85 protein-coding genes, 1 pseudogene and 1 CRISPR repeat array are annotated in these 115,343 nt (G+C 74.8%); of the genes and pseudogenes, 49 read left to right on the top strand and 37 right to left on the bottom strand.

Features of this window, described 5'->3' with window-relative positions; all coding sequences use genetic code 11:
* Positions 1 to 56 precede the first annotated feature (56 nt).
* The 4 genes from RM844_RS22475 to RM844_RS22460 all read right to left on the bottom strand — a co-directional run bounded on the left by RM844_RS22475 (position 57) and on the right by RM844_RS22460 (position 6,677).
* Entirely contained in the window at positions 57 to 2,798 is a 2,742-nt protein-coding gene (locus RM844_RS22475; protein ID WP_311669144.1) for an ATP-binding protein, read from the bottom strand.
* 1,642 nt (positions 2,799 to 4,440) lie between these two features.
* Positions 4,441 to 4,836: a CRISPR direct-repeat array (repeat unit 29 nt; unit sequence CTGCTCCCCGCGCATGCGGGGGTGTTCCC).
* Between the two features lie 452 nt (positions 4,837 to 5,288).
* Positions 5,289 to 5,492: a DUF397 domain-containing protein gene (locus RM844_RS22470; protein WP_311669143.1), complete on the bottom strand. Its 204-nt coding sequence runs from the start codon at positions 5,490 to 5,492 to the stop codon at positions 5,289 to 5,291.
* A 94-nt stretch (positions 5,493 to 5,586) separates the two neighbouring features.
* Positions 5,587 to 5,808 (bottom strand): DUF397 domain-containing protein, encoded by a 222-nt coding sequence (locus tag RM844_RS22465; RefSeq protein ID WP_311669142.1) that lies wholly within the window; start codon positions 5,806 to 5,808, stop codon positions 5,587 to 5,589.
* Complete coding sequence (locus RM844_RS22460) at positions 5,808 to 6,677, bottom strand: helix-turn-helix domain-containing protein (RefSeq protein ID WP_311669141.1); 870 nt, start codon at positions 6,675 to 6,677, stop codon at positions 5,808 to 5,810. The genes RM844_RS22465 and RM844_RS22460 overlap by 1 nt, the downstream gene beginning before the upstream one ends.
* A 243-nt stretch (positions 6,678 to 6,920) precedes the next feature.
* Between RM844_RS22460 and RM844_RS22455 the strand changes: the two genes are divergently transcribed.
* From RM844_RS22455 to RM844_RS22430, 6 genes are all read left to right on the top strand, one after another.
* Positions 6,921 to 7,370, top strand: a complete 450-nt coding sequence (locus tag RM844_RS22455; RefSeq protein ID WP_311669140.1) for an ATP-binding protein — start codon at positions 6,921 to 6,923, stop codon at positions 7,368 to 7,370.
* Positions 7,367 to 7,831: a hypothetical protein gene (locus RM844_RS22450; protein WP_311669139.1), complete on the top strand. Its 465-nt coding sequence runs from the start codon at positions 7,367 to 7,369 to the stop codon at positions 7,829 to 7,831. Before RM844_RS22455 ends, RM844_RS22450 begins: the two co-directional genes overlap by 4 nt.
* Positions 7,828 to 8,217, top strand: a complete 390-nt coding sequence (locus tag RM844_RS22445; RefSeq protein ID WP_311669138.1) for a DUF7848 domain-containing protein — start codon at positions 7,828 to 7,830, stop codon at positions 8,215 to 8,217. Before RM844_RS22450 ends, RM844_RS22445 begins: the two co-directional genes overlap by 4 nt.
* Before the next feature lie 30 nt (positions 8,218 to 8,247).
* Positions 8,248 to 8,688 carry an NUDIX hydrolase gene (locus RM844_RS22440; RefSeq protein WP_311669137.1) on the top strand — a complete coding sequence of 147 codons (441 nt, stop codon included), beginning with the start codon at positions 8,248 to 8,250 and terminating at the stop codon, positions 8,686 to 8,688.
* Between the two features lie 68 nt (positions 8,689 to 8,756).
* Complete coding sequence (locus tag RM844_RS22435) at positions 8,757 to 9,563, top strand: Scr1 family TA system antitoxin-like transcriptional regulator (protein WP_311669136.1); 807 nt, start codon at positions 8,757 to 8,759, stop codon at positions 9,561 to 9,563.
* A 115-nt stretch (positions 9,564 to 9,678) separates the two neighbouring features.
* Positions 9,679 to 11,805 carry an alpha-L-rhamnosidase-related protein gene (locus RM844_RS22430; protein WP_311669135.1) on the top strand — a complete coding sequence of 709 codons (2,127 nt, stop codon included), beginning with the start codon at positions 9,679 to 9,681 and terminating at the stop codon, positions 11,803 to 11,805.
* 114 nt (positions 11,806 to 11,919) lie between these two features.
* Here the strand turns inward: RM844_RS22430 and RM844_RS22425 are convergent, their stop codons facing one another.
* A complete protein-coding gene (locus RM844_RS22425; protein WP_311669134.1) occupies positions 11,920 to 13,461 on the bottom strand; it encodes a glycoside hydrolase family 31 protein in 1,542 nt (513 codons plus the stop codon).
* 406 nt (positions 13,462 to 13,867) lie between these two features.
* On the opposite strand from RM844_RS22425, the gene RM844_RS22420 reads away from it, so the two are divergent.
* The 5 genes from RM844_RS22420 to RM844_RS22400 all read left to right on the top strand — a co-directional run bounded on the left by RM844_RS22420 (position 13,868) and on the right by RM844_RS22400 (position 20,815).
* Positions 13,868 to 14,689 (top strand): DUF624 domain-containing protein, encoded by an 822-nt coding sequence (locus RM844_RS22420; protein WP_311669133.1) that lies wholly within the window; start codon positions 13,868 to 13,870, stop codon positions 14,687 to 14,689.
* An 18-nt stretch (positions 14,690 to 14,707) separates the two neighbouring features.
* The gene (locus tag RM844_RS22415) at positions 14,708 to 16,240 is read left to right on the top strand and encodes an extracellular solute-binding protein (RefSeq protein WP_311669132.1); all 1,533 of its coding nucleotides are present in this window, start codon (positions 14,708 to 14,710) and stop codon (positions 16,238 to 16,240) included.
* Positions 16,241 to 16,314: 74 nt separating this feature from the next.
* Positions 16,315 to 17,283 (top strand): ABC transporter permease, encoded by a 969-nt coding sequence (locus RM844_RS22410; RefSeq protein WP_311669131.1) that lies wholly within the window; start codon positions 16,315 to 16,317, stop codon positions 17,281 to 17,283.
* A gap of 11 nt (positions 17,284 to 17,294) precedes the next feature.
* Positions 17,295 to 18,173 carry a carbohydrate ABC transporter permease gene (locus RM844_RS22405; protein ID WP_311669130.1) on the top strand — a complete coding sequence of 293 codons (879 nt, stop codon included), beginning with the start codon at positions 17,295 to 17,297 and terminating at the stop codon, positions 18,171 to 18,173.
* Positions 18,174 to 18,175: 2 nt separating this feature from the next.
* Positions 18,176 to 20,815 carry a family 78 glycoside hydrolase catalytic domain gene (locus RM844_RS22400; RefSeq protein WP_311669129.1) on the top strand — a complete coding sequence of 880 codons (2,640 nt, stop codon included), beginning with the start codon at positions 18,176 to 18,178 and terminating at the stop codon, positions 20,813 to 20,815.
* A 579-nt stretch (positions 20,816 to 21,394) separates the two neighbouring features.
* Here RM844_RS22400 and RM844_RS22395 read toward each other — a convergent pair.
* Positions 21,395 to 22,156, bottom strand: coding sequence for a dioxygenase family protein (locus RM844_RS22395; protein ID WP_311669221.1), 762 nt, complete (start codon positions 22,154 to 22,156; stop codon positions 21,395 to 21,397).
* 141 nt (positions 22,157 to 22,297) lie between these two features.
* On the opposite strand from RM844_RS22395, the gene RM844_RS22390 reads away from it, so the two are divergent.
* Entirely contained in the window at positions 22,298 to 25,411 is a 3,114-nt protein-coding gene (locus tag RM844_RS22390; RefSeq protein WP_449657332.1) for an NACHT domain-containing protein, read from the top strand.
* On the opposite strand, the gene nhaA is transcribed toward RM844_RS22390, so the two are convergent.
* Together nhaA and RM844_RS22380 are read right to left on the bottom strand one after the other, a co-directional pair.
* The gene (nhaA, locus tag RM844_RS22385; protein WP_311669128.1) at positions 25,375 to 26,634 is read right to left on the bottom strand and encodes a Na+/H+ antiporter NhaA; all 1,260 of its coding nucleotides are present in this window, start codon (positions 26,632 to 26,634) and stop codon (positions 25,375 to 25,377) included. The genes RM844_RS22390 and nhaA overlap by 37 nt on opposite strands.
* Positions 26,635 to 26,746: 112 nt before the next feature.
* Entirely contained in the window at positions 26,747 to 26,899 is a 153-nt protein-coding gene (locus RM844_RS22380; RefSeq protein ID WP_311669127.1) for a hypothetical protein, read from the bottom strand.
* Positions 26,900 to 27,094: 195 nt separating this feature from the next.
* On the opposite strand from RM844_RS22380, the gene RM844_RS22375 reads away from it, so the two are divergent.
* Together RM844_RS22375 and RM844_RS22370 are read left to right on the top strand one after the other, a co-directional pair.
* The gene (locus RM844_RS22375) at positions 27,095 to 28,018 is read left to right on the top strand and encodes a class I SAM-dependent methyltransferase (protein WP_311669126.1); all 924 of its coding nucleotides are present in this window, start codon (positions 27,095 to 27,097) and stop codon (positions 28,016 to 28,018) included.
* 52 nt (positions 28,019 to 28,070) lie between these two features.
* The gene (locus tag RM844_RS22370; protein ID WP_311669125.1) at positions 28,071 to 29,324 is read left to right on the top strand and encodes a GTP-binding protein; all 1,254 of its coding nucleotides are present in this window, start codon (positions 28,071 to 28,073) and stop codon (positions 29,322 to 29,324) included.
* Between the two features lie 87 nt (positions 29,325 to 29,411).
* Here the strand turns inward: RM844_RS22370 and RM844_RS22365 are convergent, their stop codons facing one another.
* Genes RM844_RS22365 through RM844_RS22355 form a run of 3 tightly spaced genes read right to left on the bottom strand, consistent with a single transcriptional unit; the run spans position 29,412 to position 30,237 of the window.
* The gene (locus RM844_RS22365; protein ID WP_311669124.1) at positions 29,412 to 29,663 is read right to left on the bottom strand and encodes a choice-of-anchor M domain-containing protein; all 252 of its coding nucleotides are present in this window, start codon (positions 29,661 to 29,663) and stop codon (positions 29,412 to 29,414) included.
* Positions 29,660 to 30,061, bottom strand: a complete 402-nt coding sequence (locus RM844_RS22360) for a choice-of-anchor M domain-containing protein (RefSeq protein WP_311669123.1) — start codon at positions 30,059 to 30,061, stop codon at positions 29,660 to 29,662. The genes RM844_RS22365 and RM844_RS22360 overlap by 4 nt, the downstream gene beginning before the upstream one ends.
* Positions 30,062 to 30,069: 8 nt before the next feature.
* Complete coding sequence (locus RM844_RS22355; RefSeq protein WP_311669122.1) at positions 30,070 to 30,237, bottom strand: hypothetical protein; 168 nt, start codon at positions 30,235 to 30,237, stop codon at positions 30,070 to 30,072.
* A gap of 31 nt (positions 30,238 to 30,268) precedes the next feature.
* Here RM844_RS22355 and RM844_RS22350 point away from each other — a divergent pair, with 31 nt between their 5' ends.
* From RM844_RS22350 to RM844_RS22340, 3 genes are all read left to right on the top strand, one after another.
* Positions 30,269 to 30,766, top strand: coding sequence for a Fur family transcriptional regulator (locus RM844_RS22350; protein WP_311669121.1), 498 nt, complete (start codon positions 30,269 to 30,271; stop codon positions 30,764 to 30,766).
* A gap of 35 nt (positions 30,767 to 30,801) precedes the next feature.
* Positions 30,802 to 32,043, top strand: a complete 1,242-nt coding sequence (locus tag RM844_RS22345) for a choice-of-anchor M domain-containing protein (RefSeq protein ID WP_311669120.1) — start codon at positions 30,802 to 30,804, stop codon at positions 32,041 to 32,043.
* A 73-nt stretch (positions 32,044 to 32,116) separates the two neighbouring features.
* Positions 32,117 to 32,848 carry a class I SAM-dependent methyltransferase gene (locus tag RM844_RS22340; protein WP_311669119.1) on the top strand — a complete coding sequence of 244 codons (732 nt, stop codon included), beginning with the start codon at positions 32,117 to 32,119 and terminating at the stop codon, positions 32,846 to 32,848.
* 168 nt (positions 32,849 to 33,016) lie between these two features.
* On the opposite strand, the gene RM844_RS22335 is transcribed toward RM844_RS22340, so the two are convergent.
* Positions 33,017 to 33,583 carry a hypothetical protein gene (locus tag RM844_RS22335; RefSeq protein WP_311669118.1) on the bottom strand — a complete coding sequence of 189 codons (567 nt, stop codon included), beginning with the start codon at positions 33,581 to 33,583 and terminating at the stop codon, positions 33,017 to 33,019.
* Between the two features lie 29 nt (positions 33,584 to 33,612).
* Positions 33,613 to 38,169 (bottom strand): DUF6531 domain-containing protein, encoded by a 4,557-nt coding sequence (locus tag RM844_RS22330; protein ID WP_311669117.1) that lies wholly within the window; start codon positions 38,167 to 38,169, stop codon positions 33,613 to 33,615.
* 591 nt (positions 38,170 to 38,760) lie between these two features.
* Here RM844_RS22330 and RM844_RS22325 point away from each other — a divergent pair.
* The 6 genes from RM844_RS22325 (at position 38,761) to RM844_RS22300 (ending at position 45,826) form a co-directional block, all read left to right on the top strand.
* Complete coding sequence (locus RM844_RS22325; protein ID WP_311669116.1) at positions 38,761 to 40,794, top strand: choice-of-anchor M domain-containing protein; 2,034 nt, start codon at positions 38,761 to 38,763, stop codon at positions 40,792 to 40,794.
* Positions 40,795 to 40,859: 65 nt separating this feature from the next.
* Entirely contained in the window at positions 40,860 to 42,446 is a 1,587-nt protein-coding gene (locus RM844_RS22320) for an anchored repeat ABC transporter, substrate-binding protein (protein ID WP_311669115.1), read from the top strand.
* 59 nt (positions 42,447 to 42,505) lie between these two features.
* Positions 42,506 to 43,504, top strand: coding sequence for a choice-of-anchor M domain-containing protein (locus RM844_RS22315; protein ID WP_311669114.1), 999 nt, complete (start codon positions 42,506 to 42,508; stop codon positions 43,502 to 43,504).
* The gene (locus tag RM844_RS22310) at positions 43,501 to 44,244 is read left to right on the top strand and encodes an anchored repeat-type ABC transporter ATP-binding subunit (protein ID WP_311669113.1); all 744 of its coding nucleotides are present in this window, start codon (positions 43,501 to 43,503) and stop codon (positions 44,242 to 44,244) included. The genes RM844_RS22315 and RM844_RS22310 overlap by 4 nt, the downstream gene beginning before the upstream one ends.
* Positions 44,244 to 45,158 (top strand): anchored repeat-type ABC transporter permease subunit, encoded by a 915-nt coding sequence (locus RM844_RS22305; protein ID WP_311669112.1) that lies wholly within the window; start codon positions 44,244 to 44,246, stop codon positions 45,156 to 45,158. The genes RM844_RS22310 and RM844_RS22305 overlap by 1 nt, the downstream gene beginning before the upstream one ends.
* The gene (locus RM844_RS22300; protein WP_311669111.1) at positions 45,155 to 45,826 is read left to right on the top strand and encodes a VOC family protein; all 672 of its coding nucleotides are present in this window, start codon (positions 45,155 to 45,157) and stop codon (positions 45,824 to 45,826) included. Before RM844_RS22305 ends, RM844_RS22300 begins: the two co-directional genes overlap by 4 nt.
* A gap of 57 nt (positions 45,827 to 45,883) precedes the next feature.
* On the opposite strand, the gene RM844_RS22295 is transcribed toward RM844_RS22300, so the two are convergent.
* A complete protein-coding gene (locus tag RM844_RS22295; RefSeq protein ID WP_311669110.1) occupies positions 45,884 to 46,615 on the bottom strand; it encodes a class I SAM-dependent methyltransferase in 732 nt (243 codons plus the stop codon).
* Between the two features lie 17 nt (positions 46,616 to 46,632).
* A complete protein-coding gene (locus RM844_RS22290; RefSeq protein WP_311669109.1) occupies positions 46,633 to 47,424 on the bottom strand; it encodes a thioesterase II family protein in 792 nt (263 codons plus the stop codon).
* A gap of 219 nt (positions 47,425 to 47,643) precedes the next feature.
* Between RM844_RS22290 and RM844_RS22285 the strand changes: the two genes are divergently transcribed.
* A complete protein-coding gene (locus RM844_RS22285; protein ID WP_311669108.1) occupies positions 47,644 to 48,894 on the top strand; it encodes a cytochrome P450 in 1,251 nt (416 codons plus the stop codon).
* Here RM844_RS22285 and RM844_RS22280 read toward each other — a convergent pair.
* Genes RM844_RS22280 through RM844_RS22265 form a run of 4 tightly spaced genes read right to left on the bottom strand, consistent with a single transcriptional unit; the run spans position 48,884 to position 64,744 of the window.
* Entirely contained in the window at positions 48,884 to 51,316 is a 2,433-nt protein-coding gene (locus RM844_RS22280; protein WP_311669107.1) for a Gfo/Idh/MocA family oxidoreductase, read from the bottom strand. The two genes, RM844_RS22285 and RM844_RS22280, sit on opposite strands and share 11 nt — an antisense overlap.
* Positions 51,313 to 52,479 carry a saccharopine dehydrogenase NADP-binding domain-containing protein gene (locus RM844_RS22275; RefSeq protein ID WP_311669106.1) on the bottom strand — a complete coding sequence of 389 codons (1,167 nt, stop codon included), beginning with the start codon at positions 52,477 to 52,479 and terminating at the stop codon, positions 51,313 to 51,315. Before RM844_RS22275 ends, RM844_RS22280 begins: the two co-directional genes overlap by 4 nt.
* A complete protein-coding gene (locus RM844_RS22270) occupies positions 52,476 to 58,022 on the bottom strand; it encodes a non-ribosomal peptide synthetase (RefSeq protein ID WP_311669105.1) in 5,547 nt (1,848 codons plus the stop codon). Before RM844_RS22270 ends, RM844_RS22275 begins: the two co-directional genes overlap by 4 nt.
* On the bottom strand, positions 58,019 to 64,744 hold the full coding sequence (locus RM844_RS22265; protein ID WP_311669104.1) for a non-ribosomal peptide synthetase: 6,726 nt from the start codon (positions 64,742 to 64,744) through the stop codon (positions 58,019 to 58,021). The genes RM844_RS22270 and RM844_RS22265 overlap by 4 nt, the downstream gene beginning before the upstream one ends.
* A 198-nt stretch (positions 64,745 to 64,942) precedes the next feature.
* Between RM844_RS22265 and RM844_RS22260 the strand changes: the two genes are divergently transcribed.
* From RM844_RS22260 to RM844_RS22235, 6 genes are all read left to right on the top strand, one after another.
* Complete coding sequence (locus RM844_RS22260; RefSeq protein ID WP_311669103.1) at positions 64,943 to 66,595, top strand: (2,3-dihydroxybenzoyl)adenylate synthase; 1,653 nt, start codon at positions 64,943 to 64,945, stop codon at positions 66,593 to 66,595.
* Positions 66,596 to 66,670: 75 nt separating this feature from the next.
* Positions 66,671 to 66,868, top strand: a complete 198-nt coding sequence (locus RM844_RS22255; RefSeq protein WP_311669102.1) for a ferredoxin — start codon at positions 66,671 to 66,673, stop codon at positions 66,866 to 66,868.
* 46 nt (positions 66,869 to 66,914) lie between these two features.
* Entirely contained in the window at positions 66,915 to 68,501 is a 1,587-nt protein-coding gene (locus RM844_RS22250; RefSeq protein WP_311669101.1) for an ABC transporter substrate-binding protein, read from the top strand.
* Positions 68,498 to 69,451, top strand: coding sequence for an ABC transporter permease (locus RM844_RS22245; protein WP_311669100.1), 954 nt, complete (start codon positions 68,498 to 68,500; stop codon positions 69,449 to 69,451). Before RM844_RS22250 ends, RM844_RS22245 begins: the two co-directional genes overlap by 4 nt.
* On the top strand, positions 69,448 to 70,374 hold the full coding sequence (locus RM844_RS22240) for an ABC transporter permease (protein ID WP_311669099.1): 927 nt from the start codon (positions 69,448 to 69,450) through the stop codon (positions 70,372 to 70,374). Before RM844_RS22245 ends, RM844_RS22240 begins: the two co-directional genes overlap by 4 nt.
* Complete coding sequence (locus RM844_RS22235) at positions 70,371 to 71,903, top strand: ABC transporter ATP-binding protein (RefSeq protein ID WP_311669098.1); 1,533 nt, start codon at positions 70,371 to 70,373, stop codon at positions 71,901 to 71,903. The genes RM844_RS22240 and RM844_RS22235 overlap by 4 nt, the downstream gene beginning before the upstream one ends.
* A gap of 24 nt (positions 71,904 to 71,927) precedes the next feature.
* Here the strand turns inward: RM844_RS22235 and RM844_RS22230 are convergent, their stop codons facing one another.
* Positions 71,928 to 73,289, bottom strand: a complete 1,362-nt coding sequence (locus RM844_RS22230) for a salicylate synthase (RefSeq protein WP_311669097.1) — start codon at positions 73,287 to 73,289, stop codon at positions 71,928 to 71,930.
* A gap of 73 nt (positions 73,290 to 73,362) precedes the next feature.
* Positions 73,363 to 74,190 (bottom strand): class I SAM-dependent methyltransferase, encoded by an 828-nt coding sequence (locus RM844_RS22225; protein ID WP_311669096.1) that lies wholly within the window; start codon positions 74,188 to 74,190, stop codon positions 73,363 to 73,365.
* 534 nt (positions 74,191 to 74,724) lie between these two features.
* Between RM844_RS22225 and RM844_RS22220 the strand changes: the two genes are divergently transcribed.
* Positions 74,725 to 75,858 carry a macro domain-containing protein gene (locus RM844_RS22220; RefSeq protein ID WP_311669095.1) on the top strand — a complete coding sequence of 378 codons (1,134 nt, stop codon included), beginning with the start codon at positions 74,725 to 74,727 and terminating at the stop codon, positions 75,856 to 75,858.
* Here RM844_RS22220 and RM844_RS22215 read toward each other — a convergent pair.
* Positions 75,833 to 76,561, bottom strand: a complete 729-nt coding sequence (locus RM844_RS22215; RefSeq protein ID WP_311669094.1) for a 4Fe-4S single cluster domain-containing protein — start codon at positions 76,559 to 76,561, stop codon at positions 75,833 to 75,835. The two genes, RM844_RS22220 and RM844_RS22215, sit on opposite strands and share 26 nt — an antisense overlap.
* A 347-nt stretch (positions 76,562 to 76,908) precedes the next feature.
* On the opposite strand from RM844_RS22215, the gene RM844_RS22210 reads away from it, so the two are divergent.
* Positions 76,909 to 78,489, top strand: coding sequence for a hypothetical protein (locus tag RM844_RS22210; RefSeq protein WP_311669093.1), 1,581 nt, complete (start codon positions 76,909 to 76,911; stop codon positions 78,487 to 78,489).
* A gap of 480 nt (positions 78,490 to 78,969) precedes the next feature.
* Here RM844_RS22210 and RM844_RS22205 read toward each other — a convergent pair whose 3' ends face one another.
* Genes RM844_RS22205 through RM844_RS22195 form a run of 3 tightly spaced genes read right to left on the bottom strand, consistent with a single transcriptional unit; the run spans position 78,970 to position 83,877 of the window.
* Entirely contained in the window at positions 78,970 to 79,611 is a 642-nt protein-coding gene (locus RM844_RS22205) for an RES family NAD+ phosphorylase (RefSeq protein ID WP_311669092.1), read from the bottom strand.
* Positions 79,611 to 80,300, bottom strand: a complete 690-nt coding sequence (locus tag RM844_RS22200; protein ID WP_311669091.1) for a hypothetical protein — start codon at positions 80,298 to 80,300, stop codon at positions 79,611 to 79,613. The genes RM844_RS22205 and RM844_RS22200 overlap by 1 nt, the downstream gene beginning before the upstream one ends.
* Before the next feature lie 4 nt (positions 80,301 to 80,304).
* Positions 80,305 to 83,877 (bottom strand): CHAT domain-containing protein, encoded by a 3,573-nt coding sequence (locus RM844_RS22195; RefSeq protein ID WP_311669090.1) that lies wholly within the window; start codon positions 83,875 to 83,877, stop codon positions 80,305 to 80,307.
* Between the two features lie 195 nt (positions 83,878 to 84,072).
* On the opposite strand from RM844_RS22195, the gene RM844_RS22190 reads away from it, so the two are divergent.
* The 3 genes from RM844_RS22190 to RM844_RS22180 all read left to right on the top strand — a co-directional run bounded on the left by RM844_RS22190 (position 84,073) and on the right by RM844_RS22180 (position 88,266).
* On the top strand, positions 84,073 to 84,633 hold the full coding sequence (locus tag RM844_RS22190) for a hypothetical protein (protein WP_311669089.1): 561 nt from the start codon (positions 84,073 to 84,075) through the stop codon (positions 84,631 to 84,633).
* A 117-nt stretch (positions 84,634 to 84,750) separates the two neighbouring features.
* Positions 84,751 to 86,841 (top strand): TerD family protein, encoded by a 2,091-nt coding sequence (locus RM844_RS22185; RefSeq protein ID WP_311669219.1) that lies wholly within the window; start codon positions 84,751 to 84,753, stop codon positions 86,839 to 86,841.
* A 261-nt stretch (positions 86,842 to 87,102) separates the two neighbouring features.
* Entirely contained in the window at positions 87,103 to 88,266 is a 1,164-nt protein-coding gene (locus RM844_RS22180) for a methyltransferase domain-containing protein (protein ID WP_311669088.1), read from the top strand.
* Positions 88,267 to 88,399: 133 nt separating this feature from the next.
* On the opposite strand, the pseudogene RM844_RS22175 reads toward RM844_RS22180, so the two are convergent.
* The 7 genes and pseudogenes from RM844_RS22175 to RM844_RS22145 form a co-directional block, all read right to left on the bottom strand.
* Positions 88,400 to 89,497: pseudogene (locus tag RM844_RS22175) on the bottom strand (pectate lyase family protein); the annotation flags it as partial.
* Positions 89,498 to 90,495: 998 nt separating this feature from the next.
* Entirely contained in the window at positions 90,496 to 91,296 is an 801-nt protein-coding gene (locus RM844_RS22170) for an ABC transporter permease (RefSeq protein ID WP_311669087.1), read from the bottom strand.
* Complete coding sequence (locus RM844_RS22165) at positions 91,293 to 92,501, bottom strand: ABC transporter substrate-binding protein (RefSeq protein ID WP_311669086.1); 1,209 nt, start codon at positions 92,499 to 92,501, stop codon at positions 91,293 to 91,295. The genes RM844_RS22170 and RM844_RS22165 overlap by 4 nt, the downstream gene beginning before the upstream one ends.
* Entirely contained in the window at positions 92,498 to 93,271 is a 774-nt protein-coding gene (locus RM844_RS22160) for an ABC transporter ATP-binding protein (RefSeq protein ID WP_311669085.1), read from the bottom strand. Before RM844_RS22160 ends, RM844_RS22165 begins: the two co-directional genes overlap by 4 nt.
* Positions 93,247 to 94,326: an acyl-CoA dehydrogenase family protein gene (locus RM844_RS22155; RefSeq protein WP_311669084.1), complete on the bottom strand. Its 1,080-nt coding sequence runs from the start codon at positions 94,324 to 94,326 to the stop codon at positions 93,247 to 93,249. Before RM844_RS22155 ends, RM844_RS22160 begins: the two co-directional genes overlap by 25 nt.
* On the bottom strand, positions 94,323 to 94,865 hold the full coding sequence (locus tag RM844_RS22150; protein WP_311669083.1) for a DUF4242 domain-containing protein: 543 nt from the start codon (positions 94,863 to 94,865) through the stop codon (positions 94,323 to 94,325). The genes RM844_RS22155 and RM844_RS22150 overlap by 4 nt, the downstream gene beginning before the upstream one ends.
* A 240-nt stretch (positions 94,866 to 95,105) precedes the next feature.
* The gene (locus tag RM844_RS22145) at positions 95,106 to 95,195 is read right to left on the bottom strand and encodes a putative leader peptide (protein WP_311669082.1); all 90 of its coding nucleotides are present in this window, start codon (positions 95,193 to 95,195) and stop codon (positions 95,106 to 95,108) included.
* Positions 95,196 to 95,245: 50 nt separating this feature from the next.
* Here RM844_RS22145 and RM844_RS22140 point away from each other — a divergent pair, with 50 nt between their 5' ends.
* Positions 95,246 to 95,872 carry a TetR/AcrR family transcriptional regulator gene (locus RM844_RS22140; protein WP_311669081.1) on the top strand — a complete coding sequence of 209 codons (627 nt, stop codon included), beginning with the start codon at positions 95,246 to 95,248 and terminating at the stop codon, positions 95,870 to 95,872.
* A 131-nt stretch (positions 95,873 to 96,003) separates the two neighbouring features.
* The gene (locus tag RM844_RS22135) at positions 96,004 to 96,495 is read left to right on the top strand and encodes a GNAT family N-acetyltransferase (RefSeq protein WP_311669080.1); all 492 of its coding nucleotides are present in this window, start codon (positions 96,004 to 96,006) and stop codon (positions 96,493 to 96,495) included.
* Between the two features lie 29 nt (positions 96,496 to 96,524).
* Here the strand turns inward: RM844_RS22135 and RM844_RS22130 are convergent, their stop codons facing one another.
* Positions 96,525 to 97,682, bottom strand: coding sequence for a pentapeptide repeat-containing protein (locus RM844_RS22130; RefSeq protein ID WP_311669079.1), 1,158 nt, complete (start codon positions 97,680 to 97,682; stop codon positions 96,525 to 96,527).
* 172 nt (positions 97,683 to 97,854) lie between these two features.
* Positions 97,855 to 98,622, bottom strand: coding sequence for an IclR family transcriptional regulator (locus RM844_RS22125; protein WP_311669078.1), 768 nt, complete (start codon positions 98,620 to 98,622; stop codon positions 97,855 to 97,857).
* A 477-nt stretch (positions 98,623 to 99,099) separates the two neighbouring features.
* Here RM844_RS22125 and RM844_RS22120 point away from each other — a divergent pair, with 477 nt between their 5' ends.
* From RM844_RS22120 to RM844_RS22095, 6 genes are read left to right on the top strand one after another with little or no spacing between them, the layout of a single operon-like run.
* Positions 99,100 to 100,131 carry an ABC transporter substrate-binding protein gene (locus tag RM844_RS22120; RefSeq protein ID WP_311669077.1) on the top strand — a complete coding sequence of 344 codons (1,032 nt, stop codon included), beginning with the start codon at positions 99,100 to 99,102 and terminating at the stop codon, positions 100,129 to 100,131.
* Between the two features lie 17 nt (positions 100,132 to 100,148).
* On the top strand, positions 100,149 to 101,153 hold the full coding sequence (locus RM844_RS22115; protein WP_311669076.1) for an NrtA/SsuA/CpmA family ABC transporter substrate-binding protein: 1,005 nt from the start codon (positions 100,149 to 100,151) through the stop codon (positions 101,151 to 101,153).
* Between the two features lie 26 nt (positions 101,154 to 101,179).
* Positions 101,180 to 102,010, top strand: coding sequence for an ABC transporter permease (locus tag RM844_RS22110; RefSeq protein WP_394814575.1), 831 nt, complete (start codon positions 101,180 to 101,182; stop codon positions 102,008 to 102,010).
* Positions 102,007 to 102,789 (top strand): ABC transporter ATP-binding protein, encoded by a 783-nt coding sequence (locus RM844_RS22105; RefSeq protein WP_311669075.1) that lies wholly within the window; start codon positions 102,007 to 102,009, stop codon positions 102,787 to 102,789. Before RM844_RS22110 ends, RM844_RS22105 begins: the two co-directional genes overlap by 4 nt.
* Positions 102,790 to 103,662, top strand: a complete 873-nt coding sequence (locus tag RM844_RS22100) for an ABC transporter substrate-binding protein (protein ID WP_311669074.1) — start codon at positions 102,790 to 102,792, stop codon at positions 103,660 to 103,662.
* A gap of 16 nt (positions 103,663 to 103,678) precedes the next feature.
* Complete coding sequence (locus RM844_RS22095; protein ID WP_311669073.1) at positions 103,679 to 104,749, top strand: LLM class flavin-dependent oxidoreductase; 1,071 nt, start codon at positions 103,679 to 103,681, stop codon at positions 104,747 to 104,749.
* 48 nt (positions 104,750 to 104,797) lie between these two features.
* Here RM844_RS22095 and RM844_RS22090 read toward each other — a convergent pair whose 3' ends face one another.
* Entirely contained in the window at positions 104,798 to 104,986 is a 189-nt protein-coding gene (locus RM844_RS22090; protein ID WP_311669072.1) for a hypothetical protein, read from the bottom strand.
* Positions 104,987 to 105,343: 357 nt separating this feature from the next.
* Positions 105,344 to 106,114 carry a tetratricopeptide repeat protein gene (locus RM844_RS22085; protein ID WP_311669071.1) on the bottom strand — a complete coding sequence of 257 codons (771 nt, stop codon included), beginning with the start codon at positions 106,112 to 106,114 and terminating at the stop codon, positions 105,344 to 105,346.
* A 195-nt stretch (positions 106,115 to 106,309) separates the two neighbouring features.
* Between RM844_RS22085 and RM844_RS22080 the strand changes: the two genes are divergently transcribed.
* The gene (locus tag RM844_RS22080) at positions 106,310 to 107,704 is read left to right on the top strand and encodes an MFS transporter (RefSeq protein WP_311669070.1); all 1,395 of its coding nucleotides are present in this window, start codon (positions 106,310 to 106,312) and stop codon (positions 107,702 to 107,704) included.
* A 159-nt stretch (positions 107,705 to 107,863) separates the two neighbouring features.
* On the opposite strand, the gene RM844_RS22075 is transcribed toward RM844_RS22080, so the two are convergent.
* Entirely contained in the window at positions 107,864 to 108,163 is a 300-nt protein-coding gene (locus RM844_RS22075) for a hypothetical protein (RefSeq protein WP_311669069.1), read from the bottom strand.
* A gap of 617 nt (positions 108,164 to 108,780) precedes the next feature.
* Between RM844_RS22075 and RM844_RS22070 the strand changes: the two genes are divergently transcribed.
* From RM844_RS22070 to RM844_RS22050, 5 genes are all read left to right on the top strand, one after another.
* Entirely contained in the window at positions 108,781 to 110,184 is a 1,404-nt protein-coding gene (locus RM844_RS22070) for a YVTN family beta-propeller repeat protein (RefSeq protein ID WP_311669068.1), read from the top strand.
* A 119-nt stretch (positions 110,185 to 110,303) separates the two neighbouring features.
* The gene (locus tag RM844_RS22065) at positions 110,304 to 111,143 is read left to right on the top strand and encodes a maleylpyruvate isomerase family mycothiol-dependent enzyme (RefSeq protein ID WP_311669067.1); all 840 of its coding nucleotides are present in this window, start codon (positions 110,304 to 110,306) and stop codon (positions 111,141 to 111,143) included.
* 169 nt (positions 111,144 to 111,312) lie between these two features.
* Positions 111,313 to 112,782 carry an outer membrane protein assembly factor BamB family protein gene (locus tag RM844_RS22060; RefSeq protein WP_311669066.1) on the top strand — a complete coding sequence of 490 codons (1,470 nt, stop codon included), beginning with the start codon at positions 111,313 to 111,315 and terminating at the stop codon, positions 112,780 to 112,782.
* 88 nt (positions 112,783 to 112,870) lie between these two features.
* Positions 112,871 to 113,827 (top strand): LysR family transcriptional regulator, encoded by a 957-nt coding sequence (locus RM844_RS22055; RefSeq protein WP_311669065.1) that lies wholly within the window; start codon positions 112,871 to 112,873, stop codon positions 113,825 to 113,827.
* A gap of 127 nt (positions 113,828 to 113,954) precedes the next feature.
* On the top strand, positions 113,955 to 115,343 hold a 1,389-nt coding region (locus RM844_RS22050), incomplete at its 3' end, for an alpha-lytic protease prodomain-containing protein (RefSeq protein WP_311669064.1).

Raw genomic sequence — 115,343 nt, 5'->3', positions numbered from 1 at the left:
CTCGCCGCCGACGTATCAGTCATCGTGACTGGTGTCCGGGGAAGCGACGACCGGCGTCAGCCGCCGGACGGGGCCTGGACGAGGCGGGCCAGTTCGGCGCGCCCGGTGACGCCGAGCTTCGGGTACGCCTTGTAGAGGTGGTGGCCGACGGTCCGTGGGCTGAGGAAGAGCTGGGCGGCGATCGCCTTGTTGGTGTGGCCGCCGGCGGCCAGCCGTACGACCTGTAGTTCCTGCGGGGTCAACAGGGTGAGCGGGCCGCCGCGTTGGGGTTCGTCGCCCCGCTCGCCGAAGGCGGCCAGCTCGCCGCGCGCCCGCTCGGCCCAGAGCCGCGCGTCGAGGCGCTCGAACGCGGACACCGCCGCCGCGAGGTGGCCGCGGGCCTCCGCGCGGCGACGTCGGCGCCGCAGCCACTCGCCGTAGACGAGCTGGGTGCGGGCGCGCTCGTACGGGCCGCCGTGCCGTTCGTGGAGCCGCAGCGCCTCGGCGTACAGCGCGTCGGCGTCGCCGTCGTCGGCGAGCAGGGCCCGGCACCGCAGGGCGAGCCCGGTGGCGACCGGGCGGTCCACGTGCTCGGCCCAGTGCAGGAAGGCCGCCAGTGGTCCGTGGGCGCGGTCCGGCGTGCCGCCGCGCACGGCGGCCTCCACCAGGTCCGGCACCGCCCGCACCAGGAGGTCGCGGCTCGCGGGCCCCCGGGACACCTGCTCAAGCCGGTCGCACGCGTCGCCGAACCGCCGGGCGGCCAGGTCGAGCATGCCGAGGCCCCAGGCCGCGATCTCGGCGTTGACCCGGTGCCGGGCCCGGGCGCGCGGGAGCACCTCGTCGGCCAGCGCCCGGCAGCGTGCCTCGTCCCCCGACACGGCGTGCAACCACACCTCCACCGACCGGTGGGCCAGGCTCTCGGTCGTGTTCCCGAGTTCGTCGCTCACGGAGACGCCTTCCGCCACGCACGCGCGGGCGTCCGCGAACTCGCCGCGCAGCAACCGCGCCACGGCGAGCACGTTCAGCGTGTACGGGACCCACCCCAGCGCCCCGGTGGCCCGCACCACGGCCAGCATGTCCTCGGTCCCGGCGACGACGACATCGTCGTCGGCGATCATGAGCCCGCCGAACCCGACGGTGATGCGCTGCATCAGGTCGTGCCCGCCGCCGGGGGTGGCGGTGTGGAGATCGCGCATCGGCCCGACGGCCAGCTCCGGACGTCCGGCGAACAGCTCCGCCCACCCGAGGAGGGCGGCGACGACGGGGGCCCAGTGCGCCGGCGGGGTGAAGCCGCGCAGCAGCTCCGCCGCCCGCCGCAGGAGGTCGTGCGCCGCCCCGTGCCGGGCGGCGTGCACGGCCTCGTAGAGCGTGAGCGCGGCCCGCTCCGGATCGGTGTCGCGCACCAACGCGGCGGCCTCAAGCGTCAGTTCCGCGTCGGTCCGCGGCGAGGTGCGTTCGTACTCCACGGCGCCACGGGTGTAGATGGCGTCGGTCCGGACGCCGGTGTCGGCGGTGAGCGCGAGCGCCTCGGCCGCCAGCCGGGCGGCGCGGTCGGCCTTGCCCGCGTCGAACGCGGCCTGGCTGGCCCGGGCGACCCGCCGGGCCTTCAACTCCCGGTCGGCACTGAGCCGACCGGCACGTTCGTAGGCGGCGCACACCGCCATCGCGCCGCCCCGGTGCAGGGCCCGCTCCGCGACGCCTTCGAGTTCGGCGGCCACCGCCTCGTCGGGCTGGGTGGTGGCGGCGGCGAGGTGCCAGGCCCGACGGTCGGCGTCGGCGTCCGCGCGCAACGCCTCCGCGTAGGCGCGGTGCACCTCGATCCGCCGGTGCAGCGGCGCGTCCTGGTAGGCGGCCGCCCGGACCAGCGGGTGGCGGAACGTGACCCGGCTGTCGATCCGGACCAGCCGGTCACGTTCGGCGGGCGCCAGGTCGCCGGCGGCGCCACCGAGGGATTCGATCACGTGCAGGATCGTCGCGAGGGGCGCCGCCGTGTCGGCCGCCGCCACCAGCAGCGCGCGTTGGGTCGGCTCGGGAAGCCCCACGATCTGGTGGCGGAACGTCTCCTGCACGCGCCGGGTCACCGGCAACGGGCCGACCTGCTCGGCCGGTTCGGACTCGTCGACGTCGCGGGCCGCGAGCCGCGACGCCCCCAGCTCGATGATCGCCAGGGGGTTGCCGCCGGACTCCGCGAGAACCCTGGTCCGCAGCCGTTCGGCGAGTGCCGGGGCGTGGTCGTCCAACAGCCGGGCGGCGTCGGGCCCGTCGAGGCGGGACAGGTCCATGACCTCCACGCCGGCCAGCGCGAACGGCACCGCCGTCTCGCGCACCGCGAACAGCAACGCGATCGGGTCGGCCACGAAACGGCGAGCCGCGAACAGCAGCGCCTCCATCGACCCCTGGTCGAGCCACTGCAGGTCATCGACCACGCAGAGCAGCGGGGCGTCCTCGGCCAGATCGGCCAGCAACGACAGGGTGCCGGCGGAGATCAGGAACCGGTTGGCCTCGTCACCCTCGGCCAGGCCGAACGCGCAACGCAGCGCCGTCGCCTGGGGAGTTGGCAGGGCGTCCAACCGATCCAGGTAGGGAAACAGGAGTTGGTGCAGGCCGCCGTACGCCAGCTCGTAGTCGGACTCGACCCCGGCCCCGCGCACCACCCGCATGCCCTCGGCCTCGGCGGCCGCCACGGCGTGATCGAGCAGGACCGACTTCCCGATCCCCGGCGCGCCCCGCAGCCCCAGCGCCCCACTGCGTTCGTCCCGCGCGTCCGCCAACAGGCGCCGCACTCGCGCCTGCTCGGCATCCCTTCCCACCAGGTACATGCCGGGCACCCTAACCGGCGCCCGCGAACTCGCTCACCCCGGCAGGGCCGGGAGGCCCTGGTGGCCCACCGGCCCGGGGCGACGGGCCGCGCCGCCGGGCCGTGAGGTTCGTGGCCGGTGACGGTGGTGCGGCAGGGGCAACTGGCCGGAGTGACAGCTTCTTTCCCGGTGTGTGCGGGGTGTTCCCACCGAACGACGAACGCGGTCTTCCGGGGTGTCGGAGAGGTTGAGGGGTTGGCTCCCCCCACGCGAACAGGCGCCGGGCGCTTGGCTGTTCGGGTGGGCAGGGAGGGCCGGGCGGCGGCTCGGACTGTGCGCGTGTGCGGACGACACCGGTCGGTAGGGCGCAGCCGCGGTGCTGGCGACGGCTGATGATCGGCGCGCGGATGCGTCCGCCGAAGCACGGCGATAGCGACGGGCACCGTCGGTGATGGTGCCCGTCGTGGAGAAGACTGGCGTGGGCCCCGACGCCGACCTCAAGCTGCGGCGCGCAGCGCACTTTCCTGGCACGGCTCCGGGGCCGGTGGCCCGTGCCGCCGGTGCACGGGCGACCACGGGCATCCCGACGCTCGGCCGCGTGGCGGGCGTGCCCGGCCAGGAATTTCTGGACGCTGGAGACCGGTTGTCCCGAGGAGGTGCTGGCGGGTTGAGGGAACGCGCTCTACCGTATCCACGAGATCGCGCCAGGCGGGCTGACGCCGGACGTGCAGGGAAGGGCCGGCAGGCGGCAGAATGTGTCTGACCGCTCGACGGAGAGGCCAGGAGTGATGCACCCGCTATGACCAACTCGCCCTGTAGTGCGCAGGTTTCAGCGATTATGCCGGCCTCAGGTAAAGTAAGTAAAAACCCTGCCCGCGCCGGATAAACCCGCAGGTCATCTCCTCTGCTCCCCGCGCACGCGGGGGTGTTCCCAGTTCGCGATCGTCGCCGACTACGTGCGCGCCCTGCTCCCCGCGCACGCGGGGGTGTTCCCGTCACGGCGCGTGCCCTGACGGAGTGGTCGCGCTGCTCCCGCGCACGCGGGGATATCCCCTTGGACGGCGCATCCTGCTGCACTCGCCAGCTCATCTCCCGTGTACAGGCAAGGGCGTTGCCGTCGCGTGGGTGGGATCTGGGCTTGGTGATCACGCACGCCGATTGCGAGGCAGGCCACGCCCTCCAAGGGCGGAGACGAGAAGCGCCGGTTCGCGCGCCTTGAGACGGGGGACGCAGCATCGTGCCAGCGGTTGGGTCAGCTGGCGTCGGTCTTGAGGTGGGCGATGACGGAGGACCAGGCCCCGGGGCACGAACGCACGCGTCGCGGGTGCGGTCTTGGCCTACCTTTGCCGCATCGCGGATGAGTTGGAGCGACGCCACCGCAACGCCTGCAGCGTTGTCGCACCTTTCTGCGCCTCGTGGGACCAGGGCGGTGTGGCCATCGTGACGCGACACTGACTCACGCAGTCCACGGGGCTTCCGCAGGGCGTGAGGCCGAGGTTGCGCGTGCGGCAGAATGTGCCTGACCGCTCGACGGAGAGGTGAGGAGTGATACGCCCGCTATGGCCAACTCCCCCTGCGGTGCGCACGTTTCAGCGGATATACCGGCCTCAAGTAAAGTAAGTAAAAACCCCACCCCTACCGGATAAACCCGCAGGTCATCTCCTCTGCTCCCCGCGCATGCGGGGGTGTTCCCATCGGACGCGGTGGCCGCGTCGTCCTCGAAGGCTGCTCCCCGCGCATGCGGGGGTGTTCCCTGCCGGTCTGGGACGCTGGATCAGACGGGGGTCTGCTCCCCGCGCATGCGGGGGTGTTCCCCATGTGGTCGATGTCGAGCGAGCCGGCGTTCGCTGCTCCCCGCGCATGCGGGGGTGTTCCCCATGTGGTCGATGTCGAGCGAGCCGGCGTTCGCTGCTCCCCGCGCATGCGGGGGTGTTCCCGCGACGCCCCCTGCCCCATCGAACTGGCCAAGCTGCTCCCCGCGCATGCGGGGGTGTTCCCACCCTGCACGCCACGACCAGCGCCTCGGCGCCCTGCTCCCCGCGCATGCGGGGTGTTCCCGAGGAGCGGGTCAGCCTGTGCGGGTGGTGCGCTGCTCCCCGCGCAGCGGGGGTGTTCCCAACGCCGGATCGGGCTTGCGGGCGTCGATGTCGCCGGAGACCTGCTCCCCGCGCATGCGGGGGTGTTCCCCAGGGCCCCACGCGGGTTTCGCGGGGGACGGCCTGCTCCCCGCGCATGCGGGGGTGGCCCGTCCGCGCACCACGGCCGGCGCCGTAGCACGGCTGCTCCCCGCGCGTGCCGGGGTGGTCCCGACACGCTGAACTGCCCAGACCCGGGCGGGAACTGCTCCCCGCGCAAGCAGGGACGTTGCCGTCAGGCGCGCGGGGCCTGGGGAGGTCGGTGGCCGGGGCCGGTGATCACGGGGCCGGGCATGGCGCCCCCGGGCGGAGACGCGGGACGCCGGGTCCGTCGCCCTGGAGGGCGAGGGGCCCGGCGTCGTGGCGGGGGGTTGGGTCAGCTGGGGTTGGTCTTGAGGTGGGCGATGAAGGAGGACCAGGCCGTGGGGGCGAAGACGAACGCGCCGCGGGCGCGGTCCTTGCTGTCGCCCACCGCGATGCCGCCCTCGTCGACGGGCTGGGTCTCGACGCACTGGCCCCCGTTGTCAGCGCTGTACGACGAGCTGCGCCACCGGTTCGCGGGCAGGTGATGCCGGATCATGGGGTGCCTCCCACTCGCTCCTCAGGACACGGGCCACCAGCACGGAATCGGCCTCCCGCGCTCACGCCACTTCTCGCCGCCGCCGGGAGGGGCGTCAGGCCAGCAGGTCGGCTTGCCCGTCCTGGATGCCTCCGACGAACGCGCGGTAGTCATCCATGGACAACACCAACACCCGGGCGTCCGGGTGGCCGACGTCCTTGGAGTCACGCAACGCCACGACCCCGTCGAGGAAGGCGACCTCCAGGCAGTTGGCGCCGCCGTTGCTGCGGTGACTCTTGGTCCAGACTGCGTTGGTGAGGTCCAGGTTCTTGATCATCAGTGGTGTTCCTTTTTCGCATCGCGAATGAGTTGGAGCGACGCCGCCGCGTCAAGTGCCTCGGTGCGGAGATGGTTCATCGTCGTCTCGTACCGACCAATGTCCCTATCTTCCTCCAGGAAGAGGGTGGTTGTCAGCGGCTCCACCACCACAACCGGTGGACCGGCAGCGAAATGCAGCAGCTGGAAGGCACCTTCCAGCCCGGAGTGCGCGCCCTTGGCGAACGGCAGGATCTGGATGGTGACATGCGGGTACTCGCTGGCGACACGCGTCAGGTGGTCCAGTTGGGCCCGCATGATCTCGGGGCTGCCGACCTGCCGGAACAGGCCCGCCTCGTCCAGGACCACCCAGAGGTGCAGCGGGTTCTCCCGTGTCAACGCCTTGGCCCGCTCCAGCCGTAGCCGGACGAACGAGTCGATCTCCCGGTCCGTCTGCCACTCCCGGCTTCCCTGAACGATGGCCCGGGCGTACTCCTCGGTCTGGAGCAGCCCTGGCACGAAGTGCGCGAAGGTCTCCGACTTCGTGGCCATCTCCTCCAGTTGGAGGTAGTCACCGAACCGGCCCTTGACCGCGATGCGGTACTCCTCGAACAGGTTCTTGCCGCGCTTCGAGGACGAGGACGCCAACTTCGCCAGGTAGAGCAGGTACTCCCGCTGCTCCTTCTCCCGGACCTCGTACACCTCGCAGTACCCGAGGACCGCCGTCGGAGGCACCCGCTGTCGGCCGTGTTCGATCCTGCTCAGCGCCGACTCACCGGACAGAACCAGTTGAACCGCTGCTTCCTTGAGAGTCATGCCCGTCTTGGTTCGCAGGCTCTTCAAGGCCAGGCCGAGCCGGCGTCGATGGATGTTGGGTTGCGCGTCCGTCATGTTCTTCCTCCCTTGCGGCGCACCCTACCGGCGATCTGGCGCCGCATCAGACAGTTCCCCCATCGCACAGACTTTCCAACCAGCTGGACTTGCGGACAAGTTTGCTCGTCTGCCACTCTTCCGATGTTACCGAACGTGGGCGCTCGGAGACTCAAGATCGCAAACAAGCGCCGTTATGGGCAAGTTGCTGTCCACTGCTGACGATCTGTCCGTGATCTCAGGGCGCGCCGGACTGGAGGAGTTATGGCTGTCGCAGTTCGCTCCATCGAGTGTCAGGCGCGTGGCTGGTCGTTAACCGCGAGCGCGGCCGGCATCGAGCACCGGAGACGGCAGACGGCAGTCCTGCTCCAGGAGTGGGGAGCGACGCAACGAGCCGTCGAGATGGCGCGACTGGGTGTCTCCGAGCTGCTGTCCAACGTGGTGAAGCACGCCGTGAGCCGCCGGTGCAGTCTGCGGGTCTCGCGTATCGGCGCCGACGCCGTGGTGCAGGTCTTCGACCAGTCGAAGGATCTGCCGGTGATCGAGAGACCGGACTGGATGGCCGAAGGCGGGCGGGGGTTGTGGCTCCTGCGGGAGATGGCCGACGGCTTCGGCTACATGCCGAAGCCCTACACGAGTTGCTCCGGACTGGCCCTCGGCAAGGTCGTGTGGTTCTCGTGCTGGGGCGCGTTCCCCTCGGACGGCACGGCATGAGAACGCCCGCTGGGCACGTGCCGAGCGTCGCCGAGATCCCCGGCGCCGACTGGGAGTTCCAGCCCTCGGGACCGGGGGTGGCGCCAGCCGAGCACTGGGCCTTCGGCCCGTGCTGGTTCTCCTGCGGGCACCAGGTCAGAGCGGTGCTGTGGATCGGGGGCGTGACCACCAACGGAGTCGCCGCACCGTTGTACGCGTGCAACCCATGTCTGGGGCAACTCCACTCGATGGCCTGGGACTTCGCGGAGGCGTCGTGGGACGCCCCGGTGGACGGGCTGGGGCGGCCGATGCCGCTCTACCCGTCGGCGGCCGACACCACCCCGCGGCCGGTGGCGCGTTACCGGGGCCGCCACCGCAGGGCGCGGACGGCTTTCGGGGCGCGGTTCACACAACTGGCCACCACCGCCGGCCAGTTACTTGCGCCAGCCGGAACAGGAACGGAAGAGAGGCGGTCGTCGTGACCGACAACCAGGCGATATCCATCGTGCGGGGTGCGGACTGGGTGCTGTGTGAGGAACGCGGCGCCGGTGCGCCGGAGGCGATCTTCGGGGCGGAGTGCGCGAGTTGCGGGGAGCAGTCGCCGCTCTTCGATGACGATTCGCTGCCGGTGGCGGTGTGGTCGCTGCACCACACGGCGGGGAACCCGGAGCACGCACGGTTCTTGTTCCGGACCGAGAAGCACTGGCGGGTGGTGCGTCGACCGGAGGCGGGTGAGGCCGGTGGTGGCGGTGGGCGGGCGAGTCCGGTCGCGGGGTTTCTGGACCGGGCGGCGGGGCCGGCGTTCGTCGGTCTGATGTGCCTGCTGACCGCACTGTCCGGGCTGCTGCCCGTCCTCACCACTCACTGAATGTCGTCTGTTCGAAGGGGAGTTACCGCCATGTCCATCGGCGTCTCGTTTCATGTGCTGGCTACCACGCGGTGTAATCACGCGTTGATGGTGCGGGGGGAGAAGGAGGACGGCAGCGGCGAGGGTTGGGTGTTGCCGCACGGCACCGTTCCGGCCGGCCAGTGCCCGATCGCCACCGCCCGTGAGTACCTGATGGCGACGACCGGCTATGACCGGGCGTTGACGGAGGTCCTCGCGTTGACCACGAGGACGGATGCCAAGGGTGCGGTCATCGGCCTGACCTATGTGTTGGACGGGGACACGTTGCCGGATGTGCCGTCGCTGGACCCGAGTCCGCGGGCCGGTTGGGTGCCGTTGCGGGAGCTGCACGAGCCGCCCGGGCTCTACCAGTACGCCATCATCTCCGCCGGCCGCCGCCACGCCCTCCCCCTCCTGGTGGACGGGGACCGGCCCGAGGCCGCCTTCCACTGACCACTCACACGCCCGGCTGCCCTGTCGCAGGGGCAGCCGGGCCCACCCGGCCGAAAGAAAGGACCGCCGTGTCGTTGGGGCACGTCATCGTCGGCGCCTACCTCAGGGCCGTCCGCACCCACCGCAACCTCACCCTCCACCACGCCGCCACCCTCATCAACGCATCCACCGCCAAGATCAGCCGCATCGAGAACGGCCTCCACCAACCCAGCGCCGACAACGTCCACCGGCTGGCCGCTGCCTACGGACTCACCTGCACACCCTGCCGCACCCACCTCGCCCAACTCCTCACCCCAACAACGGAGGAGTCAACCGTGCTGCACGACACCCAGCCCGGCCACCACACCCGCCGCACCGCCACCGAAACCGGAGCCACCAGCCTCCTCTACTACACCACCCAACTCATCCCACCCCCCTTCCAGACCAACGACTACCGAGCCGCCCTGCCCACCACCACCGAGTCAGCAGAGGCGCACCCCGACTCCCATCCTCAACTTCCCGCCACGCCCACCCCAACCCACCGCCCCACCACCCTCTACCTCGACGAGTCGATCCTCCACCGCACCCTCGTCCCACCCCACACCCTCGCCCACCAACTCCACACCCTCCACCACCTCAGCCACCGAGCGAACTACACCCTCCGCATCGTCCCCCTCGACGCCGGCCCCACCCACCACCCCGGCACCCTCACCGAAATCAACCGCCCCCACCACCGCCTCTACGCCCACCACACCCACCACACCACCTGGACCACCACCCCACCCCACACCCTCCTCCACCACCTCCACACCCACGCCCTCACCCCAGAAGCCACCCGCCACACACTCCACCAAGCAGCCAACCGACTCACCCGCAACACCCACCACCCGCGGTGACGGACAAGTCCCGCCGACCACAGCGCAGTTCGGCCGGGCGTGCGGTCGCGACCACCACGCACTACTATCGATACGCATCGACAGGCCAGGCACCGTCCCCGGAGGAGAGCCGACGTTGACCCCCAAGGCACCGCCGGAGACGGCACCGGAGACACCGCCCCAGACACCCGCGGACATCGCGCGGCTCACGCGGGCCCGCACCTATGACCCGCTGCCGGACGACCCGGGCTCCGACGCGCCGTCGCAACCGTGGCTGGCGCTGCCCGGGCAGTGGGAGTTGGGTGTGCTGCACCGGCTGGTGCGGGAGGGCTTCGCCGCCGCCCGCGACGTGGGGTTCGCGTTGAACTACGGGCCGCTGGTCCCGGTCGCGCACTTCCGGGTCCCGGCCGAGACCAGGGAACTGGTCGTGCGAGCGACGGGGGGCGTCCACCCGGGCCCAGGCGTGACCCTCCGAACCCCCGAAACCACCGAAACCACCGAGACCACCGAGACCACCGAGACCGCCAGGAACAGCCCGGTCCGTCTCGTCGCGGCCGCGCCCGGGCCGTGGACGTTCCGGGTGGTGACGGACGGCACCGCCCCGGCCGGGGTGACGGTCGTCGGGGCCGGCGCGACGACGATCGGGCTGGAAGTCAGCGCCAACGGGGTGGCCTGGGCGGCGGCCTCGGCCGCCCCGGGCACGCCACGCATCCCGCCCGACCAGGTGCGCAACCCGGTGTGGCGGCTGCCAATGCGGCGGGAGGGCGACCTGTTCGTGCTGCCGGCCGAGGTGCTCGGCCGGGTGGTCATCCGGTGCGCGGGTGGCGTGCCGCGGGTCTTCGCCGGCGAGTCGCCGGCCGAGGCGGCGGCCGGGCACGGCGAGGAGCAGTACCACGACATGCGGCAGCGCGCGGACGGGAGTTGGGAGTCCGTGCACGAGCTGGGGCTGCGTTACCTCTCGGTGCGGGACGCGACGGTCGAGCGGGTGGAGGTGGCGGCGCGGGCATATCCGGTGCGCCGCCGGGGGGCGTTCGCCTGCTCCGACGAGGTGCTGACCGACATCTGGGTGACCAGTGTCTACACGCTGCGGCAGTGTGCCCACGGGCTGATCGTGGACGGCATCAAGCGGGACCGGATGCCTTGGATGGGGGATCTCGCGCTCGGCGCCCCGGCCAGCGCGTTCGCCTTCGGCGACGCGGAGATCGTGGAGCGCGGGCTGGTCGCGCTGGGCCAGAACCGGTCCGGCTATGTCAACGGGATCGTCGACTACTCGCTGTGGTGGCTGATCTGCACGGCGGACTACGCGCGCTACTTCGACGCGGGCGGCTACCTGCGGGAGAACGCCGCCCGGCTGCACGCGTTCGTCGAGCGGCTGCACGCCGAGGCCGGCCCGGACGGTGTGCTCCGGCCGGTGCCGGGCGACGACGCCTATGACAAGCCGGTGTTCATCGACTGGCAGGTGGACATCGACCCGGAACGGGACAGCACCGCGCTGCAACTGCTCTGGTACTGGGCGCTGACCAGCGCGAGCGACGTGCTGCGGGCCGCCGGGCACCCCGGCTGGTCGACGTGGGCGGAGGTCGCCGGCCGGCTCCGGGCCACGCTGTACGAGCGGGCCTGGGACCCGGCGGCGGAGGCGTGGCGGGAGTACCTGGAAGACTCCCCCGCCGGCACCCCCTACCCGAACCTGTTCGCCGTGGCCTCGGGGGTCATGGGGGACGGTGACGTCCCGGCCGGTGTGGCGCGGGTGCTGCTCGACGGGCCGCGGACGCGGACTCCGTTCGTCACCGCGTTCGCCCTGGGCGCGCTCGCCCGGGCCGGCCACCCCGACGCGGCGGTCGCCAGGCTGCGGCGGCTGTGGGGCGGCATGCTCCGGGCGGGGGCGACCACGTTCTGGGAGGAGTTCCACGAGCCGGAGGCCGGACCGTACGGCATGTACGGCCGACCCTTCGGCAAGAGCCTGTGCCACGCCTGGGCCGCCGGGCCCGCGCGGCTGCTGCCGGAGATCGTGTGCGGCGTCCGGCCCGGCGGGGCCGGCTGGGGCACGTTCACCGTCACGCCCTCGCTCGGCGCGCTCGACTGGGCCGGCGCCGTCGTCCCGGTGCCGGGCGGCGAGATCGGGGTGCTGGTCACCCGCGAGCAGTTGCGGGTGGACATCCCCGCCGGGCACGCCTTCCGGCACCGGGGCCGGACCTACCGGGGGCCGCGGTCGCTGATCCTGGACCGCCGCACGGAGCCGGACGGCGCGGACGCCGCGCCCTGACGCGGCGCCGGACGCGCGCGGCGCACGCAGCCGCCCAGACCGCCCCGACCGCCGGAGATTCGGCGGTCGGGGCGGTCGGGGCGGTCGCGTGAAACGAGCGGCGGGGGGGCGCGGTCAGGTGTCCGCCGGGGCCGGGGGGACGCGGCGGAACCAGGGGAGGCGGGCGAGGGGCGCGGCCACCTCGACGGTGGTGGGGCCCTCGATCTCCTGACCGTCGTCGTCGGCGCGCCAGCGCCCCGGCGGGACGGTGACGCGCCGGCTGGTGGCTCCGGGCTCGGTGACGGGGGCGACCAGGATGTCGGGGCCGAGCAGGAACTGGTCGGTGATCGGGGCGTAGCCGTGTCCCGGGTGGTCGAACTCCAGTGGCCGGATGATCGGTTCGCCGGTGCGGGCCGACTCCTCGGCCAGGGCGAGGATCTCCGGGCCGAGGCGCTCGTGCAGCCGGGCCGCGTCTCGGCAGTAGCCGAGGTGTTCGGCGTCCAGCAGCCGCCAGGGCGCGGCGGAGAACTGCATCATCGGGAAGAGCGCCGAGGCCTGCGCGGAGCGGACGAACAGCTCCGGGTCGAAGGTGGCACTCCCGAACGACTGGTACTCGCCGCCGCCGATCATGTCCGGGCAGATGTAGGCGTGTCCGGTCAGGGACTGGGCCAGCGCGTTGGGGACCAGCGCCGCCAGCCCGTCGCTGCCCTGCCAGGCGTGTCGCTTGTCGCGCTGGCGCTGGGCGAGCGGCAGGCTGGCCGCCAGCCAGGCGTCGCGGAACTCGTTGAGCCGGTACCGCAGCCCGAACTGGTTCCAGGCGACGGTGTAGGCGTGCGGGTCGGCGCAGCCGATGGCGGCGTAGAACGGGGGCTCTCCGCCGTCGAACTTGAAGCCGTCCACGCCGAGTTGGGTCAGCTCCCCGAGCGCGGCCGAGAGCCAGCGCCGGGCGTCGGGGTTGAGGAGGTCGAGCGCGGCGCCGAACCCGTTCCACCACTCGCCGACGGCGACCCGGCCACGCCCGTCCCTGACCAGCAGTCCGGCGGAGCGCAGCGCGCGGAAGACCTCGGAGTCGGGGGTCACATAGGGCACGAGCCAGAGCATCACCGTGAAGCCCAGCTCGTGCAGCTCGGCGATCATGCCGGCCGGGTCGGGGAACCGGCCCGAGTGGAAGCTCCAGGTGCCGTACGCCTCGTGCCACTGGTCGTCGATCATCAGCACGCCGGGCGGCAGACCGTGCTCCAACACCGCGCGGGCGTAGTCGAGAACGCCCTGCTGGGTGGGGTGGAACAGGGTCTCGATCCACAGGTTGTACTGCGGGGCGGTGAACAGCAGCGGGTCCGGGGTCCGCCCCCGGGGCGGGAAGTGCGTGCGGGCCAGGGAGCGGTAGGCGCCTGCCAGGTCGCCCTGGTCGTGGGCGAGCACCACGCCGGCGGCCGGGTCGGTCCTGATGTGGAGCGCCCCGTGGGCGACCTCGAAGGCGAAGGGCCGGTCGGACCAGACGGTGCGGCCGTGGCTGGAGAGCAGCAGCGGCATGCCCTGGTTGCCGCCGAGGTCACGCAGGTCGGCGCGGTAGCCGTCGCGGAACGGCATGGCCAGCCCGTCCGCCGCGACCCCGCCCCACCACGCCTCACCCGTCGCGACGGGAACCGTCACCGCCGAACCCAGACGCTCACTCATCCGCAGCCTTTCGCCCGTCTCTTGATTGCGGACGGCAGGTGGTCGGAAGGAACGAGCCGCCTGAACCGCCGCACCGTACGGGGCCCGACCTTATCATTCGGCAAGGTTGTGACACTTTTCGAAGGACTGCACCGCGGGCCCACCGGACGCCGGGCCGCCGGCCTCGGGTAGCCCTTCGCCCGCCAGGAAAGCCCGTACTGCGCTGGCCTTTTGCCAGGCCACCCCACGGGCGCCGGCCGAGCGGACCGCACCGGGCGACGAGGGGGAGCGGCGGCGACTTGCTCTTTCCGTCGGCAAGACCCTTCCCGTTCTCGCACCTCGGGGCTAGGGTCGCACTTACGCATCGGGTCGATGCGTATCGAACGCGGGCGTGGGACGCCGGCGCGAGCCGACAGAAGGCAGGGCGATGACGTCAACGACGACCGCGACCGACCGCGAGGAGGGGCCGCCCGCCCCCACCGCCGGAGCCGCCAGTGCCACACTCGGCCTGCCTGCCGCCCCGCCCCGCCCGAGCGGCTGGGGCGACGCGCCGCCGGCGAGCGGAGCGGCCGGGCGGTGCCGCGCGGCCGGGCGTGCGGGGACCCCGCTGACCACGGCCGCCGACTGGTTCCTCTGGGTGCTGTCACTGTCGGCGTTCTGGGCCGTCTTCACCCTGGCCGGGGGCGTGTTGCTCGGGGTCGCGCCGGCCAGCGTGGCGGCGGCGACGCTGGTGCGGGAGCGGGTCCTGGGCCGGCGGGACCGGATCTGGCGGGACGGCGCCCGGATCTGGGCCCGCGGCTTCCTGGCCTCGCAACTCGCCGTTTTCCCCCTGGTGTTCGTGACGGTGACCCTGGCCGCCAACTACCTGTGGTTCAGCGCGCTGGGCCCGGGGGCCACGGGAGGCCGGCTGCTGACCCTCGCCGGTTTCGCGCTGGCCGGGACCGCACTGGCCTGGGCGGCGCCGCTGGCGGCCCACTACACGGTGCCGCCGTGGCGGGTCACCCCGCTGGCCACCCGGCTGGTGCTGGCCCGCCCCGCGTCCAGCGTGCTGCTCGCCTTCACCGCGCTCGGCCTGAGCTACGCGGTGGCGGCCGTCCCGGTGCTCGGCGCCGTCGCCATCGGCGGCTGGTGGGCCGCCAGCACCTGCCTGTGCCTGCGGTTCTTCGCCGACAACGAGGAGCGCCGCACGGAGCCCCGCGCCGCCGCACCGGCCCTCGCCCTGCCCACCCAGCCGCTCAGCACCCGCTAGTACCAGGAGGACCCCGGAATGACAGGAAAGCACCTCCGGCGCACCGGAGTTGTCACCGCCCTTGCCGCCTCGCTCGTCTCCGTCACCGCCTGCGGCGGCGGTGGTGGGTCCAACGCCCTCGACGAGGACGTCTCACGGCTGACCGTGATGGTGCAGCTCCTCGGGCAGGCGCCGGCCGAGGACGGCTACGTGTGGCGGCACGTGGAGGAGTTCGCCGGCGTCGAACTCGACATCGACTTCGCGCCGGCGTCGAACTACCGGGACCGGCTGACCACGACCATCGCCTCGGGCGACATCCCCGCGCTGCTGGTCACCGACGCCAAGGAACCGACGTTCACCCAGGCCGCGCGGGCCGGCGCGTTCTGGGACCTCACGGAGCGGATCCGCGACTACCCGAACCTGCTGCCGGCGGAGGCCGATCTCCGGGACAGCATGGTCAACGGCGTGCTGTACGGGGTCCCGCAGTGGTCCCAGCCGATCCGCGGCACGGTGATGTTCCGCGAGGACTGGCTGGCCAACCTCGGCCTCGACGTGCCCGAGACCACCGACGAACTCCACGAGGTGGCACGGGCGTTCACCGAGGACGACCCGGACGGCAACGGACAGGACGACACCTACGGCCTGATCATGGCCAGTTGGAGTCCGTTGGAGGCCGTCACCCCCTACGCGCAGCTGGAGTCGTGGTTCGGGGCCCCCAACGGCTGGGGCGAGGTCGACGGCGAGCTGGTGCCGAGCTTCACCACCGAGGAGTTCTTCGAGGCCAACCGCTTCCTGCGGGGCATGGTCGAGGACGGCCTGGTCAACCCCGGTTTCGCGACCTTCGACGGCCTCCGCTGGAACGACGTGTTCGTCAACGGGGAGGGTGGGATCATCATCGACGTCAGCAACCGCCCGAGGGACCTGATGAACGCCTTCGAGCAGCGCGATCCCGGACACGGCGGCGACTACGTGACGGCCACCGGCAGCCTGCTCGGGCCGGACGGCGAGCGGCGCGCGCTGTTCAACCACACGGGCAGCGTGGTCGCCATCTCCCGGTCCGCGGTGCCCACCGAGGAGATGCTCGACCGGGTGCTGTCCGTGCTCGACCGGCTGGCGAGCCCGGAGGGCCAGCTCCTGACCAGGAACGGGGTGGAGGGGGAGACCTTCACCGAGGTCGACGGCTACGCCCAGCCGGTCCAGGAGACCAACGAGGACCGGACGATCCAGTCCGACCTGAGCGCGTTCACCCTCTGGCAGAGCGGGGCCGGCGAGCAGCACTGGCTCCCCACCCGGGCGGCCGGCGCGCCGATGCGGCAGCTGGTGGCGACCATCGAGGCGGCGGCCGAGGTGGACGCGGAGCACGCCGTGCGCAACCCCGCCTACCCGTACTTCTCCGAGGTGCAGGCGCAGCGCGGCGCCCAGTTGGGGTTGATCGTCACCGACGCCCGGATGAAGTACTTGTCCGGCGTGATCAGTGAGGACGAGTTCCGGGCCGAGATCGACCGGTGGTTCGACGAGGGCGGCCAGGACATCGTCGACGACATCAACGAGCTGCACGGCCAGGCGAACTGACGCGGTCCGGGGGCGCGCCGCGGGTGCGTCCCCACCCCCACCTCATGAATCAATTCATCGAAAGGGAGCGCGGCATGTCAGCGATCGCTCCGGAGCGGGCCGTCCCGCGGGAGCGCCCCGCGCCCCCGGCCGGGGGCAACGCCCGGCTCCGTGCCCGCCTGTGGCGTTACCGGTGGCTCTACGTCCTGCTGGCGCCCGGCCTGATCTACTTCGTCGTCTTCAAGTACGCCCCGATGTACGGCGTGACGCTCGCGTTCAAGGACTACGTCCCGTTCCTGGGCTGGAACGAGAGCCCCTGGGTGGGCACCGAGCACTTCGAGCGGCTGTTCAGCTCGCCGGACTTCCCCCGCATCCTGGGCAACACGCTGATCCTGGCGTTCCTGCACCTCGTCATCGTGTTCCCGGCGCCGATCGTGGTCGCGCTGATGCTCAACGAGGTGCGGCGGTCCCTGCTCAAGCGGATGATCCAGACGGCGATCTACATCCCGCACTTCCTGTCCTGGGCGATCGTCGCCTCGTTGACCTATCTGCTGTTCGCGCTCGGCGACGGGCCGGTGACCCTGCTCGCCGAGAACGTGTTCGGCGGACCGTTCGACTTCCTGTCTGACCCCGGCTGGTTCCGCCCGATGATCATCCTCCAGACGCTCTGGAAGGGAATCGGCTGGGGCACCATCATCTATCTCGCCGCCCTCGCGGGCGTGGACGCCAATCTCTACGAGGCGGCGCGGATCGACGGCGCCGGCCGTCTCCGGCAGACCTGGCACATCACGCTGCCCGCGCTCCGCAGCACCATCATCATCATGCTCATTCTCACCAGCAGCAGCATCATGGACACCGGTTTCGAACAGATCTACCTGATGAGCAACGCGCTGAACCGGGACGTGGCCGACGTGTTCGACACGTACGTGTACTTCACCGGAATCGAGGGCGGCCAGTACTCCTACTCGACCGCCGTCGGCCTTTTCAAGGGAATCGTCGGACTCATCCTCGTCTTCGGCACCAACTGGCTCGCGAAACGGTTCAAGCAGAGCACCCTGTTCTAGAAGGAGTGGTCATGGCAGTCAAGAACAACACCCCCGCCGGCCGCGCCTTCGACCTCGCGAACGCGGCCCTGCTGATCGGGCTCGCCGTCGCGATGGTGCTGCCCTTCCTCTACGTGCTGGCCGGCTCCTTCGCGACCGAGTCGGAGATCTCCGCGCGGCCCTTCTTCCTGTGGCCGAACGACATCGTCACGGACGCCTACGCGTACGTCTTCTCGACCGACGCCTTCCTCCGCAGCGTGGTGATCACCGTTTTGGTCACGCTCTTCGGCACGCTGCTCCAACTCCTGCTCACCTTCACGATGGCCTATCCGCTGGCGATGCGCTATCTGCCCGGGCGCCGCTTCCTGATCAACATCGTCGTGTTCACCCTGGTGTTCGGCGGCGGACTGGTGCCCACCTATCTGGTGGTCGACTCCCTCGGGCTGGTCAACACCTACTGGGCGCTGGTCCTCCCGATGGCGATCAGCCCCTTCTACCTCATCATCGTGAAGAACTTCTTCCAGGAACTCCCGGAGGAACTCCTGGAAGCGGCCCGCATCGACGGATGCTCGGAGATCGGCGTCTTCTTCCGCGTCGTGCTGCCGCTCTCCAAGCCGATCCTGGCGACGTTCTCCCTCTTCTACGCGGTGGGCATCTGGAACGACTTCATGTCCCCCCTGCTCTACATCAGGGACTCCTCGATGTGGACGCTGCAGATGCTGGTCCGGCAGGTGACGATCTCCACCGAACTGAGCAACACGCTGGGGAGCGTCAACCCCCACTACATTCCCCCGGAACAGGGCGTCAAGTTCGCGACCATCGTGCTCGCGACGCTGCCGATCCTTTTCTTCTACCCCTTCCTGCAACGGCACTTCGCCAAGGGGATCCTGCTCGGTTCGGTGAAGGGCTGACCATGACGACACACGTGACGCGGGTGGCCGGAGTTGTCGGCCTCCGGATAGAGCACCACCGCGAGGCCCTGGGCATCGGGAAGAGCCGGCCCCGACTGTCCTGGCGTTACGCGGGCACCGAGCGCGTGCCGGAGTGGGTCGAGATCGAGGCGAGCGGCGAGACCGGCACCCGCCGGGCCCGGGTCCCCGGACCTGACCAGGTCCTCGCGCCCTGGCCGTTCCCGCCGCTGGCCTCGCGCGAGCGGCGGGTGGTGCGGGCGCGCGCCGTCGCCGGGACCGACGTCGGCCCGTGGAGCGACCCGGCGGCGGTCGAGGCCGGGCTGCTGCACCCGGACGACTGGGGGGCGTCACGCATGGTGGCGCCCGCCGCCGGCGTCGCCCAGCAGGGCGCGGCCGCCCAACTGCGGCGTGCGATCGAGCTGTCCGCGCCGGTGCGGCGCGCCCGGCTGTACCTCACCTCGTGGGGCGTGCACCTCGCGCACCTCAACGGCGCCCGCGTCGGCACCGACCTGCTGGCCCCCGGCTGGACCAGCTACCACCACCGGCTGCGGTACCACACGCACGACGTCACCGACCTGCTGCGGGCCGGCGGCAACACCCTCGTCGTCGCCCTCGCCGACGGCTGGTACCGCGGCCGGCTCACCGCTGACGTGCGCTTCGACCAGGCGTACGGCGGGCGGACCGGGGTGTGCGCGCGGCTGGAGGTGGGGTACGAGGACGGCCGCCAACTCGCCGTGGTCACCGACGAGTTCTGGCAGGCCGCCGCCTCCCCCGTCCTGGCGGCCTCCTTCTACGACGGCGAGACCCGCGACGAGCGGCACCGGCCGGCGGCCTGGACCCCGGTCGAGGTCCTCGACACCGGGCCGCTGCCGCTGGTCGCCCCGCAGGGCCCGCCGGTCCGGCCGGTCGAGACACGCGCCCCCGTGGCATCCCGGGTCGTGGACGAGCTGACCACCCGGCACGACTTCGGGCAGAACCTGGTGGGCGTGCTGCGGCTGCGCGTCTCCGGGCCGCCCGGCGCGTCGGTGACCCTCCGCCACGCCGAGGTGCTGGAGCGGGACGGCCGGCTCGCGACCCGCCCGCTGCGCAGCGCCCGGGCCACCGACCGGCTCCTCCTGGGCGGCCAACCCCATACCTGGCAGCCGGACTTCACCCTGCACGGCTTCCGGCACGCCGAGGTGACCACCGACCACCCCGACGTCCGCGTCGAGGACGTCCGGGCCGTCGTCGTCCACTCCGACCTGCGGCGCACCGGGGCCTTCGACTGCTCCGACCCGGAGCTGACCCGGCTGTGGGAGAACGCCCGCTGGAGCCTGCGCGGCAACGCGGTCGACCTGCCAACCGACTGCCCGCAGCGCGACGAACGCCTCGGCTGGACCGGCGACATCGCCGTCTTCGCGCCCGCCGCCACCGGCCTCTACGACTGCGCGGGCTTCCTGTCCTCCTGGCTCGCCGACCTGGCCGTCGAACAGGAGGAGAACGGCGGCGCGCCGCCGCTCACCGTGCCGTCGCTGTCCGTCCCCACCGGGCCGGTCGCGGTCTGGGGCGACGCGGCCGTCGTCGTGCCCTGGACGCTCTACGAGCGCTACGGCGACCCGCTGGTCCTCGAACGGGCCTGGCCGAGCATGACCGCCTGGGTCGATCTCGTCCACCGGCGGGCCGGCGAAGCGCTCGTCTGGGAGGGCGACCCGCAGTTGGGCGACTGGCTCGACCCGGCCGCGCCCCCCGACGAGCCGGCCGCCGCCCGCACCGACCCCGACCTGGTGGCCACCGCCTGGTTCGCCCGCTCCGCGCGGCTGCTGGCCCGGGCCGCCGCCGCGCTCGGCCGCACCGTGGACGCCCGCCGCTACGCCGCCCTCGCGGACGGCGTCGCCGCCGCCTTCCGGCGGACCTACACCACGCCGGCGGGCCGGCTGGTGGGCGAGACCCAGACCGGGTACGCGCTGGCGCTCGCGTTCGGCCTGCTCACCGACGACGCCGCGCGGGCGCACGCGGCGCGGCGTCTGGTGCGCCAGGTGGAGCTGGCCGGCTACCGGATCGGCACCGGCTTCGCCGGCACCCCGTTCGTGCTCGACGCCCTCACCGAGCACGGGCACCTCCAGGTCGCCTACCGGATGCTCGCCGAGCCCAGCCCGCCGTCCTACCGCTACCAGGTGCGGATGGGGGCGACCACCATGTGGGAGCGCTGGGACTCGCTGCTGCCCGACGGCTCGGTCAACCCGGGCGAGATGACGTCGTTCAACCACTACGCGTACGGCGCGGTCGCCGACTGGCTGCAACGCGTCGTCGGCGGCCTCACCGCGCTGGCGCCCGGCTACCGCCGCGCCGGCATCCGGCCCCGGCCCGGCGGCGGCCTGACGGCGGCCAGTGCCTCGTTGCTGACCCCCTACGGGCGGCTCGCCTCGGCCTGGCGCCTCGACGACGACCGGTTCACCCTCGACGCCGAGGTGCCGCCCGGGGTGGTCGCCGAGGTCGGGCTGCCCGACGGCACCACCCGGCAGGTGACCGCCGGGCGGCACACCTTCACCACGCGCCACCGCCCGGACTATCCCCCGCCGCCCCCCGCGCCGCGCCCCGGCACGCCCCCCGGTGGCCTGGCCCGCCGCACGCCGCCGGTTCGCGGCGGGAGCGCGGCCGGCTGACCGCCGGCTCCCGCGAACCGGGACCGCTGGCGCGGGAGTTGGCGCGCCACGACGAGGGCGGCTGGCCCGGCACTCGCGCGCTCCCCGGTCGCATCGTCCACGGAGATGGGCTCCGGGGCATCGTGGCCCGTACGCCGGGTGTCGCCGAGCGGGGAATGCGGCCGCTCCTCAAGTCCGGCCCGGCGCGGCGCCGCGCTGGTCGCGATGGGCGAGAACGAGGTGGTGCGCGGGGCCCGCGCTTGCCGGTCGCCCACGTGGCGGCCGACTCCCGGCAGCTGGCCCGGCAGGCGGTCGAGGTGCTCCTCGGCCAGTCGCCGGACGAGCCGGCACCGCCCGGACGGGCGGCACGTCCCGCCGATGCCGACCCGACGCGCCCTCACGGGCGCGGCGGACGCCAGCCGACGGGGCAACCGGGCGCCGGCGCCCGGGCGTTGGCCGGACGGGGCAGGCCGGCCGGGTGCCGGGAGCCCGGGGCGGCGACCACGCACCCGGGGCACGGGGCCGGCCGGGCCGGCCAGCCGTGGCCGGGCCGCCGGGTCCGGGCCGGCCGCCCCGCCTGGTCAGGCCGGGCAGGTCAGGTCAGCCGAACTGGACGGACCGCTTGGCCAGGCCCAGCCAGAAACCGTCGATGACGCTGCGCTGGGTGTCCAGCTCGCCGGCGGCGTCCGCGACGCCCAGCGTCACGAAGAGCGGGGCGAAGTGCTCGGTGCGCGGGTGGGCCAGCGCGCCGGCCGGCGCGGCGTGCGTGAAGTCGAGCAGCGCGTCCACGTCGCCGGCCGCCAGCGCCCGCTGGCCCCAGTCGTCGAACTCGGCCGACCAGGCCGGCACGCCGGGCCCGCCGAGCGCGGAGAGGTTGTGGGTGAAGAAGCCGGAGCCGACGATCAGCACGCCCTCGTCGCGCAGCGGCGCCAGCCGCTGCCCGATGTCCATCAGCCGGCGCGGGTCGAGGGTGGGCAGCGACATCTGGAGGACCGGGATGTCCGCGTCCGGGTACATCTCGACGAGCGGCACGTAGGCGCCGTGGTCCAGGCCGCGGTCCGGCACGTCCTGCACGGGCAGGCCGGGCGCGCGCAGCAGCTTGCGCACGGACTCGGCCAGCTCGGGGGCGCCGGGGGCGGCGTACTGGACCTGGTAGTAGTGCTGGGGGAAGCCCCAGAAGTCGTAGACCAGCGGCACCGTGCTGGTGGCGCTCAGGGCGAGCGGGGCCTCCTCCCAGTGGGCCGAGATCATCAGGATCGCCGTGGGCCGGGGCAGCTCGGCGGACCAGGCGGCCAACTGGTCGGGCCAGAGCGCGTCGTCGGCCAGCGGCGGGGCGCCGTGCGAGAGATAGAGCGCGGGCATGCGCGTCGGGGGCGGTGCGACGGACACGGCGACCTCCTTGAACGTTCAACCTTTCCTTGAAGGGTACTCCCCCACCCCGAGCCCGCTGCGAGAATGGCCCGAGCGCACGAGGCGGGGGCGCGAACGGACACGAGCGGAGGGGTGCGCGTGGTCGCGGAGGCGGCGGCGTTACGGCTGGGCGGCACGGTGGCCACGGCGGCGGGCCGCTGGTGGCTGGGCGGCAAGCGCCGGGAGCAGGAACGGCAGCTGCCGATGGAGGAGCTGATCCGGCTCCGGGTGCCCGGCATGCGGCTCCAGCGCGAGGTCAGGCAGCAGTTCGAGCAGATCACCAACGCGGTCTTCGACCGGCTGGAGCCGTTCCTCCGGCACGCGTTCTCCCGCCTGGAGGACGGCGGCCGGCAGGCCGTGCTCGACGCCGTCGCAGACACCTTCGCCCGGGCCGACCTCTCCGACGAGGCGCTGCTCGACCACAACGTGCAGCCCGCCGAGCTGACCCGCGCCATCACCGGCTCCGTCCGGGGGCCGGTCGGCCTCAACGAGGCGGAGACCCGACTCTACGAGATCCTCTTCGCCGAGTGCGTCGAGTACTACGTCCGCATCGTGCGGAGTCTGCCCGCCTTCCAGGAACGGGCGACCAGCGAGCTGCTGGCCAGGACCGCGACCCTCGGCGGCGAGGTGGCGCGCCTGCTGGAGCGGCTCCCGGACCGTTCACTCCTCGCCCCGGACGGCACCGACCAGGACACCGCGTTCCGCCGCCAGTACCTGGAACTGGTCAGCCGCGACCTGGACGAGGTGGAGCTGTTCCGCCGCACCTCCGAGCAGGCCGCCGCGCCCCGGGTGCGGCTCTCCGTCGGCTATGTCAGCCTGCGGGCCGTCGGCGACGACGGGGGCCGCCGCCGAGTAGCCCGGGCGCTGCCCGCCGCCCGGCCCGACATGAGCGACTGGGAGGAGCACGCGGGCGCCGGCGACGGCTCCGGCACCCGCGTCGAGGCCGCGCTGCGCGACGCCAGCCGGGTGCTGCTGCGCGGCGAGGCCGGCTCGGGCAAGACCACCCTGCTGCGCTGGCTGGCCATCATGGCCGCGCGCGGCTCGTTCCAGGGCGAGTTGGCCGGCTGGAACGGGCTCACCCCGATCCTGGTCAAGCTCCGCGAGTACAGCGGCCGGGCCCTCCCGGACCCGAAGGCCATGCTGGACGGCATCGCCGGGCCGATCACCGGCATCATGCCGCGCGGCTGGGTCGAGCGGCAGCTCACCGAAGGGCGGGTGCTGCTGCTGATCGACGGCGTGGACGAGCTGCTGGAGCGCGAACGCCGGGCCGTCCGCGACTGGTTGCGCAGGCTCCTCGGCCAGTACCAGGCGCGGGTGGTCGTCACCTCCCGGCCGGCCGCCGCCGGCGCCGAGTGGCTGCGCCGGGAGGACTTCACCGCGCTGCACCTGGAGCGGATGACCCCGCCGGACCTCGCCGCGTTCGTCCGCCAGTGGCACCAGGCGGTCCGCGAGCTGGACGACGAACTGCCCTGCCCGGTCGACGAGTTGCCCCGGTACGAGCAGTCACTGCTGGCCAGCCTCAAGGACCGGGCCCACCTCCAGTCCCTCGCCGGCACGCCGCTGCTGGCCGCCATGCTCTGCGCGATGCACCTCAACCGGGGCCGGCATCTGCCCAGGGACCGGATGGAGTTGTACCGCAACGCGCTGCACGCCCTGGTCCACGACCGGGACGCCGACCGCAACGTACCCAGCGCCATGGACAGCGAACTCAGCCTCGGCGACAAGCTGGTGGTGCTCCGCGACCTGGCCTGGCGGCTGTCCGACAACAACCGCAGCGAGATCGACCTGGACCGCGCCGCCGGCTACGTCACGGCCAAGCTGCGCGCGATGCGGCACCTCGACGTGCTCGACGGCGGCCGGGTGCTGGAACAACTCCGGCACCGCTCCGGGGTGTTGCGCTCCCCGGCGGCCGACCGGGTGGACTTCGTGCACCGCACCTTCCAGGAGTACCTGGCCGCCGAGGAGGCGGCCGAGGAGGACCGGATCGGCAACCTGGTCGGCCGTGCCCACCTCGACCAGTGGCGGGAGACGGTCATCATGACAGCCGGCCACGCCAACACCCGCCAGCGCGAGGAACTCCTCGACGGCATCCTCGACCGCGCCGACGCCGAGCCCCGCCACGCCCGCACCCTCCGCCTGCTGGCGGCGGCCTGCCAGGAGACCCTCCCCTCCGTCGGCGACACCCTCGCCACCCGCCTCGACGGGGCCGTCTCCCACCTGCTCCCCGCCCGCCGCAAGACCGACCCCCCGGCCCTGGCCGCCGTCGGCCCCGGCCTGCTGCGCCGGCTGCCCACCTCGCTCGATGCCCTGACGGAGAAGGCGGCGGCCCAGACCGTGCGCACCGTGGCCCTGATCGGCGGCGAGGACGCACTGCGGCTGCTGGCGGGGTACGTGGGGGATGAGCGGGACGGAGTCATCAACGAACTGATCGCCGCCTGGGACTACTTCGACGCGGACGGCTACGTCGACGCGGTGCTGCTTCGACTGCCGCTGGCGGAGCGCGCTGTCCAGCTGAACCACTCGGGACAACTACGCGCGGCCGGCCGGCTCCGCACGCTGACGCACGTGCACGTCAACGCCCCGGTGCGAGAGCTCGGTTTCGCCACCGACCTGCCGCCCCTGACGGAGCTGTGGGTGGGCAACCACCAGGGTGAGACGCCGAATCTGACCGCGCTCCTTGCCCAACCGGCGCTGGAGCGCCTCACCCTGCTCGGCGAAACCCGGGTGCGCTCCGCCGAACCGCTGGGTGAGCTGAAGGAACTGGAGTGGCTCGGCCTCGGGGTGTCGGCGGAGGCGGACCTGGCTGTCCTGCACACGTTGCCGAAGTTGCGGGAAGTCCTGCTGTCCCATGACGGAATCGACTCGCCGAGCCTTCGGGTGCTGACCACGCTCCCCAGGCTTGAGCAGGTCCAACTCCTCGGCGACGTCGGTAGCGTGCCTCGCGATTTCGAGGAACTGGCGGGCATGACGGGACTGGACTATCTGTACCTCTACGGCCACGACGTGGGCGCCTGGCTCACCACGCTCCGCAGCGCGCCTCCCGCGCTGCACCACCTGTTCCTCATCAACTGCCTCGTACCCGCCGACCCGCGTGCCTTCTCCTCGCTGCCAAGCCTCGACCGAGTGGACTTCATCCGCTGCCTGACCCCCGACGGCACGCCCGTTGCCCGCTACGACATCCCGGACGTGGACGGCATCGCCAGCTGACGGTGGTGCCGACCACGCACCCCCAGGACGACGGCGGCCAGTAGGGATGCCACGGCCGAGGCGAGGAGGATCGCGCCCTTGGCCTCGGTGAGGTCTGCCGGGTCCGCGTAGGAGAGTTCGGCGATCAGCAGGGAGACCGTGCAGCCGATGCCGGCGAGGGCCGCGAGGCCGGCGATGTCGGGCCAGCCCAGGCGGGGGTTGAGGTGCGCGCTGGTGAAGCGGGCGGTCAGCCAGACGGCGCCGAGGATGCCGACGAGCTTGCCGCCGACCAGGCCGGCGAGGATGCCCCAGGTGATGCCGCTGGTCCAGAACCCGTCGGCGCCGGCGAGCGAGACGCCGGCCGACAGCAGGGCGAAGGCCGGCAGCGCGAGGCCGGCGGAGACCGGTCGCAGAAGTCGTTCCGCCCGGTGGGAGGGGCTGGTCGGCTCGCCGTCGCGGGTCGTGGTGCGCATTAGCAGGCCCATGGCGACGCCGGCGATGGTGGCGTGCACGCCGGAGGCGTGGGTCAGCGCCCAGCTGGTCAGCGCCAGCGGGCCGAGGAGCAGCCAGCCGGGCACGCGGGCCCGGACCCGGGTCACGGCCGGGCCGCGCCCGTTCTGGAGGTAGCCGAAGAGGGCCAGGCCGAGGGCGGCCAGCCCCAGGGCGGTGAGGGACAGGCCGCTGGTGTAGGCGACGGCGATCACCAGGACGGCGACCATGTCGTCGACGGTGGCCAGGGTGAGCAGGAAGGTGCGGAGCGCGGCGGGCAGGTGGCGGCCGACGACGGCGAGGACGGCCACGGCGAAGGCGATGTCGGTGGCCATCGGGATGCCCCAGCCGCCGAGCGCGCCGCCGCCGGCGCCGGCGTTGACGGCGAGGAAGACGGCGGCCGGGACCAGCACCCCGCCGAGCGCGCCGACGATGGGCAGGACGGCACGGCGCGGGTCGCGCAACTCGCCGTGCACCAGCTCGTGTTTGAGTTCGTTGCCGACGATGAAGAAGAACACCGCCAGCAGCCCGTCGGCCGCCCAGGCGTGCAGGGGCAGGTCCAGGTGGAGCGCGGCGGGGCCGACGTGGAGGTCGCGCAGGGACGTGTAGGCGTCGGCGAGTGGGGAGTTGGCCCAGACCAGGGCGGTGAGGGCGGCGGCGATGAGCAGCGCGCCGCTGACCGTGTCCGAGCGCAGCGCGGTGGTCAGTCGGGCGTGGGCGGGCAGGGCGGCACGAGACGTGCGGGGGGCGGGCATCCGAGAACAGCTCCGGGGCGGGGCGGCCGGTCAACTGAGGCGGCGCGGGGCGCCGTTGCGGGGCCCGGGCGCGTCGCCGGTGACCGGGTGGGGCGTACGGGGGCGGCGGGGGTCAGCCCGCCGCCGGCGGGCAGAGGCCCGTCAACGCGCCCCAGGTGCTGACGTAGCCGTTGGTGCCGATCGGCCGCCGCTCCAGCGGGCGCAGCGCGCGGGCGGCGGGTCGGCGGTGGCGGGGAGCCGGGGTGGTCAGGGGGTGGTGGGACATCGCCGGGCTCCTCTCGCTGGCCGTCACGGCTCGGCGGGGCCGGAGCGCCCCGCCCCCGCACCCTAACAAAGCCCCCGGGGCGGTCGGTGGCCGTCGGCAGGCGAGGGCGGGCGGCACACGCCGGACCCCTATACTGAAAATGACTTTCATCTGCATGTACTGGTTCGCTTCCCCGAGGAGACAGGCGTCGCGCCCATGAGAGACCTGACCACCGACACCGTCACCACCTACCTGCTGACCAACCGGGCCTTCGTCGCCCCGACCGTGGAGCGGGCCGTGCGCTCCCTCGAACTCGCCGGCCGGCGGCGGATACTCGACGCCGGCACCGGCGCGGGCGGCGGGCTGGTCGCGCTGGCGCGGGCCGCCGACCCGGACGCGCGGGTGCTGGGCGTGGACCGGGAGGCCAACGCGCTGGCGCTGGCCGAGGCGCACGCCGCCGAGCAGGGTGTCGCCGAGCGGACGGAGACCCGCCGGGGCGACCTGCTGGAGGTGCTGGCCGAGGCGGCCGAGCCGGGCGCCGGGTTCGACGCGATCTGGGCCAGCGACGTGATCTGGCCGGGCAACTTCCCCGACCCGGAGGCCGCGGTGGCGGCGCTGGCCGGGGCGCTCAACCCGGGCGGCGTGCTGGCGCTCTTCGGCAGCAACTACTACCAGGCGACGTTCCTGCCAGGACACTCCTGGGTGCAGCAGAAGCTGCGCGTCGCCTCCCAGTTGAACTGGGGCCTGCCGGGCGACGGGCCCACCCAGAACGAGCGGTTGGTGTCCTGGACGCTGGCGGCCGGGCTGCGGGAGACCCGGGTGGAGCTGCTGCCCCGGGTGGCGTTCCCGCTGGCCGCCGACCCGACGGCCCGCCCCTACCTGGAGCGGGTGGTCTGGCCGGAGCTGCTGGACGCGGCGCGGAATCGGGGCCGGGAGGCCGGGATGAGCGAGGCGGAACTGGCCCGGGCGGTGGAGTTGATGACGCCGGGCAGCGGCGGCTACGCGCTGGACGAGCCGGGCTACTACCTGACCCACCCGATGCTGCTGGTCACCGGGGTCCGCGCGGGCGCCGACCGCGACCAGGCGACGGACCGGGCGACGGACCGGGGGCGCCGGCTCGGGCAGCGCTTCCAGCGGTAGGGCGCACCGCGCCAACCACCCCCATCCCCTCCCCAGGAAAGGCGAGCCCGCCATGCCCCCACCAGATCCGACCACCGGCCAGCCCGGCGCCACCGAGGCGACGCCGTCTCCCCCGCCGGACGGCCGGCTGCCGGTGACCGTGCTCTCCGGCTTCCTCGGCGCCGGCAAGACCACCCTGCTCAACCACGTGCTCGGCAACCGCGAGGGCCTGCGGGTCGCCGTCATCGTCAACGACATGAGCGAGATCAACATCGACGCCGCGCTGGTCCGCGACGGCGGGGCGCTCTCCCGCACCGAGGAACGGCTGGTCGAGATGACCAACGGGTGCATCTGCTGCACGCTGCGGGACGACCTGTTGACCGAGGTCGAACGGCTGGCGCGGGCCGGCCGGTTCGACTACCTGCTGATCGAGTCCAGCGGCATCTCCGAGCCGATGCCGGTCGCCGCGACCTTCTCGTTCCCCCGGGACGACGGAGCGACGCTGGGCGACCTGGCCCGGCTGGACACCATGGTCACGGTGGTGGACGCCGCCAACTTCCTGACCGAGCTGGGACGCGGGGACGGCCTGGTCGAGCGGGGGCTGGACCAGTACGCGGACGACGAGCGGACGGTCAGCGACCTGCTCGCCGACCAGGTCGAGTTCGCCGACGTGCTGTTGCTCAACAAGGTCGACCTGGTGCCGGCGGCGGAGGCCGACCGGCTGGTGGCGGCGCTGCGCCGGCTCAACCCGGCGGCGCGGGTGCTGCGTGCCAGCCACGGCCGGGTCCCGGTGGGCGAGCTGCTCGGCACCGGCGCCTTCGACCTGGCCCGGGCCCAGGAGGCGCCGGGCTGGCTGGCCGAGCTGAACGGGGACCATGTGCCGGAGACGGAGGAGTACGGGATCTCCAGCCTGCTGTTCCGCGCGGAGAGGCCCTTTCACCCGGAGCGGCTGTGGCGGTTCGTCACCGAGCGGCTGGACGGCGGGGCGTTCGGCACCGTGCTGCGTTCCAAGGGCTTCTTCTGGCTGGCGAGCCGGCCGGACATCGCCGGGCTGTGGTCGCAGGCCGGGTCCGTCGCGCGGTTCGAGCCCACCGGGGTGCGCGCGGCGCCGGCCGCTGGCGGGCTCGCGGACGGGCAGGAACTCGTCTTCATCGGGACCGAGTTGGCGCGGGAGGCGCTGCACGCCGAGCTGTCAGTCTGCCTGCTGGCGGAGGACGAGTGGCGCGCCGGCCCGGCGGCCTGGGCGCGGCTGGCCGACCCGTTCCCCGACTGGGACACCCCGCCCGCCGAGCACGACCACGAGCACGACCACCCGGTGTGGGCGTGACGCCGGTGGCCCCCGGCCCGGCCGGCCGGGTCGGGGGCCGGTCCGGGGGTCGGTCCGGGGGTCGGTCCGGGGGTCGGTCCGGGACGGTTACGGGGTGACGGTGAAGGTGAAGTCCTCGGTCACCGGCGGCACGGCGGTGCCGTCGACGAGGGTGCCGCTGACGGTGAACGCGACGGTGTAGGTGCCGGGTTCGGTGAAGGCCCAGTTGGCGTGCACGTGGCTGTGGGCGTCGAGTTCGGTGGCGTCCGCCGCGTCGATGCCGTCGCCGCTGTCGAAGAACCGGGCGTCGGCGGCGCACAGGCCGTCCTGGTAGACGCTGAAGTCGCCGGGTCCGGTCACGCTCTCCAGGTGACGGTGAAGGCGTCGCCCGCCAGCACGCCCGCGTCGATGTGCGCGGAGAGGCCGGCCCACAGCAGGTCGGGGTTCTGGGACTGCGGCAGCCGGTGGACGGTGTCCCCGGCCGCACCGAGGAACGCGTAGCAGGGGTCGTTGGGAACGGTGTAGGCGGCGCCGGGCAGCGCCTCCAGGACGACGTCGGCGGGGTCGTACGCCAGGCCGCTGTCATCGTCGTGGACATGCACCTGGAAGGCGCCGTCCGCCAACTCGACGCCAACGACGTCCACATGGCCGGTGGAGAGCACGGTGGGGGCCGCCGCGGCCGCGGTGGCCAGGGAGGCGCAGGCGAGCGCGGCGGCCGTGCCGCCGACAACGGTCAGGGAGCTACGCAGAACACGCACGGGTGACCTCACTTGATCAGGAGTGATGGTGCACTGACATAAAGACGATAATCATTCTCAATAAGCGCCTCCAAGTGGGCCTCGCCGTGCGTCACATCACAGCCGACACGGCCACGCCGACGTTTCACCCTGAGATAGACATGGAAATCATCCCCAACTACGGTGGTGCCGATCATCGGTCCCCCGAGCCGCGAGAGGTGATCCGCCATGGGACGCCGACGGAGTGGCCAGCAGGCCCACCTCGTGCTCGGCGCGCGCACGGCCCGCCGCCGCGCGGCGGTCGCCGGCGTGCTGGCCGACTACGAGGAGTTCGTCTCGGCGCGCGAGCTGCACGCCCTGGCCGTCGCACGCGGCGTGCGCGTCGGCCTGACCACCGTCTACCGGGCCCTCCGCGAGCTGGAGGAGGGCGGCCTCGCCGACGTCGTCATGGACGAGAGCGGCGAGCGCCTCTACCGGCCGCGTCCCGCCGACGGCCACCAGCACTACCTGATCTGCCGCTCCTGCGGCACCAGCCGGCCGGTCGACTCGGCCGCGCTGGAGGAGTGGGTCGAACACGTCGCCGGGAGCAGCGAGTTCGCGGCCCTCGAACACCAGGTGCAGCTCACCGGGATCTGCGCCCCGTGCCAACCCGAGGCGGCTCCGGCCGAGTCCGGGGCCGGCTCCCCCGCGCTGGGCGGCGGCCAACCGTCGGCGGCCCACGGATAGCGGCCTTGCCGCCACCACACGGAGGAGTTGACGCGATGTCATGGCTGATACGCGGGCGGGTGGCGCCGAGGATCGGCGCCCTGCTGACCGGGGGGCTGCTGACCGGCGGGCTGCTGCTGGCCCCGGCGCCGGCCGCCGCCGAGGACGCCGTGGTCGAGCGCGAGCGGGCGGTGCTGGACGGCGGGCACCTGGACCTCGCCGCCCAACTGGACGACGGGCAGCTGGAGTTCCGGATCAAGGACGGCACAACGCCGGGCCAGGAGGTCTGGCGGGAGCCCAACGACGTCATCCTGCACTTCGACCCCCGGCACGCCTGGCAGATACCCGCCTCGGCGGCCGGCCGGGTCCCCGAGCAGCTGGGGCGGGTCGGCGACACCGTCTGGGTCGACCACAGCGTCACCTACGCCGCCGGCCTGCTGTGGCCGGGCTGGAACACCGAGGGGGTGCCCGCGGACGCGGTCGCCTCCCCGGTCACCGCGACGTTCACCGGGGTCGAGGGCCCCGAGGGTTTCTTCCTCGGCCAGTGGCGTGACCACCCCGAGCTGGGCAACGTGGTCGGCATCGACATCGACGGCACCCGACCCGCACCGGGCGCCGTCGAACTGCGGCCCGGCGTGCACGCCCACCCGCTGTGGTTCTTCACCACGGAGGGGGTCTACCGCATCCGGCTGGAGCTGAGCGCCACCCTGCCCACGGGCGAACGGGTCTCGGACACCGGCACCCTGACCGCCGTCGTCGGCGACCCGGACCCCGACGAGGTCGAACTCCCCGCCCCCGAGGAACCCGAGGAGCCGGAGACGCCGGAGGAGCCGGGCGAGCCCGGGCAACCCGAGGACCCGGGAGGGCCGGGCGGGCCGGGCGGGCCGGGGGAACCCGGTGCGCCCGAGCTGCCGGGAGAACCCGTGGAGCCCGGGAAGCCGACCGAGCCGGGGGAACCCGGCGGACCGGGTGAGCCGGGACAGCCGGAGGAGCCCGGGGAGTCGGAGGGACCCGAGGGCCCGGGCCAGCCCGGCGGGCCCGGCGCGGCAGGCCACAGCGGAAACGGTGAGGGGGACGGGAACGCCGGCGGTGCCGACGGCCCGTCGGCCGGTTCGGCGACCGGCTCCCCCACGTCCGGCGGCACCTCCGGCGCCGAGAACGGCCGGCCCGCCGGTGAACTCGCCCGCACCGGCGGCGACTTCGTCCCGCTCGGCGTCGCCGCCCTGGCCGCCGCGGCCGCCGGCCTCGCGCTGTGGGCCGCCGCGCGGCACGGCCGCGCCCGGCGGACGGCGCGGTGACCGCCGGCGCCCCGCACCCGAGGCGCGCCGCCCGAAGACCAGTCAGCCAGGACCGAACCCGAGGGAAGAGTTCATGACCGATCCGTATGCCGCGTCCGCGCCGTTCATCGACCCCCTGATAGCCGGCTTCTGGCGGGAGGCAGGCCCGTCGTTGACCGCCGCGCTGGCGCGGCTCGCCCCGGGCGGCGGCCCGGTGGTCGACCTCGGCGCCGGGTCGGGGCGCGGCACCCGGATCGCGGCGGCGGCGCTGCCGGCGGCCCGGATCGTCGCCGTGGAGCCGTCGGCGGCGATGCGGACGGCGCTGCTGGCGCGGCTGATGGACGATCCGGCGCTGGCCGAGCGGGTGACAGTGGTGGCGGATGAGGCGCTGGGGTTCGCGTTCCCCGAGGAGACGCGGGCCGTGCTGGCGCTCAACATGCTGGGCCATCTGGCGCCGGACGACCGGCGTGCGCTGTGGGCGCTGGTCGCCGACCGGCTGGCCCCCGACGGGTTGGTGCTGGTCAACAACCCGCCGCCGACCAGCGCTGAGGCCGTGCCGCGCACCGCCGGGCCGACGGTACGGGTCGGTGACCACGCCTATCGCGGTTGGTCGGAGGCGGAGCCGGCGGGCCGGCAGAGCCTGGTCTGGCACATGACGTACGAGACGCTGGACGCGGAGCGGGTGGTCTCCCGGGTGACGGTGGACTACGGCTGGTGGGTGGTGGGCGAGGCGGAGCTGCGGGCCGAGTGGGCGTCCGTCGGGCTCGCGGTCCGTTCGGTCGAGGCGGGTGGCGTCCATGTGCTGGGGCGCGCGGCGGAGTCCTGACGTTGGCGGGGGTCACCTTGCCAGCCAGATGAAAACCGTTACCATTAAAGCCTTCGGGGGGTGCCGCTCCCGGCGGGCTCAACACACCGTCCCCGAAGGCCAGGCGGCCGGGTGCGCGCGTTCCTCTGGAGGCGGCCCGCGCGCCCCGGCCGCCCACGCGTGGCGAGGTCAGAAGCCCCAGGGGCTGGGGTGGGGGCGCTGGCCGGGGTCCGCGGACCAGACGAGGCGGAGTTCCAGGTCGTCCCCGATGAGGTCACGCAGCCGTAGCGCGGCCCAGGCGTTCCAGTGGACGGCGGTGGGGAACTGGGGGACGCGGAACGCGGGCAGTTCGGTCGGGATCACCTCGGGGCGCAGCACGGTGCGTTCGAGTTCGCCGGTCGAGGCGTAGCGGACGGTTGAACGGGCGGTGTCGACGCAGTCGACGACAGCGTCCACCCGAAAGAGGTGGTACCCGTGAGCCTCGGTACCGTCGATCTCCACCGGGACGAGGGCGCCGGCGGACGGGATCGCCTCGGCCAACGCGGGCAGCAGCCGCGGGCCGAGGACGGGCGCCCCGGGGTATCCGGAGGGGAAGTCCGCCGCGCGGGCGCCGTTCGCCTCGTACCACTGGGCCCGCACCCGGTCGGGCGTCGGCCTGGCCTCGCCGTGGATCTGCCAGTCGACCAGCGCGGCCAGGGACGCGTCATCCAGGCGCAGGGGCGTCTGCTCGACCAAGGACGGCAGAAGGCGGTACACGGCGGCTGTCTCGGGCGAGCTTGTGTCTGTCACGGGCGTTTCGTCCAGTGGTCCGTCGGGTTCGACTGGTTGTTCGCGATCTGGTTCGGCGTGAGTCCGTTGAGTTCGGCCTGGATCTGCCTGCCGATGCTACGCAGTTCGGTGCGCAGGTCCGCCGTGATCTGGGCCGGGGACACGTTCAGACTCACCCGCGTCGCCACGAACTGCTGGAGATGGCTGTCCAGCCGGTTCAGGTACACGTTGGTGTGGGTGTAGTTGTGCGGTCGACTGTGGCCCAGCGGAATACCGTTGGCGGCCTCGTTGATGTCGATGTTGTACCGGTTGAGCAGCGCCCTCATGTTGGGGGCGTTGCCCCTGGTGAGACCCGAGGGCACGATGTGGGCGGCGGCCTGGCCGGTTCCGACGGGGCGACCGTCGAGCGCCAGGTTGTCCCGCAGGATCTCGGAGCAGGACTTGAGACCCAGATAATCCATCCATACCAACGGGTTGGGCACGTAGCCGGCCGGGTTGGGCCCGGCGGCCAAGCCCAGCGGGTCGGGCGTGAGATACCGGGCGGTCGTCGGGTCGTAGTGGCGGAAGTAGTTGTAGTACGACTCCGTTTCTCGGTCGTGGTACTGCCCGGGGAAGCGCAGCGGGGTGTCGGTCGTCGCCGCGCCGCCGTCGACGGCCAGGCCCCAGAGCGTCGCATCGCGCCGCCAGGCGATCTCCCCGTCCTCGGTGACCAGCTCGGTCGGGGTGCCGATCAGGTCGGTGACGACGGCGAAGAAGCGTTCGTCGACGACCCGCTGCGCTTCGGTGGCACGCCGCTCCGTCTGGGTCAGCGGGCGGGTGCCGTCCCGCTCCCAGCTGAGGGTCAGGGACTCGCGGCCGTCCACTCCTGTGGTGGTCTGCTCGACCAGATGCGTGTCGTCCCAGGTGAAGTGCGTCTCCTCGACCACCTGGGTACCTTCGGCGGCCAGCCGCCGCTTGGCCGCCCGCCGACCCCGCGCGTCGTACAGATAGCGCCAGCGGGTGCCGTCCGGGGTGGTCACGCCGACCAGGCGGTCCTCGGCGTCCCAGTCGTAGCGCCAAATGTCCGGTTTCCTGGAGAGCCGTTTCCTGCCACGCAGCACCACCCTGCCGGCGGCGTCGTACTCGTGGAAGACGGAGCCAGCCCTGGTGACCCGGGTACCCGTGAAGACACGTTCGCCTCTGGCCTCGGGGGCAGAGGCGGAGGCGGGCCAGTCCGCGTGGGTCACATTGCCGGAGGCGTCGTACGCATAGCGTTCCGACCAACCGTGCGCCCGCACCTCGGTGATTCGCCCGGCTGGGTCCAGCTCGACCTCCCGCCTCCCGGTCTCGCGGCCGGCTGTCCGCTCGACCAAGGACAGGGGCTGCCCATCAACGCGGTAGTTGTAACGCCGCTCCCACGTGGGCCGGTCGGGGCCAGTCAGGGTCTGGGCGGTGAGGCGGTGGTTCGCGTCCCAGGTCTGTTCCATGATCAGGCCGAGGTTCCCGATATGGCGGCTGACCTCGCGGCCCACCGCGTCGTGCCGGGAGGAGAGGGTGTGGCCGTCGACCGTGACGCTGGTGCGGCGGCCTCCCGCGTCATGGCTGAAGCGGCTGGTCATGCCGGCCGGCGTGGTGCGCTGAACGGGCAGCCCCCGCACGTCGTAGGCCGTGCGCAGGGTGCGCCCGTTGACGGTTTCCTCGATGCGCCGCCCGAGCGGGTCGTAGGCGAGGGAGAGGACCACATCGGGGCTGGTGGCCGTCTGCAGACGCCCTTCCGCGTCGTGGGTGTAGTGGGTGACCACCTCGTCGACCGTCTTGCTGGTCAGGCAGCCGGTGCCGTCGTAGGCGAAGGTGACGGTCTGCCCCAGCGGGTTCACCCGCGAACGAAGGCGGCCCAGCGGGTCGTGGGTGTAGCGGAGGGTGCGGCCGTCGAAGTCGGTCTCCGAGGCGAGGTGGTCACCGGCGTCGTAGGTGTAGTCCCAGGTGCGGCCCTCGGGGTCGACGACTTGGACGAGGTGCAACTCCGTGTCGTGCGCGAAGGCGTACCGTGCCCCGTCCGGGGTGACACGTGACAGGGGCCGACCGAACGGGCCGAACTCCATCCGGGTGGTGAGTCCGAACGGACTGGTGTGGCCGGTGCGGTTGCCCTCGCCGTCGTAGACCCAGGACTCGGTGGCGCCGTCCGGGGTGGTGCGCGAGGCCGGCAGTCCGTCGGCCGTCCAGGTCATCCGGGTGACCTGGCCCAGCGGGTCGGTGACGGTGCTGGGGCGGCCGTACGCGTCGTAGGTGTAGTGCGTGGTCGCGCCCAGCGGGTCGCTGGCCCACACTCGTTGCCCCGTCGCGTCGTTGCGGAACCTGTGGACCCCGCCCCCGGCATCGGTCAGTTCCGTCAGAGCACCGACCCGGTCGTAGGCGAGGGTGGCCGTCGCGCCGGTGGGATCGGTGAGCGCGACACAGTTGCCGCGCGTGTCCCACTCCGTGCGCCACACCGCGCCGTCCCGCGCCCGCCGTTCCACGGGCAGGTCGGCCTCGTTGTAGCTGACGGTGGACGCGGTCCCGTCCGGTTGCCGGATGGCGACGAGGTTGCCGCGGGCGTCCCACTCCAGGTTGACGGTGTGCCCCGCGGCGTCGGTGAGGGAGAGCAGTCGGTCGTACCGGTCGTGAGTGCGCTCGGTGCGGTGCCCCAACGGGTCGATCTCGCGGACGAGTTGATAGCAGTCGTTGCACTCGTAGACGGTGGTGTTGCCCAGGGAGTCGGTGAACAGTGTGCGACGGGAGTTCAGGTCGTAGCTGATGCGGCTGGCGAGGACGCCGCCCCTCCCTTCTGTCGCCACGCAGCGGCCCTGCTCGTCGTAGATGTAGCGGTACCAGTCGCCGAGGCGATCCTCCCAGCGCACGATGCGCCGGCTGTCGTCGTAGAACAGGCGCCGGGGTCGCTCGTGGGGCGCGTGATGGATCTCGGCGAGGTTGCCCCGCTCGTCGTAGCCGTACCGCACCAGAGCAGAATCGTCCGCCGCGCCGCGCAGCCGAAGGGAGATCACCCGCCCACCCTCGGTGGTGATCTCCACGTGGTAACCCCCGTCATGGACAAGGGAGACGGGCGCGCCGTCCGACCCGTAACCGACCCTGATGCGCGTGCCGTTGCGGTCGGCCAGCGCGGTCAGGGGCAGCTCGCCGCCCCGGCGGCCCGACACAGGTGCGAAGTACAGCGTGCGCCCTGTCTCGGGCTGCCGCACGGCGAGCGGGCCGCCGGGCTGTGACTCCCAGGTCAGCTCCCAGCGTGGACCCTCCACGGGCAGCACCGGTTCATCGGCCAGCGGCCGGGGGAAGTCCAGAATCATGCCGTCGTCGGTGACCAACCGGGCACCACCGTCGTCCAGGACCAGGCGTTGATCCAGGGTAGAAGCCCAGGAGGGCCCGAACCAGGTGCCTTCCCGCAGGCTGGTGCGATAGTGGCGGCGGACCACCAGCGGGAGCACGCCGGGAAGTTCGATGTCGGTGTCGTCCATGACCATCTCGCCGGTCGCCATGTCGACGGGGTCGGTCCGGCAGACCAGGTCGTCCCCGCCACGACCCATCCGACGGATGCTTCGCCCCAGCCCGAGCGCGCCCCGCTGCAGGCCCCGCAGTCCGGTGCTCGCCGCCCCCCTCAATCCGCGGGCGAGGCCACCGAGGGTGGTCAGGCCCTTCATCCCGGGGATGCAGTCCAGCGCGGCGAAGGCGACGTCGAGGAGCCCGGCTTCACCTCTGGCGAACTTGATGAGGGTGTCGGCGAGGACGACGAGGGCGGCGGCGAGAACGACCCAGGCGAGCGGGCCGCCGATGATCATCACGACGATGCCGAGGACGGCGACGATCACCTTGCAGATCTGGACGAGCGTGTCCCAGTTGTCGGTGACCCACTTGATGACGTTCTGCCACCATTTACGGTTCTGGATACCGGCGTCACTGGCCTCCTCGATGCCCTGCGCGCACTCGCGGGCCGCGTCCTCCCGCATCTCCCGCGCGTCCAGGGCGAGCTGGCGGGCAGCGGCAAGTCGCTCCTCCGCATCGTTGACCCGGCCCCGGGCGGCGCTGGCCGCCGCCTCGGCCGCCTGCTGGTCCCGGGTCGCGGCGCGGACGTCGACCTCGTTCGGCGGCTCGACACCGGCCCGCTCGCCCTCCCGTTGGAGGCGCTCGGATTCCTCGCCGGCACGGCCGACCCAGTCCGTCGCGTCTCCCAACGCCGATTGGGCACTGGCCAGATCGGCCTGGGCGGCCACTGCCCGGTCCAACGCCCGGTCCGCCATGCCCTGGGCGGTCTGCAGCTTCGGCCAGTAGCCGTCCAGTGCCTGAGCACAGAGGGAGTAACTCTCCTCCAGCTTGGTGAGGTTGTCCGGCACGCCCTCGAACTCGGCGCGAAAGGTGTCGGCGGACAACCCGGCCCAGTCCAGCAACGCACGATCGGAGGCCATGCCGCGGATCTTGGCCAGCGCCTCTCCGACATCGTCAGCGAACTCCTGGAGCTCGTCGGCCAGTTCCCGCGTTTCGTCGGGGTCGCCAGGAGTCGGGTCGCGGTCCATGTCGAGGGGTGACCAGTCGGACGGACGAGCCATCGCGTTCCCTCCTGTGAGCGCCGCCGCCCTCCGTCAATGAACGAATCCGGCACTCCGGGTACGAGCACATCAACGTCCCGTCATCGTCCCACGGCGAGCCGGCCATGGGGAGGGTGCCGCCGCCCGGCGCCCCAGGGCTGCGGCCAAGGCACGGACGCCGCCACCCTGCTCGCGCCCGGTCCAGGCCCGGCCCACCGGCCGGGGGGCGCATCGGCGGACGTACCTCGTGCCGGCCGACCCCCGGCAGCAGCGACCGCTCCCGCACCGTCGGGCTCGGCGCGAGCACCCCCAGGCATCGCATGTGTCATGCGTCACACAGGTCCACGCCACCTTCACCACCCGCCGACAGGCGCCCACACCTCCTCAGCTCGCGTTATCCGGTCGGGTGACGCCCGGCGCCCGCCGCGGGGGCGACGGCCAGGCCATCCCGCGCACCCCGGGCCGCTTGATGGAAACGATTATCGTTTCGTAGACTGCCGCCGCACACGCCGCCTCCTCACCCCCGGCGTCCGCCGCGTTGTCGGCGCCGGCCCGGTCCGGCGTTCCGTCGCGTGCCGCCCGGGCCAACGAGCAGAAGGAGCGACCCACCCCATGACCACCCGCATACGCCCGAGTTGGCGCCCCGCCCTGGCCGGGTTGACCGCCTCGGCCCTGGTGCTGGCCGGGGCCGTGGGCACCGCCCGGGCGGCCGACCCGCTGGTGCTGGACCACGGCCACATCGACGCCTTCAACGTCACCGTCGAGGGCGGCGAACTCGTCCTCGACCTCAGCGAGGACGTGACCGGCTCGCACGTCCGGCACGCCCCCGAGGACGTGCTGCTGCGGGTCAGGGAGGCGGCCTGGATCGACGCGATCCCCGAGCAGTACCCGGGCTCGCCGGCCGGCTACGTCCTGCCGCTGACCCAGAACCCCGAGCTGATCTGGCCCGGCTGGGACACCAACGGCACCGCCGGCAGCGGCTACACCGACGTCGAGATCGACATCACCGCCGTGGACGGCCCCGGCGACGTCTTCCTCTACACCCTGAGCGGGTTCGGCACCGTCACCCCGCTGCTGACCGACGGGGGCTACCAGCTCCCGGGCACACTCCGGGAGGAGTCCCCCGCGCACACCCACGCGCAGTGGACCTTCAGCGACCCCGGCAGCTACACCCTCGACGTCCAGGCCACCGCCACCAACCCGGCCACCGGCGACACCCTCACCAGCGACCCCGCCACTTACACCATCGAGGTCGGCGACCCGGAGGAGCCGGCCCCCGAACCCACCGGGCTGACCGTCGAGGGCCTGGCGGACCATTACCACACCGGCGACCAGGTCGAGTTGACGGCGGTTCCCGACGTCGCGACCGAGCTGGACCACTACCACTGGTACAGCCGGGACTCCGCGGCCGCCGAGTGGGAGGCCGCGCCTGGCGGCGACGGTGACCGCTACGTCGGCACCGCCGAGGTGGACGGCCAACAGCTCAGGGCCGAACTGCTGGACGAGGACCACCTGGTGGTGGCCAGCTCGGCGCCGGTGACCGTGCGGATCAACGACCACGGCGGCGAGGAGCCGGGCGGCCCCGGCGGGGACTCCGGCGGCACGGGCGGCGACGACGGCGAGGAGCCGGGCGACCAGACCGGTGGCAGCACCACCGGCGGTGGCACCACGTTCGGGACCACGACCGGCGACGGCACCACCGGCGGTAGCTCCGGCGGCGGCAGCGCCGACGACGCGTCCAACGGCACGGGCGGCACCGGCGGTTCGACCGGCACCAGCGGGGGCGGCGACACCGAGCCGCAGTGCTTCCCCGTCGAGGAGGAACGCGAGGTGCCCGTCGAGCCGACCGAGGCGCTGGTCCTCGACCACGGGCACATCGACGCCTTCAACGTGCTGACCGAGGGCGAGGACCTGCTCCTCAACCTCAAGGAGGACGTGACCGGCAGCCATGTCACCCACGCCCCCGAGGACGTGGTGCTGCACGTGAAGCAGGAGGCGTTCACCGAGTCGATCCCCGACGGGTACCCGGGCGCGCCCGCCGGCTACCTGCTGCCGCTGACCCAGGACCCCGAGCTGATCTGGCCCGGCTGGGACACCAACGGCACCGCCGGCAGCGGCTACACCGACGTCGAGATCGCCATCACCACCGTGGACGGGCCCGGCGAGGTCTTCCTCTACACCACCAACACCTTCGGCGGCGCCGTCCCGTTGCTGGAAGAGGGCGACTTCGCGCTGCCCGGCACCGTCCGGGAGGCGAGCCCCGCGCACACCCACGCCCAGTGGACCTTCACCGAGCCGGGCGGCTACACCCTCGACGTCCGGGCAACCGCCACCAACCCGGCCACCGGCGACACCCTCACCAGCGACCCCGCCACCTACACCTTCGCCGTCGGTGACACCCCTGACCAGCTCTCGACCCAGGGCGGCACCACCACCCGGACCGTGACGGTCGGCAGGACCGCCGACGGCGCGGACTGCGCGCTCCCCGACGACTCGTCGGGCGGCGCGGACGGCGCTGGCGGCCCGCTGGCCAGCACCGGCAGCGGCGTCCCGCCGTTCCTGATGGCCGGCGTGAGCGCCACGTTGCTGGCCGCCGGCACCGCCGCGTTCCTGCTCGCCCGCCGGCAGCGGGCCGCCCGCGCCTGAGGCCCGCGGTGGGCGGGGCCCGGCGGCCCCGCCCACCGGGGCACCGAGAGAGGAGACCGGTGACGATGACCAGGAAGCGACGACGCGGGGCGTGGGCCCTGGCCCTGGCCGCCGCGCTGGCCGGCACGGTCGGCGGCTGCGCCGGGCTGACCACCCCGCCGGACGACGGGCGGCTCAGCGTCGTCACCACCACCGGCATCCTGGCCGACCTGACCCGGCAGGTCGGCGGCGAGTTGGTGGACGTCGAGTCGCTGGTCCCCGAGGGCGGGGATCCGCACTCGCACGAGCCCACGCTGCGGGACGTGCGGGACATCGTCTACGCGGACGCCGCGTTCAGCAACTACCTGATGTTGGAGGAGCAGAACCTGATCCGGGCGCTGGACGCCAACCTGCCGGACGATGTGCCCCATGTGCCGTTGGCGGAACGCGCGGTGCGGTACGCGGCCGAGATCATCCCGCTGGTGGAGAACGTCAACCTGGACACCATCTGGCTGGGGCTGCGGGTGCGGGGCACCGGTGAGGAGTTGGGCGCCACCCGCTCGTCCGAGGTACGACTGAAGGCCACCGGTCTTGAGGGGCCGGGCGAACTGGTCGGCTATCTGACGGAGACCTTCGGCGAGCCGGCGGTCTTCTTCGACTCCTCCGACGGGTTCGACGCCGGCGACGGCTACGCGCACGACACCGCCGTGCTGCCGCCGGCCGCCCACACCCATATGAGCTGGGCGTTCACCGAGCCGGGCGTCTACCGGCTCCAGTTGGCCGCCGAGCTGGTGGCCACCCCCACCACCCGGCCCGTGCCGGCCGGGGAGTCCACCGTCACCTTCGCCGTCGGTGTCGACCCGCACAGTGTCCCCGGCATGGCCGGGGCGACCGTGCTCGACGGGGGACACACCGACGTCACGGTGGACCTGGAGCAGGCCGGCGAGCCGACGGCCTCCCTGCACCTCGATGTCGAGCCCGAGGGGAGCCGCAGCACCGAACACGAGGTGCACGACCCCCGCGAGACGGTCATCGAGGTGCCCAACAAGGCCCTCACCGAGGTGCCCGGCGACCCCAGGTTCCGGATACTGGGCCGGGCGGGCGACGAGATCCACCAGCTGCCGCAGGCGGTGCTGGGCCGCCACGTGCACGGGGAGATCGACCCGCACCTGTGGCAGAACGTGCGCAACGCGATGGCCTATGTGCAGATCATCCGAGACACCCTCATCGAGATCGATCCCGCGCACGCCGCCGACTACCGGGCCAACACCCGCGACTACCTCCGTGAGTTGGAGGATCTCGACGACTACGTGGCGGCAGCCGTCGCCGAGATCCCGCCGTCCCGGCGCCATCTGGTCACCACCCACGACGCGTTCGGCTACCTGGGCGCCGCCTACGGCCTGGACATCGCCGGCTTCGTCACCCCCAACCCGGCCACCGAGCCCAGCCTGGTGGAGCGCCGACGGCTGGGCGAGACGCTCGACAACCTCGCGGTGCCCGCCGTCTTCCTGGAGCCCAACCTCCGCAGCCGGTCCAGCACGCTCGTGCAGCTCGCCGAGGAGCGGGACGTGGCGGTGTGCGTGATCTACGGCGACGCCTTCGACGAGGAGGTCACCAGCTATGTCGCGATGATGCGCGCCAACGCCGACTCGCTGCGGGACTGCCTCCGTTGACCCCGCCCCGCCCGAACGGCCCCCGCTCCCCCGCCCTTTCGCCCCCAAAGGAACCCCCGATGCCCCAACCCCCAGACCTGGCCGGCCGGTTGCCCCGCCGGGCCGGTCTCGTGGCGGCGCTGCTGGCCGCTTCGCTGTCCGTCGCCCTGGTGGCGCCGGCCGGGCACGCCGCCGAGCCCGACGAGCCCGACGACCTGGAGCAGACCGTCGCCCCCGAGGAGGAGAACGTCCGGGGCGAGGCGGTGCTCGACCTCGGCCACGTGGACATCGGCCCGCGCTTCGTGGACGGCCAGTGGCGCGTCCAGGGCCGGGACGACAGCCAGTCGCCCCCGGTGTGGCGGGCGTTGACCGACGTGGTGACCCGGGTCACCGACGCCGCCGTGCAACAGGCCCCGGACGAACCGGACTTCGCCTTCCTGGACGCCGAGCCCGGCAGCGATCTGTACGTCATCCCGCAGACCCAGGCGCCCGAGGTGGTCTGGCTGGGCTGGAACACCCAGGACCCGGAGGTGATGGAGCGGGTCGACCGCGGAGTGACCCTGACCATGCACGGCGTCGAGGGGCCGGGTCACCTCGCGGTCTTCCTGCAGAACGGCGCCCTCGGCGCCCCCGAGGTGCTGTGGGACGGCGACGCGGCCGGCCCGCAGGAGCTGTGGGTGGACCTCAACACGCACACCCACGCGAACTGGGTCTTCACCGAACCCGGCGTCTACGTCCTGGACTTCGAGGTGTCGGCCGAGCTGATCAGCGGGGAGCGGGTGGCGGACCGGGCGCCGCTGCGGTTCGCCGTGGGCGACGCGACCGACGTGGCGGCGGCGTTCGACGCCACCCTCGACGAGCCCGCCGCCCCGGCCGGCGACGAGCCGACGGCCGCCGAGGGCGCGGACGCGGCGGACGAGGAGCCCGCGGACTCGTCGCTGCCGGCGGTGCTGCTGGTGGTGGCGGCGGTGGCGGTGACCCTGCTGGTGGCCGTGGTGACGGTCGGCGCCCGCTCCCGGCGGGCCCGGCGGCTGGCCGCCGCGCCGGCCGGCGACGACGCCGGGGCGGGGGCGCCGTGACCGCGCTCGCGGTGCGGGGCCTGGCCGTGGCGCTGGGCGGCCGGCAGGTGCTGCACGACGTCGATCTCGACCTGCACGGCGGCGACTTCATGGGGCTGATCGGCCCCAACGGCGCCGGGAAGACCACCCTGCTGCGCTCGGTGCTCGGCCTGGTGCGCCCCACCGCGGGCACCGTGACGGTCGAGGGCGCGCCGATCGCCCGGGCTCGGCAGCGGGTCGGCTATGTGCCGCAACGCCACGAGTTCGCCTGGGACTTCCCGATCAGCGTCGCGGACGCGGTGCTCTCCGGGCGGGTGCGGCGGATCGGCTGGCTGCGGGGCGCCGGGGTGGCCGACTACCGGGCGGTCAACGAGGCGCTGGCCCGGGTCGGCATGACGGAGCTGGCCGACCGGCCGGTGGGTCAGCTCTCCGGCGGGCAGCGGCAACGCGTGCTGGTGGCCCGCGCGTTGGTGCTGCGGCCCGGCGTGCTGCTGCTGGACGAGCCGTTCACCGGCCTGGACATGCCGACGCAGGAGCTGCTGACGGACCTGTTCGGCGCGTTGAGCCGGGAGGGACGGGCGGTGCTGATGACCACCCACGACCTGGCCGCCGCCCTGCACACCTGCGGCCGGCTCTGCCTGGTCAACCGGACGGTGGTGGCCGCCGGCACGCCGGCGGAGCTGCGCGACGCCGAGCTGTGGCGGGCCGCGTTCGGCATCCGGGCCGGCAGCCCGCTGCTGGCCACCCTGGGGGTCAACTGATGCTCACTCCCCAGGAGTTCGTCGCCGACCTGGTCAACCCGGCGCTCGCCTTCCTGCCCAAGGCGCTGCTGGTGGCGCTGCTCTCCTCGGCGGTCTGCGGGGTGATCGGCTGCTATGTGGTGCTGCGCGGCATGGCGTTCATCGGGGACGCGGTCGCGCACGCCGTCTTCCCCGGGCTGGCCGTGGCGTTCGTGGTCCAGGGCAACCTGGTGCTGGGCGGCGCGGTGGCCGGGGTGCTCACCGCGGTGGCGGTGGCGGTCTTCGCGCAGAACCGGCGGCTGCGCGAGGACAGCGTGATCGGGGTGTTCTTCGTCGGCGCCTTCGCGCTGGGCATCGTGATCATCAGCCGCGCCCCCGGCTACTCGGGCTCGCTCCAGCAGTTCCTCTTCGGCTCGATCACCGGCATCCCGGACGAGGACCTGGTGGTGGTCGCCGTCTCCACGGCGGTGCTGCTGGTGCTGACGTTCCTGTTCCACAAGGAGTTCGTGGCCGTCACGCTGGACCGGGAGTCGGCCCGCGCGCTGGGGCTGCCGGTCTTCGCGCTGGACCTGGCGCTGTATGTGATGGTCTCGGTCGCGGTGGTCATCTCGGTGCAGACGATCGGCAACATCCTGGTGCTGGCGCTGCTGGTCACCCCGGCGGCCACCGCCCGGCTGCTGACCGACCGGCTGGGCGTGATGATGCTGCTGGCCCCGCTGCTGGGCGGCGCCTCGGCGCTGGTCGGGCTCTACCTCTCGTGGAGCGTCGACCTGCCGACGGGCGGCACGATCGTGCTGGTGGCCACCGGCTTCTTCCTGCTCGCCTGGGCCCTGGCGCCCCGGCACGGCGCGCTGGCCCGGCTCGGGCGGCGGCTGCGCCACACGACGGTGACCCCGTCCCCCCATGCGATCGACGAGAGAGGACACCCCACATGACCGAACCGTCCGTCGAGCCCGTGCTCGACCACGTGGTGCTGGCCGCCCGCGACCGCGCGGCGATCGAGGAAGCGCTGGCCGCGCTGGGCCTGCGGGCGGGCAGCGGCCGGGCCATCCCGGGCGCCGGCCTGTCCAACGTCATGGTGGCGGTCGGCAGCCAACTGCTGGAGCTGCACTACCCCGACGGGTCGCCGGTCGCCGAGGGCGCGCCGCCCTACGCCCAGGCCCAGCGGGCGGCGCTGGCGGCCCACCCGGACGTGCCGCTGGTGCCCGTGGCCTGGGTGGTCCGCTACCCGAGCGAGGCGGAACTGCGGGCGGCCAGCGCACGCGTCGGCTACCCGGTGGTGGAGGTGCCGGCCGAGCCGCCCAACGAGGCGCCCCACCTGCTGGGCGGCCTCGGCGCGGCCTTCGAACGCCCCTGGCTGCCGGCGCTGATCCACTGGTCGGCCGCGCCGCACCTGCCGCCGACCCTGGTCGAGGACCGTGGGCGCGGGCCGAACGAGGGCCGGCTGACGCTGGACGTGTCCGGGCCGGCGGACGAACTCCGCGCCTGGTGTGGGGCGTTGCCCCGCCGGGTCGAGATCGGGGCCGGCACGGCCGGGCCGCTGCGGGCCTGGCTGCGCCGGCCCGACGGGACGAGCGCGGCGCTCGGGCTGCCGCCGGAGTAGCGAGGCCGCTGGCGGGGCGCGCGCCGAGGCTTGGGCGCCGGAGCGCGCGCCGGCGGCTCAGCGGTGCAGCACGCCGATCTCCGGGGAACCGGGGACGCCGGCGGCGCTGACCAGCCGGCTGGTCAGGCCGGCCTCCGCGGCCAGCGCCTCCAGCGTGAGGTTCTCCCAGGAGTAGACGTCGCTGGTGGTGCGGACCAGCCGGCCGGCCCGGAAGACCTTCCAGGTGGTGCGCCACCGCATCAGGTCGCCGGCCACCGGCTCGGCCTCGGTCCACCACTCATAGGTCTGCTCCCCGATGGTCTCCCGCAACATCCGGAACGGCGGGATGGGCCGGGTCGCGCCCGCACCCATCAGCTCCACCACGATGGGGCCGCCGGCCGGCAGCCGCTCCCCCAACATCCGCCACAGCGCGGCCCGTTCCTCGCGGGTCAGGTGGCCGACCACGCCGAAGACCACCACCGCGCTGATCCGCTCCGGCAGTTCGACGCGCTGGGCCGGCTCGGCGAGGATGGTGACCCGGCGCCGCAGGTCGGGGTCGCCGACGACGCGGCTGGTGAGCATGGCGCGCATCGGGGTGGACGGCTCGACGGCGATCAGCGGGACGCCGGGCAGGGCCCGGGCGATCACCTCGGTGACCCGGCCGGTGCCGGCCCCGATCTCCACCACCGGGCCGTGCCGCGTGTCGAGGCCGGCCAGCGCGGTGGTCAACGGGCCGGCGCTGGTGGCAACATGGCGGGCGGCGACCAGTTCGTAGAACTCGGCGGACGCGGTGTAGTAGTCGGCGACCACGGGGGGTTCCTCTCGTCTCAGGGGGTGCTGGGCCAGGCCTTGGCCGGGCGGGGCACGGGCAGGCCGAGGTCCCGGCAGATCGTCTCGGCGACCCGCTGCCGCTGGGGGGTCAGGAAGAAGTGGCCCCCGTCCAGCACGGTCACCGCCAGCGGCCGGGAGGTGGTGGCGGCCCAGGTCAGCGCGTCCGGCGGGCCGCACTCGGGGTCGTCCGAGCCGACCAACACGCTGACCGGGCAGGGCAGTGCCTCGGGCGCCGCGGGCTGGTACCGCTCGATCAGCCGGTAGTCGTTGCGCACGTACCGCAGCACCGCGGCGCGCAGGTCGGGGTCGGCGAGCACCTCGCGCGGGGTGCCGCCGAGCCGCACCAGGTCGTCGACGAGCGCCGCGTCACCCCTGAGGTGAACGTCACCGCCGGGGGCACGGTGCGGCGCCGGCCGGGCCGCGGCCAGCAGCCGCTCGGGGGCCGGCAGGCCGCGCCTGGTCAGCTCCAGGGCGACCTCGTAGGCCACGGCGCTGCCCATGCTGTGCCCGAAGAGCGCGTAGGGCCGGTCCAGGACGGGCGCCAGCGCGTCGGTCACCTCGCGCACCAGATCGGCCATGGTGTCCACCAGCGGGTCGGGGAACCGGTCCTCGCGTCCCGGGTACTGGACGGTGAGCACCTCCACCTCCTCGGGCAGCAGCGCCTGCCAGGGGCGGAAAGCGGAGGCCGCGCCGCCCGCGTGCGGCAGGCAGACCAGCAGCAGCCGGGCCGCCGGGCGGGGTTGGGGACGCCGCAGCCAGGGCCCCGGGTCTCGGTGGTGCGACGCCATACGCGTTCCTTCTTCTCCGTGCTCGACCGAATTCCTCCCGAACGTTCTCGGGAAACCCCAGTATTATGAATGCCATTGCCATCTCCAGGCAACCAAGAGCCCCCGAAGGAAACCCCATCACCCTCGCATCGCGGGTAACTCACGCCGCCGCGAGCCGGGTTCAGATTTGCCAAAGTTAATTTTCTAGTGATGACTGTCCACCGATGAAGGGCGGCCCGCATGACAGGCTTCGGCACCGACGCCACCGACCACCCCGACGAGACGCCGCCGCGACGTTTCCCGATCCCCAGGGACTGTCCGTTCACCGCGCCTGCCGCCTACCGGGAGCTGCGCGCGGCCGGCCCGGTGACCCGGGTGACGCTGCCCACCGGCCGGCCGGCCTGGGTGGTGACTGGGCACCACGAGGTCCGCGCGGTGCTGGCCGACCCCCGGGTCAGCGCCGACATCCGCCATCCCAACTTCCCGGCCCTGGTCGAGGGCGAGCAGGAAGTGGGCGCCAGGGCCCGGCCCTTCATCCGGATGGACCCGCCGGAGCACACCAGGTTCCGGCGGATGCTGCTGGCCCAGATGACGGTCCGCAAGGCCCGCCGGATGCGCCGGGACATCCAGCGGATCGTGGACGAGCGGGTGGACGAGCTGCTCGCCTTCGGCCCGCCGACCGACCTGGTGCGGCACTACGCGCACACCGTCTCCAGCACGGTGATGTGCGAGCTGGTCGGGGTACGGCGGACCGACCCGGCGTTCCGGCGGATCACCGGGGCGCTGGGCTCGCAGGTGTTCGGGGGCGGCGCCAGCACCGCCGCCGGGGCCAGCGCGGGCATCGGCGCCCTGAGCGCCGTCGTGGACGACGTGGTCGGCGAGCGGGCCGCGGCCGCCGAGCCGGGCGACGACCTGCTGGGCCGGCTGGTCGTCGAGCAGCTGCGCCCCGGGCAGGTCAGCCGCGAGGAGCTGGTCACCACGCTCGCCATCCTGATCGTGGCCGGCTGGGAGACCACCACCAACCAGATCGCGCTGAGCGTGCTGGCGCTGCTCCACCAGCCCGAGCTACTGCGCGCGTTGCGCGCCGACCACACCCTGCTGCCGGCGGCCGTCGAAGAGCTGCTGCGGGCCCTCTCGGTGGGCGACTCGATCGCCCTGCGCACCGCGACGGAAGACCTGGTGGTCGGCGGGCAGACCATTCCCGCCGGGGACGGCATCATTCCACTTCTTGCGGCCGCAAATCACGACCCGAAGGTTTTTCGCGCGCCCGAGACGATTGATCTCGGGCGCGCGGAAAAACAGCACGTCGCATTCAGCTACGGCGTGCACCAGTGCGTCGGACAGAACATCGCCCGACTGGAACTCAACGTGGCGATCGGCACCCTGCTCGACCGAATTCCGACGCTCCGCCCGGCCGTACCGCTGGCGGAGGTCGGATTCCGTCAGGACGGCATCGCGTTCGGCCCGGAGCAGGTGCTCGTCACCTGGTGACCCCGGCTCGTTCCGCACCTCGCAGCACGCCGAGGTGCGGAACGAGCGTCGGGTGCGGCGCGGGCGGCGGGTGCAGGGTGAGGCCGCTCTCCCTGGCCAGCTGGGGCAGGCTCACCGTGTGCCAGTGGTAGTGGTCACGCACCTCGCGCACCAGCCGGTCCCGGTCGAAGACCCGCCAGCTGGTCGCCAGCCGCATCCGTTCCGGACCGGACGGCTCGCCGGACATCCACCACTCGTAGCGCAGCCGCCCCAGGGTGGCCCGGCGCAGCCGGGTCGGGGGCATCGAGACCGGCGTGGTCAGCCCCATCACCTCCACGACCAGCGGCGCGCCGGGCGCCAGCCGGGCGGCGAGCCCGGTCAGCAGGGCCCGCCGGGCGGCCGGCGCGAGATGGCCCAGCACGCCGCAGAGCACCGCGCCGCTCAGCCGCTCCGGCAGCGCCACCTCGTGGGCGGCGGCCGGCAGCACGGTGACCCGGCGGGCCAGGTCCGGGCGTTCGGCGAGACGGGCGGTGAGGATCGCCCGCATCCCGGCGGCCGGCTCGGCGGCGACAATCTCGCACGCCGGGAAGGCCTCCGCGATGTGCCGGGTGACCAGGCCGGTACCGGCGCCGATGTCGAGCAGCGGCCCGGAGGCCGGATCGAGGCCGGCCAACGCGGCCACCACGGCGGGCCCGGTGCGGTCGGTGTGCTCCCGCGCCCCGAGATCGAAGAACTCGGCCGGCCCCTCGTACCCGGCCCCCGGGGCATCGCCGACGGCCTCCCGCACGCCGTCCTCGGTGCCGCACGCCGCGACACCGTCTCCGGCGCCGTCCAGGACGCTGCCCCGGGCACCGGCACCGGTTCGCGCTCCGGTTCCGGCCCGGTGAGCCGCTACGCCCGTGCCCCGAGCCGGGACTTGGCCTCCGGCTCCGGCACCCTTCACGGCGCCGTTCACGCACTCGTCCAGGGCACTGCCCGGGGCTCCGGCTCGACGAACCGCCATGTCCGCCGCACCACCCGGGACTTCGGCACCGCCGCCGGCACCGCCCAGGGTGCCTTCCTCGACGTCGTCAGCCACGGCCCCGTGCACGGACCCGTCCAGGTCGCTACCCGGGGCTCCGGCTCGACGAGCCGCCATGTCCACCGCACCGCCCGGGACTTCGGCACCGTCGCCGGCCCCGTCCAGGGTGCTGCCCCGGGCACCGGCACCGGTTCGCGTTCCGGCTTCGCGCCGTTCAGCCGCCGGGTCCGCGGCACCGCCGGCCGCGTCACCCACGGCACCACCCACCGGCCCGGCGCCTGCCGCGTCCGCGGCAGCGGCACCCGGCCCGGGCCACAGGTCACTGGCGGCGAGGGGGGTCGGGGGGCCGGGGCGGATCAGTTCCGGGGGGCCGAGCCGGGCCATCAGGTCGCGCCAGAACGCGAAGACCGCCAGGTCGTGGCCGGCCGCGCGGAGCGGGTCGGCGCCCGTGCCGATCGCGTCGGCGAACTCGGTGAGGGCGACGCCCACCGCCGCCGGCCACCAGTCGGCGAACACCTCGGCGAACGAGGGCGGCGGCCCGTCTCCATCGAGCGTCTCGCTGGCCGGCAGCAGCAGCCCCTCGGCGCCCGGCCCGGGCTCGAAGACCAGCCGGTGGCCGGCGTCCCGGGGTGAGTGCAGCCGCGGGTGCCACAGCACCGGGCCGTGGGTGTCGGCCAGGGTGAGCACGCCGCCCTCGGTGCCGACGCTGACCCGGTGCCAGAAGAGCGCGTGGTTGTCCCGGTCGCCCGGGTGCAGCTGGTTCTGCACCCGCAGGGTCAGCGGCACGCCGGCGACCGTGCCGGGCAGCAGCCGCAGCGGCGCCGCCCCGTCGGCGGCGGCCCGCACCCCGTCGGGCACCGCCGCCGGGTCGCCCAGGCGCCAGGGCCGCAGCCCGGCCAGCGCCCGACCGAGGATGTCCACCAGCGGGGCCAGCACGTGCACCGGCGCGGCGGCGTCCACGAACAGCACCGGCTGCCGGGCGCGCAGCGCCGCCGCGGCGGCCAGGAACCGCCGCACCGACGCCACGTGCGGGTAGTGGGTGTTGACCCGGAACTGCCGGCCGACCGAGCGGGCCAGCCGCAGCGAGGCGGCCAACTCGTCGGGGTGCAGCGGGTGTTCCTGGAGCACGTGGACGCCGCGCCGGAGCAGTTCCTGGCCCAGCTCGGTGCCGGAGCCGCCCATCACCGCCGCCGGCACCACCACACAGGCGGCGTCCACCGTGTCGGGGAGCTCGTCCACCGAGGCGTAGCAGGGCACCGCCAGCCGGTCGGCCAGCGCGCGGGACTGGGCGCCGCCCCGGGAGACGATGCCGGCCAGCTCAAACCCGGGGTGGGCCCGCACCGCGTCCACGTAGAAGCGGCCGAAGTTGGTGCCGGCCACCACGGTGCGCAGCGGCCGGCCCGGGCCGATCCGCCCCGTCACAGCGCACCGTCCTCGAAGCCGCCCGCCGTCGCCCCGGCCGGGCCGCCGGCCCCGTCCGGCGCCTCGTCGGCCTCGGTGCGGTAGACGGCGACGCCGGCGGCGCCGGTCTCCGTCAGGCCGGCGATGACCTCGCCCGGGTCGAGGGCCGCCGCGGCGAAGTGCGCCCCCGGCGGCACCCGGCCGGCCAGCACGGCCCGCACGGTGAGCGCGGCGACCGCGCCGGTCATCCGGTAGCTGTCGGCGGCCCTGACCACCGCCGTGCGGCGCCAGCCGGGCCCGGCCAGGGCGACCACCAGCCGGTAGAACGGCGTGCGGCCGGCGAGGTCCAGCTCGCTGGCCCGCAACACCCGGTCCACCACGGCCGCCCGCCGCTCCTCGGTGTCCACCGGCAGCGTGGGCAGCGTGCCGAAGAGCGCCCGCACCTGGGCGCCGGGGAACACGTTGTACCAGCTGGCCTCGGTCAACCCCAGGGCGGTGGCGGCCCGTTCCAGCTCGGCGGTGAGCAGCGGGTGGGTGGCGACCCGGCCGGGGAAGAACGGCACCTCGGTCTCCTCCTCGGCGCGCAGCGCCCGCGCCTCCCGCCGGCCCAGCCGCCAGCGCGCCATCGGCTGGCCGTAGGGCCGGCCGTCGGGGCCGCCGGACCGCAGCGACAGCAGGATGTCGGCGGCGACCGTGGTGGTGGCCCGTTCCAGCCCGCCGGCGTGCACGGTCAGCGTGCTGGCCGCGGTGGCCTCGGCGGCGCTCGCCGCGGCGAGGTGGCGCGGCAGCAGCCCGGACAGGCCGGGCACGGTGCCGGCGGACAGCACGACGGTCCGGTCGGTGGCCGGCTGGCCGGCCGCCCGCAGCGCCTCGGCCACCGGGTCGTCGCCCAGCACGTCCACGTGGTCGGCGCCGGCGGCCAGCGCCGCCCTGGCCACCCGGTCCCCCAACAGGTAGCTCGGCCCCGCACAGTTGAGGACCAGGCGGGCGCCCCGGCAGAAGGCGGCCAGCGCCTCGGGGCGGGTGGCGTCCACGGCGGTGGTCTCGACCTCCCGCCAGGCGGGGTCGACGGCGATCGCCCGCGGGTCACGGGCGCCGAGCCGCAGCGGCCCGACGCCGGCCGTGGCCAGCGCGGCGACCGCGTGCCGGCCGACCTCGCCGGAGGCTCCCAGTACGGCGATCACGACGGCATCCCCTCGTTCCCCACGTTGACCTCGCTCGGCACGTCGCCCGAGTTCCCCACGTCGCCCGAGTTCTCCACGTCGCCCTTGATTCCCTCGATCAGTTCGGTCAGGTGGTCCACGACGGTGGGCACGTTCTCGCCGGTCATGCAGGTGAAGTGCTCGCCCGGGATGTCGCGGGTGCGCAGCTCGCCCAGGCAGATCCGGGCCCAGTGGTCGGTGATGGTGTCGGCGCTGCCGGGGAACGGGTAGGCGCCGTTGTGCCGCAGGAAGGTGATGTCCCCGGCGTACGGTTCGGCCCGGTGCCGGCTGAGCGCGAAGGTGGACTGCTGGTAGGTGCGCAGCGCGCGCAGCAGCCCCTCCGGCTGGTAGGTGTCGGCGAGTTCGGGCGGCAGCGCGGCCACCATCCGGGTCACCCTGGCCATCCGGGGCAGCGCCTCCAGCGCGGCGAACGCGGCCCCGATGTCCGCGTACGTCCCGTCGAGGTCGGCGATCGCGCCGTCGGCGACGGCGTCCGGCGACCGGTCCAGCACGGCGGCCACCGCGGCACCCACCCGCCGCTGGTCGGCGGGGAAGCCGAGGTGCGCCAGGTCCATGCCCATCATCAGGGCGAAGGAGTACTCCGACAGCAGTTCGTCGTCGATCCGGAAGGTCGGGCTGTGGCTGCTGATCACGGTCAGGCCGCGCACCTCGGCGCCCGCGTCGGCGAGCACCCGCGCCACCTCGGTGGCGATGACGCCGCCGACGCAGTAGCCGACGATGTCGAAGCGCTCGTGCCCGGCGTCCAGCAGGGCCCTGGCGTAGCGGGCCGCGATCCGGTCGATCAGCCCGGTGGCGTCCGCGTTGAGGAACCCGTCCAACTCCGGGATCTCCAGCCCCACGAGGGCGTGGTCGCCGGCCAGCGCGCGCAGCCGGGTGATCAGCGGGCGGTACGGCAACAGGGTGCCGGTGCCGGCGTGCACCAGCACGGTGGTCGGCCCGGCGCCGGCCCGCAGCGGGACGACCGGGGTGGCCTCGGCGCCGGTGGCGCTCTCGCCGGCCGGGCCCAGGCCGCGCAGGTAGCCGGCGAGCCCGGCGACGGTCGGCTCCCGCAGCAGGTGCCGCAGCACGACCTCCCACTCCAGGTCCCACTCGCCGTCCTCCACCCCGGCCAGCCCCTCGCGGAGGCGGCCCACGATCCGGGCCACCAGCAGCGAGTCGCCGCCGAGCGCGAAGAGGTCGTCGTCGCGGCCGACGTCGTCCCGGCCGAGCAGTTCGGCCCACAGGGCGGCCAGCGCGCGCTCCAGGTCGTCGCGGGGACGCTGCCCACCCGAAGTGCCGCCGCTCTGCTCGGGGTTGGCCGCCCAGGTCGTCAACGTGTCCCGGTCGACCTTGCCGTTGGCGGTGCGGGGCAGCGCGTCCAGCACCTGCCAGCGGGTGGGCACCGCGTACTCGGGCAGCCGCTGCCCGGCGTGCTCGGTCAGCGCGGCCGGGGTGACGGGGGCCCGGTCCGGCTTGGGCTGGGCGAAGAACAGGCGCTGCCCGAAGGCGTCGGCGACCGGGCCGGCCGGCGGGTAGCTGGCGAGCAGCCGGCCGCGGTCCTCGGTGAGCAGTGCGGCCCACTGGTCGGCGTGCAGGAAGGTCTGCTCGGCCGCCTCGCGCAGGTCGGCGAAGGGCCCGGCGTGTTCGGCGAGGAACTCGGTGGAGACCCGCACCGCCGGGTCGTCGTCGTCGGTGTTCTGCAGCAGGACCAGCCAGCCGCCGGGCGCCACCAGGGACCGCAGCCGGCGCAGCGCGGCCGGCACGTCGGGCAGGTTGTCCAGCACGCCGACGCAGACCAGCACGTCGAAGGAGTTGGGCGCCAGGCCCTGAGCACGCGGTTCGGCCGCCGGGTCGAGGTCGGCGACGCGCACCCGCGGGTCGTCGGTGAAGCGGCCCTCGACCTCGGCCCGGTGCCGGGGCGATGGGTCGGTGGCCAGGTAGTCGACGGGGCCGGCGCCGGCCGCGTCGAGGGCGGCCAGCACCTCGCCGACCGCGCCGCCGCCCCGCAGCCCGACCTCCAGCACCCGCGGCGCCTCCGCCCCTTGGTGGTGGCTGACCAGGTCGGCGACGCCGGCGGCCAGCACCCGGTGCAGGGCGCGGGCGGGGGCGTTGTCCCGGTAGGCGGCGGCGAGCGCCGCCGGGGAGGCGCCGGCGAAGGGGAGTTCGGCGGCGTCGTGCCGGCCGGTCAGCAGCCGGGGCAGGATGTCGGCGCAGCCCCGCACGGTGGCGAGGAGTTCGGCGCTCCAGCCGGCGGCGCGTTCCAGGGCGGCGGCCCGCTCCCAGCGTTCGGCGACGGCGGCCGGGTCGGGGGCGCGCAGCCCCAGGTAGCCGCCGTCCGGCTGCTCGGTGAGCCAGCCGGCCGCGGCCAGGCCGCGCAGCCAGCGGCGCACCAGCCGGTGGTGCGCGGGCCGCACGTCGAGGTCGGCGCAGATCGTGGCGGCGTCCCGCGGCCCGGCCGCGCGGGCGAAGGCCGGCGCCAGCGCGGCGGCCGTGGCGGCCCGCGCCGCGTCGCCCAACGCGGCGCGGAACGCCGCGAGTTGGGCGATGTCCAGGTCGGCGACGGCGGCCGCCAGGGCGCGGTCGGTCGCCGGTCCCCACCAGGCAGGCGGCGGCGGGGGCGGGTCGTGCCGGGCCGGCTCGACGAAGCCGACCAGGGTGCGCGCGGTGTCGCCCCGGCCGCCGGCCACCACCACGGCGCCGGCCGCCACGCCGGGCAGGCTCTCCACCGCCGACCTGATCTCGCCCAGCTCGATGCGGTAGCCGCGGACCTTGACCTGCTGGTCGTCCCGGCCGAGGAACTCGATGGTGCCGTCCGGGTGGTAGCGGCCCAGGTCCCCGGTGTGGTAGAGCCGCTCGCCGGTCACCGGGTGGTGGACAAACCGTTCGGCGGTCCGCGGCGCGTCCCCCAGGTAGCCCTGGGCCAGGCCGACCCCGCCGATGTACAGCTCGCCCGGCACCAGGTCGGGGCGCGGTCGCAGCGCCCCGTCCAGCACGTGGAAGGTCTGGTTGGCCAATGGCCGCCCGTAGGGCACGCTGGGCCGCTCGGCGTCCTCCGGGCGGATCGGGTGGTGGATCGACCAGATGGCCGCCTCCGTCGCCCCGCCCAGGCTGTGCACCTCGACGGCGGGTGCCCAGCGGGTCACGGCCGGCGGCAGCCGGGGCGGGATCCAGTCGCCGGACAGCAGCGCCAGCCGGAGCGAGGGCAGCGGCGGGTCGTCGGCCCGCAGGTAGTCGTGGAGCATCTGGAGCTGCCCGGGCACGGAGTTCCAGACCGTGACGCCCTCGGCCCGCACCAGCTCGGCCCAGCTGGACGGGTCGCCCCGCCGCTGGGGGTCGGGCAGGACCAGCGCGGCGCCCTCGGCGAGCGGCCCGAAGATGTCGTACACGGACAGGTCGAAGCCGAGCTGGGCGAGGGCGAAGACCCGGTCGTCGGCGGTGACCGCGAACCGGCGGTTGATGTCGACCACGGTGTTCAGGGCGGCGGCGTGCGTGGTCAGCACGCCCTTGGGGGCGCCCGTCGAGCCCGAGGTGTAGATCACGTAGGCCAGGTCGTCCGGCCCGGTGCCGGGATCGTCCACGGGGGTGGCCGAGGGCGGGGTGGCGTCCACCGGCAGCACCGGCAGGTCGGCCGGCCAGTGCGCGTCCGGCGTCAGCCAGGACTGGCTGAGCACGGCGGCGGCCTTGGCGTCGGCGAAAATCGCGTCCCGCCGCAGCCGGGGCTGGTTGGTGTCCAGCGGCAGGTAGGCGGCGCCGGCCAGCAGCGTGCCCAGCACGGCGACCGGCTGTTCCCAGCCCTTCTCGGTGGTGATCGCCACCGTGTCGCCCGGCCCGACGCCGGCGGCCCGCAGCGCCCGGGCCACGCCGTGCGCGTGCGCCGCCAACTCCCGGTAGGTGAGGGCCCGGTCGCGGGCGAGCACGGCGATCCGGTCGGGGACCCGGGCGGCGGTCGCCAGCACCGCGTCCTGCAGCCGGGCCCTGGGCACCGGGGCGGCCGTCGCGTTGACCCGCTCGCGGACCGCGCGGGTGGCCGCCGGCAGCGGCACGGCGGCCGGCGCGCGCCAGGCGGCCGGGTCGTCGGCGAGGGTGGTGACCAGCGCGGTGAACGCGGCGAACATGTCCTCGGCGGTGCCGTCGGCCAGCACCCCCTGCCGGACGTCCCAGCTGAGGGCGAGCCGGTCGCCGCGCTCCATCACCTGGCAGTCCAGCCAGACCTGCGGGGTCTGGGTCCTGGCGTACCGCACCTCGCCCGCGGGCCGCCGGGTGGTGGCCGAGCCGAGGGTGCTGGTGAAGACGACCGGCATCAGCAGCGGCCCGGCGGCGCCCGCGCGGCTCAGCTCGGCGAGCACCTGACTGCCGGTGAACAGCCCGTGGGAGAGGTCGTCCAGCAGGGTGGCGCCGAGGGTGCCGGCCCGGTCGGCGAAGTCCTGCTCCCGGCCCAGGTCAACCTCCAGCAGCTCGACGGCGGTGAAGTCGCCGACGAGCTGGTCGACCTGCGCGTGCAACGGCAGCCGGGTGAAGGTCGGCACGTTCAGCAGGAAGCGCGGGCTGCCGCTCCAGCGGCCGACGACCTCGGCGTAGGCGGTGAGCACGGCGCCGGAGACGGTCAGCCCGTGGGCCGCCGCGTGCTCGGCGAACGCCCGGGCGCGAGCCGGGTCGAGCACCGTCTCCAGGCGGGTGAACGGCCCCGGCGCGTCCGCCCGGGCGGCGAGCGGCAGCTCGGGGGCGCCCGGCAGCTCGGGCAGCCGGCCCAGCCAGTAGGCGCGGTGCCGGTCGTACTCGGCGGTCAACGTCTGCTGGCGGCGGGCCAGCACGTAGTCGCGGAAGCCGATCTCCAGCTCGGGCAGCGGCCGGCCGTGGTAAATGTCCTCCAACTCGGCCAGCACCAGCAGCAGGCTGGCGTAGTCCACGATCAGCTGGTCCATCGACAGGTGCAGCAGCAGGGCGTCGTCGCCGTGTGTCAACCTGGCTTCCCACAGCGGGGGTTGGTCGGTGGCCGGCACCCGGGTGGCCAGCTCGTCCCGCACCTCGGCGACCCGCGCCGCGACCGCTTCGGCCGCGGCGCCCCGCAGGTCGCGCCGTTCGAGGGGCCGTTCCGGCAGCTCGGGCAGCACCTCCTGGGAGCCGTCCGGGTGGACGGTGGCCCGCAGCATCGGGTGCCGCCGAACCAGCTGCCACCAGGCGGCGGTCAGCCGGTCCTGGTCGGTGTCGGCCGGGTAGGCCAGCTCAAGGTAGACGTGGCAGGCGACCCCGCCGTAGCCGTAGGCCTCGCTCCGGCCGACCAGGTAGGCGGCCTGGATGTCGGTGAGCGGGAACGGGGCGTGCGCGGCGGCCGGGTCGGGGGTGATCCGGGCGGCGGCGGCCCGGGCGGTGAGATGGGCCAGCACCTCGTCCCGGTGCGCGCGCAGGGTGGCCCGCCGCTCCTCGGTCAACGCGCCCCGGGGGGCCCGGAAGCGGAGCGCTCCGTCCTCCGCCCAGAGCCGGATGCCGTCCTGCTCCAGCTCGGCGACGATCTGCTGGGCTGTCATATCGTTCCGCTTTCTTCCAGGTGGTGCGTGGGTTGGGCGCTGTCGGCCCGAGTCGCCAGGTCGGCCAGGGTGGCGGCGGCCAGGAAGGCGCGGACCGGGATGTCCACGCCCAGGGCCGCGTTGACGGCGGCGACCAGGCGCAGGGCGGTGAGGCTGTCGCCGCCCTCGGCGAAGAAGTTGGCGTGCCGGTCGGTGACCGGCCGCCCCAGCAGCTCGGACCAGACGGCCGCGATCTCCTTCTCGGTCGCGGTGCCGGGCGGCCCGGCCGGCCCGGCGGCGGCGGCCGCGGCGCCGACCAGGGCGGCCAGGTCGGTCCGGCCGTCCGGGGTGCGGGGCAGCTCGGTCAGGACGCCGACCGCGCCGGGCACGGCGTGCGCGGGCAGCCGGGCGCCGAGATGGCGCGGCAGGTCGTCGGGGGCGGCGCCGCGGGGCACGACGAAGGCGTGCGGCCGGGGGCCGTGCTCGGTCTCCAGCGGCACGACGGCCGCCTCGGCGACGGCCGGGTGCTCGACCAACACGGCTTCGACCTCGTCGAGTTCGACCGGCCGGCCGGCCACCGCGATGCGCCGCTCGGGGCCGCCGAGCAGCTCCAGGGTGCCGTCCGGGCGGAACCGGCCGCGGGTGCCGGTGGGGTACCAGTGCGCCCCGTCGGGCCCCGGCGGGGGTGCGTCGGGCTGGGACGGCGACCGGCCGGGGCCGCCGAGGTGGAGCTGGCCGACGACCCAGTCCGGGCAGTCGCCGCCGAGCGCGTCCAGCACCCGCAGCCGCTGCCCGGGCAGCGGGGTGCCGCGCGGCACGGCCGGGGTGGCGTCGGGGCCGGAACTCCCCGTGGGACTCGGGCCGTTGGGCGGTGCGGTCGGCGGCTGGCCGGCCGGACCCGCGGTGGCCGGCTCGGTGACCGGCCCGGGGTCGAGGGCCAGTTGGGTGGTCCAGAGGGTGCCGCCGGGGACGGTGGTCAGGGCGGCGAACGCGTCGGCGCGGGCGTTGGCACGGGCGGGCAGGTCCGGTGGTATCCGCCCGCCGGAGGCCAGGAGCAGCCGGGGCCTGGCGGCGGCGACCGGCGGCTCGGCCAGCAGCTGGTCGAGGTGGTGGGGGGTGCCGTGCCAGACGGTGGCCTCGTGCTGGGCGGCCAGCCGCCGCCAGGTGGCCGGGTCGGCACGTTCGGCGGGCGTCGGCAGCACCAGCGCCGCGCCGGCGCCGAGCAGGCCGATGACGTCGAACAGGGCCGGCGGGCGGTCGAGTTCGAGCAGCGCCAGGCACCGGTCGTGCTCGGTGACGCCGAACCGGTCGCGCAGCGCGGCGAGCGTGGGGTGGACGGCCCGGTGCGAGTGGCGCACGGCCCGTGGGGCGGTGTCGGTGCCGGCGAAGACGACGTGGGCGGGGGCGTCCGGGTTCTCGACGTCCAGCGGCGGTGGCGTGTCGTTGGCGGCCAGTAGCTCCGTCCAGCTGACCGTCCGCCAGGGGCCGACCGGCTGGGGCCCGTCGGCGAGGACGGTGCCCGCGTCGGCGGCCAGGTAGCGGGCGCGACGCGCCTCGGCGTCGGTGCCGGGGTGGACGGCGGCGAACGCGGCGCCGGCCCGCAGCACGCCGAGCGCGGCGGCCACCTGGTCCTGGCCGGCGGTCAGGGCCAGGGCGACGGTGTCGCCGGGCCGCACGCCGCGGGCGGCGAGGCCGGCGGCGATCCGCAGGGCGCGGCCGGCGAGTTGGCCGTGGCTGAGCGCGCCGTCGGCCCACCGCAGCGCCGGCCGGTCGGGGGCGTCCGCGGCGCGTCGGAAGCAGGCGGCGTGCAGGGTCTCGGCCGGCCGGGAGCGGTCGGGGGCCGGAGTCGGTTCGGCGGCCGGGGCCGGCTCGGGGGTGAACGCGGCGCGCCGGGCGAGCTGTTCGGGTGGCGGCGCCAGCGGCAGCGGGCCGGCCCAGTCGGCGTCCACCAGGTGGTCGAGGAGTCGGCAGTAGGTGGTGAACATGGCGTCCAGCACGCCCGGTTGGAAGAGTTCCTCGACGGCGTCCCAGCTGACGACGATGCCACCGGCCGCCTCGGTGACCTGGTTGTCCAGCATCACCTGGGGGGTCTGGGAGATGCCGAACACCTTGGCGGGGAAGGCGGCGGAGAGGTCCTTGGCGGCCCGGTCGCCGACGCCGACGGAGCTGCTGAAGACCACCGGCATGGCGGCCTCGACGGTGCCGGTGCGGCGGGCGAGTTCCTGCATCAGCCAGATCGCGGACTCCTCGCGGTGGTCGAGGTCCTCGCCCATCACCCGTTGCAGGCGGTGCGCGGCGGCCAGCCACGGCTCGTCGGGGGCCGGGCGGTGTCCGATCAGGGAGACGGAGGTGAAGTCGCCGACGACGCGGTGGATGTGGGGGTGCACCGGCATCCGGTTGAAGAGGGTGAGGTTCACCGTCACGCCGGCCCGGTCGCTCCAGGCGGCCAGCACCTCGACATAGCCGAGCAACAGCACCACGGAGGGCGTGAGTTGGTGGTCGGCGGCGCGCTGGCGGAGCCGGGCCCAGCGGTCGGCGGCCAGTGGTCGGGCGCGGCGGGTGAAGTGCGGGTGGGCCAGCGCCGACGGGTCCTTGGCCAGCGGCAGCGCCGGCGCGGCGGGCAGCGTGTCCAGCCGGGCGAGCCAGTAGGCGCGGGCCCGGGACACCGCGTCGGCGTCCGGCACGGCCGCCAGCACGTAGTCGCGGAACGTGACGTCGATGGGCGGGAGTTGGGCGTCGGGGTCGGCGTAGAGGGTGTCGAGTTCGCCGTAGAGCAGGATGATGGACGCCCCGTCGAGGACGAGGTAGTCGAGGCCGATGGCGAGCCGGGTCCTGGTGCCGCCGGGGTGTGGGTAGCGGACGGCCCGCAGGTCGAACAGCGGCCAGCGTGTGGGGTCCAGCCGGCGGTGCGAGGACTCCGCGCGTAGGCGGTCGAGTTCGGCGGTGGCGGCCGCCTCGGTGGCGACCTCGGTGACGGCGATCCGGTAGTCGGGCACGGTGGGCAGCACCCGCTGCCGGCCCCGTTCGTCGAAGACGGCGCGCAGCATGGGGTGCCGCTCGATCAGGCGGCGCCAGGCCCGTTCCAGGCGGGGCAGGTCGAGGTCCCGGCCGTCGAACTCGCTGTAGTGGTAGGTGCCGACGCCGCCCAGCGGCAACCGGTCGTCGCGGCCGATCCAGAACGCGCGCTGCACGTCGGTGGGCGGGAACGGCTCGTGCCGGCGGGCCGGGTCGCCTTGGGCCAGCAGGTCGTCGACGGCGCGCTGGCGGGTCAGGTCGGCGGCGAAGTCGGCCAGTCGGGGCCGGGAGAAGAGCCGGGCGACGCCGGCGCCGCCGACCCCGGCCCGGCGCAGGGCGACGATCACCCGGGTGGCGAGGAGTGAGTCGCCGCCGAGGGCGAAGAACGAGTCGGTGCGGCCGATGTCCGGCACGTCCAGCACCTCGCCCCACACTCGGGCGGTCACCGTCTCGGCCCAGCCGGCGGGCGGGTCGCCGGCGGCCACCGCCCGTTCACCGGCGGCGAGTTCGGCCGCGCGGGCCCGGTCGGGCTTGCCGTTGCGGGTCAGCGGCAGGCGCTCCACGACGGTGAGCTGGGCGGGCACCAGGTAGCCGGGCAGCGCCTCGGTGAGGGTGTCGCGCAGCTCGTCCCGGCTGGCCCGGCCGGCGGCGACCAGGGCCAGCCGGGCCGGGTCGCCGGTGATCAGCGCCACCGCCGCGGTCACCTCGGGGTGGGCGGTGGCGGCGGCCTCGACGTCGCCGAGTTCGATCCGGTGACCGCGCAGCTTCACCTGGTGGTCGGTGCGGCCGAGGAACTCCAGCACGCCGTCGGCCCGGTAGCGGGCCCGGTCCCCGGTGCGGTACCAGCGCTGCCCTTCGTGCTGGACGAACCGCAGCGCGGTGCGCTCGGGGTCGCCCCGGTAGCCGGTGGCCAGGCCGGCGCCAGCGAGCCACAGTTCGCCCGGCACCCAGTCGGGGCAGTCCCGGCCCCGCTCGTCGACCACCCGGGCCCGCATGTTGGGCAGCGGCACGCCCCACGGGACGGACGCCCAGGCCGGGTCCACCTCGGTCACCTCGCAGACCGTGGAGTGGACGGCCGCCTCGGTCATGCCGCCCAGCGCGACGAACCGGGCGGCGGGCGCCAGGGCGCGCAGCCGGGCCGGCTGGTCCAGGCCGACCCAGTCGCCGCCGAGCAGCACCAGGCGCGGGGTGTCGCCGAGGCCGGCGTCGGTGGCCTCGGCGGCGGTCAGCAGCAGGTCCAGCAGCGCGGGCACGCAGTTGACCAGGGTCACGCCGTGCTCGCGGATCAGCGCGGCCCAGTGCGGCGCGTCCCGTTCGGCCGCCTCGCCGACCAGGACGACGGAGCCGCCGGCCGATAGCGGTCCGAAGAGGTCGTAGACCGACATGTCGAAGTCCAGCTCGGCCAGGGCCAGGCCGCGGTCGGCCGGGCCGACGTCGAACCGTGCGTTGATGGCGCCCAGGGTGTTCATGGCGGCCCGGTGGGAGACCTCGACCCCCTTGGGCTCCCCGGTGGAGCCGGAGGTGAAGATGACGTAGGCGAGGGCGTCGGCCGGCAGGTCGAGGACCGGCGGCGCCGGGTCGAGGCGGTCGGCATCCTCGACGGCCAGCACGGCGGGCGCGGTCCCGGCCGGCGGGGTCCGCCAGCGGTCCCGGTGGGCGGTGTCGGTGAGGACGGCGGTGGCGTCGGCGGCGGCCAGCACCCGCGCGGCGCGCGGTCCTGGCTGGCCGACGCCGACCGGGACGTAGCTGGCGCCGGCGCCGAGCACGCCGAGCACGGCGGCCACCTGGGCGGCGCCCCTGGGCAGGCTGACCAGCACGGTGTCGCCGGTCCGCACGCCGGCGGCGGCCAGCAGGGCGGAGACCTGGCCGGCCCGTCGGGCCAGCCAGCCGTAGTCGCGGGCGGTGCCCGACTCGTCGATCAGGGCGACCCGTTCGGGGTGGCGGGCGGCGGCGCGGTGGAAGCCGGCATGCAGCGCGGTCCTGGGGATGTCGGCCGCCGTGTCGTTGACCAGGTCGCGCACCCGGCGCTGGGCGGCCGGGAGTTGCGGGCCGACCGGCCGCCGCCAGCGGTCCGGCTCGGTCACCAGGCCCTCGATCAGCGCCCGGTAGGCGTCGAACGCGGCCGGCACGGTGCCGGGGGCGAAGGCGTGCTCGCGCACGTCCCAGTTGAGCAGCAGGCCGCCGTCGAGTTCGGTGACCTGGGCGTCCAGCCAGACCTGGGGGCCCTGGGAGATGATCCAGGAGGGCTCACCGAACGTCTCGCGCACGGGGCGGTCGTAGACCTCGCCGAGGCCGAGCGCGCTGGTGTAGACGACGGGCGCCAGCACGGGGGTGCCGCCGGCCGCGCGGGTCAGGTCGCGCAGCACCTCGACCCCGGTGTAGGAGCCGTGCGCGATGGCGGCCCGCAGCCGGGCCTGGAGGTCGGCGGCCCGGTCGGCGAACGGGCGCGCGCTGGTCAGGTCCAGTTCCAGCAGGATGGAGCTGCTGAAGTCGCCCACCAGCAGGTCGGCGTCCGGGGTGCCCGGGTCGCGGTGGAAGAGCGGCAGGTTGAGGAAGAACCGGGGCTCGGCGCTCCAGGCGGCCATCACCTCGGCGAAGGCGGTGGCCAGCACGGCGGTGGGGGTCAGCCCGTGGCGGCGGGCCGCCGCGTGCAGCGCCGCGGTCTGGTCGCGGTCCAGACGGTGGTGCAGGCGGGTGGTGCGGCGGTAGCGGGCGTCGCTCGACTCCGGGCTCAACGGGTCGATCGTGGCTGGGAGTTGGGGCGGCCCGCTGAGGGTGGGGAGGCGTTCGGCCCACCAGGCGGCGGCGACCTCCCGGTCGGCAGCGCGCGCCGCGGCGACCCGGCTGAGGTAGTCGGCGTAGCGGGTGGTGAGGGCAGGGAGTCGGGCAGCCGGGTCGCGGTAGAGCCGCTGGAGGTCGGCGAGTAGGACGCGCATGCTGGCCGCGTCCGCCGCCACCATGTCGAGGTCGAGGTGGAGCCGGGTCGCCCCGCCGGGGAGCAGGCTGAGCGCGACGTCGAGGACCTCGCCGCGCTCCACGTCCAGCCGGCGGTGGGTGTGCGCGTCGCGCAGCCGGTCCAGGGTCCCGGCCACCTCCTCGGCGGGCAGCGCCCGCAGGTCGTGCACGGTGACGGGCGGTTCGACGCGGCGGTCGGTGACGCGTTGCCGGCCGTCGTCGAGGACGGTGAGGCGCAGCGTCTCGTGCCGGGCGCGCAGCGCGGTGACGGCGGCGGCGAGCCGGTCGGGGGCGACGTCCGTGCCGTCCAACTCGGCGTAGAAGTGGGCCCCGACGCCGCCGAGCGGCTGTTCGTCGCGGCGCCCGATCCAGTAGGCGTGCTGCATCGGGCCGAGCGGGAACGGCTCCGCCGGGTCCGCCGTCGGGCCTCGGCCGGTTCCGGCGGTTCCGGCGGTTCCGGCGGTTCCGGCGGTTCCGGCGGCCGGGCCTTCGGCGGGGTCGGGGGCGGCGGCGGGGTGGGCGGCGGCCGCGGCGAGCAGGCGGGTCCAGGCGGCCAGGGTCGGGGCCTCGGCCAGTTCCTCGAAGCTGACCGCGAGGCCGAGGCGACGCCACTCGGCGGTGAGCCTGATGAGCCCCAGGGAGTCCAGGCCCAGCTCGAACAGGTCCTCCCCGGCGCCGAGTTGGTCGGCCGGCAGGTCGAGCAGGGCGGCGACGGCGGCGCGGACCTCGGGCTCCGCCACCGCCGTCCTTCGGGTTCCAGTTGCGTCGGTCACGGGTGCTGCGCGCCTCCTTCAGGGGGCGGCGCGTGGGCCGGCCCGCTGGCTGGGTCGTCGTGCTCGCGGGGTCGTCGGGGTCGTCGGCCGCGCTTCCGGGAGCTTATGTAAAGATGATAATCATGTTCAAGAGCTGCTCGGGAAGACGAGCGGACCCGCGCCAACGTTCCCGCGGAGCGCGGTGGGAGGAGCCACAGGATGGACAACACACCCACGGCCGGCCGCACCGCGCCGGACTGGCTTAGGTGGCCGCCCGAGGCCGCCGCCCGCTACCGCTCCGCCGGCTACTGGGGTGACGAGCCACTCGGCGACATCCCCCGCCGGCAGGCCGCGCTGCGCCCCACGCACACCGCCCTGGTCGACGGCGAACGCCGCTGGTCCTACGCCGCGTTGGCGGCGGAGACCGACCGGATCAGCCGGGCGCTGCGCGGCCTGGGGCTGACCCGCGGCGACCGGGTCATCGTCCAACTCCCCAACATCGCCGAGTTCGTGCTGGTCTGGTTCGCGCTGCAACGCCTGGGCGCCGTGCCGATCCACGCCATGCCCGGGCACCGCCGGTCCGAGATCAGCCACCTCGCCCGGCTGACCGACGCGGTCGCCTACGTGGTGCCGGACCGGCACGCCCGCTTCGACCACCGGGAGTTGGCCGCCGAGATCCGGCAGGCGGCGAACGCCGTCCGGCAGGTCATCGTGGTCGGCGAACGCGGCGACCACCGGGACGCCGTCTCCTTCGCCGACCTCCGACACGCCAACCCGGCCCCGGAGAGCCCGAGTTCGCCGGCCGCCGACCCGGGCCCCGACGCTGGCGACCTGGCCCTGCTGCTGCTCTCCGGCGGCACCACCGGCACCCCCAAGCTGATCCCGCGCACCCACCGGGACTACGCCTACAACGCCCGCGCGGCGGCCGAGATCTGCGGGCTCGGCCCGGACAGCGTCTACCTGGCGGTGCTGCCGGCCGCCTTCAACTTCACCCTCAGCTGCCCCGGCATCCTCGGCACCCTGCACGCCGGCGGCACCGTCGTCCTCGCCCCCAACCCCAGCCCGGTCACCGCCTTCGAGCTGATCGCGCGGGAACGGGTGACCATCACCGCCGTCAACCCGCCGCTCGTGCCGCACTGGCTGGCCGAGTGCCGGGAGAGCCGGCCGGACCTGTCCAGCCTGCGGGTGCTCCAGGTCGGCGCCGCGCGGCTGCCGGACGAGCTGGCCCGCCGGATCGAACCGGAGCTGGGCTGCCGCCTCCAGCAGGTGTTCGGCATGGCCGAGGGCCTGCTCAACCTGACCAGGCTCGACGACCCCGACGCACTCGTCCACACCACCCAGGGCCGGCCGATCTCGCCGGCGGACGAGGTGCTCGTGGTGGACCGGGCGGGCCGGCCGGTGCCCGACGGCGAGGTCGGCGAGCTGCTGACCCGGGGCCCCTACACCCTGCGCGGCTACTACCGCTCGCCCGGCCACGCGGACACCCACTTCACCCCGGACGGCCACTACCGCACCGGCGACCTGGTCCGCCGGCTGCCCAGCGGCCACCTGCGGGTGGTGGGCCGGGTCAAGGACCAGATCAACCGGGGCGGCGAGAAGATCGACGCCACCGAGGTCGAGGAACACCTGCTGGCCCACCCGGCGGTCACCGCCGCGGCCGTGGTGGCCGCCCCCGACCCGGCGCTCGGCGAACGCTCCGTCGCGTTCCTGGTCTGCACCGGTCCGCCACCCACCGCCCGGGAGCTGGCCGCCTTCCTTCGCGCGCGGGGCCTGGCCGGCTACAAGGCGCCCGACCGGGTCGAGGCCGTGCCCGAACTGCCGCTGACGCCCGTCGGCAAGATCGACAAGAAGGCACTCCGCGCACGCCCCTGACGGATCGTCAACTCAGCGTTCCTACCCACTTGTTCGCCGGCCGGTGTCCGGCGGCGGAGCCGAAGGAGAGAGGCCGTGCGCATCGAAGTGCGCCCCGAGGTCTGTGTCGGGGCCGGCCAGTGCGTGCTCACCGCCGGCCGGTTCTTCGACCAGGGCGAGGACGACGGGCTGGTCGTGCTGCGCCGCACCGAGCCGGGACCGGCCGAGACCGCCGAGGTCCGGGAGGCGGCCGACCGCTGCCCGGCCGGCGCGATCACCCTGCGGGAGCCCTGAACCCCCGCGCCCACACCCCCTGCCGCCCCACAACCTACGGAGAGCCATGGAGCCCCTGACCAGACGCACCCTGCTGCGCACCGGACTGCTGACCGCCGCCACCGCCGTCGCCGGCACCGCCCTGCTGACCGGCTGCGGCTCGAACGACCGCGCCCAGGCGCCCGCCGCCGGCGGCACGCCCCGGCGCGGCGGCACGCTGCGCGCCGCGTTCGCCGGCGCGGGCGCCGGCGAGACGCTCAACCACTTCGTCGGCGGCACCGCGCTGGACATGGTCCGGGCCCGAGCCCTGCACGCCACCCTCGGCGACCTCGACCCGACGGCGCCCGACGGGGTCCGCTACGGGGTGCTGGAGGCCATCGAGGTCGACGCCGAACTGCGCGCCTACACCCTGCGGTTGCGCCGCGGCCTGACCTTCGGCGACGGCTCGGCGCTGACCGTGCGGGACGTGCTGTGGTCGCTCAGCTCCCCCGCCGACGACCCGGCCTCGCTGCCGGTCTACAAGAACCCGGCCAGCACCTTCGACTTCGCCGGCGCGCGGGTCGAGGACGACCACACGCTGGTGCTGCCCACCCTGGCGCCCGTCGCCGACGGCCGGCTGCTGCTGTGCCAGGGCAACTACCTGGTGGTGAAGGAGAACAGCGACTTCTCGCCCAACGTCGCCACCTCGGGCCCGTTCCGGCTGGTGGAGTTCGCGCCGGGCGAGGGCTGCCTGCTGGAGCGCAACGAGGAGTTCAGCCACCAGGAGCCGGCCGACGCGCCCTACCTGGACGGCCTGGAGCTGCGTTCCCTGCCGGACAGCGAGGCCCGGGCCGGCGCCCTCACCGGCGGCCAGGTCGACTTCGCGCACGACCTGTCGCCGGTGACCGCCAGGACGCTGCGCGAGGACGCCCGCTTCACCGTGACCAGCACCGAACCGCCCTACGTCTCCGGCCTGTTCTTCCGGATGAACCTGGCGCACGAGCCGTTCCAGGACAACCGGGTGCGGACCGCGTTCAAGTTGGCCGCCGACCGGCAGGCGATGGTCGACTCGGTGTTCTTCGGCGACGCCACCGTCGGCAACGACCTGCTGTCGCCCGGCTTCCCCGACTACGCGGCCCAGATCGAGCAGCGCGCGTTCGACCCGGACCAGGCCAGGCGGCTGCTGCGGGAGGCGGGCGCCGACGGCATGCGCGTCACCCTCACCACCGGACCCGAGACGCCGGGCATGGTGGAGGTCGCCACGCTCTACGTGGAGAACCTGGTCGCGGTGGGCGTGGACGCCCGGCTTGAGGAGCTGCCGGCCGGGCAGCTGTTCGCCGACTACCCGGCCTACGCCCGGCTGCCGCTGGCGGCCAGCTACTCCGTCCCCACCCCGGCGCTGCCGCTCTACCAGATGTCCTACGGCGGGCAGAACCCGGCGGCGCTCGGCTGGGACCGGCCGGACGTGGACGAGCTGGTCGCCACCGCGCGCGGCACCTCGGGGGCGGAGTCCGCCGAGGCGGGACTGGCCGCCCAGCGGGTGCTGTGGGAGGAGGGCAACACCATCGCCCCCGTCTTCAAGCCGTTCACCACGGCACACGTGCCGGGCGTGGCCGGCGTGGCCGACGACCTGTTCGCGCAGTTCCCCGGGTTCAGCCGGGCCACCCTGTCGTGAGCTGGGGCGCGTTCCTGCTGCGGCGGGCGGTCGCGCTGGCGCTCACCCTGGCGGCCCTCTCGACGCTCGTCTTCTGGGCCACGGAGCTGCTGCCGGGCGACGCGGTCAGCGCGGTCGCCGGACCGTCCGCCACCGAGGCGGAACGCGCCGCCGTGCGCGCCGAGTTGGGGCTGGACCGGGACGTGCTGACCCGCTACCTGGAGTGGCTGGGCGGCGCGCTGCGCGGGGACCTGGGCACCGGCTACACCGGGGCCAGGCCGGTCGCCGAGCTGATCGCCGACCGGCTGCCGCACAGCCTGCTGCTGGCCGGACTCGCGTTGCTGGTGACCGTCCCGGTCTCCCTGCTCCTCGGGCTGCTGGCCGGCGGGCGGGCCGGTCGGCGCGCCGACCGCGCCGTGTCGGCCGGGGTGCTGCTGGTCGCTGGGCTGCCGGAGTTCGTGCTGGCCACCGTGCTGCTGTGGCTGCTGGCCGCGGAGGCCGGGCTGTTCCCACGGGTCTCCCTGGTGCCGCTGGGCGGCGGCCCGTTGGCGACGCCGGAGATCCTGGTGCTGCCCGTGCTGACGCTGGCGGCCTCCGGCGTCGCCGTGGGCACCCGGCTGGTGCGGGCGGCCGCCGCCGAGGTGGCCGCCGCCCCCTGGGTGGAGGCCGCCCGGCTGCGCGGGGTCAGCGGGGCGCGGCTGGCGGCCCGCCATGTGCTGCCCGGCGCCCTGGCGCCGGCCGTGCAGGCCTTCGGCCTGGTGACGGGGGCGCTGGTCGGGGGCGCCATCGTGGTGGAGACGGTGTTCGGCTATCCGGGCATCGGGCTCGAGCTGCAACAGGCCGTGGCGCACCGGGACATCCCCCTGGTCCAGGGGATCGCCCTGGTGCTGTGCGCCTGCACCCTGGTCGCCGTGCTGCTGGCCGATGTCGCGGCCCGGGCGCTCGACCCGCGCCGCGGGAGCCGACCGTGAGCCGGCGTCGGAGGCGCGGCGGCGCCGAGCGGTCGGGGCGCACGTTCCCGGGGTGCTCCCGAGGCCCGGTCGGCGTCCGCGTCCCGGCCGGGGCGCGGCCCGCGCGGCGGTTCGGCGTCGTTGGCTGGTGCTGCCTGGGCCTGGCCCTGCTGGTGCTCGGCCTCGCGCTGCTCGGTCCGGCGCTGGCCGGCGGCTCCCCCACCGCGCGGGTCGGCGTCCCGTTCGCGCCGCCGGGGCCCGGCCTGCCGCTGGGCACCGACTTCCTCGGCCGCGACCTCACCGCCCGGCTGCTGCACGGCGGTTGGGCGGTGCTGGCGCCGGCCGTCGGGGCCACCGCGCTGGCCACCCTGGTGGGCACGGTCGGCGGGGTGTGGCTCGGGCTGGTCGCGGAGCGCGCCGGTGAGCTGCTGATGCGCGGCGTGGACCTGCTGGCCGTGTTCCCCTCGCTGCTGCTGTTGCTGCTGCTCGCCGCCGGCGCCCCCGACAGCGACGCGGCGGTGCTGCTGGCCGTGGCGCTGGCCACCGCGCCGTTCTCGCTGCGGGTGGTCCGGGCCGCGACCCGGCAGGTCGCCGCGACCGGGTACCTGCTCACCGCCCGGGCGCGCGGCGACGGCTGGGCCGGGGTGGTCCGGCACGACGTGCTGCCGAACATCGCCGGCACGGTGCTGGCGGACGCCGGCACCCGGTTCGTCGCGGCCGTCCACCTGACCGCCACCGCCGGCTTCCTCGGCCTGGGCCAGGGCGCGCCAGCCGCCAACTGGGGGCGGATGATCCGGGAGAACCTCGCCGGCACCACACTCAACCCCCTGCCCGTCCTGCTGCCCACGGCGCTGCTGGCGGCGTTCGCGGTCGCGGTGAACCTGCTCGCCGACCGCCTCGCCGAACGGCGCGTCGGCCCCGAACCCGCCTGGAGCGACCGTTGACCCCCGAACCGCGGCCCGGCCGCCTCGCCGACGCCGACTCAGGTATCGACTCCGTCGCCGGGCCGGCCGCCCCGCCGGGCGCGGGGCGGCCGCTGGCCGTGCTGGACCGGCTGGTGGTGGGGCCGGCGGCCGGCGGGCCGCCGGTGGTGGACGGGGTCAGCCTCACCCTGCGGGCCGGCGAGACGCTGGCCCTGGTCGGCCGGTCGGGGTCCGGCAAGACGACGGTCGCGCTGAGCCTGCTGGGGCGGGCGCGCGGCGGGCTGGTGCCGCGCTCCGGGACGGTGCGGGTGGCCGGGCTCGACCCGTTCACCGCCGACGGCCGGGCGCGGCTGCGCGGCCGGGTGGTGTCCTTCCTCGGGCAGGACCCGGCGGCCGCGCTGCACCCGGCGCGCCGGCTGGGCGGCCTGCTGCACGAGGCCGCGGCGCGCACGGTGGGCCGCGCGGCGCGGGCCGGGCGGATCGAGGCCGCGCTGGCCGAGCTGCGGCTGCCCACCGAGCGGGCGTTCCTGCGGCGCTACCCGCACCAGATCTCGGGCGGCCAGGCGCAGCGGGTGGCGCTGGCACTGGCCACCATCGGGGACCCGGCGCTGCTCGTCCTCGACGAGCCGACCAGCGGCCTGGACCCGGCGCTCGCCGCTGACCTGGCGGACCGGCTGCGGGCCCGGCACCGGCGGGCGGGCGGCGCGGTGCTGCTGATCAGCCACGACCGGGGGCTCACGGCGGCGCTCGCCGACCGGACCCTGCACCTGGCGGCCGGCCGCCCCGTCCCGGCGCCCAGCACCATCGCACCCGCACCCGCACCCGCACCCGCACCCGCACCCACCGTGCCGTCGGCCGGCGCCCCGCGCGCGCCGGGGCCGGCGGTGCTGGAGCTACGGGGGCTCACGGCCGGCCACGGCCGGCGGGTCACCGTCGAGGGCGTCTCGCTCAGCGTGCCGGCCGGCGGCTGCACGGCGCTGGTCGGGCCGTCCGGCGCGGGCAAGAGCACCGTGGCGCACTGCCTGTTGGGGCTGCACCGGCAGTGGACGGGGGAGCTGCGGCTGGCCGGGGAGAGCGTGCCGGCGGACTTCCGGAGGCGCACCCCGGAGCAGCGACGCGCGCTCCAACTGGTCGCCCAGGACTCGGTGGGGGCGCTCAACCCGCGGGAGACGGTGCGCGGCGCGCTGGCCCGGCCGCTGGCCGCCCGCCGGGACGCCGGCCCCGGGGCGACCGCGGGCCCGTCGTTGGCCACCCTGCTGGACCGGGTGCGCCTGGCACCGACGCTGCTGGACCGGCTGCCCGGCGAACTCTCCGGTGGGGAACGGCAACGGGTCAGCCTGGCCCGGGCGTTGGCGGCCGGCCCCCGGGTGCTGGTCTGCGACGAGGTGACCTCGGCCCTGGACCCGGAGACCCGGGACGCGGTGCTGGACCTGCTGGCCGAGCTGCGGCACACCTGGGGGCTCGCCGTCGTGCTGATCACCCACGACCCGGCGGCCCGCGCGCACGCCGACCGGGTGGTCACCCTCAGCGCCGGCCGGCCGACGCCGTAACGTCCCGCCCGCCGGGCGGCAGTTCTAGGAGACGACCGGTTCCGGGAGGGTGGCCGGGACCAGGCAGCGGCCCACACCGCGCAGCTTCTCCCTGGTCTCCTCCAACTCCCGCTCCGGGTCGGACTGCGCGACCACGCCGGCGCCGGCCCGCAGCCAGGTGCGGCCGTCCCGCCGGTAGACGCTGCGCAGCACCAGCGCCGCGTCCAGCGAGCCGTCGCCGTCCAGGGTGAGCACCGCCCCGCTGTAGAGGCCGCGTTCGGTGCTCTCGTGCTCGGCTATCCAGTCGTAGGCGGCCCGTTTGGGGATGCCGGACGCGGTGACGGCAGGGAAGAGCGCGGCCAGCGCGTCCCAGCGGGTGGCCCGCTCGGCGAGCCGGCCGGAGAGCCGGGAGGCCAGGTGCTGCACGCTGCCGCGTTCGCTGACCGACATGAAGTCGTCGATCCGGACCGTGTCCGGGGCGCAGACGTGCCGCAGCTCCTCGGCGGCCAGCCGCACCGAGACGGCGTGCTCGTAGACCTCCTTGGCGTCCCGGTACAGCTCGGCGCGGCGGGCCAGGTCGCCGACCAAGTCGCCGGCCAACGCCCGGGTGCCGGCGAGGGGTTGGGCACGGACGGTGCCGTCGGCGGTGACCTGGGTGACGATCTCGGGGCTGAAGCCGGCCAGCTCCCAGCCGCCCGAGCGGAGCAGGAAGGAGCGCGCCGCGTCGTTGGCCCGGCGGCCGACCAGGTAGCTGGCGGGCAGGTCGATGTCGGCCGGCACCGGCACCCGGCGGGAGACGATGACCTTCTCCAGCCGGCCGGCCCTGATGTCGCGGATCGCCGCGGCGACCGTCCGCCGGTACGAATCCGCCCCGTGCTGGTCCAGGTCGGCCGTCACCCGATCGCGGTGGCGGGCGACCGTGTCCGCGGCGGTCGCGGTGGCCTCGGCCGCGCGCACCCTGGCGGTGAGCGCGGCCAGCGCCTCGGCGGACTCGGCCCGCAGCCGGACGGCGCCGTCCGGCGCGAAGCGCACCTCCCGGCGGGGCAGCGCCAGCCGCAGCACGGGCTGGGTCACCGGGCCGGTGCCGTGCAGCAGCCGGCTCAGCTCCCAGCTGGCCCACCCGTGCGCCCGGCACCCGGGCAGGGCGTCGACGGCCCGCCCCAGGGCGGTCAACGGCGGCTCGTCGGCCGGCAGTTGGCGGCGCACCCCGTCGAGGGTCAACGAGGCCCCGGCGGGGCCGAGTTCGGCGACGCCGGCCTCGCCCTCGGCGAAGGAGACGCGGCCCTGGTGCTCGTAGAGCAGGTAGGGGTCGCGCGAGGTGGCGGCGAGCGCCACGGCGGTGGCCAGCGGGTCGGCGACGGGGGCGAGCGCCGTCGCGTGCTCGACCTGGCTCGGGGGGTGGTTCACGGGGGTCGTCTCACCTTCACAGCGGACCGGACGGGGATGGCGGGGCGGTCCCGGGGTCGGACCCGGCCCGGGGTCAGGGCAGTCGCAGCAGGTGCATGCGGTACCCCGTCACCTGCGGGAGGCGGCGGGTCGCGAGGTCGTCGAGCAGCCGGCGGTGGGCGGCCGGCAACCCCCGGTACACCGGGGCGGGCAGCGAGGTCAGGGTGTGCGAGCCGATGACCCGGCTGCCGGGCACCCAGTCGGCGACGCCGTCGATGTCGGGGCAGGCCCACCGCAGCCGGGCCGCGACCTTGCTGAGCGCGTCGTGCTGGTCCTGGGCGGCGACCAGCTCCGGGCTGTTGCTGTCCAGCGCGAGCCAACAGCCGGGGAATGCGCGGGCGATCCGCTCGACCACGCCGCGCACCTGCTCGGCCGAGAGGAAGGGCAGCACCGCCTCGGCGCTGAACAGCACGGGCCGCTGCGGCTGTTGGCGGATCTCGGCGAGCCAGCCGTCCTCGGTCACCGAGCCGGCCAGCATGGTGCGGCGCGGGGTGTCGGCGAAGAACTCCCGGCGTAGCGCGATGACATCGGGCAGGTCCAGGTCGAACCAGCGGGCCCGGCCGTTGTCGGTACGCTCGTAGCGGGTGTTCAGGCCGGTGCCGATCTCCACCACGGTGCCGTTCGGGTGGCGGGCCAGGAAGTCCCGCGTCCAGTGGTCGAAGAGGACGGTGCGCAGCACCGAGCCGGTGAGGCTGGGCAGTTCGGCGAAGCGGCTGAAGTCGTAGTCCATCGCCTCGACCAGCTGCACGGCGCGCGGGTCGCGCAACGCCGGCTCCGCCGCGCGGTGTTCGACCGCGCGCCCGTAGAGCGGGATCAACAGGGTCTCCTGGACGGCCCCCAGGGCGGGTCGGTGCTGGCTCATCGCGGTCTCCGTGTCTCGGTGCCGGTGACGGGTCCTGTCGGGCGTCCGCCCACCGGGGGCGAACGGGCCGCGCACCGCCGGCACCACTATACGCAAACGGCAATCGTTTTCAATAAGCGGGCTGCCTCGTCGCCGGGCGGGCGGGGTCGGGGGTACCGGGCCGGCCGGCCGAACGGGGCCGACCCCGGCGCGCGCCGGGCGCCCCCCGTGCGCCCGGCGCGCCCCACCCCCGGTCCGCGGACTCCGCGCCGCTCGTGACGAACCCCGTCCCCATTCCGCTGTCACGCCGGCCATAAATCTCCGGTGAACGGATATCGAGGGGAATCGCCGGCCACGCTAGCGTTTTTCCCGCACCATTACGCGGGCCGGCGAGCGGAGCACGGAACGAGCCTGGCAATCGACCGGTGTGCGCCCGGAAAAGGGGCCGCGGCGGCGATATCCCGGGCCGCGCGCCCGGGCGCACGCGGGAGGCCGGCACCGGATCGCGCGCCGGCGCTCTCCTCCCGGAGTGGGCGCAGGCTCTATGTTGTACCCATGGGTCAGGAAACAGTGTCCCCTCCCCCCACCCACGTCGAACTGGTCGCGGATCTCCGGGCGTTGAGACGTCCCGGGCTCGCGGGCCTGCGCAGCCTGTCGCTGCCGGCGCTGCGCGCCTCGACCGAGGTGTGCGGGCTGTCCACCGGCCCGGACGATCTGCCGGCCGGCGTCGAGACGTTGCTCCGGCAGGCGACCCGGCGCCTGGGCGAGCACGACACCCTGGGGCGGGCGGCGGCGCGGACGTTCGGTCTGGTCCCCGGCTACCGCGGGGCGACCGCCTACGACCGGCGGAAGGCCGCCGCCGAGGTGTACCGGGTCAGCACCGAGACGTTCCGCAAGCGGCAGGAGGTGCAGGTCTTCGACCAGTTGGCGGAGGCGGTGCTCACGCTGTGCCGGGAGTACCGGCGGCGGTTCGCCGACGCGGCGCCGGCGCCCGGCGGGTCCCGGCCGGCCGCGGCACGGTCGGGCCGGGAGTCGACCGCGCCACCGTTCAGCTACCGCACCACGGTGGTGGACGCGCCCGCCGAGTTCGTGCTGCACGTCTCGCCGGTGGACCTGCTGCGCGACGTGGACGTCATCGTCTCGTCGGAGAACGTCTACCTGGAGATGTCCAAGACGTTCTGGCCCACCTTCTCGGGCACCCTGCGCCGCACCTGCGCCGTCCGGAACGCCTCGGGCGAGATCGTGGACGACGTGCTCGCCCGCGAACTGAGCGCGTGGCTCCGGCAGAACGGCCGCCCGGGGCTGCCGGTACGACCGGGCACCGTGGCCCCCACCTCGTCCGGGGCGATGGCCCAGCAGGGCGTGCGCCGGATCTACCACGCGGCGGTGGCCGTCCCGCTGCTCGACCGGGAGGGCTACCAGGTGGCGCCGGACGACATCGCCCGCGCGGTCCGGGAGGCGTTCGCCCTCGCCCGGGCCGAACGCGGCCGGTTCGACCCGCCGTTGACGTCGATCTGCTTCCCGCTGATGGGGTCGGGCCGGGGCGGGGTCTCGGTGGAGACCAGTGCCAGCTGGATCGGCTGGGCGGTCCACGAGGAGCTGACCCGCGACCCGAGTTGGACGGTGCACCTGGTGGTGCGGGACCGGGCCACCGCCGAGGGGATCACCGACCTCGGTCCCGAGGAGTAGGCCGGCGCCCGGCCACCGCTTCCCCGGCGCGCCAGCTCGCCTCGGTCAGTACCGTGCCGGCGGCGCTCAAACCGGCCTCCAGCTCGGCCAGTTCGCCGGGGCGCGGCACCCCGAGGAGGGCGACCGCCGACCCCAGCCCGACGGCCTGGAGGGTGGGGTCAGTGGCCCGACGGGTCAGGTGCGGGCCATACCTGGCGGTGCCCAACGCCGTTCGCGGCACCAGCCGTTGGTTCGCCGAGCCGCGCCAGACCAGGTCGGTGGGCCTGACCGCCACATAGCGGCCGCTGACCAGCGCGTCGGCGTGCCGCACGGCCCCCAGCCTGGCCTGGTCCGCCACCACCTCCACGGTGCTGTAGCCGGTGTAGAGCAGCAGGTCGGCCGGGACCGCGCCGCGCTCCCGCGCGGCACCCGCCAACAGAGCCGTCAGCGCCTCGGGTTGGGCGAGCGGCTCACCGCCGCTGACCGTCAGCCCCTCGGCCCCGGCGGCGAGCGCGGCCCGCCAGAGCTCCAGGAGCGCCCCCACCGTGGTGTCGTGACCACCCGTCGGGTCCCAGGTGTGGCGGGAGACGCACCCGGCACACGCCAACGGGCAGCCCTGGAGCCAGATCCCCAGCCGCCGACCAGGACCCAGCACCGTCACCGGGAAGTGGCTGCCGCTGACCCGCACCCGCAGGCCCGTTCCGTCGTCTCGGTCGGCTCTCATGCCGGTCACTCTTCCGCGCCCACTCCACTTTCATCCGGGCCCCCCGGAACTCCGCCGGATAACGCCCGGGAATGCCCCCGGGGGCGCCCCCGCGTTCTCGTTACGCTGCCCTTCCCCTGCCGTGCGACAGGGGTTTGAGGGAGGGGCCGCATGACCGATCCCACAGAAACGGAACACGAGCCGTCACCGGATGCCGGCGACGCCCGGGGCGCGGGAGCCGGGCCGGCCGGGGCCGCCGAGCGGCGCGATCCGCCGCGGCCGCCGTTCGCCGACCACCGCACGGTCCCGGCCATCGGCCCGCCAACCCGCCGCCGCGTCCCGTCCGCCGCCGCGCCCGGGAGGACCCGATGAGCTTCGGCCTCGCCCTGCCCGACATCAGCTACGTGGTGCCCGACGTGGACTATCCGCCGCCGCCCCGCGACGCACCGCCCGACGAGCTGCCGACCACCGGTGAGGTCGGCCAGGTCATCGCCGACCACCTCGTCGAGCTGGCCGGGGCCACGCTGCTGGGGCTGGGCGCGCTCAGCGGCGCGCTGCTGGCGGCCCGGGCCGCCATGGCGGGCCCCCAGTCACTCGCCGACGCCGCCGCGCGGGCCACCGAGGCCCAGGACTCGGAACAGGCCGGCCGTGCCGAGGAGTTGTGGCGGGACGCCCTCTTCGCCGTGGCGCGGGCCAACGCCCGGATCGACACCCTCAGGGCCAGGTCCGCCGCCGCCTCGCCGGGCGACGAGCCCGACTCCCCCGCGCCGGGTGGCGACGGGCCGGCGCCGGCGGGTCCCGGTGGACCCCCGCTCCCGGCGGCCCTGGACCCCACCGGCCTGCGGCTGCCCCAGGTGCACGCGTGGCTGGCGGCGACCGACCGGGCGGTGCGGGCCGCCGAGGCCGAGTTCGCCCGCCGGACGCTGTCCGCCGCCCCGGCCGCGCCCGACCCCACGGGCGCGGCCGCGCTGCGGGACCGGCGCGCCCGCGCGTTGGCCGGCTACGCCGCCGCCGACGACGAGGCCGCGGCCGCCGCCGCGCTGCCGCCGTGCCCGTCGGCGCTGCCGGACGGCACCGCGGTGACGGCCGAGAGCGTCACCGAGCTGGGTGCCGAACTGCTCGCCGGCCTCGAACTGAACGTGCGGGCGGTCGAGTTCACCCGCATCGAGACGGTGATCGGGCATGCCGTCGAGCTGGCTTCCAGCCGGCCGGTCGCGGCGACCCACCGCCTGGCCGAGGCCAGGGACCTGGCGTTCGCCGCGAACTGGCGCGCCGCCGACCGGCGGGAGACCGCCGAGTGGGCGGCCCAACAACTCCGGGTGCTGCGGACGCCATGGCCCATGCCACCCGACGACTCCGCGCCGTCCACCCCCGCAGCCGAACTCGCGCTGTTGGAGACCGTGTTGACGCACGGCGGCCCGGTGACCCCACGGCAGCGCGCCGAGGTCGCCGGCCGCGTCGCCGAGCGGGAGGCCGCGCTGGGACGGCTCTATGTCACCCAGCTCATCCGCCGCACCCTGGCCGCGCGGGCCCGCGAGACCGGCGAGCTGACGGTCACTCAGGTCGCGCTGGGCATCCAGCACCTGGAGTGGGCACCAGCCGGCTGGGGCGACGAGCACTGGCTGCGCCTGGTGGTCGACCCGGCCGGCGTGGTGCGGCTGCTGACCATGCACCGGATCAGGGGCCCACACGAGGACACGGACGCGGCGCACGCGCTCGACCACGTCCGCTGCCAGGAGGCCGGCGCCCACCTGTCCCGACTGGTGGACGCCGCCGCGGCGGCCGGCCTGCCGCTGGACGCCGGCTTCGGCGAGGACCGGCCGGTCGCCGGCACCCGCCACCCGGGCGCCCGCGGCCACCGCCCCGAACCACCCCGCCGGGCCCGTGCCGACCGGCCGGCCCCGCTGGCCCGGCGGCACCCCCGGTCCCGAGGCGACGACTGCGGGTGACCCGGCCAGAGACCGCCCCCGGGAGACCGTTCCCCGGGGACCGGCGCCAGGTGACGCACCTCCGGGTCCCCGTCTCGCCGCGCCGGGGAACCGGAGGGCACCCCCTGCCATCCGCGCCCGGTGCGTGCCCGCACGGCGCGAACCGCCAGGGCCGCGGCCACACCACCGGCCCGCCCGCGCCACGGCGGCCACGACGCCCCCGGACGTCCCAGCGGACGTCCCAGCGGGCGCCCCGACACCGCGCCACCCGACGCCGACCGTGCGCAGCCGCAGCCGCGCCGGCGCGGCGAGCCCAGGACCGGCTCCCCTCGGAGCGACGTCAGCCTGAAGTCCCCCTGCCACGCCGGCCGACCGGCCCGCCGCCCCCGCACCCGCCCTGCGTCCCCGTCTCGGCAGCCGGCTCGGGCCCCGGTCGGGACGACACCGGCCGTCGGGGGTTCGTGGCCACCCCGACGGCCGGGGCGTGGGCCCGGCCGCCCGCTACGGGTGGATGGCGGCCCGCAGCGGGGCCAGCCACTGGTTGGCCCAGCGGCGGCCGGCCGGCGTGGACAGGTCGTGGCGCTCCATCGGATCCGCCTTGAGCGCGCTCTCCGCACAACGGTCACCGAAGAGCACGTACGCCAGCCCCGACCTGCGGCGGCGGGACTGCCACACCATCCCCTGCGCGGCACGCACGTCCCGACGCAGGGCCTGCGCCCAGTACCGGGTCTGCGGCGATCCGGCACCCTCCGCCTCCAGCAGCCACACGTCCTGCTGGATGGCGGCCAGGTCCTCCTCGCTGACCAGCTGGATCAGCTCCAGCGGCGCCGTGGTGACCAGCCGCGTCACGGTGTAGCGGTCGGCCTGCGCCCGGGGGATCAGCCGCTCGCCGTGCGGCCCGAACTCCCGGGAACGCAGGAACACTTCGGCCAGCGCGGTGGCCGGCCCCTCCGCCGCGTAGAGGTAGGGGTAGGGGTCGTCGGTGGTGCCGTCGAAGCGGTTGCCCCCGAAGTGGGTGTGCGCGGCGACCGGGTTGAAGCCGGTGGCCTCGTACCGGGTGCGGTGGCAGCGCCACAGCGCCGTCCCGGCGGTGAGCGTGGTCAGTCGCGGGGTGAGCCCCTGCGGCGGCGCGTACTCCGGCATCAGTCCCCCTCCACCAGCGCGCGGGCCGCCTCGACCAGCAGCGTGTCCGGGACCTCGCCGATCAGCTCGGCGGGCACGCCGGCCAGCCAACCGTTCCCGCCCAGCCACCAGTCGGCCGCGCCCCACGGGTCCTGGTCGGCCAGCAGCAGGGCGTTGATCCGGGTGACCACGGCCCACGGGCCGCCGTCCGGGGCGAACTGGAACTCCGGGTAACGGGCGCCCCGTTCGGGGTCGGGCAGCCCGATCAGGCCCTCGGCCGCGCCGGAGACCAGCTGGTCGGCCGGGCGAGCCGGCACGGCCAGCAGCCGACGGCGCGCCGCCCGCAGAATCTCCCGGGTGGCGGCCGACTCGGCCGCGTCGCCATCCAGGAACAGGCCGTCCTCGTCGCGCGGTTGATCCGGCTCCAGCAGCCGCAGCAGCTCCGCCACCCGCGCCGGGTCGACGTCCTGGACCGCCGGCGCCAGGCGCACTCCCTCACTGATCGCCTGACGCACCGGGCTGTCCAACGGCAGGCTGAGCAGTGCCCGTTGGATCCGCAGCAGGGCGGTGCGGCGCGCCTTCCGGTCGCCGCCGGCCTGCCGCAGCGCGGCCACCGCGGCCAGGAACGCGTTGTACTTATCGGGCTCCAACTCGTCTCTGATGTGCTCGTGGTGAAGGCGTATCAGTTCGATCAGGTCGTCACCGTGCACCCGTTCACTCCCCTTTCCTCGTGCCGTCGATGGTGGTCCCCGCTGTCCGCGTGGCGGGGCGCGGGCTGCCCTGGTGGATGAACGCCGCCCACGCCGACAGCCGGTCTAGGGACGGCTGTGCCGCCTCCCGGGCCAGCTCCCCCACCAGCCCCGGCGGCGGCCGGCGGGCGGGATCGAGCATCCACAGCTGCGCGGCGCGCAACGCGTCCGCCGGGGCCAGCCCCTCGACCGCCAGGTGGTGGTGGAAGACGGCCATCAGCAGCGCGGACGCGCCGTCCCCGGCGGTCCAGCGGGAGCCGACCGCGTCGGTCGCCCCGCGGGCCACGAACGCGGTGGTCAGGGTGAGCGCCTCGTCATGGTCCCGGCGGCTGAGGTCCGTCTCGCAGGCGCTGAGCACCACCAGCGGCCCCGGCCCGTCGGCGGCGGGGTCGGCGGGCCCGTCCAGCAGACGGGCCACGGTCAGCGCCCCGGCCGCGCCGTCCGGCCCCGCCGACGCCTCGGGGTCCGAAAGCTCCGAGGCGTCCGGGGGCTCCGGGGGCTCCGGGGGCTCCGCCAAGGCGAGCGCCGAGACCGTGGGCCGGGTGCCGGCCTCGCCGTGCGAGGCGATGTGCAGCAGCGACACGGGCTCCGCGCCCGGCCGGCCGGCCAGCTCGGCCAGCAGCTCGGCCGGCGTGCCGGCACCCCGCACCCCGGCGGCCGGCTCCTCCAGGAACTCCCCGTACAGCGCCGCCCGTTGGTAGTAGTTCGTGCTCAATGTCGTCACCTCGTCGGCCGCCCACAGCAGATCGAGGCGAGGATCGGCGACCAGCACCGGCCGGGCCCGGGGGGCCAGCCGCGCCCGCCCGGCGGCCGTGACGAACTGCGCCCCGGAGGCCGCGTAGCTGACGACGGCCACCTGGCAGACGTAGCCCGCCGCCACCCGAGCCGCGTGCCAGGGCACCACGCCCAGGTTCCCGCAAGGGACCAGCACGATCCGGGGCGGCGAGCCGGTGCCCCCGTCCGCCGCCAGCCGCGCCAGCAGCGGGCCCATGACCGCCGGTCCGGCCCAGTCACACAGCTCGTCGAGCGCCGCCTCCCACGCCGCGTCACGCCCGCCGGCCCCATCGGCCCCGGCAGCGGCCGAACGGCGGGCGGCGGCGCCGAGATAGCGCTCCAACGGCGCCCGACCGGCGGCCGACAGGCCGGGCAGCGGCAGCACCGTCGCCCCCGCCGGGCCGTCGCCCCGGCCGATCACCAGCGCCGCGCCGTCCGCCGCGCCCTGCCCCGGCAGCAGGTAGACCAACGCGTCGGCCCCGGAGGCCTCGACCGCCGAGGCGAGTTCGGCCAGCTCCGGCACCGCGAGCAACGCCCGGCGGCCGGCCCGGGCCGGCCGCAACGCGTCCAGCGCGCGCCGGCGCAGCCGGCTCGGGATGGCCGGGCCGTCCTCGAACCCGCCCGGCGCCGAGGCGGCTTCCCCGGGCACCGCGCGCCGCCACTCGTCGGCCAACTCCCCCAGCCCCAACGCCGCCAGCTGCTCCGGTACGCTCGCCGAGGCCGCCGCCGCCCGCAACACCAACGCCCGGCCGGTCTCCAGGGCCCGCACCGCGTTCGCCACGTCTCCCTCGGCGACGGCCCACTCCGCCACCCGCAACGCCTGCTCCGCGCCGGCCCGCGCTGTCTCCAGGCCGTGCTCGGCGCCGAGTTGCATCAACACATCGTCGGCGAGCGCGTCCAGCGCCGCCAGCCCCGCCTCGACGGCCGCCGCCAGATCCCCCGGCTCCCGCCGCTCGGCATGCGCCTCGGCCAACGCCCACAGCACCACCCGCGCGCCTCCGCGGTCCGTTCCCGCGACCAACTCGCCCCTGGCCGCCCGCAGTTCCTCGACCGCCTCGGTCAGCCGCGGTCGGTCGCCGGTCAGCTCGTGGTAGGTCCGCAGTGCCTGCGCGATGCCCCACCGGGCCTTCGCCCGCTCGTTGACCGCCACAGGTTCGCCGGACGTCAGCGCCGCCCGCGCGGACGCCACGACGTCGAGGAGCTGCTCCGGGTCCCGCTCCAGGGTGGCGCTGGCCGCCAGCGCCATGGGCCACACCGTGTCCACCAGCTGGCGCATGAACGAGGGCACGGTGGGACGCTCCCGCAGCTCCCGCAGCCGGTCCAAGCCCGCGCGCAGGTCCGCGACGCTGCCCAGGGCCCTGGCCCGCGCCAGGTAGGCGAAGGCAAGGTGGTACACGACCACCCAGTGGGTCTCCTGCCCTTCCTCCACCCGGCCGGCCAACTCCTCCAGTTCGGCCAGGGCCGCCGTCACCCCCGCCACATCCTCGGCCTCGCAGGTGAGCCTGCCCAACCGCAGCGCGATGGCCCCCACCCGGGCCAGTACGGCCAGTTGGTCACCCGATGTCGAACCCGGCGACGCCGGCACGTCCCGCACCGGCTCGGGTCCGAGCGAGCCGAGCAGCCGCAGCGCCTCCGCCTCGTCCCGCAGATTCCCGTGGTTGACCGCCACCATGGGCAACAGGGACCCCAGGACCATCCGCAGCATCCAGGCCGCCCGGCCATCCGCCGGCACCTGTTGGCCGGCCTCCCCCATCCGGTGATAAGCGCCCTCAAGCAGCTCGGGACTGCCGGTACGCGTACCGAGCACGGCCTGTCCCGCGGCACCCAGCGCCGCGTCCGGCATCGCCTCGCCGGCCCCGTCCCCGTCCACGCCCCCCGAGGAGGCCACCAGCTCCCCGACCAGCTCCCCCAGCCGCTCCGCCCCCACCACGCCGGGCACCCGCAGCTCGCCCAACATCGCCATCACGGCCGTGGTCCACTCGTCCGACGCCTCGCCCTGGGGCGGCCCGTTCGGCGCCTCGGCCGACGCGGCCGGTGGTGCGGCCGACTCCGTCGGGGGAACCAGCGGACCGGCCAGGTCGAGGAGGCCGAGAGACGCCTCCACCAGGTCGCGCTCGCGACTCTTCTCGGGATGCTCCCGCATCAACTGCTGGAGAAAGCCCACCATCGGCGACGGATCGCCGGCGCTGTGGAAGACCCGGGCCCTGGACAGCATGCTCCGCAACAGGGCGAACTCCTGATGCATCGGCTCCGGCAGCCCGGCCGCCTCCAACTCCACCACCAGCGGCTCCAGCTCGGCCAACTCGGCCTGGCGCCGCTCCTCCTGGCCCACCTCGGCCATCGACCAGGCCAGCATCCGCTCAAACGACGGCGGACCGCCGTCCCGCTCCGGCTGCGGGATCGGCAGCAGCAGGGTTGCCAGCAGCAGCGTCGCCCGCAGTCGCTCGGGACCCTCGACGGCGCCGGGGCCGTTCGCCGCCCGCGCGGCGCGCAGCAGCCGGATCCCCTCCTCCCGGTCGCTCCACGGCCCCTCCCCCCGCAGGTACCGCCTGCCGTACAGGGCCCCCAGCCGGGCCCGCAGCACCGCGACCTCGGCCGCGCCGTCTCCCAACTCCCTTTCCAAAGCGGCCAGTTCCTCGATGACCTTGTCCAGTGGCGGGCCGTGGGTCGGTCCCGGCGGCGCGGCCGTCGCGGGCCTCGCGGGGTCCAGCGACGGCAGCATCCGCTCGGCGCGGGCCAGGGCCCGCGCCACCTCCGCGTCCATCCGTGTCCCCTCCCCCGGGAGCCGCGCGGCGCCCGCTCCCCGTTCATCCTGGCCACTTCGGCCGGACCGCACCCGTGGGACGACGGGATCGGACGGAAAACGCCCAAGCAATGCCCGGTTGGTGGCCGTCCATGCCCGGAACCCGACGGTTCACTGGACTCGCAGCCGCCACCGACGACGGAAGGTGCCCGGACCGTGAACGGGACCACGACCGACTCGCTGCTGATCACGGTGGTCGCCGTGCTGGGGACACTGGTCTCGGCACTGCTGGCCCAACGACAGGCGCACCGCGCCATGGCCACGGAGCTGGCCCGCCTCGAACGGCGCAGCTCCATCGAGTCCTACCGTGCCAGCTACACCGCCCTCAACACCGCCGCCCGCCGCTATGTCGCCGCCCTCACCGACCAGTTACACGCCCTGCGGGCCGACGGTGACCACTCGGCCGTCGCCGCCACCACCAAGGAGCTGCACCGGGCGCGCGCCACCCACGCCGACTGCTACGCGGAGATCCAGGTGACCGCCCCGCCCGCCGTCCTGGCCGCGGCCCAGGAGGTCAACCACGACCTCAACGCCACCTACGGCCTCCTGTTGCGCCTCACCCACGCCACCGCCGCCCCCGGGGAGACCCCGGCCACCGCGCAGACCCGGATCACCACCCTCTGGGAGACCACCCTCCCGACCCTCCGCACCGCGATGCGCCACGACCTGCACCTGACCCCCGACCACCCCCCGTCTCGCGGCCTCCGCCGTCGCTGACGTGCCGTCATTCGGTGCCGAAGTGATCAACTCCGCGACGTTACCGACCAGCTGACGTTATGGTTCGCCTCGAACACGCTGCGCGACACGTGAAGGGGCTGGGGATATATGCGGGAGATGGTGAAGGGCGGGAACGTCGGTCTCGCGTCGTTGAGCGAGCATGCCGGCACGATCGTGGTCGGCCTGTCCTGGCGGAGCGATACGGACGACGGCGACGCGGACGTCTCGGTGCTCCTCCTCGACTCCGACGGCAAGGTGAGGGGCGACGACGACTTCTTCTTCTACAACCATGTCGCGGCACCGGACGGCAGCGTGCAGTTGCTCGGCAAGTCGCCGAGCGCCGACGGCAGTGAGGACCGCATCAGTCTGGACCTGAGCGCCCTGCCCCAGGAGGTGGCGCGGGTGGTGGTCGCAGCCAGCCGGTACGGCGGCGGCTCCTTCGGGGACCTGGACAACCTGCGGCTGACGGTGGCGGACCAGGACGGCGAGACGCTGCTCGGCTTCGGTATCACGGACGCCACTCGCGAGACCGCCTTCGTCTTCGGCGAGTTCTACCGACGCTCCGCCGAGTGGCGCTTCCGGGCGGTGGGCCAGGGCTACGCGAGCGGACTCGCGGGTCTGGCCACGGACTTCGGGATCGACATCGAGGATGACGAAACCGACGAGCCCGAGGAGACCGACGAGGTCGACGGCACGCGTGAGACGGCGGGGTCGGCGGAAGCTCCTGAGCCGGTACAGGCGGCGGAGCCCGAGCAGCCCGCGCTGGCCGCCGAGCCGTCAGCGGCCACCGTACCGGCTCCCCGCGACGCCGGCGCCGACCCGGCTCGGACGGCCACCACCGGGGAGGCCGCCGCAGGGGAGGCTCCCGGCGGCGAGGCCCCCGCCGGAGAGCCACCGCGACGCCGCCCGCGGACCACCCGGAAGAAGGTCACCCTGCCCAGGGCACCGAAGAAGTCCCTGGCGGAGAACCCCGCCTGGAAGCCGGCCCGGCTCTTCCCCGCCGCGTCACTCAAGACCGACCGGGAGCGGGAGGCGCGGGCCACCTCGGTGCTGCTGTCGGTGATGGCACAGGTGCCGGAGTTCGGGCGCCGCCTCACCGCGGCCTTCGGCGCCCCGGCCGGGCGCATGGAAACCTTCGCGGAAGTGTCGCTCCCCCACGGTGAGACTCCGCGGCGCCCCGACGGCGTCATCCGGGTCGAACGCGCCGGCAAGCTGTGGACCGCCCTGTTGGAGACCAAGACCAACGGCAACGCCCTCCGCTCGGAACAGGTCCAGGACTACATGGACATCGCGGCCCGGCGCGGCTACGAGGCGGTGATCACCCTCTCCAACGACGTGGCCCTCGAAGGCAGTCCCCTGGTCGAGGTGAAGATCGACCGCCGCCGCCGGCACCGGGTCTCCCTGTGGCACCTTTCCTGGGCCGAAGTAGCACACCACGCACAGCTGTTGATCAGGCACGAGGGCGTGAACAACGCCGCCCACGTGTGGCTCCTCCAGGAACTGCTGCACTACCTCCAGCACGACAACTCCGGCTGCCACGGCTTCCAGAACATGGGTCCCGCCTGGGTGCCGGTGCGCCGGGCGATCGACGACGAGACGCTCAGCCCGGGCGATCCGCGCGCCATCCGGGTGGTCGAGAGCTGGGAGCGCCTGATCCGGCAGGTCTGCCTGCGGCTCGGCGGTGAACTCGGCCGGAAGGTCCTGCCGGTGCAGCGCGCCAAGCGTGGCTCCGAGCCGGGCGCACTACGGACCGCGCTGGCCGACCAGTTCTGTCTCGACGGCCGGTTGGGCGCCGAGCTACGCGTCGAGGGCCGGTCAGGCACGCTGACGATCACGGCCGACCTGCGGACCGGAAAGGCCCGCACCTCGATCGACGTGCCGGTGCCGGCGAGCGGCTACCCCTTGACCTGGGCCAAGCGGCTGCTTCGCCAGCTGGCGGAGGCGCCGGCCGACCTCCATGTGGAGACCCTGGTGGACGGGACGGAGCCGGGACCGCGTGGCACGCTGGAGCGCCTTCGGCCGGAGCCAGCGGATCTCCTTCCCCGTACCGGGGTCCAGATCACGGGATTCCGCCTCTCGCTCCTCAAGGGGTTGGGCAACGGCCGGGGCAACTCGGAGTCCGGGTTCATTCGTAGCGTCGACGACGCGGTGGACCGGTTCTTCCTCGGCGTGGTCACCCCACTGGACCGCGGCCCTTCCCGCCGCTGAGCGATCCGGGCGCGCGGGCCTCGGCGGGACACCCGACGCGGCCCCGCGCGCCCTGCCGGGCGCCCCGCGCGCTCCCTTACGGTGCATCTTGAGCGTGCATCAGTACGGGGAAAGGACGAGCATGCGGGTACCGGAACGAAAGCATCGGTCGCCGATCGGCGACGACGGGCACCAGCCGGGGCGGCCCATCCCGCCGCCGCTCCCGGAGGAGCCGCGCGCGCCCCAGCGGGACGAGCCGGCGGACCCGCCCGAGGGCGAGGGATGACGACCGCCACCGGCGGTTGCGGGCCCGCGGGGCTGGCCGCGGCGGTCGCCGCCCACCTGGGGCGGGCGGTGCCGCCGGAGTGGCTGGCCGCGCTGGAGGCCGTGCCCAGGGACCGCTTCCTGCCGTCCCGGGTCTGGCTGCGGGACGGGCACGGCGGCTACCGGCCGTGCGACCGGGCGGCGGAGCCGGATCGCTGGCGGGCGGCGGCCTGGGCCGACGGGCCGGTGGTGGTGCGGGTGACGGAGGAGCCGGACGGCACGGTGCGGCCGCTGTCCTCGGCGTCCGCACCGGGCACGGTGCTCGCCATGCTGGCGGCGGCCGATGTCCGGCCCGGCGCCCGGGTGTTGGAGATCGGCACCGGCACGGGGTGGCACGCGGGGCTGTTGGCCGCCCGGGCCGGGGACGCCGGGGTGGTCAGCGTCGAGTTGGACGGTGACCTGGTGGCGCCGGCCAGGGCGGCGTTGGCGGCGGTGGGCCGGCACCCGCTGGTCCGCCAGGGCGACGGGGCGGACGGCTGGCCGGCCGGCGCCCCCTACGACCGGATCATCGCGACCTGCTCGGTGCGGGCGGTGCCGGCGGCGTGGGTGGACCAACTGGCGCCCGGTGGGCGGCTCGTGACCCCGTGGGCCTCGGCGTGGTGCGCCTACGGCACCCTGGTCGCCGAGCCGACCCCGGACGGGACGCTGCGCGGCCGTTGGCTGGCGGGCGGCTCGTACCTGCCGCTGCGCGCCCGCGCCGACGCCGCCTCGGGCACGGTCGCGGCCGGCCCCGATCCGCTGGCGGCGCCCGCCGAGGCCGCGGGCCTGTCCCCCTGGGCGGTGGCCGGTGACGACTACCAGGCGCAGGCCGTCACCGGCCTGCTGACGCCCGGCGTGTGGCACGTCTGGGACGGCGCGGACGACGAGCCGGGCGTGCACGCCCGGCTGTGGCTGTACGCGGAGGACGACGCCGGCACGGCGGTGGTCGAGGTGGCCTCGGACGGCACGACGACGGCGCGGCAGGCGGGCGAGCGCCGGCTGTGGGACGAGGTCGTCGCCGGCTGGCGCTGGTGGCGGGAGGCGGGGGCCCCGGCGCTGTCCCGGTTCGGGCTGACCCGGTCGGCCGAGGGCACGGTCCGGGTGTGGCTGGACACGCCGGACCGGCCGGTGCCCCGCCGCTGAACGGGGCGGCCCGGCCGGCGCCCTCGGGGGTTGACCGGCGGCGGCCGGCGCCCCGCCCGCCGGGGCGGAGGGGGCGTCGGCCGGGCCGGGTCCGGGGCCCTGGGGTGGCCGTCGGACCCGGGGTCGGGGGTCAGCAGCCGGGGGACTCCTGGATGCCGTTGTTGGCACCCGCCGTCTGGCTCACCACGCTCGGGACGCAGCTGGCGTCGTCGAGGGTGAAGGAGTAGGGGATGTCGACCGTGGTGTTGGACTCCGGGTCGGGGCCGGCCGGGTTGGTGTCGTCACCGGGGCTGGACCAGGTCACGTTGTCGAAGATGTTGTCGTTGACCTGCCAGTAGCCGGCCTGGTCGGTGTAGAAGGTGCCCAGGACGTCCTTGGAGTCCTGGAAGTAGTTGTTGTCCACCCGCGCGCTGGCCCCGGCCCGGGAGTTGATCCCGGACTCGTTGAGGCTGACGTAGTGGTTGTTGTACATGTGGCCGATACCGCCGCGCAGCAGGGGCGCGCGGGAGTCGATGTTCTCGTACAGGTTGTGGTGGAAGGTGACGTAGCCGTTGGAGGTGTCGGACTCGCTGGAGCCGACCAGGCCGCCCCGGCCCGAGTTGCGCAGGATGCTGTAGGACAGCGTCACGTACTGGGTGTTGTTCTTCATGTCGAAGAGCCCGTCGAAGCCCTCCGACTCGCCGCCGGACGCCTCCAGGGTGACGTGGTCGACCCAGACGTTGCGGACGTCGCTCTCCATGCCGATCGCGTCGCCGCCGTTGGACGTGGGCGAACCGGACTTCTTCACGTTCCGGACGGTGACGTTCTGGATGATGATGTTGCTGGCCTCGCGGATGTGGATGCCCAGCTGGTCGAAGACGGCGCCCTCGCCGACGCCCACGATGGTGATGTTGCTGATCTGCTTCAGCTCGATCACGTCGTCGGCGGTGTTACAGCTGTCGCCCGACACCTTGCTGGTGTTGCCGTGGTTGATGGTGCCCTCGACCTCGATGGTGATCGGGGTGTCCTCGGCGGCCCGGGTACAGAGCGCCTCGTGGATCTCGGTGCCCGTGGTGGCGCGGACGGTCTCGCCGCCGGCGCCGCCGGTGGTGCCGCCGTTCTGGGTCGCGAAGCCGGTGGGGCTGTTGGTGGCGGCCGAGGCCTCCGATACCGACATGACCACGCCGGTGGCGGCCACCACGGCCATCAGGCCGGTCACCGCTGAGAGTCGCAGCGCGACTGATCGCTTCATCCTTGGTTCGCCTTTCGTCGCCGGAACGCGGCGGCGTCGCCGCCTCGTTCCATGCCGGTGCGACGGGCCGGCGCGAGCGCCGGTCGGTCGCGGTGCGGGGGGTGGTGTGACGGTGGGACGCGCGCCCGGTCACGGGTCGCGCGGCCACCGTCGGGGGGACCGTTTCGGGGACGCCGGCCACCGGCCCGGGCGACCGCCGGGGCCGCGATGGGTGGCGGCGGCGTCGGTCAGCCGACGGCCTGGAACCCGAGCGTGCCGGGTCGGCCGGGTCTGACGGACACAACGCGTGTCGGGGACATGAGCTCATCTCCTCAACGGACCGGGGTGGGGGCCGCGCCGGTCCGGGCGGCCGTCGGCGAGGCGGGAGCGACGCGTCCAACGTCGCGTTCCCCGACCCCGGTTGACGACGACCTCGTCGAACCAGCGGGTACTCACCGACCGGGCGGGACGACGTCGGAATCGTCCCCGTCCGGGCGGCGCCGGTGGTGAAGCAGGGTGAGGCGGAGCGGCTCCCGGGTGGGTCGCCTCGGTTGAGTAAGCGCTTGCCGTCCAGGGCGTGGGATCGGTCCATCCCTGACCAGGGCGCTTGGCGAGGAGCGTACGCGGGACTGGCGAAACAATTCAGCGCGCGGCGTGCACAATACCGATCCGGGTGGGTGCGGCAGACGCCCACGGCGGGGTGGCGGTGCCGGCGGGGTGGCGAGTGCGGCGGACAGCGTGACCACCGGCGCCCACGGCGAGACGACGACCGCCGCAGCCGCCTGCGGCGAGAAGACGGTGCCGGCGGGGTGGCGAGTGCGGCAGACGCCCACGGCGGGATGGCGGTGCCGGCGGGGTGGCGAGTGCGGCGGACAGCGTGACCACCGGCGCCCACGGCGAGACGACGACCGCCGCAGCCGCCCACGGCGGGGCTCCCCTCACGGCGAGGCGGCGACTACCGCAGCCGCCCACGGCGGGGTGGCGAGTGCGGCAGGCGCCGGCCCGGCCCGGGACGGGGCTCAGCGGCGGGGGGTGAGGAGGCGTTGGGCGAGGGCGTCGAGCAGGTAGCCGAGCAGGCCGATGACCAGGATCACCGCCATCAGCTGGTCGTAGGCCAACTGGTCGCGGGCGTTGAGGATCTGGTAGCCGAGCCCGGAGGCGACGCCGAGCATCTCGGCCGGTACCAGGACCACCCAGGCGATGCCCAGGGCCAGCCGCAGGCCGGTCAGCACGTGGGCCCGGATGGCGGGTACCACCACGGTGAGCACCACCTCGGCGCGGGTCGCGCCCAGCGAGCGGGCCACCAGCAGGTGGCCGGGGTCGATGGCGCGGACCCCGGCGACGGTGTTGAGCAGCACCGGCCAGACGGTGGCGGCGGCGACCAGGAAGATCACCGGCGGGCCGCCGACGCCGAACACGGCGACCGCGACCGGCGCCCAGGACAGCGGCGAGATCATCCGCAGGAACTGGAAGACCGGCCGGGTGGCCCGTTCGGCGGTGGTGGAGAGGCCCACCAGCAGGCCGAGCGGCCAGCCCACCGCCACGGCCAGCAGCAGGCCGACCAGCAGCCGCCAGAGGCTGGCGCCGATGTCCTCCCAGAGGACGCCGCGGGTGGCCAGGTCGCCGATGGCCGGCACCGCGTGCTGCGGCGCGAAGGAGGACAGCAGCGGGTCGTCGCCGGCGAGCACCGAGGTGAGGAGCCACCACAGCGCGACGGCGACGGCGATCCCCAGCACCGGCGGCAGCCAACGTCCCGGGCGCGGAAGCCGAGTTGGGTGGGCCGTCCCGGTGGGGCTTGGGGCGGTTACGGTCTGGCTCACGCGGAGGTCACCTCTTCGGTACGGGTCAGCCCGGCGGGCAGCCCGAAGGTCTGGGGTCCGCCCAGCGCGTCGAGGGCGCGGCGGACGAACCGGTCGTCCACCAGGTCCGCGTGGACGGCCGGCGGGTCGAGGGCGTCGAGGAAACCGGTGTCCCCGTCCACCCGGGTCTCCCGCATCGCCTCGACCAGCCGTTCGGTGAAGCCGGGGAACGGGAAGGGGCGGAAGTCGATGCGTTCGCCGTGCCAGTCGGGGTGGCGCAGCGCGCCGGTGCCGGTGTAGTCGGCGGCCGGGTAGGTCAGCGCCCTGGTGATGGCCGGCTGGGGTTGCGGCAGGTAGCCGCCGCCGCTCAACAGGGCGGCGGTGGGCTCTCGGTGCTCCCTGGTGTGGAGTTGGGCGCGGGCCAGCGCTTCGACCACGCCCTGCACCTCGTCGGGCCGGTCGTCGATCAGCGCCTGGTGGGTGACGACGACGCAGCAGGCGTGGTCGCGCCAGATGTCGCCGACGAACCGCTGGATGCGGCCGACACCCCGGGCCTCGGCGGCGGCGTTGAACGGGTCGGCGACGATGTAGCCGCCGATGGTGCCCACGTGCAGGGCCGGCAGCATGTCGGCCGGGCTCATCACCACCAGTTGGACGGTGCCGGCGGTGCGGGACGGGTCCCGGCGGATGACCGGCCGCAGGCCGGCGTCGCGCAGCATCCGCTGGAGCACGATGTTGTGGATGGACCACCAGTAGGGGATGGCGACGGTGGTGCCGGCCAGGTCGGCCAGGTCGCGGACGGTGGGGGCGACGGTCAACGCGCTGCCGTTGGTGTGGTTCCAGGCCAGCAGGCGGACGTCGGCGCCCAGCCGGTAGCGGAGTTGGACGGCCATCGGCATCAACAGGTGGGCGACGTCCACCTGTCGGGTGGCGAAGGCCTCGGCCAGCGAGGCCCAGCCGCGGAAGAGCACGGGTCGGGTGGTGCGGACGCCGGCGTCGTCGAAGAGGCCGCGCCCGTGTGCCACCAGCAGGGGCGCGGCGTCGGTGATCGGCAGGTAGCCGACCCGCAGCGGTCCGGTGGGGCGCTGGCCGCGGGTGCCGGCGTGGCGGGCGAGGTCGGTGGCGGCGGCCACGCCGGCCCCGCCCAGCAGGGTGGCGCCGGCCAGGGCGGCGCCGCCGCGCAGCAGGCCGCGGCGGGTCGGCTCGGCGCCGGGGAGGCGGATCATCCGGCGGTCACCTCCGCCGGTGTGCCGTCGGTGCGGTAGCCGGCCAACACCCGGGCGCGCAGCGGGTCGTCGCGGACGGCCGCCCGGTCGGCCGGCGGCTGGTGGTCCCAGGTGGCGGCCACCCGTCCCGACCCGTCGAGCAGCGCGATCCGCCGGCCGAGGTAGAGGGCCTCGTCCACGTCGTGGGTGACCAGGACGACGGTCAGGCCGAGCGCGGCGACGATCTCCCGCAGCCAGTCCTGGAGCGTGGCCCGGGTGGCCGGGTCGAGCGCGCTGAACGGCTCGTCGAGTAGCAGGATGTCGGGCCGGACCACGACGGCCCGGGCGACGGCGACCCGTTGGGCCTGGCCGCCGGAGAGCTGGTCGGGCCAGGCGTCGCCGAGCCCGTCGAGGCCGAGCCGGTCCAGGAGTTCGTCGACGGCGGTGGCGTCGAACCGGTCCCGGTTGGCGCGGTACCGCTGCCCCAGGGCTATGTTCTGGCGGACCGTCAACCATGGGTAGAGCAGCGGCTGTTGGAAGACCACGCCGATGGGTGGTGGGGGTCCTTCGGCGGTCGGGCGGTCGGGGCGTGCCAACGTCCCGGCGTCCAGCGGCTCCAGGCCGGCCAGAATCCGCAGCAGGGTGGACTTGCCGCTGCCGCTGGGGCCGACCACGACGAGGAACTCGTCGCGTTCCACGGTGAGTTCGAGGTTGTCCAGGACGGCGCGGGAACGTCCGGCCGGCCCGAGGCGCCGGGTGGCACCGGTCAGTCTGACTGCGAGAGTTCCCACCGGAGCTGTCCTTCCGTCGGCGACTGGATGGGGAGGAACGCGGCTTCGCGCAGCCGCCGGTTGGTGGCGCTGCCCCGCGCGTAGCCGGCGCCGCCGAGCAGCGCCGACTCCAGCCGGGTGGCGAGGCCGGCCGCCCGGGCGGCGTCCAGCCGCAGCCGCAGCAGCTCGCGCCGGCCGGCCAGGGCGGGGGCGGCGGCCAGTTGGTGGAGCCGGTCGCGCACCGAGCGGTGCAGCGCGTCGGCCTCCTCGGCGTCGGGTGCGAGGGTGGCGTTCACGCCGGTGAGCCGGCCTTCGGCGGCCCGCAGGGCGGCGCCGGCGAGCCCGACGCAGAAGGCGCTCTGCAGCAGCAGGAAGGTGGGCCGCACCCGGGCGACGAACGCCGGCAGGTCGCTGGCGAGCACCGCGTCGTCCGGTATCCGCACCCCCTCCAGGGTGAGCGAGGTGGAGGCGGTGGCGCCGAGCGCCAGCAGCGCGGGCGACTGGTGCACGGTCACCCCCGGGGTGTCGGTGGTCAGGCCGACGACGGCCCGCCGGCCGTCCGCCCGACGCACCGGGAGGACGACGACGGCGCCGGGGAAGAGGTTGGAGGCCCAGCGCACCGGGCCGTCCAGCCGCAGCCCGCCGGGTTCGGGGCTGGCCTCCACGGGCACCGGTTCGAGGCCGGCCACGTCGCGCAGCGCGGGGGCGAGCGCGGTGCAGCCGACGGCGGTGCCGGCGCGCAGCCTGGGCGCCCAGGCGCGGGTGAAGGCGCCGGGCCGGCCGATGTCGAGGTAGGCGGTGGCCATGAGTTGGGCCCACAGCGAGAAGCCGGAGCTGAGGCAGCAGGCGGAGACCTCCTCGACCAGCCGGACGCTGTCGGTCAGCGGGGCGTCGCCGCCGGCCGGCGCGGCCCGGGCCAGCAGGCCGTGCTCGCCCAGCCAGCGCAGGCCGGCCCGGGTGTCGCCGGTGCCCTGGTCGAGCGGCGCGGCCCGGTCACCGAACCAGGCGCGCAGCGTCGCCGACTCGTCGGCGGGGTGCGCGGTGGCGGTCTCGCCCGCCGTGGTCGGGGCGCTCACCGGTCCTCCTCGGTGGGGGCGAGGGCGTGCAGGCGGTCGACGGGGGTGCTGACCGCCTCGCGGGCGCGCAGCACGTCCTTTTCGCCCGGGGCGTCGTAGAAACAGAGGCACTTGACCATGTCCTCGCGGACGTAGGTGCGCAGGAAGTCGACCTCGGGGACCTCGGCGTAGCGGGGGGCGTTCGCCTTCTTGCGGGCCAGGTAGCTCGCCATGTCCAGTTCGGCGGGCAGGTCCCACTCGACGAGGTAGCCGGCGGTGGGGCGGGCCGCCTTCACCTCGGCGAGGTCGGCGCCGACCAGCCGGACCTGGTCGGGCCCCGACACCTCGGCGGCGCCCGGGAGTTCGGCGGCCAGGACGGCCGCCGCCACCAGGTCGGCGCCGGGCGCCTCGACCACCAGGAAGACGCGGGCGGCCTGGGCGGTGACCTGGGCTTCTATCACCTCGCCGCCGGCGCCGGCGACGGTGCGGCCGAGGGCGTCGATCAGCTCGGCGGTCCGGTCCGAGCGGCTGGTGGTGACCTCGAACAGGTAGAGCGGCATGGGGTTTTCCTTTCGGGCGGGCGTGCCGGCGCGGCGGTGCCACGTCGGCGGCGCGGGGCGGGAACGGGGTGAGAACGGGGTGGGCACGGGTGCGCTCACGGCCGGCCGCGCCGCCGGCCCCGGGCGGGCCGGGACGGGTGGGGGCACGACCGGGCGCGGTCGGGTGCGGGTGGGGTGCGACGGGCGGCGGGCGCCGGGCGGCGCGCCGGGGCGCGGCCGGCCGGGCCGGGCGCGGCGGGCTCAGCGCCGGGCGCTGTCCTCGCGACAGGCGGCGCTCTGCACACGCTGGAGGTCGACGTGGAGTCGTCGGACCAGCGGTGATGGCGTCATGGCGCGGACTCTAACAGATAGACCGATCGGTCTGCATCTATCCTGGGGACATGGCTTCCCCATCGACGCCCGCGCCGCACTCCCCCACCGCCCCACGCCCCGTCAGACAGCTGCCGGCGCAACGCCTGATGGCCGCGGCCGAGCGGCTGTTCCCGCTGGAGGGCATCCGGGCCGTCGGCATCGAGCGGCTGATCTCCGAGGCGGAGGTCGCCCGGGCCAGCCTCTACCACGCCTACGGCTCCAAGGACGGGCTGGTGGTGGCCTATCTGGACCGGCGGGACGAGGTCGATCGGGCCGCCTGGCACAGCGCGGTGGCCCGGGCCGAAGGACCGGTGGCGCGCCTGCTGACCCTCTTCGACCTCGCCGAACGGGGCGCCCCCGGGCGGGGGTTCCGGGGCTGTCTCTACCTCAACGCGGCCACCGAGTTCCCCGACCGCGCGCACCCGGTGGCCCAGGCCGTCGCCCGCCACCGCGGGTGGCTGCGCGGCATGCTGACCGAGGAGCTGCGCGCCGCCGGCGTCCCGGAGCCGGCGGCGCTGGCGCCGGTCGTGGAGTTGCTCTACGACGGCGCGCTCGCCGGCTCCAAGTTCAGCGGCTCGACCGAGCCGATCGCCCTGGCCAGGGAGCGGGTCCGCGCGCTGCTGACCGCCCCGCCCGCCGGCGGCCCGGCGGTCTGAGCACCGCCCGGGGGCGCCCCGGCACCGAAGCCCGGCCCGCGATCGTTCTCGAACCGGTCCGGACGGGCAGCATCCGTCAGATCCGCGCAGTAGCGGGCAGCGCCCGTCAGACCACGAGCGAAAGGCAAGGGATGTCGTCTCCCGCCGGCCACGAGTTGACCGTCACCCCGGTGCTCCTCTCCGACCCGCTGGTCCGCCCGCTGCTGCGCGGGCTGACCGACGACTACACCCGCCTCTACGGGCCGGCCGCCGCCGAGGAGATGAGCCGCTACCCCGAGGCCGAGTTCGCCCCGCCGCACGGCCTGCTGCTGCTCCTGCTCCAGGACGGGATCGCGGTGGCCGGCGGCGCCTACCGGCGGGCGGACCCGGCGACCGCGGAGCTGAAACGGGTCTGGACCCACCCGGCGCACCGCCGCCGGGGCCTGGGCCGCCGGATGGTCACCGAGCTGGAGAACGCCGCGGCCGCCCGCGGCTACCGGCGGATCTTCCTGACCACCGGCCCCCGCCAGCCGGAGGCCAGGGACCTCTATCTGCGGGCCGGCTACACGCCGCTGTTCGACGTGGCCACCGAGTCGGAGACGCTGCCGCTGCTGCCGTTCGAGAAGCACCTCGCGCCCGTCTGAGCGCGGCGGCACGCTCGTCGACGCCCCGGTCAACGCCGGGCAGCCCCCGCCGCCCGGTGGGCCGCAAGGTCCGGGTCCTCGGCGAGGTGCTCGGGCAGCACGGTCTCCTCGTTCAGCACGGCGGCCAGCAACTGGTCCCCAGTGACGTCAGCGCCGGAGAGATCAGCCTCGGAGAGATCAGCGCCGGTGAGGTCGGCGCCGGTGAGGCGCGCGTCCGTGAGGTCCGCGCGGGACAGGTCGGCGCCGGTGAGGTCGACGCTGCTGAGGTTGGCAGCGCTCAGGTCGGCCCCGTCGAGGTTCACGTCGGTGAGCCGCGCGCCGGTGAGGTCCGCGCGGGCCAGCTCGGCCCCGCCGAGGTAGGCGTGGTCGAGGTGGGCTCGGGTCAACTGGGCGTCGCTGAAGGAGGACCGGAGGAAGCGTGCGTGGGAGAGGTCTGCGTGCCGGAGGTCGGCGCCACCGAGGTCGGCGTCGCTCCCGTTGGCCCGGCTGAGGTCGGCGGCACCCAGCCGGGCCCCGGTGAGGCGGGCTCGGATGAGGTGCGTGCGCGGCAGGGCCGCCTCGGTCAGGTCCACGCCGGTCAGGTCGGCCTCGGTGAGGCGGGCGTCGGCGAGGTTCGCGCCGGCGAGGTCGGCACCGTGCAGGTCGGCCCCACTGAGGTCGGCGCCGGCGAGTTGGGCCGCCACCGCGGGCCGGAGGTCCGGCGCGAGGTCGACGCCGGGCAGGTGGGCGCCCGACATGTCGAGCGCCGGCTGGTCGTCCCGCGCGGCGTCACGGGTGGCCAGCACGGTGAGCGCCGCCACCACGTCGGCGGCGGCCTGGTCGGTGGCGGCGACGCCCCCGCCGGCCGGTGTCTCCCCTTCGGGCGGCGCCGTGGCGTGGATACGCACGTAGCTGGCCAGCAGGTTGGTGATGGTCGGGTGGTCGCGCGGGGAGTCGGCCATGATGCGCTGGAGCGCGTAGATCCCGCCCAGCCGCACGTCGAGGTGGTCGTCGCCCAGGTTGTCGACGGCCGCCGTGTAGCGGTCGGTGAGCTGCCCCTCGCGGGCGATGTCCAGCTCATCGTGGACCTGACTCACCGACACCGCGGTGAAGCCGATCGCCCCGACGGCCGCCAGCGCCGACACCACCGCCACGGCGGTCTCGACCCGGCGCGGCAGGCCACCGCCCCCGCCGTCCCCCACCGCCACCCGCCGGCCTACGGGTCGCCGGGCCGGTGGGACCCGGCGGGGGCCGGGGCGCCCGGCCCTCGGACTCCTGTGCCTCATCCTCCTATTGAACGGTCACTTCTCCACCCCCGTACCCGTTTCCGCACCGGCGGGGGTATGTCACTCGTGGTCACCAGTTCCCGGCGGGCGGCGGTCAGTTGGTCGGCCGGCGGCGCTCCGCCGGGGGCAGCAGCAGGATCTCCAGCGCGAAGGCGCAGGCCCTGGCCTGTTCCAGCAGCCAGGCCCGGCGCTCGGCCGTGATCAGCTCGGGCGTGCCACGGACCGCCAGCGCGAACCTGGCGGAGTCCAGGCCGTCCAGGACGGGCACCGCCAGGGTGCGGACGCCCTGCGCCGACTCGCCGTCGTTGACGGCGTACCGCTGGGCGCGCACCCGGTCCAGCTCCGCGGCCAGCAGCGTGGCGTCGACGATGGTGCGCTCGGTGAAGGCGGGCAGCGGCGGCAGCGACTCGGCGCCGCCCTCGCCCGGCCGTGGCCAGGCCAGCAGCACCTTGCCGAGCGCCGTGGAGTGCAGCGGCCGGCGCAGCCCGACCCTGGGGGTGACCGAACCGCCGGCCACGATGACGGCGTAGGGGCCGCTGCGCAGGGCGAGGTCGGCGGTGGCGCCGGTGCGTTCGGCCAGGTCGGCCAGTTCCGGGGCGACCGCGTGCAGGCCGCGCTGGTGGTAGGAGAGCCGGCCCAGTTCGGTGACGGCCGGGCCGAGCCGGTAGCGGGCCGTGCGGTGGTCCTGTTCCAGGAAGCCGCCGGCCAGCAGGGCGCGGGCCAGCCGGTGGGCGGTGGAGGTCGGCAGGTCCAGCCGGCGGGCGAGCTCGGCGGCGCTGAGGTCGGGGGCGTTGTCGTGGAAGCAGTGCAGGATGTCCAGGGCCCGCCGGACCGCCTGCGCCCCGGCCGCTGAAGTACCCATCCGCACACGTCCCCTCACCGTATCCCGGCCACCATCGGGCACCGGCCGCGTTCGGCACCGGCCGTGGTTCGGCGCCGGCCGTCGAATCTCCCACATCCCGGGACCGGAGCGGGCCTCCCCTCCCCCTTCGCAACACGGCGTTCACACCGGCTCCCACATGGTGGGACACGCCTTGCCCGGTCTTCCGGCGCTGTGCCAGGCTGCCTGGCATCCGCCGGAGCGGCTCCGGTGGGATCGAGCGGGAAGGAGCGGAGCGATGCGTCAGCACCCGTCGGCCGCCCGTCCGCTCACCGCCCGCCGCCACGTCGACCTGGGACGCGTCTTCAGCGCCAGCTGTCGCTGACCCGTCCGCCGCGCCCTGCCGGCCGGCCCTCTCGGGGCCGTGGCCGGCGCGCGGCCCCGTGCGCGCGGCGCGCCCCGCCGCTCCCCCTCGTCGCCCCCGCCCGCCGGGTCGCGACTTCCTCCAGGGAAGAAACGATGACGCAGCCAGCCCTGCCCAGCACCCTGTGGTTCACCCGCTGTCCGGTGCCCACCGCCACCGGCATCGCCGCCGACCGCGGTTGGCTGGCCGAGGAGTTCGCGCCGGACGGCATCGCGGTCCGCTCGCTCCAGGACGCGGCCCCCGACGTGGACGCGACGGCCCGCGGCGCGCACTACACGCACGCCGAGACCGCCCTGTTCCGGGAGGGCGGCAACGTGCCCGCGCTGTGGGCGCGTTCGCGCGGCGAGCCGACCCGACTGGTCGGCCTGACCTGGATCGAGGAACGGCAGGTGATCCTGGTCGCGCCCGGCTCCGGGGTGCGCGGCGCGGCCGCGCTGCGCGGGCTGCGGCTGGCGGTGCCCCGGCATCCGGTGCCCATCGACTTCTGGCGGGCGATGGCGCTGCGCGGCTTCGAGGGCGCCCTGGCGTCCGCCGGCCGGCGGCTGGCCGACGCGACGCTGGTGGACGTGCCGGCCGGCGGCCCGGGCGGGCAGTGGGCGGCGGAGCTGGCCGCGCTCGGCCGGGGCGAGGTGGACGCGGTGTACGTCAAGGGCGCGCTGGCCGTGGAGGCGGCGACCCGGATCGGCGCCGAGGTGGCGGTGGAGCTGGACGAACTGCCCGACCGCCGGCACCGGGTGAACAACGGCACGCCCCGCCCCATCACCGTGCACCAGCGGCTGCTCGACGAGCATCCGGGGCTGGTGGACCGCTTCCTGACCGTGCTGCTGCGCGCCGCCGACTGGGCCGCCGAGCGGCCGGCCGAGGTGGCGCGCATCCTCGGCGCCGAGACCGGCGCCGGCCCGGAGGGGGTGCGGGGCGCCTACCGGTCCCGGCCGCACCGCGCGCTGCACCCCGACCTCTCCGCCGATCGGCTCGAACTGCTCGCCCAGCAGGCCGAGTCGCTGTACCGCCACGGCTTCCTGCCCGAGCGCGTCGACGTGCGCGCCTGGGCGGCGCCGGAACCACTGCGCCGGGCGGCCGGCGCGGCACCCCCCGCCGGGCGCCCGACCTCCCCTTCCCTCCCGTGAGACGTGTAGGACCCACCATGCGCTTTCCCAGACTCACCCTGCTCGCCGTCGCCACCGCGCTGACCTCCCTCACCGCCCTCACCGCCTGCGGCGGCTCCTCGGGAGACGACGCCGACGGCGCCGGGCCGACGATCACCGTCCGCATCCCCGACCCCGGCAACTCCGGGGTGTTCGCCCTCGGCAAGAAGGACGGCTCGCTGGAGCGGGCGCTGGCCGAGGTGGACGCCGAGGTGTCCTGGACGGGCAGCGCCGGCCCGTTCGCGCCCGCCGCGCAGGCCCTCAACGCCGACCAACTGGACATCGCCACCGGCTCGATCACCTCGGGGCTGACCTCGCTCTCGCAGAACCCGGGCTTCGCGTTCTTCTCCGCCACCGCGCCCGACCACGCCGGCGAGGGCATCCTGGTGCCCGACGACTCGGACATCGAGTCCGTCGAGGACCTGGTGGGGCGGACCGTCGCCGTCAACGAGGGCGGCACCGGCGAGTACCTGCTGCTCAAGGCCCTGGAGACCGCCGGCATCGACCCGGACCAGGTGGAGCGGGTCTATCTGCGGCCCGACCAGACCGCGGCCGTCTTCAACGCCGGCCAGGTGGACGCCTGGGCGGTGTGGGCGGCCTACTCGGTGGCCGAGATCGGCTCGGGCGACGCCCACTTCCTGGTGGACGGCGCGGACGTCGGCTCCGACAACTACAGCCTCACCGCGGTGCGGACCGGCTTCGCCGAGGACCACCCGGAGGTGGTGCGGGCGCTCTTCGACTACCTCCAGGACGCCAGCGAGCGGCAGCGCCAGGACCCGGCCGCCTTCCTGAACGTGAACACGGACGTCGGCCCGCAGGCGCTGACCGGCGCGGCCCGCGAGACGCAGATCGCGTTCCTCAGCGAGGGCGGCACCGTGGCGGCCATCACCGACGCCGACATCGAGCGGTTCCAGGACGTGGCGCGGTTCTACGCGGAGCGGGGCGTGACCCGCGACGAGGTGGACATCGCCGCGCACGTGCTGGACGTGACGGAGCTACGGTGACGGCCACCGAACAGGCCCGGGCCGCGGTGCCGGCCGCGCCGGCGCCCGTGGGCGGCGGCCGGCTGGTCACCCCGCGCGCCGAGGTGCGGCGGCCACGGCCCCGCTGGTACCAGGTGACGGTGCGGGCGGTCGGCCCGCTGACCCTGCTCGGGCTGTGGTGGGTCGCCTCCGCGACCGGCCTGCTCACCCCGGACGTGCTGGCCTCGCCCGGCGCGGTGGTCGGCGCGGTCGGCGAGCTGTGGGGCGACGGGCAGCTGCCGGACGCGCTGGCCACCTCGCTGACCCGGTCCGGCCTGGGCCTGCTGATCGGCCTCACGGTCGGGCTGACGCTGGGCGTGCTCACCGGATTCACCCGGCTCGGCGACGAGTTGCTGGACTCCTCCGTCCAGATCCTGCGCACCATCCCGTTCCTGGCGCTGGTGCCGCTGTTCATGGTCTGGTTCGGGATCAACGAGACCGCCAAGGTGCTGCTGATCGCGGTGGCGACCACTTTCCCGATGTACGTCTCCACCGCCAGCGGGGTGCGCGGCGTGGACCCCAAGCTGGTGGAGGCGATGCGCAGCTTCGGGATGGGCCGGCTGGCGATCGTCCGGGAGGTGGTGCTGCCCGGCGCGCTGCCCTCGCTGCTGGCCGGGCTGCGGCTGTCGATGACGCTGAGCGTGATCGCGCTGATCGCCGCCGAGGAGATCAACGCGACCGCCGGCATCGGCTACCTGATGGTGCAGGCCGGAAGCTTCGCCAGGACGGACGTGCTGGCCGTGTGCATCCTGGTCTACGGCCTGCTGGGCCTGCTGGCCGACCTGATCGTGCGGCTGCTGGAACGGCTGCTGATGCCGTGGCGGAGGGCGGGCCGATGAGTACCGCGGTGCACGTACGCGGGCTGCGCAAGGCGTTCGGCCCACGCCGGGTGCTGGACGGGCTCGATCTCACCATCGACGACGGCGAGTTCGTGGCGCTGCTGGGTGCCTCCGGCAGCGGCAAGACCACCCTGCTGCGGGTGCTGGGTGCCCTGGAGGCGGCGGACTCGGGCGAGGTGCTGGTGCCGCCGGCGCGCACCGTCGTCTTCCAGGAGCCGCGGCTGGTGCCGTCCAAACGGGTGCTGGCCAACGTGACCGTGGCCCTGCCGCGTGGCCAGGCCGAGCGCGGCCGGCGGGCGCTGGCCGAGGTCGGTCTGCGCGACCACGCGGACAACTGGCCGAACACCCTCTCCGGCGGCGAGGCGCAGCGGGTGGCGCTGGCCCGCGCGCTGGTGCGGGAGCCCGAACTGCTGCTGCTGGACGAGCCGTTCGCCGCGCTGGACGCGCTGACCAGGATGCGGATGCAGGACCTGGTGACCGAGCTGTGCCGGGCCCACCGGCCGGCCGTGCTGCTGGTCACCCACGACGTCGAGGAGGCGGTGCGACTGGCCGACCGGGTGTGCGTGCTGCGGGACGGACGCCTGGTCACCGACCTGCCCGTCCCGCTGCCCCGGCCCCGCGACCCGGGCGACCCGGCGTTCGCCGCGCTGCGCCGCCGGCTGCTCGCCGACCTCGGGGTGCCCGCCCCGGCACCCCACCCGAGCCCAGCCCCCGAGCCCGACCCCGAAGCCGAGCCCGCGCCGGAGTCCCGGCGCACCACCCCGGAAGAAGTGAGCTGAATGACCGTCACCATCGGTGTGCACGACAGCAATCCGACCCTCTACTACCTCTCCCGGCTCGACATCGCCGCCGAGGAGCTGGCCGCCGTCGGCGAGACCGTGGCGTTCCACCCCTACACCAACGGGGTGCGCACCGGGCAGCTGCTGACCGACGGGGTCATCGACTTCGGCGGCACCGGCTCGACCCCGCCGATCACCGCCCAGGCCGCCGGCCACGACCTGGTCTACGCGGCCGTCTCCGCCCCCCGCCCCGACCACGGCGCGCTGCTGGTCACCGAGGACGCACCGGCCCGGACCGTGGCCGACCTCGCGGGCGGCGTCGTGCACCTGGCGATCGGCTCCTGGCAGACCCACCTGGTCGCCAAGGCCCTGGACGACGCCGGCCTCTCCTACGCCACCGACATCGTCGCCGAGCGGTCCGACGCGGACAGCGAACGGCGCCTGCGGGCCGGCGAGATCGCCGCCTGGGTGGCGCAGGGCCCGCGGCTGGCGGCGGCCCTGCGCGCCGGTGGCCTGCGGGTGCTGGTGCCCACCGGGGACGTCATCTCCGACCGGTCGGTGTTCTTCACCCGCCGCGAGGTCGCCGAGCGGCGGCCCGAGTTGGTCGCGGCGCTGCGGCGCGCGCTGACCCGGGCCGACGCCTGGGTCGCGGCCCACCCGCGGGAGGCCGCGGCCATCGCCGCCGACCACCAGGGCGGCTCGGTGGACGACTGGGAGACGGCGCTGCGCGCGCTGCCCTGGCGGATCGAGGAGGTGGACGAGGCGTTCCTCGCCGAACAGCAGGAGGCCGCCGACATCTTCGCCCGGGTCGGCTTCGTCGACCGGCCGGTGACCGTCGCCGACGCCGTCGCCGCGCACCCGGCCCGGTCCTGAGGAAGAAGCGAACGCCATGGCCTCGGAAGTCCTCTGGTACATCATCCCGCGCGAGGGCGCCTACCCCTGGGAGCCGGCCGGGCGCCGCCCCGTCGACCTGCGCTACCTCCAGCGGCTGGCCGGCGCGGTGGACGGCCTCGGCTACAGCGGCGCGCTGCTCGCCACCGACCTGCACGACGTGTGGCCGCTGGGCAGCGCGCTGTCCGCCGCCACCAGCCCCCGGTTCCAGCCGCTGCTGGCCGTTCACCCCGGGCTGATCTCGCCGACCCTGCTGGCGAAGATGGCCCTCACCTTCGACACCCTGTTCGGCGGCCGGCTGCGGTTCAACGTCGTCAACGGCTCGACCCGGACACTGCGCGAGTACGGGCTGGACGTCGAGCACGACGAACGGTACGCGCTGAGCGCCGAGTACTGGTCGATCGTCAAGCGGCTGACCGCCGGAGAGGTCTTCGACCATCACGGCCGGTTCTACCAACTGACCAACGCCGGACGCTCGTTCGGCGACCTCAGACCGGTCCAGACCCCGCATGTGCCGCTCTGGTTCGGCGGCTCGTCGCCGCCCGGCATCGAGGTGGCGGCCGAGCACATGGACGTCTACCTCACCTGGGCCGAACCGGCGCACCTGCTGAAGGAGAAGCTCGACCGGGTGCGGGCCCGGGCCGCCGCGCACGGCCGGACGCTGCGCTTCGGGCTGCGGCTGCACCTGATCGTCCGGGACACCGAGGACGAGGCGTGGGCGGTCGCCGACCGGCTGCTGGACGTCACCAGCGAGGCCACCTACGCCCGGCAGCTCGGCGACCGGGCCGACGAGGACGGCGTCGGCTGGCAGCGGCAGTTCCGCCAGCACGGCGGCCGAGTGCCGGCCAGGGCACGGGAGTTGGAGCGGCACCCGAACCTCTGGCCCGGGATGAGCCTGTTCCGTCCCGGCCCGGGCACCGCGGTCGTCGGCTCGACCGGGCAGGTCATCGAACGCCTCAAGGAGTACGAGGAGCTGGGCGTCGACACCTTCATCCTGTCCGGCAACCCGCTGCTGGAGGAGGCGTACCGGGTGGCCGAGACGGTACTGCCGGCGCTCCGCGCGGGGTAGCGCGGGCGCGGCCCGCGCCGGCCGGGTGACCGGCGTAGGCCCCGGGGCCTACGCCGGGCCGGTGACGGCGAGGAAGGCCACCGCGCCCGTGGCGACCGGCGCCACCGCCAACGGGCACCAGCGGCGGGCCAGGGCGGCAGGCCGCGCGGATCTGCCAGACGTGGACTCCAGCACCGGGGTCACGTCCCGCAGGGCGAGCGGGCGCCCGCCCACCCGGGCCAACTCCAGCCAGGTCAACAGCGGCAGCCGGGCGGCCGGGGGGCACGACCACCCGCACCACGGCGGGGCCGGCGGCCAGCAATGCCGGCGCGACCTCCCCGAGAACCTCCGCGGCGATCCAGTCGCGCACCTCGCGGACGATCTCCCGCTCGCGCTCGGCCCGCACGTCGGGGGCCGCGTGCCGGCGCAGGTAGCCGGGCAGGTCGGTGAACGCCTCGTACTCGGGACACCCCCGGTCCAGGCTCACCCGGTGCCGGGCGATGACCCCGCCCCGGCCCGCCGAGCACCCACCGCCACCGGTCGGGCCCGGCGAACTCATGAACGGACAGTCGGAGTTCCGCCATGGCAGACCCTTCCCCCGCCCGCTGGGGCCCGTCAGATCCCCAGGGTGCGCCGCAGGTCACGGACGACCTGGAGGGTTCCCTGGACCTGGCGGTGGGCGGGATGGGTCGGCGGCAACGCGCGCACCGCCTGGGCGTAGACGGTCTCGGCCTCGACGAGTTCGGACACGGAACCGGCCTGCACCCGACTCATCAGCGCCGCCCCGAGGTTGACCAGCCGGGCAGCCCTCATGGGGTCGATGGCCGCGGTGCCGCGCAGCGCGGCCCGGGCCAACTCCACGGCCTCCCGCAACAGTTCCGGGTCCGGGTGATACTTGGCGCGACGCAGCAGCGAGTTGGCCAGATTGGACTGCTGGCCGGCGTGCTCCGGGTCGGCCGGCGGGACGAGGTCGAGGCAGCCCCGGTAGAGCGCGATCGCCTCGTCGATGTCCTTGGGGTCGCGGGTGACCTCGTAGAGTTCCTGCAGGGTGGTGGCGAGCGCGGACATGTGCCTGGGCAGCAGGGAGTCGCCCGGCGGGGAGAGTTCGACGGCGGCCCGGCCGTAACTGGCTGAGCGGTTCAACGCGCCCCGGTCGCTGTCGCGTTCCCACTTCTGCCGGTAGAGCATGCACAGCCCGGACAGGCTGGCCGCGTGGCGCTGGTCGGCCTCGCCGTACTGGTCCTTCGCGTTCAGCATGGCCCGTAACGCGGTGTCGAGCAGCCCGGGTTGGCCGGTGTCCCGGTGCGCCAACCGGAGCCGCTCGGCGGCATCGAACGCGTCGGGCTCCCCCGCCTGGTCCCTGGACCTGCCGAACCATCTGGCCATGCCCACCCCCGTGTTGACATGCGCCGTCGGGGCTCGGACATCCCCGGCGGAACACCATGCGCCGGACATCCACGGTAGCGCCACGGAAGAAGGCGGTCCATGGCCCGCATGATGTATCTGGCGTCACGTCAGATCCGTTGGGAGTATGGGCACTTGGGAACCAGGACGGGTCCGGATCAGGGCGGTGGAAGGACGATGACCGGCACCGGTTCCTTGGAGCGGGGGCGGGGGGCGGCCTACGGGCTGCTCGCCTCGGTGCAGGTGGCCCTCCTGATGGCCATGATGGTGCTCAACGTGGCGCTCGACGAGGTCCGGCACACCCTGTCGCTGACGGCGGCCGAGCTGGCGCTGGTGAACGCCGCCTACCCGGTCGCCTTCTGCGGTCTGCTGCTGCTCGGTGGCCGGCTGGGCGATGTGCGGGGGCATCGGGTGGTCTTCCTGGCGGGCTGCGCGGTGTTCGTCGCGGCCTCGGTCGGGGCAGGCGCGTCGGTGGGGTTCGGCTCGCTGCTGGCGGCCCGGTTCGGGCAGGGGGTGGGGGCCGCGCTGGCGGCGCCGGCCGCCCTGGCACTGGCCGGCGGGCTCTTCGAGGAGCCCGCCGCGCGGCGCCGGGCCCTGGCGGTCTGGGGCGGCCTGCCGGCCGTCGGCGGGGCGTTGGGGCTGGTGACCGGCGGCCCGCTCGTGGCGGTCGCCTCCTGGCGGTGGGTGTCCACAGTGCCGGTGCTGGTGGTCGCGGTGGCCCTGGCCGCCTGGCGTCGGCTGCCGGCGGGGCGGCCGGTCGCCGGGCAGCGGGTGCCGGTCGTCGGCGCGCTGCTGGTGACGAGCGGGCTGTCCGCCAGCTGCTACGGGCTGATCACCGTCACCGCGGCGCCCTCGCCCGGGCCGGCGCTGGCGGTACTGTTGGCCGGTGCCGCCGCGCTGGCCGCGTTCGCCACCGTGGAGCGGCGAGGAGCCCAACCCCTGGTGCCGAGCGGCCTGTTCGGCTCCGCACGGCGGCTGACCGGGTTGGTGGCGCTGGGCGCCGGGGCGGCCGGCGTGTTCACCCTCTCCTACTTTCTGCCGCTGCACCTCCAACAGCGGGAGGGGCTGGGCCCCGGGTTGACCTCGGCGGCCTATCTGCCGTACGCGGTCGTGCTGGTGGCGGTCTCGGCCGGTTCCGGACGGCTGACCGCGCGGCTCGGCCCTCGGCGCGCGCTGACCGTCGGACTGTCGTCGGCCGCCGCCGGGCTGGCCGTGCTGAGCCTGATCGCCCTGCCCGCCGCACCACAGGTCCTGCCGTTGGTGGGGACGCTGCTCTTCCCGGCGGGCGTGGCCCTGGTCTTCGCCGCCGGCGCCGTCATCGCCCTCGACGGGGTGCCGGCCCGGCACGCCGGGGTGGCCGGCGGGCTGCTCAACGCCGCCGTCGAGACCGGCCCCACCCTGGGCTTCGCCGCGCTGGTCTCCCTCGCCGCCGGCGCGAGCACGGCACTGGGCGACGGCGGCGACGCGGCGGCCCGCTCCCTCGGCTACGGCGTCGCGCTGGCCGCGACGGCGGCGGCCTACCTGCTGCTGGCCGCCGTCGCCCACCGCACCATCGGGCCGACCCGAAGCTGACCGGGCCGACCCGGCCGCGGCCGTGGAGGCCCACCACCGGTGGCTCGCGGTGGCGGGCGCACGCCGTTGGTCGGCCCGCCGCCGTCCCCTCCCGGGTAGGAGGACGGCCCCGTCCCGGTGGTGGGTCAACCGCGTTCGGGCCGTGGGTGTCCGGACGGGTCAGACGGTGTAGGCGGTCCAGCCGATGGTCTCGGGGCCGTGCTGGCCGTTCCCCTTGACGCCCGCGCCGAACAGCTCGTTGATGCGGATGAGGAAACCGGTCTCGCTCACGTCGTGCAGCCGGATACCCGGCGTATCGGCTCCGTTGAACGTCTGCACGGTGACCTGCACGATGACGTCCGAGCCGGCCGGAAAAGCGCTGGGGAAGTCCACGCGCGTGAACGTGCTCGTGTTCCCTCCCTGGGTCTCGACCGGGTGCTGTGACGAAAGCTCCACCTTGCCGGTCTGAATCATGCTCATGTGCTTCCCCTTTTCCATGCGTACGCGGCAGCGCCCGACTGTGGAGATGCAGATCCACGAGCGCCGAGAGCAGCATGTCCAGCATCTCGGCCGCTCCCACGCGTTTTTGCGGGGATGGCGTGATGATCCCGACCGGCGGAGAGGATCGCGCGCCCGTGCCCCTCGCACGCCCGTCCGGGAGGCGCGGCCGGGGCGGCCGCGTTCACCGACGTGACCAGCCCTGGCCTCCCGACGCCCGGTGACCGGCACCCACGCGGGGCCGGAGAATCCACGTCGAGTCAGGCGCGTTTTCCCTGACGCCCGAGGAACTCTCGGCCAATCCACCATCCCGCCGTTTCCACTCTCGCGGGCCGGTACAACTACCCAGCCGAACGGCGCTCGGCGCCGATCAGTAAGTCGCGGCCACCATCGAGCGACCCTCAGCACTGATTTTCTATTTATGCGATGAGAAACAGGAAGGCTCTCTTGTCCGGTACCGAAACGTGCAACATCCTGATCGAGTTCTCCGGGCGCCTGATGGTCATAGCCCGATTTCGCCGCCTCGCGGATCGCTTAGGACGGCCGATGAATCCTCACAGCCCGCACGAGAACGCACACCGATTCGAAGGGACACCCCGATGAGCCCACGCATCGCCGTTGACCGCAACGGTGGCGGGATCAGGCGCGGAACGGCGGCGCTGGCCGCCGGATGCGCCTGCGCACTCACGTTACTCTCCGCCACACCGGCTCCCGCCCAGCCCGCCGACGAGGGCCGCGCGCCGTTCGCCTACGTGGCCAACTACAGCGACGACACCGTCTCCGTCATCGACAGCGCGACGCACACCGTCGCCGACACGATCGAGGTGGGCGACGGCCCCCAGGACGCGACGGCCGCCCCCGACGGCAGCCGCGTCTACACCGCCGACTCCGAGTCCCACTCCGTGTCGGTCATCGACACCGTCGCTGGCGCCGTCACCGACACCGTCCCCCTTGAGGAGCGGCCCTACGACATCGCGGTCACGCCGGACGGCGACAGCCTCTACGTCGTCCACTCCGGCGCCGGCGCCGTATCGGTCATCGACACCGCGGACGGCACCGTCACCGACACGGTCCCGGTGGGCAGTTCCCCGCAGCAGGTGGTCGTGGCGCCGGACGGCTCCCGCGCCTACGTCACCAACTACTCGTCGCGGTCCGTCTCGGTCATCGACACGGCGACCAACACGGTGACCACGACGGTCGGCGTCGCCGGCTTCGCCCAGGACGTCGCCCTCACCCCGGACGGCACCCGTGCCTACGTGACCCTCCCCTACTCCGACGCCGTCGCCGTGCTCGACACCGACAGCGGCACGGTCACCGCCACACTCCCCGTCTCCGGGCGCCCCTACAACGTCGCGGCCGCCCCCGACGGGGAGACGGTGTACGTGACCCGCGAATGGGCCGGTGTCTCCGCCATCGACACCGCGACCAACACCATCACCGCGACCGTGCCCGCCGGTGAACTGCCCCGGCGGCTGGCGGTCACCCCGGACGGCTCCCTCGTCTACGCCACCAACAACGCCGACTCGGTCGCCGTGATCGACACCGCGAGCTTCACCGCAACCACCTTCGTCGACGTGGGGCACACCCCGACCGGCATCGACTTCGCCGCCCCCGCGCTCGCCGACCTCGGAGTCGCCCTGACCGCAACCCCCGTTCCCGGGCTGCTCAACGGCCGCATCGACTACACGGTGACCCTCACCAACAACGGCCCCGACCCGCTCACCGAGGCCACCGTGACCGCGGTGCTCCCCGACGGCGTGAACCCGACCAGCCCGGACTGCGCCGTCACCGGCAACCAGGCCGACTGCGCCGCGACCGGCCTCGCGTCGGGCGAGAGCACCACCCGGCACCTCAGCGTGCCCGTCGCGCTCCTCGACCTCGGCACCCCCTACACGGTGACCGCCAGCCGCACCGCCAGCACCCCGGGCGACCCCAACCCGGCCAACGACACCGACAGCGCCACCTGCACCGCCGTGACCTCACTGCTCATCAACTGCTCCTGACCGGCTGACCGCGCGGGGCCGGGTGCCGCACGGCGCCCGGCCCCGCGCGTCGCCCCGGGGCGCCTGACGGTCGGGGTATTCCGTGGCCGGCGGAGGCGCGCGGCTGGCAGGCTGCGGCCATGAGACCCGCCCACCCCGTCGCGGCCGGCGCCTCCCGGCTGGGCCCTCCGATCGACGCCCGCCCGCTGTTCGGCGCCGAGTTGGCCGCGCTCCTCGACACCCTGCGTGGCCTGCGACCCGCGGACTGGCGCGCACCGGCCGTCCCCGGGTGGACCGTGCGTGACCTCGCCGTCCACCTCCTCGGCGCCTACCAGGGGCGGCTCGGCGCCCACCAGCGGGTCCGGCGGCCCGGCGAGCGGCTGGAGGCGTTCATCCACCGCACCAACCAGGAGTGGGTGGACCGGCACGCCGACGAGCCCCCCGCCCGGCTGCCCGACGCCCTGGAGCGGGCCGGCGGCCGGCTCGTCGCGCGCTTCGCCAGCGCCGACCTGGCCGCGCCCGCGCTGGGCGTCTCCTGGGCCGGGGTCGATCCGGCGCCGGCCTGGTTGGACATCGCCCGCGAGTACACCGAGTACTGGACCCACCGGCAGCAGATCCGCCATGCGGTCGGCCAGCCGACCGACCCGGAACCGCGGGCCCTGGCCACGGTGTTGGACACCTTCCTGCGGGCCCTGCCGCACACCCTGCGGCACACGGCGGCACCGGCCGGCTCCCGGGTCGCGGTGGTCGTCGAGGGCCAGGTGGGCGGCCGGTGGACCGCCACCGCGACCGCGGACGGCTGGTCACTGTCCGAGCCGCCGGGCGGGGCGCCGACCGCGTCGGTGGTGCTGGACCCGGAGACCGCGTGGCGCCTGTGCACCCGGGGCATCGACCCCGGCACCGCCGTCGGCCGGGCCCGGCCGCGGGGCGACCGCCGGCTCGCCGAGGCCGCGTGCCGGATCGTGTCCATCGTCCACTGACGACCGTCCACTGACGACGACGACGGGCGGTGCCGGTGACGGGTGAAGGTCGCCGGTTCCCCCGGTCCGGGCACGCCCGGATGCGTATGATCGGTGACACGTGGTCAACAGCGGGGGCGGGGCCGCGGGTCGCGCCCCTCGTGCTCGTATCCAACCGGGGGATTCCACCATGTCGCAGCAGCCACCGCACGGCGCCACTCCCTACGGCCCTGGCCAACCGCCGCCGTACGGAGGCCAGTTCGGCCCACCCTCGGTCGGCACGCCGCCGCCGGGTGGCGGGGGCGGCGGGCGCCGGGGGCGGCGGCTGGCGGTGGTGCTGGTCAGCGCGCTGGCCGTCGCGCTGGCCGGGGTGGCCGCGTTCGTCTGGCTGCCCGGCGACGACACCACCGAGGCCGACAACCGGGACCAGCCGGACCCGGCGGACGTCACCACCCCCGCCGAGGCCACCCTCGCCTGGGACCTGCCGGCCCCCGGCGTCAGCGCCGAGGACCGCGCCGTCACCGCCGTCGGCACCTGGCTGGTCGGCGACACCGTGGTGCGGCTGATGGACAGCGGACTGGTCGCCTACGGGCTGGCCGACGGCGAGGAGCGCTGGGGCCTCCCCCTGGAACGGTCCTCGGGCCACGCCGACTGCCTGGCGTCCCGGAACGTGGACGACGGGCGGGTCGCGGTGGGCCAGGGCCGGGACTGCGAGGTGATGACCGTCGTCGACGTCGAGGCCGGCGAGGAGGTCACCAGCTTCCCGGTGGACCTGCCGATCCCGTCCGGCGCGGACGAGGCCCCCGCGCTGCTGGGCGACACCCTCGCGATCGGCGCCGGCCAACGGTACGGCGGCGCCGGCTACCGGGTCAGCGACGGCGCCGAGCTGTGGCGGCACAACGCGGTCAACGACCCCTGCGTGGACGTCTCCTACCAGGTGCTCGCCGGCACGCTGGTCGCGCTGCACCTGTGCGAGGACGGCGCGGCCGGCGGCCAGGTGCGCGGACTGGCCGAGGACGGCACCGAGTTGTGGGCCTGGGCCTACGAAGCGGAGTACGAGGACGAGGCGTTCGACGTGCGGGCGGTGGTCTCGGCCGAGCCGCTGGTGGTGCTCGCCGAGGTCGGCGACGACCGCGAGGAGCGACTGTTCGTGGTGCACGACAACCACACCGGGATCTCACACCCGCTGGACTACGACGAGGACCGCCATGTCAGCCCCTGCTTCTGGCGGTTCTGCGACGCCGCCCTGGTCGCGGACGGACAGCTGCACCTGCGCGGAGGCACCGGGACCGCCGTCGGCTTTGACCTGACGACAGGTCAGGAGGTGTACGAGGCGGAGCCCGTCGAGGGGCACGAGGAGATCCGCCCGTTCGGCACGCTCGACGACCTGGTCCTCGGCTACCAGCCGGCGTTCGGGCAGCAGGCCGGCCTGGTGGTGACCATCGACCCGGCGACAGCCGAGGTGGCGGCGCTGAGGTGGCTCGACCCGCGGACCAGTTCCCGGGAGACCGCCCTGGTCGAGGGCGGCGACAGCCAACCCGCCACCGGCTGGCACGAGGTGCGCCCGCTGTGGGACACGGACAGCCGCACCTTCCTGCTCTCCCGTGAGATCTTCCAGGCCGGCGCCGGCCCGGTCCCCGCCCTCCTCGCCTACCGCTGACACCAGTCCCGGCGTCCGGCCGACAAGCCGGGCAACGGAGCCGGTCAACGGTGTTGCGGCGGTCGCCGGCGGCCCGTACTTTCCGCTTATGGAACTGGAGTTGCGGCACCTGAGGGTCATTCGGACCATCGCGGAGACCGGCAGCCTCAACAAGGCCGCCGGCCGGCTCGGCGTCGCCCAGCCCGCCCTGAGCACCCAGCTGAAACGCATCGAACGCGCCCTGGGCGGGCCCCTGTTCCACCGCGACCGCACCGGGGCCCGGCCCACCCCGCTCGGCGAGCTGGTGCTGGAGCGTGCCTCGATGCTGCTGCCCGCGGTGCGCGACCTCCAGGACAGCGCCCGCCGCTTCGCGCACGCCCCCGGCCAGCTGCGCCGAATCCGGGTTGGCGGCACCCACGGCCCGCTGCTCGGCGGCCTGGTCGGCCGGCTGGCCGCCGCCTACCCCGACCTCCAGGTCGGCCTGCACACCTCCTGGTCGGAGGCGGAGATCAGCGCGCTGGCCACCGCCGGGCGGGTCGACGTGGCGCTGCTCGGCGTCTGCGGGCAGAGCCCGCCGCCCGGCGGGGACGCGCTGCGCTGGCACCCCGTCGGCACCGACCCGGTCTTCGTGATGCTCGCCGACAGCCACCCACTGGCCGGCCAACCGGAGCTGGAGCTGAGCCAGTTGGCGGAGGAACGCTGGGTGAGCGCGCCGGGCGACGGCTGCTTCGGCGACTGCTTCGCCGCCGCCTGCGCCCGCGCCGGCTTCGCCCCGGCGACGTTCTACGAGACCGACTCGGCCGCCTGCGCGCACCTGGTACAGCTGGGCTCGGCCGTCGGCCTGTGCCGGGCGACGCTGCCACCGACGCCGGGGGTCGCCGTCCGGCCGCTGGCCGGGGTGCCGCTGCGCTGGCGGCACCTGCTCGGCAGCCGCCCGGACGCCCCACCGGGGCCGACGGACGAACTGCTCGGCCACGCCCGGGCCGTCTACCAGGAGACGGTGCGGCGCAGCGCGGCGCTCCCCGGCTGGCTGGCCCACCACCCCGGGTTCGGCATGGCCTCCTGAAGGGCCGGCCCGGCCGGGCCCGGGGCTCATAACACCGTGGCAGAACCCGGCTGACAACTCCCCGGGCCACGCGGGCGGGACTACGTTTCGCAGCGTTCCGCCCGTCCCCACCGCGAGGAGTTGTTCCATGCAGCGCAGACGTGGCACCGCGATCGCCGCCGTGCTGGCGGCGGTCGCCCTGCTGGCCGCCGCCGCGCCGGCCGGCGCCGACGGCCCGCGGGCTTCCCACCCCCCGCAGCCCACCGCCCCGGAACCGCCCGCCGGCCTGCTGGCCGCGCTGGAGCGCGACCTGGGCCTGACCACCGCCCAGGCCACCGCGCGGCTCGCCAACGAGTACCGCGCGAGCCACACCGAGCCGCTGCTCCGCGCCGAGTTGGGCGCGGACTTCGCCGGGGCCTGGGCCGAGGGCCCGGACGCCCGGCTGGTGGTGGCCACCACCGAGGCCGACGCGGTCCCCACCATCGAGGCGGCCGGCGCCGACGCCGAGCTGGTCGACCGGGCGCTGGTCGAACTGGAGGCGACCAAGGCGGCGTTGGACGCCGCGGCGGCGCACGCGACGGTCGCCACCCCCGTCTGGTACGTGGACGTGGCGAGCAACAGCGTGGTGCTGCGTGCCCACGACGACGCGGCCGCCCGGGAGTTGGTGGCCGCAGCCGGCCTGGCCGCCGGGGACGTGCGGGTGCTGCCCACCGACGAGACGCCGCGCCCGCTGTACGACCTGCGGGGTGGCGAGGCGTACTACATCAACAACGCGGGCCGCTGCTCGGTCGGTTTCTCGGTGACCCGGGCCGGCACGCCCGGCTTCGCCACCGCGGGCCACTGCGGCCGGACCGGCGCCAGCACCCAGGGTCACAACCGGGTCGCGCAGGGCACCTTCCAGGGCTCGGTCTTCCCCGGCCGGGACATGGCCTGGGTCGCGGTCAACGGCAACTGGACGCCGACCCCGCAGGTGGCCAGCTCGCCGGCGGCCGTCGCCGGCTCGACCCAGGGCGTCGTCGGCGCCTCCATCTGCCGCTCCGGGTCCACCACCGGCTGGCACTGCGGGCAGATCCAGCAGCACAACACCAGCGTCACCTACCCCGAGGGCACCATCACCGGCGTGACCCGCACCTCGGTCTGCGCCGAGCCGGGCGACTCCGGCGGCTCCTACATCTCCGGCAGCCAGGCGCAGGGCGTCACCTCGGGCGGCTCCGGCAACTGCCGGACCGGCGGCACCACCTACCACCAGCCGATCAACCCGCTGCTGGCGCAGTTCGGCCTCACCCTGGTGACCACCGGCGGCGGCGAGAACCCCGGCGAACCAGGCGAGCCCGGTGAGCCGGGCGGCAGTTGGACGCTCGGCACCACCTACCAGGCCGGCGACACCGTGACCTACGGCGGCGCCACCTACCGCTGCCCGGGGTGCTGCTCGACTTCTGGCAGGCGGACGTCAACGGCGGTTACGACCTGGCCGGTTACCGCTACCGGGGGCACCAGTTCACCGACGCGGCGGGCACGTTCACCCTGGCGACCGTCC

This window comes from Streptomyces chisholmiae (genome assembly GCF_031845445.1).
GTDB classification, from domain to species: domain Bacteria; phylum Actinomycetota; class Actinomycetes; order Streptomycetales; family Streptomycetaceae; genus Streptomyces; species Streptomyces chisholmiae.
Note: the sequence above shows the minus strand (reverse complement) of the source record. Positions and strands in the feature narration are given on the sequence as shown.

Bases quoted from the DNA above. Each gene is read 5' to 3' on its own strand.
- RM844_RS22320 (WP_311669115.1), top strand. From the start codon at position 40,860: ATGACCAGGAAGCGACGACGCGGGGCGTGGGCCCTGGCCCTGGCCGCC.
- RM844_RS22195 (WP_311669090.1), bottom strand. From the start codon at position 83,877: ATGGACGCGGAGGTGGCGCGGGCCCTGGCCCGCGCCGAGCGGATGCTG.
- RM844_RS22220 (WP_311669095.1), top strand. From the start codon at position 74,725: ATGGGTCAGGAAACAGTGTCCCCTCCCCCCACCCACGTCGAACTGGTC.
- RM844_RS22060 (WP_311669066.1), top strand. From the start codon at position 111,313: ATGTCGCAGCAGCCACCGCACGGCGCCACTCCCTACGGCCCTGGCCAA.
- RM844_RS22290 (WP_311669109.1), bottom strand. From the start codon at position 47,424: ATGGCGTCGCACCACCGAGACCCGGGGCCCTGGCTGCGGCGTCCCCAA.
- nhaA (WP_311669128.1), bottom strand. From the start codon at position 26,634: ATGCCCGCCCCCCGCACGTCTCGTGCCGCCCTGCCCGCCCACGCCCGA.
- RM844_RS22315 (WP_311669114.1), top strand. From the start codon at position 42,506: ATGCCCCAACCCCCAGACCTGGCCGGCCGGTTGCCCCGCCGGGCCGGT.
- RM844_RS22300 (WP_311669111.1), top strand. From the start codon at position 45,155: ATGACCGAACCGTCCGTCGAGCCCGTGCTCGACCACGTGGTGCTGGCC.
- RM844_RS22340 (WP_311669119.1), top strand. From the start codon at position 32,117: ATGACCGATCCGTATGCCGCGTCCGCGCCGTTCATCGACCCCCTGATA.
- RM844_RS22075 (WP_311669069.1), bottom strand. From the start codon at position 108,163: ATGAGCATGATTCAGACCGGCAAGGTGGAGCTTTCGTCACAGCACCCG.
- RM844_RS22400 (WP_311669129.1), top strand. From the start codon at position 18,176: ATGACGACACACGTGACGCGGGTGGCCGGAGTTGTCGGCCTCCGGATA.
- RM844_RS22345 (WP_311669120.1), top strand. From the start codon at position 30,802: ATGTCATGGCTGATACGCGGGCGGGTGGCGCCGAGGATCGGCGCCCTG.
- RM844_RS22285 (WP_311669108.1), top strand. From the start codon at position 47,644: ATGACAGGCTTCGGCACCGACGCCACCGACCACCCCGACGAGACGCCG.
- RM844_RS22380 (WP_311669127.1), bottom strand. From the start codon at position 26,899: ATGTCCCACCACCCCCTGACCACCCCGGCTCCCCGCCACCGCCGACCC.
- RM844_RS22405 (WP_311669130.1), top strand. From the start codon at position 17,295: ATGGCAGTCAAGAACAACACCCCCGCCGGCCGCGCCTTCGACCTCGCG.
- RM844_RS22215 (WP_311669094.1), bottom strand. From the start codon at position 76,561: ATGAGAGCCGACCGAGACGACGGAACGGGCCTGCGGGTGCGGGTCAGC.
- RM844_RS22415 (WP_311669132.1), top strand. From the start codon at position 14,708: ATGACAGGAAAGCACCTCCGGCGCACCGGAGTTGTCACCGCCCTTGCC.
- RM844_RS22395 (WP_311669221.1), bottom strand. From the start codon at position 22,156: ATGCCCGCGCTCTATCTCTCGCACGGCGCCCCGCCGCTGGCCGACGAC.
- RM844_RS22225 (WP_311669096.1), bottom strand. From the start codon at position 74,190: ATGAGCCAGCACCGACCCGCCCTGGGGGCCGTCCAGGAGACCCTGTTG.
- RM844_RS22420 (WP_311669133.1), top strand. From the start codon at position 13,868: ATGACGTCAACGACGACCGCGACCGACCGCGAGGAGGGGCCGCCCGCC.
- RM844_RS22150 (WP_311669083.1), bottom strand. From the start codon at position 94,865: ATGCCGCTCTACCTGTTCGAGGTCACCACCAGCCGCTCGGACCGGACC.
- RM844_RS22460 (WP_311669141.1), bottom strand. From the start codon at position 6,677: ATGACGGACGCGCAACCCAACATCCATCGACGCCGGCTCGGCCTGGCC.
- RM844_RS22085 (WP_311669071.1), bottom strand. From the start codon at position 106,114: ATGGCCAGATGGTTCGGCAGGTCCAGGGACCAGGCGGGGGAGCCCGAC.
- RM844_RS22180 (WP_311669088.1), top strand. From the start codon at position 87,103: ATGACGACCGCCACCGGCGGTTGCGGGCCCGCGGGGCTGGCCGCGGCG.
- RM844_RS22205 (WP_311669092.1), bottom strand. From the start codon at position 79,611: ATGCCGGAGTACGCGCCGCCGCAGGGGCTCACCCCGCGACTGACCACG.
- RM844_RS22305 (WP_311669112.1), top strand. From the start codon at position 44,244: ATGCTCACTCCCCAGGAGTTCGTCGCCGACCTGGTCAACCCGGCGCTC.
- RM844_RS22250 (WP_311669101.1), top strand. From the start codon at position 66,915: ATGGAGCCCCTGACCAGACGCACCCTGCTGCGCACCGGACTGCTGACC.
- RM844_RS22145 (WP_311669082.1), bottom strand. From the start codon at position 95,195: ATGACGCCATCACCGCTGGTCCGACGACTCCACGTCGACCTCCAGCGT.
- RM844_RS22055 (WP_311669065.1), top strand. From the start codon at position 112,871: ATGGAACTGGAGTTGCGGCACCTGAGGGTCATTCGGACCATCGCGGAG.
- RM844_RS22330 (WP_311669117.1), bottom strand. From the start codon at position 38,169: ATGGCTCGTCCGTCCGACTGGTCACCCCTCGACATGGACCGCGACCCG.
- RM844_RS22100 (WP_311669074.1), top strand. From the start codon at position 102,790: ATGACCGTCACCATCGGTGTGCACGACAGCAATCCGACCCTCTACTAC.
- RM844_RS22325 (WP_311669116.1), top strand. From the start codon at position 38,761: ATGACCACCCGCATACGCCCGAGTTGGCGCCCCGCCCTGGCCGGGTTG.
- RM844_RS22115 (WP_311669076.1), top strand. From the start codon at position 100,149: ATGCGCTTTCCCAGACTCACCCTGCTCGCCGTCGCCACCGCGCTGACC.
- RM844_RS22465 (WP_311669142.1), bottom strand. From the start codon at position 5,808: ATGATCAAGAACCTGGACCTCACCAACGCAGTCTGGACCAAGAGTCAC.
- RM844_RS22370 (WP_311669125.1), top strand. From the start codon at position 28,071: ATGCCCCCACCAGATCCGACCACCGGCCAGCCCGGCGCCACCGAGGCG.
- RM844_RS22125 (WP_311669078.1), bottom strand. From the start codon at position 98,622: ATGGGTACTTCAGCGGCCGGGGCGCAGGCGGTCCGGCGGGCCCTGGAC.
- RM844_RS22210 (WP_311669093.1), top strand. From the start codon at position 76,909: ATGAGCTTCGGCCTCGCCCTGCCCGACATCAGCTACGTGGTGCCCGAC.
- RM844_RS22165 (WP_311669086.1), bottom strand. From the start codon at position 92,501: ATGATCCGCCTCCCCGGCGCCGAGCCGACCCGCCGCGGCCTGCTGCGC.
- RM844_RS22425 (WP_311669134.1), bottom strand. From the start codon at position 13,461: ATGAGTGAGCGTCTGGGTTCGGCGGTGACGGTTCCCGTCGCGACGGGT.
- RM844_RS22375 (WP_311669126.1), top strand. From the start codon at position 27,095: ATGAGAGACCTGACCACCGACACCGTCACCACCTACCTGCTGACCAAC.
- RM844_RS22440 (WP_311669137.1), top strand. From the start codon at position 8,248: ATGTCCATCGGCGTCTCGTTTCATGTGCTGGCTACCACGCGGTGTAAT.
- RM844_RS22350 (WP_311669121.1), top strand. From the start codon at position 30,269: ATGGGACGCCGACGGAGTGGCCAGCAGGCCCACCTCGTGCTCGGCGCG.
- RM844_RS22410 (WP_311669131.1), top strand. From the start codon at position 16,315: ATGTCAGCGATCGCTCCGGAGCGGGCCGTCCCGCGGGAGCGCCCCGCG.
- RM844_RS22140 (WP_311669081.1), top strand. From the start codon at position 95,246: ATGGCTTCCCCATCGACGCCCGCGCCGCACTCCCCCACCGCCCCACGC.
- RM844_RS22120 (WP_311669077.1), top strand. From the start codon at position 99,100: ATGACGCAGCCAGCCCTGCCCAGCACCCTGTGGTTCACCCGCTGTCCG.
- RM844_RS22105 (WP_311669075.1), top strand. From the start codon at position 102,007: ATGAGTACCGCGGTGCACGTACGCGGGCTGCGCAAGGCGTTCGGCCCA.
- RM844_RS22270 (WP_311669105.1), bottom strand. From the start codon at position 58,022: ATGACAGCCCAGCAGATCGTCGCCGAGCTGGAGCAGGACGGCATCCGG.
- RM844_RS22260 (WP_311669103.1), top strand. From the start codon at position 64,943: ATGGACAACACACCCACGGCCGGCCGCACCGCGCCGGACTGGCTTAGG.
- RM844_RS22095 (WP_311669073.1), top strand. From the start codon at position 103,679: ATGGCCTCGGAAGTCCTCTGGTACATCATCCCGCGCGAGGGCGCCTAC.
- RM844_RS22450 (WP_311669139.1), top strand. From the start codon at position 7,367: ATGAGAACGCCCGCTGGGCACGTGCCGAGCGTCGCCGAGATCCCCGGC.
- RM844_RS22065 (WP_311669067.1), top strand. From the start codon at position 110,304: ATGAGACCCGCCCACCCCGTCGCGGCCGGCGCCTCCCGGCTGGGCCCT.
- RM844_RS22475 (WP_311669144.1), bottom strand. From the start codon at position 2,798: ATGTACCTGGTGGGAAGGGATGCCGAGCAGGCGCGAGTGCGGCGCCTG.
- RM844_RS22455 (WP_311669140.1), top strand. From the start codon at position 6,921: ATGGCTGTCGCAGTTCGCTCCATCGAGTGTCAGGCGCGTGGCTGGTCG.
- RM844_RS22470 (WP_311669143.1), bottom strand. From the start codon at position 5,492: ATGATCCGGCATCACCTGCCCGCGAACCGGTGGCGCAGCTCGTCGTAC.
- RM844_RS22080 (WP_311669070.1), top strand. From the start codon at position 106,310: ATGACCGGCACCGGTTCCTTGGAGCGGGGGCGGGGGGCGGCCTACGGG.
- RM844_RS22135 (WP_311669080.1), top strand. From the start codon at position 96,004: ATGTCGTCTCCCGCCGGCCACGAGTTGACCGTCACCCCGGTGCTCCTC.
- RM844_RS22185 (WP_311669219.1), top strand. From the start codon at position 84,751: ATGGTGAAGGGCGGGAACGTCGGTCTCGCGTCGTTGAGCGAGCATGCC.
- RM844_RS22355 (WP_311669122.1), bottom strand. From the start codon at position 30,237: ATGATCGGCACCACCGTAGTTGGGGATGATTTCCATGTCTATCTCAGG.
- RM844_RS22070 (WP_311669068.1), top strand. From the start codon at position 108,781: ATGAGCCCACGCATCGCCGTTGACCGCAACGGTGGCGGGATCAGGCGC.